Source organism: Vibrio sp. 2-1-2a, from assembly GCF_032648565.1.
Taxonomy (GTDB): domain Bacteria; phylum Pseudomonadota; class Gammaproteobacteria; order Enterobacterales; family Vibrionaceae; genus Vibrio; species Vibrio diabolicus.
Genome location: NZ_WBOH01000008.1, coordinates 1 through 115,343 on the forward strand (window position 1 = coordinate 1; position 115,343 = coordinate 115,343).

Here is a 115,343-nt window from a genome sequence, read left to right on the forward strand (position 1 = left end):
AAAAAGGCAAAATGATTGAGACGCCAATCCCATTTTATCTCTCATTTACTCCCTACGACTCCAATTTAATCCCTAACCAATCCATTAATATCTTGACTTTAGCTCTCTATTATCTTGGTTCTATACAGCTGCCGGTGTTGGTTGGAATGGTCGGCGTAGTTTATCTTTTTGCCTCGTTACTACTTAACGCTGGCTTTATGTACCATGCATGGAAGCTAAAATACGCGCCAGAGCTCAATACCGCGATGGAGACGTTTAAATTTTCTATCTATCACCTTTTTGCGTTATTCATTGCATTGCTTTCGGATCACTATATTGGCTTGTAGCCTCTCTTTAAACAGAAAACGCCGCGTGGTTCGCGGCGCTTTTGGTTTTGATAGTTTGGCTTTAATGCAAAGTTTCTAGAATTATTGAATCTCTAACAATTCAACATCAAAGATCAAAACACTTGCTGGTGGAATTGGGCCTGAGCCACTTTTGCCATAACCGAGCGTGCTTGGTACGAAAAGGCGGATTTTTTCACCTTCGACCATGTATTGTAGGCCTTCTTGCCAGCCTTTAATGACCTGGTTAAGACCAAACGAAATTGGCTCACCGCGATTAACGGAGCTATCAAACACAGTGCCATCAATCAACGTGCCGTGGTAGTGCACTTTGACTTTGCTTGTCGCGGTTGGGTGAACCTCACCTTCGCCTTTTTCAAGAACAATATATTGAAGACCACTTTCTGTTGTAATGACGCCTTCTTTCTTCGCATTCTCGAGCAAGAATGCTTGGCCTTTCGCAAAGTTTTCATCCGCTACTTTATGGTTTGTCCAAGTACGGTAAATGAAAAAGCCCGCCAGAATGAAAATAATGAGAGGAAACAAAAATTTAGACACGTAAGCTCCTTGTCTATTTAGGTTGTTTTAGCAAATAGTTAATGGTTTCTGCCATGGCTTCGACGCTGTCATGACCACCAGTAATGACTTGGTATTTTCCATTAACGATAAAGGCTGGAACGGAGTTAATTTGGCCGCGAGTCGTGATCGCTTCTGCCTTAGTGATGTACTCAAACAGCGTTTTTTGCTGTGCTTCATCTAAATGGTAAGGGCTGATAAGGTTGCGAGACTCAAAGGCTTTCTCTACGGCGATTTGACGTTCCTCAGCAGTCGCATCAGGACCCATTTGTACTGCAGCAAAAAGATCCGCCATAAATGCTTTGTCAGGTGTCGACTCTAGTTGCATGACTGCAGTGTAGAAGATGATGGCGCTTACTTGTGCACTCTCATTGAAAGTTACATGCATTTTTTCAACGCTTTGCTCAGTTAGCGATTCGATTTGAGGGACAAACTCTTCCATTGAACGGCAGTGGCCGCAAGTTAGGGCAAAAGCTTCTGTCAATGGCGCCAAATCATATTCTTGAAGAGATACAGGCAAAACTTCGTATTGTTTGCCTTGCTGAGGCTGAGTGTTGCCGCTATCGCATGCCGACAAGGCCATCATGGCGGCAATCACAGCAAAGCCTTTCGATATGGTTTTTAACATAATAATGCTCTAAGTAAGAAATTTGCGTTAGTTTATCGGTTAACGATAGTGACTAAAACCATTAAATAACAATAAAGTGAGACGATTGGTAACAGACTTTTCCTGATGTGTAGGCTGCAGGGAGGTATTTTGGCATCGCTTTTTATTTGAGAGATACTTGATATTGATTCCAGTGGCATGAACGCTGCATATACAAACCAATCGGTGGATAAAAGCGCTAAAGATTTGGCGTGTTTTGTCGACACAATGGACAAGAGTTTTTCTAAGTTGGTAGTGGTATGAAGCAGTGGTTTTTAATTGTTTGCGGCATTCTGACTGGGTGCAGTAGCCTTGATCAAGACATGGTTCCTGGCGGGAACATTTTAGATACAGCTCCTAAAACAAACACCGAGCTGAGACATCCTGAGTGGGGCTATCCGAGCGCCTCCAGTGTGGCTTCTTCACCTCGCACGTATCAGACTGAGAGGGCATCAGTAAAAAAGTCGCAAAATGTGACCTCTCTGGAAATGTTTCTGAACAGGCACAATATTCCTCATGAGACACTCAGTGGCGGTCACTTAATGATACGTTTGAAAGAGCAAGTGCATTTTCAAACTGGCTCTGCTCAGTTATCAGCGCAATCTCAAGACTGGATTCGAAACATTGGTCACTATCTAGCAGGAAGAACGGATGTGGATGTCGTGATCGATGGCCATGCCGATAGCACGGGAGCTGCCAGCTTTAATGACACGTTGTCAGAAAAGCGAGCTCGTGAAGTGGAAAAGCAACTACTGGCGACGAGTATTCCTCGTCAACGCGTGTTTTCTAGAGGTTTTGGCGAGTATGTGCCGCAGTGCAGTAATGCGACAGTCAGTGGCAAAGCTTGTAATCGACGCGTAGAGCTAACGCTGATCGTTGATGAGTAAGGCGATGGTTGGTCGATAAACTACGTCGTGTTGTTTTCACTAAGCCCTTATGTGTTTACTGGCGTTTCCGTCTGGGAATGAGCAAGAAGAGTGAACCCAAAGGCTAGGCATAGCAACGAGCAGCTAGACTGAATAGAAAAGAGGCACCTGTATGGTGCCTCTTTTACATCCGCCAATGTTCATAGGGGGAACTTAGGCAAATTCTTTTTCAACGTAAGCGACGATGTCAGATGACTCGTATAGCCACTGTGTTTCGCCATCTTTTTCGATACGTAGGCAAGGGACTTTAATTCGTCCACCACCTTGCTCTAGTTCAGTTCGATGAGTCGGGTTATTTTTTGCATCACGTAGCTCAATGTTCACTGACTGACGCTTCATTGCACGGCGGACTTTTACGCAAAAAGGGCAAGCTTCAAATTGGTAAAGTGCGTATTGCTTTGCTTTTTCATCAATACGTTGTTGTTCTTCTGCACTGCGTTTAACACCACGAGGTGAGAACACGGCGTTCAGCAATAAGATAACCTTGCCTAAAATCCAACGGATAAACTTCATAATGATCCCTTGATGTTCATTGGGTAATTGTCCTTTAAAAATGCAATAATGATGCTTGTTGCATTGAGCGTGAAGTCTATCAGTTGTTTGAAATGGATAAAACCATGTATTTTATGCGGAAAATAGGCGTTTTAACCTGCCCCAAAAACCGCTAGTCGAAGCTGGACTGGCTTCTCTACCTAGATAAAAGCTTTGCATCAGTTCGGTTCTGAATGCATCAACATCCATGCGTTTTACAACAAGCTCGTGTTGCAATGTATTCTGAGTTTGCTCGGCATGATCGTGTGCCAAGCTAAAGTCCATATTCAAATAGCCTTGAGTATAAAGCCAAAGGTGGGTTATCAAGATAAGGTCTTCTGCGGACTGGTTAGTGAACTTATCCGCGTGCTCATCACCCAAGGAGTCAGTCAGCACTTGCTGCATTTGCTGGGCAGAATGCGCATGTTGCTCATAGTTAGCGCTGGCTTCAATATGCGACTTAGTCAAAAGACCAAGCAGGTGAAGAGTAGGCGCCGTGGCGGGTTTGTTCTCACAAACTTTTGTAAACAGTTGTGACTGTTCTTTTAACCAACGTCGCTTTGCCGCTTTATGTTCTTTAACGAAGGGAATTTCTTTGAATCCCATCTCTTGACTCAGTTCATTAAGAGACGTCATGGCTTTTTAGTTCCTTCACCGTTACTTCGACGTGTTGATCGTTGATATCAACAAAAATAGAGCTGCCGGTAATCATAACAGAAAGGCTAGTGCCTCGGTCAAGGTGCTGACAAATCAAGTCGATAGCGTCGTAGTCAAAGCTTTCTACGTTGACGGGAAGCATTGAGAACTTTCCTGACATTTTATCCCACCATACCGTCGCTTTAGTGTTATAAGTGTAGACTTTCACGTGTTTTGCTAGGCGAGAGGCTTTCTTAATTCTTTCTGGTTCTGGTTCGCCAATTTCAATCCAGTGAGTAATGCTTTGATCATCGCCAACATGCCATAAATCAGGCTCTTCAATTGTAGAAAGCCCTTTCGTAAACTCTAAATTACTTTGAGCGTTTAAGCAGTAAGCTAAAACACGAGCCAGCATTCGTTGAGGTTTTTCTGAAGGGTGAAGGGCGATAGTTAGATTTTTAGAATCGTAATAGTCGTTATTCATATCGGAAATGGCGATACGAAATTTATAAATAATCGGTTTAAGAGCCATGGATTTATATCGTTTTTGTTGGCAAAAATAAGTTATAGACAAAAAAATAGCCAGCTTTAAACGCTGGCTATCGTATCAAATTCTTTAAGAATTAAAGTACTTTGATTTGCTCTGCTTGAGGGCCTTTTTGACCTTGAGAGATAACAAATTCTACTTTCTGGCCTTCAACTAGAGTACGGAAGCCGTCACCAGTGATTGCAGAGAAGTGAGCAAATACGTCAGGACCGTTTTCTTGTTGAATGAAACCGAAGCCTTTAGTTTCGTTGAACCACTTAACTGTGCCAGTAGCTGTGTTAGACATGTCTATTTCCTAAATATCTAAATAATGTAATCTTTCGCCTCAACGGCGCTTATAGCGTGGAAAAATAAATTGCTATTGCGTACCACAGGACGACGGGTTACAAGTAATCCAACGAAATGTGAAAACAAAGAACTTTCTTTCTAGCCGTGTTTGAGTCTAGGTTAATTCCACGAAGAGTCAACATATATTAGTGCTTTATGGACAAATATTTGTATTTAGTCACTATTTAACCAGCATGTTTTTGATTAAATTTCAAATAAATGACGGTGATGTGAAGTTTTTCAGCATAAAATTCAACTAAATCTATAAATTTGACTTATTTATATAATTATTGTCCAATCTGGTTCGACCATTAAGGAGGATTTATGGCAAAACCTAAAACCAGTCCTCAGCCGAATGAGTTACAACACGAGACCGATTTCGGCAGAGGTGAAATCAAGGACAATGCGTTAAAAGCGGTTGTCACCAGTCAATTGTTCAGAACACGAGTCGTAAAAGCGAAAAAAGGTAAAGGCAGCTTCAGTCGGAAAATGAAGCATAGAGGCAAAGAGCCCTATTCAAAGTTCTCCCCGATGTGGATTTTGAATAGGGCTTTTTTATTGATGCTGCTTTTTATCAACCTATTCAAATTCAATGGTTTAGTGTTAGTTAAATCACTCTTATCTCACCTTATACTGGCTAGCTTTCTTCTTAAAACTAGACGCTGAAAAGTACCAAATAAGTACTAAAACCTACTAAGTTAGATTCATATCAATAGGAGCCACTTCCTGTCCGACACCGCTCTGCTATATCTTTAGATCAGACAAAACAGCCGAGATTATGGTTTAAAAAGACTGGTGAGAAGTAGGTATGTCATCGACGAGTTATGGTACTTATGGTTACAAGTGTACAAAAGCGTGTGCTTCTTTGTTACTACTATGGCTGTCTATTTGCCCGATGACGTATGCGCACAAGTCAGAGTCTCATTCTTTAATTGTTGCTAACTCCAAAGCTTGGAAGCCATTCTCTTACCTTAGCCCAGACGGTGAACCTAAAGGTATTTTGATCGACTTCTGGAAAGCGTATGCGGCGGATAACCAAATTGATGTTCAGTTTCTGCTTCTTGATTGGGAGGCTTCTTTACAGGCCGTAAAAGAGGGGCGTGCTGACTTTCACGCGGGATTAGTTTACTCATCGGAAAGAGCCGATTACCTGGATTTTGGCGCAGTTATCATGCCCATTCAAACCAAATTATATGTCAATCAAGACGTGCTTTCGATTGATGTCAAAAGTGTTTTAGCTGGTGAAATGACGTTGCCAATTGGTGTCGTTAAAGGAAGTTACGAGTCTGAGTTTATTAAGACGAATTATCCTAATGCGCCTATCGCAGAGTACATCAATAACGACACGATGATACAGGCCGCTGTCGCTAAGAAGGTGCTGTATTTTGTCGCGGACCTTCAAGTTGCCAACTTTTATATGGCAACTATGCCGGGAGCGGGCATGTTTGTTCCTGTAATAAATTTATATAGTAAAGATCTTCGGATTGCAGCAGGGCAGCATAGTTCTGCTTCCATTTTGGATGTCTCTCGAGCGTTTGAAAAAGTTATCGATACAGATCGAGAAAGAATCCTCAATCGGTGGAGTGTGGTGAAAACGGTCTATCCTCTTTATCTCCTACCTATTGCGATTTTCGTTATGGCGGTCGCGACGCTGTATCATATCTTCGCACTCAAACGCATGGTTGCGCTGCGCACAAGACAATTGACGATTGCCAACCAGCAATTGCTGGAGATGACGTTAACGGATTCCCTAACAAAACTCTACAACCGTAGACACTTGATTGAACAATTGGCGCTCTTGAATCACTTGCAGCGAAGCTTGACGGTAATGGTATTTGATATTGATGATTTTAAATCAATTAATGACCAATACGGTCATCTTGTCGGAGATAGAGCGATAGTGGCCGTGGCTGAAACAGCAAAATCAATGACTGATGAACGTATGACATTGGCGAGAATTGGCGGAGAAGAGTTCGCACTCGTGACGGCATCGCTCTCTGAGCGAGAAGCGCGCAACTTTGCTCAAATGCTCTGCAAAGCCGTGTACGAACAACCTATTATCCTTGGTGGGCAAGCGATTCATTTGAGCATTAGCTTAGGCTGCGCATACTACCCTGAATTTACTCACATCGTGAATTTACAAGACGCTGATCAACTGATGTATCAAGGTAAGTCTGAAGGTAAAAATCGCTCGGTGTTTCAAGTCATAACAGACAGCCAGGTTCAACCTGAGCTTCGTCAAGCCCCTTAGCGTTTTTGAGTCACCAATCGCTATTTCTAAATCCTCACTTGCTATACTCAATTGAATTTAAAATTATTATACCCGTTTCGATTCAAATTCTAGGTCGTGTCGGTACAAAGGGAAGGTATGTATAAAACGTTTTGTGTTCTCGCTTGTGTACTTCTCTCTTCTTTTTCTTACGCTGAGAGCGCTTTCGATATAGTCCAAAAGTCTGATCAAGCGATGCGCGGAAAATCCAGTTATAGCGAAGCCACCATGAAAATTGTTCGCCCTGACTGGTCACGTTCAATGACCATGAAGAGTTGGACGAAAGGTACGGAATTATCTTTGGTCTTGGTGACTGCTCCGGCGAAAGATAAAGGTAGCGCCTCGTTAAAACGTCATAGAGAAATGTGGAATTGGGTGCCGAGTATCGAGCGAGTGATTAAAATTGCGCCATCCATGCTCAGTCAGTCTTGGATGGGATCAGACTTCACGAATGATGATTTAATTAACCAATCTTCTATTGTTGTCGATTATCAACATCAACTGCTTCAAAGTGAAACCTTTGATGGTGACAAAGTTTGGGTAGTTGATGCACTTGCCAAGCCTGACGCCCCAGTGGTTTGGAGCAAAGTCAGACTGTGGATCTCTCAAACGAGCTTTTTACAGCGCAAAGTCGAGTTTTACGATGAATTTGATGAACTAGTAAATGTTTTGACGACTTACGATGTGAAAACGTTGGGTGGGCGAGACGTTGCGACTCGCATGGAGATGCAACCGATAGATAAACCAGGAAATAAAACGGTTTTGATTACGCACGAAGCGCAATTTGATTTTGATATCGATGATGACTTTTTCTCCCAGCAGCAAATGAAGGCTCTGCGAGATTAGGGTGGATTTTGGTTTAGATAAGAGGTGAGAATCGGATGCTCATCAAGCTCGCATGGCGAAATCTATGGCGGCAAAAACGGCGGACATTGTTAACCGCTTCTGCGTTAGCTCTTGTTCTGTTTCTCTCCTTACTGACTCGAGCGTTCCAAGAAGGAAGTTACTCCTCAAATATTAAAAACGCTGCGAAGTTCTATACGGGATTAATTCAGCTACAACATCCCGATTTTGGGGACTCCTCTAGCATTGATGATGTCCTTCCACAAACGCCTGCGTTCATTGCATCTGCCAAAAATAATCCTGATATCGACATCGTTCTGCCGAGAATTGAGTCATTTGCGCTTGCCGCCAAAGATGAACGATCCAAAGGCGTGATGGTGCTCGGCGTTGAGCCTGACGCTGAAGATAGCTACTCCAGCATTAGTGACAAAATCGTACAAGGGCGCTTTATTGCATCTGGACAAAACTCGGTGCTTGTTGGTGAGGGCTTGGCAAACTACCTTCATTTGAACGTTGGTGATGAACTGGTGTTGTATGGTTCGGGTTATCGTGGTCAAACGGCGGCTGGAATGTATCAGGTGTCCGGTATTTTGCACTTTCCTTTGCAGCAGTTAGATTCTCAGTTGGTCTACATGCCTCTTGATACCGCACAAGCGCTGTATTCGCTTGATAACCAAGTCACCGCATGGGTCCTTAACACTCAAAGTTTACGCGTGTTGCCTGACATTGTTAAACAACTAAAGCGCCACTACGGGAATGGCGTCGCAGTAAAAAGCTGGCAGGAGCTGTCGCCAGAACTTTCTCAACAGATAGCCTTGGACAAAGCGGGTGGGATCTTTTTGATCTATATCTTGTACGGCATTGTTGGTTTTGGCCTGTTTGCCACGATTTTGATGATGACGTTAGAGCGCCAGCGTGAATTTGCGGTGATGCTCGCGACGGGTATGTTGCGCAGCAAGCTTATGGGGCTCGTCGCCATTGAATCGATGTTTATCTCCGTTATTGGTCTTGTGCTCGGTGTCTTGATCAGCGCGCCTGTGCTTGCGTATTTCTATATCAATCCGATTGAGATTACTGGCGATGCTGCACAAGTGATGCTGGAGAGTGGCTTTGAACCAATCGTACCTGTTTCGCTAGACCCTTATTTGTTAATGGATCAAATTCTTGTCGTTCTCGTTATTTTATCGTTATGTCTGATGTATCCGATGGCTAGACTTCTTCGCTTGCCCATTGCTAGTGGGCTAAAAGGAGGCGCGCATGTTGATTAAATTGGCGTGGCGTAATTTATGGCGGAACAAGCTCAGAACTTCCATTATGCTGGGAGCGATGGTGTTCGGCTTAATGGGCGTTGTTGCCATGATTGGATTCATGAACGGTTTGGTCGACAGCATGATCAAAAACGCGATTGCGTGGCAAACCAGTCATCTACAAGTGCATCAGAAATCCTACCTTAATAATCCTGACCTTAGTGACACAATAACGAATTATCAAACGATAACGGCCGCTTTGGCTGCACATCAAGATGTTAAAGCGGTATCGGCGCGATTTCTTGCTGATGGCATGATTGCTTCTGCGCGTAGTACGAGAGGCGTTCGGATCAATGGCATCAATATTGAACAAGAGCAAAGTATCACACCGCTTACAAGCCATGTGATAGACGGAGAATGGTTAAACGAAGTGGGAAGAAACCCCATTCTTGTTTCGCAAAAAACCGCAAACCGGTTGAAGCTGCGTGTTGGATCGAAAGTGGTTTTAACATTATCTGACATCAAGGGTGATGTATCTGGCGCAGCTTTTCGCGTTCGAGGTATTTTTAAAACGCCATCCACCACGTTTGATGACGGTAATGTCTACGTCCGTAAAGTCGATCTCGAAACAATCGCAGGCTTGTCGGGTGCGCATGAAATTGGCGTTTTGTTGAACTCCAACGAGACTGAACAGCTAGAAAGTGCAGAGGCATTTACGTTATCAATATTGCCACAAGCCAACCGTGAACAATTGATCGTGAGAAAATGGCAAGAAATACAGCCTTTACTCGCAACAATGATGAGCTCAATGGATATCTCTAACCAAATTATGTTGGTCGTTTTCGTACTTGCCATGACTCTCGGAATCATCAACATCATGCTGATGTCAGTTTTTGAAAGAACGAGAGAGTTTGGGGTGTTAATGGCGGTTGGCATGCAGCAGCATAAAATTCGCACACTGATTATTTTGGAAACGCTATTCCTTGGTTTGAGTGGTTGCGCGCTAGGGTTATTAGGAAGCGCAGTCATGTTGAAAATACTGAGTATTACTGGCTTATCGCTTGGCGCACTTGCTGATGGATTAGGTGCTTATGGCGTCGATACCTTGCTTTATCCAAGAGTATCGTTTTACGAGTATCAATTGATTATTGTGGCTATTTTTGTCGCGAGCTTATTTGCGGCTTTGTATCCAGCAAGGCAAATTCTCAAACATCGACCTGCGGATGCCATGGCGGAGAAAACGTAATGACGATTAAATTGGAAGGCTTATCCAAGACGTACAACCCAAAGAGTGACTTTCCGGTACATGCGGTTCAGAGCGTAGATTTGGAGATCAAGCAAGGTGAGTTTGTCGCTATTATGGGACCTTCTGGTTCAGGGAAAACGACGCTACTAAACATGTTGGGCGGGATCGATTCGCCTACATCAGGACGCGTGGAAATTGATGGATGCTTAATCTCTGATATGTCAGAAAAAGAGTTGATCGCTTATCGGCGCGATAACATTGGCTTTATCTTCCAAGATTATAGCCTGCTCCCCGTACTGACAGCTCTTGAAAACGTCGAGTTTGTTATGCAATTGCAAGGGAAAACAGAAAGGGAATGTCGTGAACGCGCCAGCGCGCTACTGCAACAGGTTGGATTATCACAGCAGATGCATAAACGTCCGAGTAAAATGTCTGGAGGCCAACAACAGAGAGTTGCGGTTGCAAGAGCATTGGCACCAAAACCAAGGTTTGTAATGGCAGATGAGCCTACCGCCAACTTAGACGCAAAAAGTACAGCCGAGCTGCTTGATATAATGGAACAACTCAGCGAAAAAGAAGGCACCACATTTATCTTTTCTACCCATGATCCTAGAGTTATTAAGCGCGCGCATAGAATCATAGTATTTGAGGACGGGCGTTTGGCACGAGATTTTGCCAACATTGATAACACCATAGAGAAGAGTCATGCGTGGTAGAGTAGAAGGCGTGAGCTTACTATCCAAGTTATTGCGGCTTATTTTTGCATTAAGTCCTGCGGTAATTTGCATTAAAACTAATGCCAGCGTACCGGGTTTGGAGCCTGAAAAAGCATGGGATATCAATGGCTATGTGAAGTACATGGCGACCTATAGTATGCCTGACGAGCAGGGTAATACCCTTGACCATCTACTCCATAACCGGATTAACGTTGAATATCGCTTTTCTCCTGAATGGCGAATAAATCTCGGTATAAGGAATAGAGCATTGTGGGGCGATGCGCTTGAGATCCCTCGATATGCGGAACTCGTGGCGCTTGATAATGGGTATTTTGATCTAAGCAAAAACTGGCGAGAAGATAATGCAATCCTCAATACCCAACTGGATCGACTCTACGTCTCTTGGAGTGACCAAGATTGGAGTGCAAGGTTAGGGCGGTTCCGGGTCAACTGGTCAATGAACACCATTTGGAACCCAAACGACATCTACAACGCCTATTCTATTTACGACTTTGATTACGAAGAGCGGGCGGGCACCGACGCTGTCATGGTGAGTAAAAAACTTGGGTTTGCCGCTGGGTTAGATCTCGTTTTCTCTCCGTCAAAGCAGTCTAAAGAAAACAGCACGTCACTACGATATTTCTCCAACGTTTCTGGTTGGGACTATCAAATCATTGCGGGTCGATCTCGGCAAGACTATGTTCTTGGAGCAGGGTTCGCGACTGATATCTATCAAGCCGGGTTTCGAGGCGAGTTAAGCTGGTTTGATCCTATTGATACAGAGCATCAAGGTCAGCCTACTGAGGATACGACAGTCGCTAGTTTGGAGTCAGACTACAGTTTTGGTGGTGTGCGTAACTGGATGGTGAGAGGTGCTTGGTTGTTTATTTCTGAACCAAAGCCAGCGAGCAGCGCATTAACTTACCTAAACCTCCCTCTCTCTGCGAAAACCTTGAGCTTCACGGAGCATACTGTTTATGCCGATGCTAGCTTCGACTTAACGGCGCTCAACCGCGTCACCTTATCGGCTAGTTACTATGATGATGGCTCTTACTTTGCTGGATTATCCAGCAGCTATTCGCTCAGTAATAATTGGCAACTGCTAACTGTAGTTCAACATTTTAACGGTACGGACGGCAGCTTATTTGGAGAAACACCTGCAACTTTGGTGTTTGCTAATATCCGGTATAGTTACTAGAGACGCCTTTCATTTAGCTGCTATCCCTAAATAATGCAATCAATCACAAATAATGCCTTGTTCTGAAGTTGTTTTTGATACAAGCATTTAACATTTTTGTAAACATCGTTATATTTAAGGCTCATCGTTGTCAGGAGTTTATGGATGAACCTTACGATATCAGGGAAGTTGCAGCTCAGTTTTGTGCTGCTAGCCGTACTTTTTATGGCATCAGCGGTATTCACGTATCGCAACGTCACCACCGTAGAGCAATACGCCTCTTCGCTACTTAAATCCGATTTACCGACCGTAGACACCAGTCGCGGTATCCAACAGTCCGTTCAAGCGTCGTTGTCTTCTATTCGAGCCTACATGTTGCTAGGTGGTAATGAAGAAGCGAGCGCACGTTTGAGTGAGGACGTGCGTAATATCATGATGTCTACTGACGAGTCGCTTCCGACTTTGCAGGCTTTGATCTCTGAACAGGATTTTCAAGCGATTCAAAGTCAGTGGGATGCGGTCAAAGTCTCTTTGAACAAGCTGATTGAGCTCAGCCACAGTGATGAGAACTTACCCGCGCACAACCTCTTTATTAACGAAGCGGCACCCATTGCAGAAGTGGCACTTGATCAGCTTCAAAGCTTAATCAATGAAGAGTCAGGAAACCCATTTGGTGGAGACAGAAAGCGTCTATTTAAAGTCTATGCCGACAGCTATACCTCGCTCGCCAATGCTCTGTCTGCTCTGCGAGATTTCCTGTTGTACGGGCAACAAGATCATCTGGACAAATACCACGACTTGATTAAGTACCACAATCAGTCCGTGGCGGAAATCGACAGTAAACTCGACAGACTGACTGATAACGACCAATCATTGTGGTCACTGTTTAAGGAAATGCAGCAACTGTACTTTCCTTTAGCAGAGCAGGTAATTGCATTGCGTCAATCGCCAGAGTGGAACGAATCAAACTTGCTGATGGCGAACGAACTGTTGCCAGCAGCAGATGCCCTAGACCAAAGCTTAGAGACGATCGTATTGGCGCAGCAAAGTCGTGCTGATCAAAGCGGACAGGGCATTAATCAGTCCATCAAGAACGTACTCACCACCATGCTGATTGCGGCAGCGTTGGTTTTGTTTGCCGCAGTAGCGATTTCAAAATACATGGGCAACACCATTGGTCGCCGAGTGAAAAACTTATCGGAGCGAGCAAAGACGATCGCTTCAGGGGACGTTTCTCAGCCTTCGCTCACTGTTGTTGGGAAAGATGAATTGGCAGACCTTACCGATTCGATTAACCGCATGAACCAATCGTTAGCGAGCATCGTGGCCGGGGTGAGTGAGAAAGCGCATCAAGTGGATACCAGTATGGGAGCTTTGTTGGAATCGGCGCAAGTCACCTCATCGAATGTGGAACAGCAACAGACCAGCATTGTTGAAATGGGAAGCCAATTGGATGAAATAGCTTTGGCCGCGCGTAACACCCTAGATCAAGCCAATCAATCGGTGCAGAAGCTTTCTGATTCAAAAGGCGAGATTGAACAAGGTCGTGATGCTTTAGAGCAAAACAAAGTCACCATGGAAAGCTTGCATGGCAGCATTGAAACCGCGAGTACGCAAGTGACACAGCTAAGCAAAGAGAGCGAAGCCATTGGTCGAGTGACGGAAGTAATTGAAGGTTTGGCAGAACAAACTAACTTATTGGCATTGAATGCCGCGATAGAAGCGGCGCGTGCGGGCGACCAAGGACGAGGCTTTGCGGTTGTGGCGGACGAAGTACGTATGTTAGCGACTCGCACTACTCAATCGACGACAGAAATCAACGGCATCATTAATGCGATTCAACGCTCTACCAATTCGGTGGTTGAGGAAATTGAACACAGTCAATCACTTGCGGAGCAGGGCGCTGAGCATATTGAAAAAGCGGTAACTCGTTTGCTTGTTACTACTGAGCAAATAGGTTCCTTGAATGAGCAAATGGCAGAACTTGCGGCAGCGGCAGAGCAGCAATCTCATGCGACCAATTCGATCACTGGATTAATGTCCGATATTACTCAATCAGTGGATGAGGTTTCGAATAACAGCCAACGTGCATCAGAGACATCATTGCAAGTAAAAGAGCAAGTTACCGAGCTGAATCAACAGATGGCAACTTTCAAAACGGCGTAGATAAGGTTTACATTTGTTCATCGACTTTTGAACGTTAACCAAATAGTAAAAAAGCCCCAATCCTTTTTACACAAAAAGGGTTGGGGCTTTTTGTTGGATGATACGCCGATATTCGTCTACTTGCTCATTGGATTTGGCTATTTAAATCATAGCTAAAACCAAATTTTCTTCACCGAGCCGGAGTCGTAATATGACTCCATCGGCAGCAAATACTGCAAAAGAATTTTTAAACTTTATACCAATCCCGGTAAGAGAATCGTTCGTTACTACGATTGGTATCATCCTTCTAGGAGCAAGATTATGAACAAACAAGTAAGCCTAATTGGTCTAGACAGCGAACAATCAGCACAACTAGCTCAACAGCTAAATCAACTGTTAGCGCATTACCAAGTGTTGTACATGAACTCTCGCGGTTACCACTGGAACATTAAAGGTGCGCAATTCTTCGAACTGCACGTAAAATTTGAAGAGATCTACACGGATCTACAAACAAAAATCGATGAGCTTGCAGAGCGTATTCTAACTTTGGGTCATACGCCAGCGCACGCATTCAGCCACTACTTGGAAGCAAGTGAAATTAAAGAACATCAAAACGCGACTTCTGGTAAGGAGTGTGTACAAGGTCTGGTTCAAGGCTTTAGCGTTCTACTTCTAAAACAGCGTGAGATTCTACAAAACGCGGGTGAAGCAGGCGACGAAGGTACCGCAGCATTGATGGGTGACTACATCCGTGAGCAAGAAAAATTAATGTGGATGCTTAACGCTTACCTACAAGGCTAAGCGACGCATCACCCAAGCACTCACTTGGGGGCGCATAAATAAATCGGGAATAAGTCAAAGGAGCACGCGAGTGCTCCTTTTGTTTATGAAAGTACCTAGTTAGTAGCGAATGTGCTTAAAAGACTGAAAATGTTCGAGTAAATCGGTCAGTTCTGTTACAGCAAGAGAGGCGGAGTCGTGGAATTGTGCAGTCGTATTGTGGTGAACAAGGCAGGATGGCATTTGGGCGTTGTATGCGGCTTGTAGGTCATAAAGGAAATCGCCCACATAAAGCACTTCATCTGGCATTAATCGCCACTCTTTAGCTAGGACTTGGAGTGATAAAGGATCAGGTTTTGCTGGGTAGCATTCACGAGTGAGGACATGTTCAACATCAATTTGGTTATGTTCCAACTTACGCTGCGTAGCGATCAAACAGTTGCGCGTTACTATCGCGGTTTTAACTTTATGCTGATGTAAGTATGCCAAAAGCTCGTGGCAACCCAGCATCGGAGATGACTGCTCTGCATCAGAAATTTCATGATCAAAGATGACATTATGGGCATGCTCTCTCTGATGTGGATGGTCAAGCTTATCAACAAAATCCAATAAATCTTCGTTTTGTGGACAGCCTAGTTGCTGACGAAGATCTTTAAAGTTCATATCGGAGCTGACGAGTGTATTGTCTAAGTCGAAAATAACGGCTTTGACTCTTTCAAGTTTTAATGGAAAAGGAACCATGATGACCTCGTACGACTTAAACCAAGCTATCTTTCTAAAAACAAAAGGTTACTGTTAATTTTAGATTCAAACGTTTTCCTTGTACGAAAATAAATCACTGATACGTCACAAATTAAATAGTCTCAATGATGTTGGAGTTTGATTACTTCTCTTCAAGACGGAAAATTTTGCCTGTATCTGTTGAAAAATAGACATAGCCATCCGGACTGATGGTGATATCCCTGACTCGTTCGCCGAGGTCTTCCATCAATCGCGCTGATTCTTTTAGTTTGCCATTTTGAATGGATACCACGTTAATGTGAGTTAGTTTTAGTGCTCCCGCTAAAACTTTTCCATTTAACTCAGAGTATTTATCGCCACGATATACCACCATATTGCTTGGCGCGATAGACGGAATATAAACCAACTTTGGGTCTTCCATATTCGGTAAGCTTTTCGCTTCTCCAACGTCTAACGGTCCCCAATACTCTTTACCCTGAGAGACTTTTGCCCAGCCGTAGTTTGCACCTTTCCTAATCAGGTTGATTTCATCACCACCACGAGGGCCATGTTCAATCGACCAAAGCTGTTTTGTTGCTTTGTCGTAAAACATGCCTTGTGGGTTACGGTGCCCGTAACTCCATATTTCAGGGCGAGCCTCAGAAGTCTTGAATGGATTATCTTGTGGTACCGAGCCATCAAGGTTGAGACGAAGAATAGTGCCTGCATGGGTTTGAGTGTCTTGCCCATTATCACGTTCGCCACGGTCCCCAATTGAGAAGTAAACCTTGTCATCGACAAACGCAATACGGCTGCCGTAATGACGACTGGTGTCCGTGATGGCGTCGGCGACAAAGACGTCTTTCCAACCCACAAGTTGATTGTTTTTCAATTGTGCGGTCGCTAAGGCTACAGTATTTCCTTTATCGGTACGTTTGCTGTAAGTAAAGAAAAGTTGTGGATTTTGTGGAGCGGTATTCGGCACTAGAGCTACACCTAATAAACCAGCTTGCCCTCTGGTGTTCACATTCGGCACTTTGAAGAGGGTTTGTTGTTTTCCCGAAGCAATATTGAGTAATGAAACGGTGCCGTTTTTTTCATTCACGATCATTTGTTGCTTATCGAGAAATTCAATTCCCCATGGGATTTGAAACCCATTGGCAACCTCATTGGCACGATATTCCGCAGCATCAATAGAAAAAGCTAGGCAAGCGAGTAGGGTCGCAGTGATCGTTCTCATGGTTCCTTCCAATATGAATCCAAGATACTTAAAAACTAACACTAAAAGAGGACGTTTGGCAGGGTATGCGAACATAAAAAATCCCCAATACGAGATCGGGGATTGAATTAAGACTAGAGAATTGTTTACTTAGCGAGCCTACATCGCTTCTTCGAAGATCTTAGAGATCTCTTCGTGCGTTGCTTGTTTCGGGTTAGTGAAACCACAAGCGTCTTTTAGCGCGTTGTCCGCTAGGGTTGGGATGTCTTCTAGCTTCGCACCAAGTTCTTTAATGCCTGATGGGATGCCGACATCTTTAGCGAGCTCAACGATAGCATCAATGGCCGCCGCAGCACCTTGCTCTGCTGACATACCTTCAACATCAACACCCATTGCTTTAGCAACATCACGTAAACGCTCTGGACATACTTGCGCATTGTAACGTTGTACGTGAGGTAGAAGAATTGCGTTACATACACCGTGTGGCAGGTCGTAGAAGCCGCCTAGTTGGTGCGCCATTGCGTGAACGTAACCAAGAGATGCGTTGTTGAATGCCATACCTGCCATGAACTGTGCGTATGCCATTTGCTCGCGAGCTTCAAGGTTTTCACCGTTTTTCACTGCTGTGCGAAGGTGAGCTTGAATCAGTTCAATTGCTTTGATTGCTACCGCGTCAGTGATTGGTGTCGCAGCGATAGATACGTAAGCTTCGATTGCGTGTGTTAGCGCATCCATACCTGTTGCGGCAGTAAGAGACGCAGGTTTAGCAAGCATCAACTCGGGATCATTCACTGACATCAATGGTGTTGTGTGTTTGTCCACAATCGCCATCTTAATGTGGCGCTCTTCATCTGTGATGATGCAGAAACGCGTCATTTCAGAAGCAGTACCAGCCGTTGTGTTGATTGATACGAGAGGCAGCATTGGTTTTGCGGATTGGTCAACGCCTTCGTAATCGCCGATCTTGCCGCCGTTTGACGCTACTAAAGCGATACCTTTTGCACAATCGTGCGGTGAGCCGCCTCCGAGTGAGATAACGAAGTCACATTCGTTTTCTTTTAATAAAGCTAAGCCATCATTAACGTTGGTGATAGTAGGGTTTGGTTGAGTGCCATCGTACACAACGGTTGCTACGTCGCGTTCAGTGAGAAGGTCTTGAACTTGTTTGACTACACCGATTTGGTTAAGGATCTTATCCGTAACGATCAAACCTTTTTTAAAGCCTTGAGATTGGATGCTGTCTGCTGCGTCTTTTAAACAACCAGCGCCCATTAGGTTTACCGTAGGGATAAAAAATGCACTTGTCATATTGGATAGCTCCGTCGTTATTTTTAATAATCTTTCTTAATTTGCCATTTACTGTCGCACACTCGTTTCCAGATTGAAGTTGATCTGAAGCAAGTTTACCTATTTAGGGGTATTTGCAAGAGAAAAACTGTGACAGTGATCTTGTTGCACAGCGTATAGGTGCAACACAGATATAAAGTAGAACAAATATGAAACCAGTGACGCAATCGATTGGCAAAAATTGATATCTAATACGGATATATCTCTAAATTAGACTAAAGTATAAAAAATCCCCATTAATAACTTAACTATCAATGGGGATGGGAGGTAGGTTTATAAGTTATCTATCAATAATTAGGCAATATCAATCAGCTTTGATACTAACTTTTCGATACCTGATGCCGCTTGAGAGATATTCTCTGCCAACATATAAGCTGGGGTTGATAGAACGAGGTGTGTTTCATCAAAAACGATATCTTCGACAGAGCAAGTGATGTGCTCACCGCCCATTTGATTAAATGCTATCGAGATCGCTTCATCGTTGCCTACGGTGCCTTTCACGCCTTGATCATAAATCATCGGAATAATGACAGGTGAAATACACAGATAACCTGCTGGCTTTTTCGCATGAGCGAATGCGCGACATGCTTGAGCTACGTGTGTATTAATCGAGCACTCAGCCCCTGATACTGCGAAGTCAGTGAGATTTTTAGCGGCACCAAAACCGCCAGGTAAGAGTAGGGCATCAAACTCATCTGGATTCAATCTTGCAACATCATCAATATTGCCACGTGCAAGGCGTGCAGATTCCACCAACACATTTCGTGTTTCGTCCATCTCTTCGCCAGTTAGATGATTAATCACGTGTAATTGATCGATGTTAGGAGCAAAGCAATGCCATGATGCACCCTCTTTTTCAATGGCATGGAGTGCTAATACGGCTTCATGTAGTTCTGTGCCATCGTAAACACCTGAACCACTGAAGATAACTGCGACTTTTTTCATTTGAGAATTCCTTTAGTCTGAGGTTTCCGTTTGTTGCTCTGTTTCTTTTAGATGTTGAGTGCTCGAATCAGTTTCGGCGATTTCGCTATCGTCGTCTTCTTCATCATAGTAGCGCACAACAAAAGGTGTAAGCATAACACTCGAGGGCAGAAAATGTTTCATATCGACTCCAACTGCGTAATGGAGTGATTTTTATACTGATTTTTATAAAACAGTACGTTGAACCTGATCATTTTTGAGTTAAGCTGATGTTTCCTTTGGCATTCGTGAGTGGTAGGTCACATGAAATCAGTGCAATTTCGTTTCACACTTTATGGTTGTATTGCGATCCTCTCTTGGAGTTGCTTACTTGGCATTGCCAGGTTGGTAACCGAGAGCCTAGGTCCCGTGGGCGGGGCAGCCATGTTGTACTCTCTCAGTTCTATTTTCCTTCTTATCGTAGTTGGCATTCCGAAGTTATCGTACTTTTCTCCAAAATATCTCGTGCTTGGGGGTGCGATGTTCGTTTGTTATGAAATATTTCTCGCTTTATCTCTGGGATATTCCAACTCGCGTGCGCAGGCTATTGAGGTGTCGATTGTCAATTACCTTTGGCCAGCACTCACCGTTTTGTTTGCGGTTTTAGGCAGTAACAAAAAAACAAACTGGCTGCTTTATCCAGCGGTTGCGCTGGCGTTTATCGGAGTCGCGTGGACGGTGAGTGGTGAAAATGGCTTATCCGTTACTCAGATTATGTCCAATGTCAGTAGTAACCCTTTGGTTTACTTTATGGCTTTAGCAGGAGCAGTTATATGGGCTTTTTATTGTAATTTAACCCAGAGGCAGCAATCCAAACATAACGCGATTACGTTGTTTTTCATTGCTACTGCTGTTTCGTTATGGGTGAAATATGCGTTTGCTGATGAGCCAGAGATGACTTTTTCATGGGAAGCAATGGGCTACCTTTTTGCTTCTGCGGCGTTGATGGCTGGTGGTTATGGTTTGTGGAACATCGCGATTGTTGGCGGAAACATGGTCTTTCTTGCGACACTTTCTTACTTTACGCCCATTTTCTCTGCGCTATTTTCTTCCATTATTCTTGGTGTGACGTTGAGCCCGAGCTTTTGGCAGGGGGTTGTGATGGTTACGGTGGGCTCTTTGCTTTGCTGGGTAGTCACCAAGGAGAAGCGTGAAGCAGCAGGTTAAACCAAAATTATCTGGTTTTATCTTTGCGCTGTATGCTCAAATGACAGAAAGAAAAAAGCTCCCGACCGAGGGAGCTTTTTTCTTTCGTGTTCTAACAGTTTGCGACGTTTAAATGGAGTTGCAGTTTGAATCTGTGCTTCGACAGACGTTTCGTTAACTGAGTACGAGTTTGTTCCAACTTATCTAATGCGATGGTGTCGTCATCGACGTGCAAATCGATGTTAATACGAAGCTCTTGGCCCACTTTAGTGATACCCGCTAACTTTAGCTGGTGGTCAGATGTTTTTTCTATCTCTAGTACATCATTGCCAACGACCTGACATAGCTCTTTGCTTGGTGTCATCATTAGTAGCTCACGTAGTGCACCAACCAACATATCAAAAGGAACTTTCAGAAAGTAGAAGCCCATTAGCACCATCATCATAGGATCGGCATAAACCGCATATTCAGCGAATGGCGTTAGTGATACAGCCCAAGCTGCAACAAATCCTACCGTCACTGCCACACTTAATAGCGTATCCATCTGCCACTGTTTTTTCTCTGCTTCAATCAAGCCTGATGAGAAGCGACGGCTGCGTTTAGCCATAAACCACCAAGCGTAACCACAACCGATGACGTTTACGATGCCGAATAGAGTCGCAATAGAAGCATCGACTTCACGGCCTCCGGACATCAATGCTGAAATTGCAGAGTAAAGAGAAAAGCTTACAACCACTAAAATAACAGCCGCTTTTATCGCAATAACGATTGGCTCTAAGACCGCTTTTCCAAATGGGAATACAGATTTTGAGGGCTTGTTAATATAGTAGGAAGCGGCCAGTGACAATAAAGTTAACAGTAAGCTGACCAAAGAGTAAACACCGTCAAAAACGATGACAATTGATCCTACAAGCAAGCCAAGTACCATACCACCAGCAGCGAACCCAGATGCTAAAAGGGCTGAAATGGTTAGAATACGGTTTTCGTTTTTGCTTGTCCTGTCACACATAAAAGATGCCTTTAAATTTTAATACCTTACTATTCTTCTCGCATAAGGTAATTTAGGCAACCACTAAGTGAGCAGGTTCTAATCTAAAAAGTTGCGTTTTTGTTTATGTTCTTATAAAACAATAACTTGCCGCATGATCTTGGTGCCAATAAAATTGGCGCTCACTGATAAAATGTTTAGAAGTCAAATAAATACTCGCTCAATTTATCCGCTAACCATGTCATTGCTGGGTGCTCAGTTTGACCGTTAGGTGAAAACATACAGTAGTCTTCTTGTGTCAATCCGTATGTATGCTTGATAACGGCGAGCTTTTGCTGGCGAAGGTAATGGCGGATTAATGGTTCTGGCAGTACACCCCAAGCGTCTTCTTCTAAGATGGTGTTGAGCATGTAGTCAAAACTCGAAAAGCCAATGTATCGAGTCGAGAAAGGCTGCAGTTCAGGGTTGTCTTTCTCATTTAGGTACACCATCAACGCTTGCATCTGGCTGCGCAGATCTTCGTCTGAGACTCGGCGCATCTTACTTAGGCGATGTTCTGCACTGCATACTGACATCATACGTATCTTGCCTAGCGGGTTATACACGATACGAGGATCGTCGACGCGCTCATAATCAACACCAAAGGCAAAATCCACTTGGTGGGTACTGACTAAGTTGGCTAAGTCGCCACTGGATGCCAAGATTAAGTTGAAGGTTGTGGAAGGGAAGCGGTTATTCAGTGTATGAGAAAGCTCCTGCCAGAGATCATCAGGCAAGGAGTCGTCACGTGCAACCCAAACTTCCGCGTTAAAACCTTCCGAGATTTGAGCACAGGTTTTTCTTATCCGCTGTGCGATGATAAGTAGGTGTTCGCAATCTTTGTAAATGGCTTTCCCAGCTTCAGAGAGAGTGAGCTGGTTGCCAGTTCGGGTAAACAACTCAACGTTGAGATCTTTCTCTAAAGCCTTAATCGACATACTGAGTTTGGTGCGATTACAATCGAGTTGCCTTGCTGCTTCAGAAACAGAACCACACTCAGCGATGGTGCAGAAGGCTTCTACTTGAGTTAAGTTCATGATTTGACACAACCAATAAATGAATTCAAATAATTTGGGTATTATGCAGATGTGCTCCCAAAGCCGTGAAAGATTATCGAAAAAAACGCGAATCCGCCAGATAAGTCTATGGTCTTTTAACGGTTTTGCGGTAATCTATGTGGGTTACAAAAAGTGAACATGGAGGCCACGATGGCACAAGATTGGGACGGCTTAGCAAAAAACTGGGAATCAAATCCAGCAACAGAGCAATTTGCGCAGTCGGTGTTTGAGCAGTTACAACAGCTAACTCAGCTTGATGGCATTAAAGTACTAGATTTTGGATGCGGAACAGGGCAGTTAAGTCAACGATTGTCACCGATGGTTAAAGACATCGTAGCATTAGACGCATCGGAAGCCATGATTGAAGAACTCGATAAAAAAGAGCTTGCCAATGTAGAACCTGTCGTAGATGCATTGTCTCGCGGCTTGGTCGCTCAGCATCCAGCGTTTCGTGGACAGTTTGACCTAGTAGTTGCATCGTCAGTTTTAGCGTTTGTGGAAGACTTAGACGCGTCATTAAAAATCTCGCATTCTTTACTTAACCACGGCGGTTACTTTGTTCATTTTGATTGGATTGCAGAATCTGAACAAGACGGTTTTACCCTTGCGAAGTCTAAACGTGCTTTGAAAGATGCAGGTTTTACTGAAGTGGAATCACAACACGTTTTTGACATTACATCTGACGGTAAAACGATGTCGGTATTAATGGGGCTTGGTCGCCGTTAAGACTGAATAAAGAACACCACATGATAAAAGCGAGCTACCTAGCTCGCTTTTTTCTTATCGGTTGAGGGTATGTACCCAAGTTAATCTCACTTGTTCTTCAACCTGTCGCTGCGTGTGTAAGCAAAGTGGTTCCCTAACAATCAAGTGTTCTGAGGTTATTTTTGGGCGACTATCCTGCGTATCTCCTCCAATACTTCAGGGTTGGCTATTGCGCCTAAATTTTCTACGCTCCGATTGTTAACGACTTGCTTAACGGCTAACTCAACCAATTTTCCCGAACGGGTTTTAGGTATATCGCTTATTGCGTAAATTGCACTAGGTACATGTCTTGGAGAACATGCAGATTTTAGTTGTGCTTTGATAGAGGCGATCATCTCGTCGTTGAGCTCTATCCCTTTCATTAATTGGACAAATAGCCATATTTGTTCGTTGCGATCGACTTCTTTTCCTACTGCGATGGAATCTAGAATACCGTCTATACTGTTCACTTGCTGATAGATTTCGGCCGTGCCGATTCTTACGCCACCGGGATTCAACGTGGTATCACTTCGACCATAAAACACGTATCCACCAACGCTGGTTTGTTCAACATCGTCGCCGTGGTGCCAAATATTGTCGAACTTATCCCAATAAGCACGATGGTATCTTTCCCCGGTGTCGTTCCAAAAGCCAGCGGGGAAGTTGGGCAATGAATTGGCACAAACCAACTCACCGCGCTCTCCAATTACGCTATTACCTTGTGGGTTAAAGACTCTGACATCGACCCCTAACCCTGCGGATTGGCACTCTCCTCGATAAACGGGAGAAATAGGGTTGCCTAACACAAAGCAGCCACAAATGTCTGTCCCGCCTGAGATTGATGCGAGGTGTACATCTTCTTTAATGTGCTGATAGACATAATCAAACTGCTCTGGATACAGAACCGAGCCCGTTGAACAAATGGTTTTCAGACTTGGAAATGCATCACTTTTCGGCGGAGAAAAAGAAACTTTTTCCAATGCCTCTAGGTATTTCGCCGAAGTTCCAAACAGCGTCACTTCGGCTTGTTCAGCGAGGTCCCAAAGCACGTTATGAGCGGGATAAACAGGGCTACCATCAAAAATTACTAAACATGCGCCGCTCGCGAGTGAAGAAACGTGCCAGTTCCACATCATCCAACCGCAGGTCGTGTAATAAAACACTCTGTCGTTAGGTTGGATGTCGCAATGCAGTTGGTGCTCTTTCAAATGGTTAAGCACTGTTCCGCCGACGGAATGAACGATGCATTTCGGTTTGCCTGTCGTGCCTGAAGAATAGAGCACAAATAGCGGATCGTTAAAATTAACACGAGTAAAAGTCAGCGCTTCGGGTGTGTATTGATTCAGGACGTTTTGCCAATCTTGAGTGCAGACGTCGCATTCAAAAATGTGTGGTTTCAGGTAGCTAATTTGGCAAACCTGTTTAAGACCATCAAGATGATCCGCAATATGCTGGTTTTTCTCAGACATATCGAAAGTTTTGCCATTGAATGTATAGCCATCACAAGTAAACAGGATTTTAGGTTTCACTTGACCAAAGCGCTCCAAAACGCTTTCAACGCCAAAATCAGGTGAGGTAGAAGTCCAGGTTGCCCCTAAACTGGTGGTTGCTAACATGGCTATCACCGTTTGAGGTAAGTGAGGCAAATAGCCAGCGACGACATCACCTTGCTTGATTCCACATTCTTTCAACCATTGCTGGACACTCGAAACTTCTTCACACAATTGTTTCCATGTGTAGGTTTGCTTTTCTTCACGTTCATTTTCAAACCAAATCGCGAGATCATCGGGTTGGTGACACGCGTAGGTTAGCAAGTTTTCTGCGTAGTTAATTTGTGCGTTAGGGAACCATTTGATGTCCCTATTTTCGACGGGTTGCTGCCAGCGACTTTCTGCTTGCTCCTTTACGGTCTCTCCTTGAGTACCAATGACGTCGCAGAATAACCAGACTTCTTGCCAAAATTTTTCCACATGATCGAGCGACCATTGATGCAGATCGGCGAAGTTTCCAATGGTATTTCCTTGTCGATTAATGTGTTCAATAAACTGTGTGATGTTGGCTTCTTCGATACGACTTTCGCTCGGTTGCCATACTTTGCTGCTCTCGCGCATAGGTCCCTCTATAACAAAGTGGTAACAGATTTTAGTTTGAGAGGAATACACGATAAAGTCAAACAAGCTAGATATTATATCGTGTCATAAAAATCATGCAGTTACGGTGCGTTGTAAACAATATGTTACATCGAATCGATACTGAGAAAATCGTGTAGGGATTGGAAGCTCTCAAGACTGAAGATAGGCTTAATGTAAAGGATTTGTTAATGGAGATGTGCCATGACTCAGTATCGTTCTAAACCCGTAAACCAGGAAGGCAGGGTTGAATGGAGCCGTGAAGAAGACGCCATTTGGCGAGATTTGGTAACACGACAAATGGGTGTGATCCAAAACAGAGCTTGTGAGGCTTATTTACACGGTTTAACGCTGCTTGATTTACCTCAAGACCGCGTTCCTCAATTGCCAGAAATTAATCGTGTCCTGATGGAGACAACAGGTTGGCAAGTGGAGCCCGTTCCTGCGCTTATTGACTTCGACCGTTTTTTTAATCTGCTCGGTAATAAGCGCTTTCCCGTCGCCACATTCTTGCGTACCAGAGAAGAGTTTGATTACTTGCAAGAGCCGGATTTCTTCCACGAAATATTTGGTCATTGCGCGATGTTAACCAACCCAGATTTTGCTGCATTTACCGAGCATTATGGTCAACTAGGGCAAGCCGCTACACCAAAACAAAGAGCCTATCTCGCTCGTCTTTACTGGTTTACCGTAGAGTTTGGCTTGGTGAAAGAAGGGGACAAAACCAAAATTTACGGTGGTGGTATTCTTTCATCTCCTGGCGAAACCCTCTACGCATTAGAGAGTGATGTAGCAATTCGCGACCCATTTGAATTACAAACTGTGCTGAGAACGCCTTATCGTATCGACATCATGCAACCGAAGTACTACGTGATTGATGACTTTTCTCAGCTCTTTAAAATCAGTCAGTTAAATTTATTGAAACAAGCCGATCTAGCGATTGAAGCTGGACTGCTTCCTCCACTTTTTGAACCAAAGGAACCTGCTCATGTTGAATGAACAAAAATGCGAAGCTTGTAGTATCGATGCCATTGCACTAAGCAAAGAAGAACAACAATCTCTGCTGCTGCAATTGTCTGATTGGCAGATCATTGAAAGAGAAGACATACCTCAACTAGAAAAGGTGTATAAATTTAAGAACTTCAAACAAGCATGGGCTTTCAGTAACAAAATCGCGGAACTGGCAGAAGATGAGTTCCACCATCCTTCTATTTTGTTGGAGTGGGGTAAGGTCACCGTAACGTGGTGGAGTCACTCGATCAAAGGTCTGCATAAAAACGATTTTATCTGCGCATCAAAGTGTGACGCACTAGCATCGGCAGAGTAGGACATTACATCACACAAAAAACGCCCGGCTTTATGCCGGGCGTTGTGTTTCTAAATGACTTTTACATTGCTTTATAGGTTAATTCGGAAGACGGATGTCGTGCCAGATACCTCATTGCCAACAGCGATAAAATGACTACCATTACGGGTAAAGTAATTGATGGATTCTGGGCCTAAATCGCCTGCTTTTGGATTGTATGTGTCGTTGGTGCATTCTCCATCTTCCACTTGTGTACACACTGGCTGATTGTAATCACGACGGTTTACGTAATGTAGGAACTGCACTTGTTTCGGATCGGTAATGTCATAAATCATAATACCGCCTTGGCGCTCTAAGCCGATGAACACGTAATGGCGACCGTTAATTTGTGCTACTTCAATCGCCTCTGGCTCAATGCCTTTATCATCACTTCGGTCATCGCCACTGTCATTGTTGTCGTTGGTGCTGTTGAAGTGCTTGCCTTCATTCAGCAGCGCGATAGTCGCGAAATCGTCACCACTATCGAAGACCAACTTGCCGTTTTCATCCCAAATCGAGAATGAACGCGTGCCAAATGCTTGAACATTACCTTGTGCAGAAAGCGTTTTTTCCGGCTTAATCACTTTTAAACGCGCGAGTTGTTTGTTGTCTTTTAGTGCTTCTGCCAGTGGGTGCTCCGCTGCTACTTTCAGCTTCTTACCGCGCACTTCATCAACATGGCTTAGACAGGTCCCTTGCTCAGATGTGTATTCATCTGTACCAAGGAAATCGTCCTCATCCCACATAAAGCCTGCTTTATCGCACAGTTCTTGAGTGGTTTTGAATCCGTACTCACGCCCGTCGCCTTCATTTGCGGATACGATGTAAGTTGTCCCATCCACTGAGTAGCTGTCGATGGTGTCAGGCATAAATAAGCCAACCAGTTGTGGGTAGCTTTTCAAGTTTCCAATAATTTTGTCTTTGTTAGATGCATCGAGTTTAGCGTCCGACCAAGACTTCTCACCTAAGCCAACAATTTTTTCTACCGATTTGCTCACTGGATTGACGATTGCTATGGCGTTATTTTCTTGTAGCGCGACATAGATTTTACCGTTATCTGCAAAAGTGAGGTATTCAGGCTCTAGATCTTGAGCGATAGTGGCGTTTGGCCCCGAAATACGCACATTCATTGGGAGCTCTGCTTTTCGTGAACCATCAAACTCATTAAAGCCAATTTGTGTCACTTCTGCTTGAGTAACGCCAAGGTTCAGATCGATCAAAGTGACGCTACCTTCAGGATCGACGCTGTAATCGCTGTTTGGTTCGCCCTCATTAGCGGTTGCGATGTATCGGCCATCTTTCGAGAAGCCCACCATGTCTGGCAATGCGCCTGTTGGGAACGTCGTGACTAATGACAAATCGTCAGAGCGGTACAAACCAACAATACCATTCGCTTGTTTATTACTGTTTTCAATCGCAACCGCGACCAAACCATTGAATACGGCGACACTGTTTGCTGCGCCAATTTCAATGCCCGCTGCTTCGCCAGCGCTGTTGAGATCAATGAATGCGGTTTGCGTTGGTACGCCGTTGTCATCCATAGAAAGTACATCGACACGTTTTGCTTCAGCATTGACTACATAGAGCTTATCCGTACAAGCGTCATAACTGACGATTTCAGCTGCCGATGTGTCGAATGGGGCATCAGCAACGGATGTCCCGATGAACGTTAACCCTTGAATTGAAGTTTCCCCAGCAACGGGCGCAGTGGTAGGTTTGCATTGTGTAGCGAATGAAGCCACGGTATCTTCGGGTTGTGATGAACACGCGATGGCAAGTGATGACAATGCGAGTGCACCGATTGCCTTTAAAGGGGTGATCATGATATCTCCTTATCAATCCGATACGTTGTCAATCAGCATGGGGTTTATGCTTCTGTCCATTTCCGCAATTGGAATGATGGAACGCTGAATGACGTGTGATTTGGTAAGTCTCTGAATATATGTATGATTGATGACTCTTATATTGGCTTTTTATGAAACTAATGTGTCATCAAAATGATGAAGTAGGGATAGAGGAATAATGGAATTAAAATCGTTTTTAGATTTGTTGGCAGCTTCACCAGAGCAGGTCGAATTTGAAGCAACGATGGCGGTGATCGAAGAAAACTATACGTTTGAGCCAACCGCTTTTGTTAATGGTGAGACGCAAAACAACGCGGGTGAGAACAACGGTTCGTGTAAGATCTTCGCTTTCGGCTTGCTAAATAACCTAGACAAAGAAGCGACGCTAGCCTGCTTTGGCCGTTTTTATCGTGAAGATGTATTGCAGCATCCAGAGAATAGCGATCACCAGAATATTCGTAATTTTATGGTAACAGGGTGGGATGGTATTAAGTTTGAAGCACCCGCTTTAACTGCTAAATAAACACCAGTCAGAAAACGCAGAACAGTAAGCCAGTCGTATTATGCGACTGGCTTTTTTTCTAGACATTTTCGGCACAAACACAACTGGTTGGCGCTTGGCTTGGGTAAATCACGGGTTTCAATAGTAAAGCACCAACAGGTTTCTTTGCCTGCGGCGATATCACAATGGGCTTGAGTCCCGCACTCAGGACAATTGTGCGTTGAATCTTTCCCTGCGATTTGTTCGATAATCGTATCTCGTTGGAGATCGGTTTTGTCTTTCCATTGGATGATTTCATCCATCGTTCGGTGACAACCAGAGCATATTCCGGCGTTATTTTTACATGCAGCTCGACAAGGTGACTTCATTGCTTTCTCGTTCTCATTTTTTATGCCGCGTACTCTAGCACAAAGCGAGTCAAAGCCGCCAAAATAAACGTGAGTGCGATTTACTGGTGAGGAGGGGGCGGCAGTGATATTCTTGGACGAGTTACCTCAAATCTTTGTCACATATGTTAGAAAAAGAAAACCTCATTAAACTCGCTAGAATGCAAATGCCATTTGGGAAATACGCAGGGCGAGTGTTAATCGACCTACCTGAAGAATACTTACTGTGGTTCGATAAAAAGGGCTGGCCAAGCGGCGAACTAGGGGATTTGCTCAAGCTGTGTTTAGCGCTCAAAATTGAAGGCTTAGATAATGTCGTGAAGCCTTTGAAGCGTATGTAACTAGCCACAGAAACTCCCACTTTTAATGAAAAGACTTATTATGAATTTTGATATCGATGCACTGAAACACCACCAATTGGTCGAAGATGGTAAATTAGAGGGATGTTACATTCATCAGCCAGCTCAAGGTAGCCAGCAAGATGACAAAGCTGTTTTGGCAGAGCGCCAAGCGTTGGAAAAGTTGGGATATAAGGTAATACAGGTTAAAGCTAAAGGCGGGACAACAACGTTTGCCGAGGCGATGCAAAAGCTTGCGAAGGAAACTGGTCACATGCCTAAGGAGTAAGTGAGTGTAACCTGCCACAGCTTCCCTAGTTATTCCACGATACCATGTATTTTCATTCAAAAGAGCCAGACTGTTAGGCTGACTCTTTTTTGCTCCAAACCCGTTGAGAGCTTAAACGTTGATCGTATTAATAAAGTCCGTCAGTAGAGAAACCAGTTAGTTGCATAAATAACGAGAAGGACTAGAAGACCTAGAAGGAATGGGAAGGTTAGCATCATTGCGAACTTTTTCTTGAAGTTTGGTTTATCGAATACCACGCCTTCGGCTTCCCTTACTCTTCGCTCTTCATCAAAATGCCATTTAATAGCTAAGTAAGCTCCAATACCTAATACAATAAGCTTAAAAGCTCCAGCAAAGTACGGAAAGAAGTTAGCCCAACTGTCGTTCATTATCCATCTCTCTCAAATTAAATATGGGCTTTACGGTAGCAGAATCCAAGGTTTATGTTTAGTGCTCTCCCAATGTCAGGCGCCCTGGCTAGCACAAGCCTACAGCTCTCTTTGCAATATCCTTGGTTATTAATGATTTAATAGAAAAGGACTAGAACATTTATATCCAGAGGCGTGTCTGTATGGTTTGTAACGTCTTTGCCCCATTCCAATTTAGCTCGTTTGAGCGTCTCTTTGCCTAATAGTTCCCATTTATAATGATCTTGCGTGGTTCAAGGCCCATTTCATCCAATGTTACCGTTGCCAGCCCATCAACATGTGCAGTATAGGGTCTGAGTTTTGAGTGGATACAATCTTCTCGGATTAGCCACTATATCGTTCACGATTATCAACAGCCAAGGTCAGGTCATGCGTTTGTCTCACAGCCTAAAATTGCAATTGAGAACCGCGGTCACAGTAAAGAATTTGTTTTGTATCATCTTGGGTTTGCCATCATGCCAAGATTTATGATGGAGAAAGAGTTAGCTCGAGGAGATTAAGTTCGCATCCTATTTGATGTACACGACTTGGAGAACCTGACTTATGCGGTGTACTAATAGAAAGCTTCGATGCTGCTTCGAGTTGAGTTCTTGAAGAAAAAGGCCGGTGCGTTTGAATAGCATCGAACGCCACCTATTAAACTCAGTATTCCCGAAAGCAAAGCCCACCGAAAAGCGGGCTTTGTTCTCTTTTAGTAACGAGAATAATAACTAGTAGTTAGCTTGAATGCTGACACCGTTATAGTTTGAATAACCTTGAATCATGACGTGGTAGCGTCCACTTTGTGTCGCGCTGACCGTACATGTTTCATTGTTACCATATTTGAAAGGTCGGCAGTCCCATGCATTCAGTGCCGGTTTTGCACCAAAACGGAGATACAAGTCAGCATCGCCAGTACCGCCATACATTTGTACTGTTAAGCGCTGCCCAGCTTCTACATCAACATAGTAATACGCTACTTGACCGCTTGAGCCACTTAAACCGCTCACTGGCACGCCCGAGGTTAACTTGCCTTCTGGGTCCGGTGTTGGATCTGGGCCACCACAGTCTTGGCCACAATCAGCATCCGTTAAGCTATAAAGTAGCTTGTTCACGCTGCCTCTTGTGTCCGTCACCTTTCCGGTACTTGCGCGGCTCACGATCAAGGCCTCTACTTGGCTTGGAGACAGTGAACTGTTTTCTTGAAGATACAATGCTGCTACACCCGCCACATGTGGCGTCGCCATCGAAGTACCACTAATGGTTTTGTAACCACCGTCATACCACGCAGATTTGATTTGTGAGCCTGGTGCAAACACATCCACACAACTGCCCCAGTTTGAAAAACTCGAACGTGCATCCGTGCTGGTGGTCGAGCCGACAGTCACTCCTGTAGCAACGCGTGCTGGAGAGTAGTTACATGCATCGGCGTTGGAGTTACCTGCTGCTAGCATAAAGCTGACACCTGACTGAACCGCACTTTGCACCGCGCTATCGAGAGCGACAGATTGACCGCCACCTAAACTCATATTGGCAACTGAAGGTCCGGAAGCATTCGCAGTCACCCAATCCACACCGGCGATAACACCAGATGTAGAACCCGAACCGCTACAGCTCAATACTCTCACACCGACAAGGTTGACGTTTTTTGCAACACCATACAAGCTGCCGCCAATGGTGCCCGCAACGTGTGTACCGTGTCCATTACAGTCACTTGCATCTGCATCATTATCGACAAAGTCATACCCAGAAACCGAGCGCCCACCAAACTCAACGTGTGCATTGTTCACACCAGTATCGATAACATAAGCCGTTACACCAGTTCCATCAAAGTTGGCACTGTAGTTGTTATCGAGTGGCAAGTTACGTTGGTCGATTCGATCTAGTCCCCAAATGGCATTGGTCTGATTTGCGTCTGCCGAGACTATTGGGTCAAGCGATAGGATTCTGTCTTGCTCAATGTAGTCCACACGAGGATCAGAACGCAGATCTTTCAGTTGCTCAGGACTCAAGTTAGCGACAAATCCACTTATCGAGTGGTCAAAAACCGACTCCACTTGTATCGAATACAAACCAGACATGCGGTCTACAGACTGTTGCGTGAATTGCTCGAATTCTGTTGAGTTGCTCGCCATCATTTGCGGTTGTTGAAATACCACTATGTAGCGATCTGCAATGGCGATGTCGTCCGGTGCAAGCATCAAAGTGGCAGGCAATGTGTCGGGAGCTTGTTGTAACTCTGCACTGTCCGCAATCTCATTGGGTTGCGAAAAAGCGAGAGAAGAATGAAAACAGAGCGCGGAGGTGATACAACAACTTAGTAGTTTCTTTAACATAAAATGTTCCTTGAAATCATAGTCTTGTTGATTTTACCTAGTACCAAACTGTCAACACGAAAACACAGACAATCAGCGTAGTACGCTCAATACGTGCTGCAGTGACGTTACACAAATCAAACTAGACAATGAGTAACCATATGCATAATTGATAATAATTCGCATACTCAGAAACATGATCAATAACTAAGCTTTATTGAAATTGAAATGCAAAGATTCATTTAGATTTAGAGCAAAATCCCTAAAATAGAATAATTCTACACACCTGGCTTATTGCCTGTTATATGCACTATTCTTACCGATAATTTACGCAATAAAAACCTAACTATCCTTTCATTGGTCATGACTCAAATCGGTTGATAGATGTTAATATAGCCACCTGATTTCTGATGTTTTTTAACTCATGGTTACTATCCAAGTTCAATGTCGTTTCTGTAATAAAACAGAGCCCGTCCGTGAACATGGAAAAGGGCATTCTGGCTTTACTCGTTTCAGGTGTATCGAGTGTCGAAAGGGCTTTCAACTCGATTAAGTTTACGAAGCCCGCAAGCCAGATGTAAAAGAAAAAATTGTCGATATGTCAATGAATAGCTCTGGAGTTAGGGAAACAGCACAAGTGTTGAATGTCGCATACAACACGGTATTGAGCACTTTAAAAAAATCTCGCCAAGGTAAGTAACCTCAATCCCTTTAGATAGAGCAAATATAAGACTAATTTGTAAACTTGAAAGGCTAGCTGCATTGGTTAAGGAATATGAGGAAAAACACTTCCCCATTTAAGAACTGCAACACACCTTTGCCCCAAAATCATTTAGAGCTAATGCTCATGACACTTTCAGAAAACTTTGCATACCCCAAATTTCTATAATGAGCCAGAAATTGAAGACCATTGAATGTTGAAAGGTCGCTCGCTAGACACACATAGCCATCACGCTATCGAGTCGCGTCTGCATCGACCTGGTGTTAAGCCAAATCTTTTCTTGAAAATCTTGCATAGATAGCTGATATCCCGAACACCCACTTCATCTGCAAGTTGGGCAAGGTCATGACTAGAATGTTTCAATCGCCAGTACACATGTTGTAAACGTAATTCTTGCCAATAATGACTCGCTGAAATGCTGAGCTTTTGCTGAAATAAGCGGTCTAACTGTCGTCGACTAATCCCGATGAGCGTAGCAACCTGTTCTACGGTCATTGTCTGTTCCAAGTTTTCTTGCATCAAAGAAATCGCTCTATCCATATGACGATTCCTGTGTACTCCTTGCTCTGACGACTTTAGACGGTGTTGCATGCTACGATTTTCATCAACCAGCATATCCGCTAACCCTTTTTCTGCCTTTGTTTGACCGACATGCTTTTGCAAAATTGCCACCGCAAGGTCGATAGTGGCACTTCCGCCAGTGCAACTGATTAGCTCCTTATCAAAGTGATAAAGCTGCTCATCTCTTACAATTACTTTAGGGTAGGTTGCTTTGAACTCGCTATGGTGCCGCCAATGAACCACAATTTGATGACGGTTAAGTAGCCCTAACTCAGCTAGAGTAAAGCAAGCGTTATCAATGCTGACAATTGGTATTCCATTGGCGACAATATTTCGAACAAAAGAGCGATAATAAGCGGCTTGCTGCTGAGATTCAGTTGCAGTGCGGCTACCAAAGAAAACCACATAGTCAAAATTCGCAGGCTTAACGTCACTAAAATCGAGGTCAACTCTGATAGGGATTCCGCTACTAGAAATGATTAACCCTTTGCTGTGAGACACAACTTTCCATGAGCAATATCGTTGTTGACTGTGATCCGCTTCATCTGCGGAGAATCGGAGTTTATCTAAGAAGCCACCAAACGGAAGCATGTTAAAGTTATTTAGAGGTATCAATAAAAATCGGACACCATTATTTTCATTCATTTGTATTGAACCTTAAGTCTAAATATTCATGTTTTACGTCCAGAATATACCATAGATAAATTGAGAACTGAGAGATACTAATCTCCCTTAAGTTCTCAATTTGCTGGTTGGTTATGACGTTTGAAATTTGGTGTGTCTTTGCTTTGTCTGCGCTGGGTCTTGCTTGTGTCCCAGGTCCTAACTCGCTTTTAGCACTCAGCCACGGTGCACGATATGGCTATAAGAAGACAATTTGGACAATATGTGGTGGCGTGAGTGGCTTTCTCATCTTGATTACGGTAGCTATGCTAGGTTTAGGTACATTACTAGAAGCAAAACCTGAATTGATGATTGGTCTTCAATGGCTGGGAGCTTTATATCTTGCATGGTTAGGTTTCAAATTGTTTTTCGCATCTTCAATCAGCATTGAGCAAACAACAACTGTAGTGTCTGTTCTGCCGAAAGAGCTATTTAAACAAGGTTATTTCGCTGCTTTGTCTAACCCGAAAGTCTTACTATTTTTCACTGCTTTTTTAGCTCAGTTTATCAACCCCGACGAGGCGTTCATCCCCCAATTTTTGGTGATAACATTCAGCTTTCTTTGTATTGAATTCGCCGTAGAGTATATCGTGGCCAGATTGGCTGATAAGGTTAAAACAGTGCTTTTAGCCAATGGGCGAGTTTTCAATCAATGTTGTGGTACAGTTTTTTTGCTGTTAGCAGCAGTAGCTGTTGTAAAAAGCCTAGCTTAACTGAATAGCTAAGCTGAACTCTGGGGCATTAATATTGGAGTATTGCGCTTACTTTAATCGCAACACCTTTGCCCCATTTTCTGTTAGAGTAATTGCTCCTCATTACCTTCTGCTGCCTAAATTAGACTTAGCGAAATTAATCTCAAGCACAACTGGTTTAAAGCATGAAAGTAAGAAAACTAATTGCTTGTAACTGATTGATATTTTGATGTATATATCATTTTCATATACGTTCTATTTTATATACAATTGGGCGAACAAAAACAATATGGTTAGGTAGTAGGAATGTCTCTCAGTTACTCTGTTCGCATTGAATTTGACAAAGAATCTCAAGCTCCAGAGCGAGTGTTTGAAGCAATGGCTCTCTATGTGAAAGGCTTCAACGAAGTTCAAGAAGCTTTTATCGAAGGTTTTGGTTCAGAGGTTGAGTTTAGCTCTTCGCTTGCAGCGACTCGTGAAGGTTCATGTATTGCTGATATCTGCCACAAAATCGTTGATAAAGTCCGAAACGTTAGCTTTACAAACATATTTGATGGCATTTATCTGGGCGTTCAGAGTGAGATTGCTAAAGATAATAACATCGCTAATCTTCGGGGCGCAGAAGACTTTGCCAGTAAAGTGATGGAACACGTCGTTGCAAATGAAGACAACTATGTTCAATTTACAAGCCACCCATCCGTCAACCTAGAAAAGCTAGTCAACGGGCTTAACAAAATCGACCGAGCGAAAGGGCACCTTTCGTCTAATGATTACGCTGAATTTGGTCGCGATAAAGAGTTTACAGCCATCAACAAAGAGTTTTCTTGTCCTAGCACTTACGACTCTCTGATCTTGTCAGAAGAGCGGGTTCGAGAGTTCCATTCAACCGAAATATTAATTGTTCGTCGACCTTCATACGTGAATGGTTTGCAATGGGATTGCGAAAAACCAGATGGTCAAAAAGTGAGTGCAAAACTGACTCATGAAGAATGGTTCCATCAATGGGTCAATCGAGAGAAAGAGGTATGGCCTGGTGATGCCCTTGAAGCCAGAGTACTGAGACGACGAGTTGAAAAGAAAAAAAAGGCCAGTATAGAAACGTCAATTTATGAAGTGATCCGCGTCATTCCTCAGAGGGAAGTGAAGCAATTAACAATGGAATTGGACAATGGACAAGATTAGCTATGATGTGGCGAAAAAAGAGGCTGTTTTCATTGTTTTGCCTCTTCTAGTGCTATTGATCATCAAAGTATTGAGCAATGACTTCATATCATTTCTGAATCTATCTGATTTTTCACTTGCGACTTCGATCATGTATGGACAGTTGTTGGCCAAAAGTCTCGACGTAACAGATAAGATGAAAAAGCAAGGGCGATTCAGTACTTATCAGGTCTATATATTCGCTGTTGCAATTCTGTCCATAGCTATGTATATCGGATTTCAGACGATTTCTAATGTGCACTTTTATTTATATATTTTTCAGATCGTGTTCTTTATCGCGGCGTTAATTTTTTACATACCGATGTCTACGCTAATGACGAATTTAATTAACGGTATCTATAAAAACGGCCCCTAATGGGGCTTATTTAATAAAGAGTTTTAGAAATTGTGAGTTGTCTATGCTAAAGAAAATTAAACTAGAAAATTTCAAATCGTTCGGAGAGCCTCAAGAGATTGAATTAGCGCCATTGACTTTACTTTATGGCCCTAACTCGTCGGGTAAAAGTTCAATTATCCAATCACTTCTTCTTATAAAACAGTCTATGGAGAGTCGAAATCAACACGCGGCTCCGACATTTTCGGGTAATTTAGTAGATCTCGGTTCTTTTAAGACAGTTGTGCATAAGCATGATGCTGAAAAAGACATTTCCTTTGAAATTGAATATATGAGCTCGTTAGATATCGAAGAACACCGAGCTAAAACCTCTAATAACCCTGTATTTGGTAAACAAGACTTGAGAACGTTGAGGCTCCAGTACTCTAGCTATGAAGTCGGTTTGGAGAGTGTTAACTATCTGAAAGATATGTATTTCTCATGCTATCAAAACAACAGTATGAATAAGCTTGTTGAATTTGATATTAAAAATCTCAAGGGTAGAAAGTTTGGAGTGGATCGTGAATCAGCGTTTCATGTTGGTAATTATGGACAAGAAAGTCTTCGAAAATTTATCTTTAATAGAGTCAAGAAAACAAATAGTAAAGTAAACGAAAATCAGCTAATTAAAGCGTTGGAGGAAGAGTTAAACTTATCTGTCGATCTAAATCTTCCTGTTTACTCAATGTTTGCAGATGGCGGTGAACACATTAACTCTATCTTTAGTCAGATCTTTTCAGAAGTGAAGTTCAAATTTGAAGAGTTAAAGTATCTTGGTCCATTGCGAAGTGCGCCAAAGAGATTCTATAGCAACGTTAATGATGGTAGTGATAACATTGCACTGAAGCTAAGTGAAGAGCAAGACCAAGTTGTAGAAAAAATCAACTATTGGTTTGGTAAGTTCGAAATTCCATACAAACTGAGTGTGGAAGATGTTGGTAACTTAGTAACAGGTAAGATTTTATCAATTCAACTTAAAGATACTCGAACAGACACAGTGGTAACACCTGCTGATGTAGGCTTCGGTATCGGTCAAGTACTCCCAATCATCATTGAATCTTTGGTAAACAGAAATACAACCATTTGTGTTGAGCAGCCAGAGATTCATTTACACCCAAGGCTTCAAGCTCACCTTGCTGATTTGTTTATCGAATCGATTAAGAACAATAACCAGTGGGTTATTGAAACCCATAGTGAAGCTCTGTTACTTCGTCTTCAGCGAAGAATTAGAAACAAGAGCAGCGATATTTCGCATAAGCAAGTTAAAGTCTCATACGTAGATTGCTCTGAGTTGGGAGCTCAAGTTACTGATTTACCTTTGGATGATGAAGGCGACTTCCTTAAACATTGGCCTGATGGCTTCTTTGAGGAGCGTTTAACTGAGCAATTTGGAGACTAATAATGATCAACGATTTTCACTTTAGTCATGAGTTCTTAGGTTGCGATTCGCTCAAAGTTTCAGTTGTTAACGATGCGATTCTTGATGCTTGGCTGAACTATGGCTGTTTGATAGCTCCAAAATCTAAATTAGCTGACTATAGAGAATGGCTCGGCCTACAAGATGCAAAAAATCGTAAAAAGTGGAGCAATGCTCTTGCACACTATTTGATGACTGATATGACGGGCGACTACAAGTCTGTTTCGGAATTCACTCAGTTAAATGAGTGCTTTGACTACATTGACACTCATTGCGTCCCGACATTGTTGATTAATCAAGATGAGATGGCACATCTTAATCTTCCTAATGGTAGGCATGTTAGAAATACGGTTGAGATAGTTAACGTAAACAACTTTAGTGATTCACATTGTTTTCAAAAGTCAAAGAACTTAGAAAATCACAGTATACTTGCGGGTGAAAACATTAACGATGTTTGGAAAAAGCGATTTGCTAGTATTGCTAGCAAAACTAAGACGATCACGATCATTGACAGGTATTTTTCAAAAAACTTTGAAGAAGATATGAATGCGAGAGTAACGTCTATCGAAAGGTTTATCGACTTTTTAAGCCAAACTGGTAGAAAATATTCGGTTACTATCTTTTCGGATGGAGATGAGAAACACAGTGATAGACATAATGCTATAGCTAATTATGTTGACAGGACACTCTCCAATAAACCTAACTTCAGAGCGGCCATATCTTATTTTGAAGTAAGTTCTTGTGATGATTCGTTGTTTCAAAAAGAAGCGCATGATCGCTTTATTCAGTTCGATAGTTTTACGGTTCTACTTGGAACCGGTACGGCAATATTCAGGTCTTTCCCATTGAATGCGTGTAAATTTTCGTTTTATAGATCTGCTAAAGACCCCATGTTTTCCGTAGCACTTTCGACTATGGGAAAACGTAGAAAGTGGAAGCATACAGTGTGTTCTCAAATTCGATGAGATACTTTAATCCTTTGAGCTTGTACTTGGGTTTTGACATACTTTCCCTAATCCTAGGCGGACGAGTTAGAGTTTTGTAACTAACTCGTTTTTGTCCAAAAGCTTGCTGGCGTAGTTCAAAGCAGACACTTGCTTTGGGTTACTCGACTCCAAGTAACTTTATTGCTATGTTTCGCAAAATATATGGAGAATCTCCTGCGCGTTATTTTTCCAGATGCCGTGCAGAGTAATGTATTGATCGGCTGGGGTAAAAATGAAAACCAAAATAATAATGTCGTTTCTACTCGCTTCATTGTGTGTCAGTGTCAGCGCCAGTACGAATGAGCCGAAATACCATTCTGCGCTAACAGTCAAAACGGTATTCAGTGAAGACAGAGACAAGCCTGTAGAAGTCTACTACTGGTATCCCACAACGAACGGAAAAACCAACTTCACGTTTGGTAGGGGTAACATTTTTAAATCAGTCGAAACGCAGTTAGATGCCCCTTTAGCAAGTGGAAAATTTCCCGTTGTGCTTTTGTCGCAGGGCGGAACACGGTCAGCATTTTCTCATAGTGGTTGGATAGCTTCAGGCCTAGCGAAACAAGGTTATATCGTTGTTGTACCAAAGCCTCCTGCACCGAACGAAATCAATGCAGAAATGGCTGTTGATGAAATCACTTTCAGGACTAGTGATTTGGTGCTTGGGCTGAACGAATTAAGTTCGGTCGGGATACTGTCCGGAGGTGTAGATACTGATGAAGTGCAGGGTGTTGGCTTTTTTCTGGGTGGCACATCTATGCTGATGCTCTCCGGAGCGCAAATAAGCCCGGAAAAATATCGAACATCGTGTCACAACGTCACCAATGTAGACTGTCATTGGTTACGTGAAAATAACGTTGATATTACCAACATCCCGGATCAAAAATTCCCCCGATTTCAGTCTGAAAGCAAACTGAAATCGGTCGTCGTTATCAACCCTGAGCTAACGAAAACTTTTGTCCCTGAAACTCTGGCCTTGATGAACAATGCTATCACCGTGGTGACGCTTTCTGATCGGCTACATCCCGCACTGACACCAGCCGAATCACTTGTTGCTCTTCCCAATGTGACATTTCAAGAGATCCCCAGTGCGAGTCAGTTTAGTGCGTTCGCAGAATGTACTGAGCGTGGCATTAAAATTCTCGCATCAGAAGGGGAGGAAGCACTTTGCCAGGAGCGTGACGAGGTTTCCAGAAAGGACAATCATCAGCAAATTTTGGATGTAATTCTGGCTAGGTTAACAAAGTCATAAGAGTGCAACAATGAGGAGCTTTCTTACACATTGTGTGCTTGGACCAACAAAGCGAGAAGTAAGTTTTTGCTGGCTTATCCCTCCACCATACTGCAAGATTTACTAGTGACCGTATTATTTGCCTTAATTAAGTACTTGTCCCAGCATTTTAAAACTTAGAAGAACACACAAAATACCAACGATTTTCTTAAGAACTTTATTTGGGAAATACTCTGCGCAACGCACGCCAAGGCTAGTAGTTAAGTAGCTGCTAATGGAGAAGCTGATCATTGCAGGAAGGTATATGTATCCTAATACTAAGTTGTTCCAATCTGTGTTTCCCCATCCGTTTAACATGTAACCGAGGCTTCCTGATAGCGCTATAGGGAAACCTATCGCAGCAGAGGTGCCAATAGCTCGTTTTACCTCAAAATTTTGCTGGACGAGATAGGGGATGATCAAGCCCGCACCGCTTATAGAGACAAGTGCTGATACAGAGCCAATCACCGAGCCTACAGTTATATTACCGATAGCCCCATGTGGGTTCGGGTTGTACTCATTCTCAGTGTTGCGAAACATCTTATAAGCTACATACAGCATGAATACGCTGAAAAAACCTGCCAGATAGACCCCCTGTAAATACGATGCTACGAATGTGGCGCAAAATGTTCCGACTAGAACTCCGCTCAACATTTTTACTACCATTGTCGAGTCTACATTCTCTTTTTTGTAGTGAGCGCGCATGCTGCCCAATGTTGTAATAATCATTGAAGCCATTGATGTCCCTAACGCAAGATGGACCACTTCTGTATCAGCTATTCCCTGTAGTGAAAACAGAAACGCAAAAATAGGGACGGCCATTCCACCACCACCCACACCAACGAGTCCAGCGAGAAAGCCAATGCCCAAGCCTGCTGTAATGTAATAGATAATAAAGATAGGTTCGTTCATGATGGTTCTGCCTTCGATAAAATGGTCGTTGCTAAAATGTTACTCGAACGCTAACTTGCTATGGTAACGTTAAGAGGACAGAAAATAATGAATAATGGCCAAAATGGAATTGAGTAAATAAAGTGACAAACTCTGACTACAGCGAATGGAAAAATGGCGCCGCACTGATCGCTAAGGAGTGGCAGCATGAAAGGAGCGACTTCAACCATTTGGATCAACGGCCACATAATTGGCACAGCCATCATCGAGGCCAGTTACTGTGTATAGATGAAGGGCTAATACAGGTAAAAACCGATGAAGGAGCGTGGATACTACCACCTCACCGAGCTGGTTGGATCCCCCCGGGTGCGATGCACAGTGTTTATTTTTGTGGTTCTCTGAAAGGTCGTTCATTACTGTTTACTCCAGAGAGTTGTGAGCGGTTTCCAATGAGACCTTGTGTGATCCAAATGAGCGATGTCTTGAAAGCCCTATCGGTTAGGGCATCGATATGGAGCAAAACAGACGAGCTATCCATACAGTCTTTACGTATTCTTGCCGTAATATCCGATGAAATCGTCAATAGCCCTCATGAGTCACTCCATATCCCCCTGCCCAGAGATCCGAGACTGCAAAAAGTTACTCAAGCAATTTTAATAGACCCAAACAGCAAACATTCTGTGGAGCATTGGGCAAAGATCGGGGCAGTCTCATCTCGGACATTAAGACGATTGATTCGAAGTGAGTTAAACATGAGTTTTAGTGAATGGCGGCAACAAGCACTGCTAATACATTCGTTAGAAATGATGGCTCGCGGAGAATCTGTAGGAGCGGTTGCACATGCTTTGGGTTATTCGACACCCAGTAACTTTATCGCGATGTTTCGTCGGGTCTATGGCGATTCACCCACGCGTTACTTTTCGAGTCGTGGCATATAGTTGCCAAGAGCTTACCTAAATTAGGTTCGTTTTTATGTACTGAGGTTTTACATTCATTTACTCACCCAACATAAGCAAGTGCTTCTAGCTTCTTTCTGCCCAAATGAGCTGAAATCAATTTCGAAGTGGATAATTGGTTCGTCTCGAACGCTACCATCTTGAGTCGTAGAGCCTTGGTTATAGAAACCATTAACTCAGTTAGTGAAAGGAGATTCCTGCTCCCTACAGTGCTTCTCTCACCAGTCTTCTGTTTGGCTCATTATCGCTAACATCCAGACGCGAAATAGCATAAGATACACGGCCTTTACTAGCACTGAGCCACTCATCGTAATGACAGATAAAACACAGCAAGCGACATTTGCCGATCTTGGCCTGATTCCAACCTTAGTCGAGCGACTAGAAGCGTTAGAATACAGCCAACCGACGCCCATTCAATCTCATACCATTCCTTATATCCTTGAAGGGAAAGACATTGTTGGCGGTGCCAATACGGGCTCTGGTAAAACCGCTGCTTTTTCGCTGCCAATTCTGCAAAAAATTGTTCAGCAAAACGAAACAAATCATCGCCGTGGTAACTTCGTTTCTCACCTGATTTTAGTTCCAACTCGTGAGCTGGCATCACAGGTGGCATACAACGTCAAATCTTGCTCATACCATCTTAGAGATAAGATCAAAACGGTTGCCGTATTTGGTGGTGTATCGGTGAACTCACAAATGCTGGCGCTTCGTGGTGGCTGTGACATTATCGTAGCTACGCCGGGTCGATTACTTGATCTGGTATCCAGTAACGCGATTAAGTTGGACCAAGTAAAAACGCTCGTGCTCGATGAAGCTGACCGTATGTTGAGCCTCGGATTTACCGAAGAACTTAATAAGATTCTTGCGTTACTGCCAGAGAAGAAACAGACGCTGTTATTTTCTGCTACTTTCCCTGATAAAGTCACGACGCTGGCTCAGCAATTGCTCCGCGACCCTGTTGAAGTTCAGTTGCAGAGCGCAGAAGCCAGCACTTTGGTGCAACGCGTGTTTAGTGTAAATAAAGGTGAGAAAACGGCGGTACTCGCGCACTTAATCAAACAGCATCAGTGGCGACAGACTTTGATTTTCGTGAATGCTAAGAATGCCTGTAACCATTTAGCTCAAAAGCTGTCAAAACGCGGTATTACTGCTGAAGTTTTCCATGGTGATAAAGGGCAGGGCGCTCGTACTCGTGTCCTTGACGGTTTTAAGTCTGGCGAGATTCAAGTTCTTATTGCCACCGATATCGCAGCACGTGGCCTTGATATTGAAAAGCTGCCAGTGGTGATTAACTTCGATCTCCCGCGTAGTCCTGCTGACTATATGCATCGAATAGGGCGTAGTGGTCGTGCTGGTGAAGTGGGTCTAGGATTATCTCTTATCGATTACGATGACTATCACCATTTCAAAGTGATAGAAAAGAAAAATAAGTTCCAACTTGAACGTGAGCAGGTAGAGGGCTTTGAAGTGGAAGACGACCAAAGTGAAGCCTACTTTTTACCGATGAAGCCGCGTGCAAAGCCAGCAGGTACGGGTAAAAAGAAGAAAAAGCGTAATCAATAGAAAACGTAAACTACATGTGAGTTTACTTATGGGAGGCGCTGGAGAAGGGGGCGCACTAGCTTGAGTATTCTCTTCTAGCCATTTCTTTAAAGAACAATAGAGCCTTGCTGGAGCTACCAGTAGGGCTCTATTGCTTTTCAAGGTTATGTACTATCGACGCGTCGGACGTCCACGAGGTGAGCGTTTTTTAAATGCGGATGCAGCTTTAGCTTGTGACTTGAGGATAGAGTCAACGGTTAGCGGCATTGGCTCTTTAGGTTCAAGACCATGAGGGAACGTACGAGCTCTCGGTGGTAAATCATATTCTTCTTCACTTGCGCGTGGCATGCGCTTAAAGCGATAAAGGTAAAAATTTTCTAATTTTTCTCTCGCCCATTCGGTCTTCTTTAAATACTTCACACTACTTGCAATCGAAGGCTTAGTGTTAAAGCAATTAAAGCGCATTGCTGTATCTAGAATGTCCCAGCCATAAAAATCCACCAACTCTTGCAACATAGTTTCTAGCTTTAACCCGTACAGTGGGTTGTTTCGTTGCAGTTCGATTCTTTCTTCGTCAGTCATCATTTTAGGGGCCTTACTCATCAAAGGGTGGAGTTTAGCAAACTATACATTACAGAGATATCTATAGTTAGGCAGCGATGGTTTGGGTTGCAACTCGATTTGATGTTGTTAGTGCGTACTTGCATGAGCAAAATTAACCAATTACCTGTGTGAATTCAGACACGTTTTTCTACCTTGAAAAGCACAGGTGGAGTTACGACTGTTCCTCTTCTTGAATTGCTGTTCAAAAACTCTCACTAAAGATCAGCGTACTCTAATGTAATGTTAAATCTTTGTGTAATAAGTGAGATTTTTGTTGCTCTTTTACTAATGTCTAATATTCCTACCGATAGAAACACATGCTTAATAGGGTCAAATCAAAAATTAGCCATACCACTTTCTTGGTGTGGCCTCGATGTTTGATGTGGGTGTTGTCTCGTATTGGTCTGTATACCAAGCGAAACTCTAGTTGGCATAGTTCAACGTTGAAATATAACAAAGGATAGCTCAATGTCTGACTCAAGTAAGACCTTTTACAGGGATGTGCGCAAAAAACCGCATGAATTTGAAAGTCGTGAAGACTTTCTAAACCATGATTTAACTATCATGAGCTTTCGTCGCTGGGGTATTCATTTGCCATCACGTGATTACAGTATTGAAATCGAAGACTGGGTGCCTGCATTAGCCGCAACCATTGGTAAAGTGGTGATGGTCACCGCTATGGTTGCTGCCTTTGCTGCTCAGTTCGGTTTATCTCCGGAGTTCGTTGCAGAAAACGTGCGTTACGAATTGCTTATCGCGGGTGCTCTGTTCGTTATTTTGTTTTCTGCCATCCTAAACCCGAATGCAAACCTAGCCGGTACCCACGGCCCAATGATACCGCTGATTCCCATGATTGCTGCTGCAGGAGGGCATCCTCTGGCGCTTGGCTTGATGGTATGTGCTTTTGGCTTAATTCTCGCTTTGACTAAAGGCGGTTCTAAACTCATGACCTTGACTGGCATTGGGGTTCGAGGAGGGTTATTGATCTACCTAGGCGCTGTTGGGTTGCTCGGACAAATTAATAAGACTGAGGCGTGGGCTGCAAGTACAGACCAAGGTTACATTTCGTTTGTGGTCATTGGTCTAACGGTTATGGTTTATGCCTACCTAGCTAAGATCAACAAGCGTTGGTTGGCAATCCCACTGTGCTCTGCACTCGCGGGTATTGTTGCTTATTTGATGGGCGCTGAGTTTGCTTTTACCACAGAACCGGGCTTGCCTAATTTCAGTCCATTCTACTGGTGGGGTGAAGATACAGGCTGGCAACTAGGTTGGCCAACCTTAGAGCACTTTATTGCCGTGACTCCATTTGCGCTACTGGCAGTCGCTATGTGGTCCCCTGATTATCTCGGCCATCGTGTGTTCCAAGAACTTAACTACCCAAAAGAAGCGAAAGGCGTACTCATGGATGTCGACGACACGATGGTCGGAGCGTCTGTTCGTCAGGGGGTTGGCTCACTCTTAGGGGGCGGTAACTTAGCTTCTTCTTGGGGGACGTACATGATTCCAGCCGCAATTGCTAAACGTCCTATTCCAGGTGGCGCACTGTTAACGGGTTTCATGTGTATTGCCGCGGCGGTAATTGGTTACCCTATGGATCTAGCGATGTGGGAGCCTGTTCTGCGTGTTGCTTTGATTGTCGGTGTATTCTTACCACTTTTAGAAGCGGGTATGCAGATGATCCACAAGCATAAAGATTCACTCAGTGCAGGTATCTGTATTTTTGCCTGTGCATTCGTTAATCCAGTCTTTGGTTGGGCAATCACGATGCTACTGGATAACCTTGGACTTATCGGCGACCATGAGCGTGCCAACGAACTCTCGCGAAAAGATAAATACCTGATTCCTGGCACTGCATTTATCGTTTGTGCAGGTTCGCTTGCTGTCGTTGGTCAGCTTCCGGGTATTCCTGCTCTGATCGGTTAATCGAATTATGTTCTAAAGGACTAGTTGGAGTGGTAAGTAAGATGGCTTTCTCAAGCTATGCCTATTTCTCAAAAGTAAAAGGTTTGGACTGTGCAGTTAAGCCTTCAAAGCGCATGTAGGGAAAGTAAGGCTCAAACAAAAAGCTACCTAGTAATAGGTAGCTTTTTGTATAGACATTTAGCCTACGAAGTCGTGACTAAATAATTGATTCAATACCATATTTTTCGCCGTAGTGTTCAACGACAAAATCAATGTCTTTGTCACCGCGACCGGATAAGTTGATCAGAATTGAGCCAGTTTCTCCTTGCTTCGCGAGTTTAATCGCGTAAGCGACAGCGTGTGCGGATTCAATCGCTGGAATAATCCCCTCTTCGCGAGACAGTTCAAAGAATGCATCAATCGCTTCGTCATCGGTGATTGAGCCGTAATTGACACGGCCAATGTCTTTTAAGTAACTATGCTGAGGCCCAACCGAAGGGTAATCCAAGCCACTTGCTACAGAGTACACTTCTTGAGATTCGCCTTGCTCATCTTTGAGCATGTAAGACTTAAATCCGTGCATAATACCTGGCTCACCAAGTGTGAGTGTTGCAGCATGCTCGCCAACCTTTTGCAAAGAGCGGCCCGCGGGCTCGACGCCGTGAATAGCGACTTGTTCATCGTCTAAGAAAGCAGTAAATAGCCCCATCGCGTTAGAACCACCTCCAACGCATGCGACGAGATTATTGGGTAACTTGCCTGTCATTTCTTTGAATTGAACTCGTGCTTCGTTACCGATAATTGATTGGAAATCTCGTACCATTTTAGGGAATGGGTGAGGGCCAACGACAGAGCCTATCGCATAAAGTTGTGTGTCAGGATCTTTTAAGTAGGCTTCGAAGGCAGAATCAACCGCTTCTTTGAGAGTCTTGCGCCCGTGAGTGGCAGGGATGACATTGGCACCAAGGATTCTCATACGGACGACATTCGGGTGCTCTTTGGCAATATCAACTTCACCCATGTAAATATCGCACTTTAAGCCGACCAGTGCGGCGGCTGTCGCAAGCGCGACCCCATGTTGCCCTGCGCCAGTTTCAGCAATCAGTTTCTTCTTACCCATCTTTTTAGCGAGAATGGCTTCTCCTAAGCAGTGGTTAATTTTATGTGCGCCTGTATGGTTTAAGTCCTCGCGCTTTAGGTAGATGTCTGCTCCGTATTTCTTAGACAAGTTTTCCGCATGGAAGATTGGGCTAGGTCGTCCAACAAAGTGCTTATACAGGCGAGCAAGCTCCGCTTTAAATTCAGGATCTTTGCTGCATTCCTCATAAGCTGCGTTGATGTCACGCATGATTTGTTCAAGCTCCGGCGGCACGAAGCTACCACCGTATTCACCAAAGTATCCTTCTTCATTGGGCATGGTGAGATCAAACGAGTTTTTCATTATTTACATCCTAGTTAACGAAAGTATTGATACTTTTATACCCAAAATTTGGAAGAGGTTGTGTGATCAGTTGCTTAAATCAGAATTCGCGATCTAGTGAACTAGTTAAAAAGTACAATTTGTGTAGTTGTTAACGGGTTGGATACAACATAAGGTGGGGTTTAAGAGGCGCAAAAAAGCCCCGAGAGATCCTAGGCTGTCATAAGAACCTCTCGAGGCAAACAGAGTGCTGGAAATACACTCTGCGATGGTGTCTGGAAACAAAAGTTAGATTCGTTTCCTTTGCCAGATATTAGGGTTTTAGAATGAGCTGATGTCAGCGAAATGTCACAAGTTAATCGCGGTATCTAAAGCTTATTTTTTATTTTTGAACAATGGGTTAGAAAATAGACTACAACAGACTAACCTACCGTGTGTTCTGCATCTTTTAAATTGAACATGATCTTTCTTTGTTTCGAATCGACGTCTTTAACCAACACGTGCACTTTAGTCCCGAAAGTAAACGTGGTGCTCTGGCTGGAAATTTTTTGTTTGACTGCATCAAATTCGAACTCACCATTTTGGAAACTTGATAAAGGAATGAGACCTTCGATTCGGTTTTCCTCTAACTCAACAAATACCCCGAAGTGTGTGACTCCAGACACCGTCCCCATGAAGTGTTGCCCGATAAATGGCTTCATGTAATGACATTTCAGTGCTGACTCAACCTCTCGACTCACTTCATCTGCCTGACGAGATTGATGCGAACAGTGCACGCTCAGTTGCTCGATTACTTTTGTATCGTAAGGGTAGTTGTTCGCAGCACCTGTCAATTGACGAATAGGTTTTAGTTTCATGAGCAGACTGCGTAGCTTGCCTGTTTTTTGCTCTCGAAGTTTAGCGCGAATGGCGCGGTGAACGAGTAAGTCTGGGTAACGACGAATTGGCGAAGTAAAGTGTGCGTATGCGTCATAGGCTAAACCGAAGTGACCCATATTCTTCGGTGAATACTCGGCTTGACTCTGAGAACGTAGCAGTAGGGTACGAATCACATCACACTCATCTAAATCTTGTACTTGTTCCAGTAATGCGTTGTAGTCATGAGAAGTTGGTTTATCACCACCCGCAAGCGTTAGCCCTTTGTCTGCAAGCATCATTCTTAATGAAGACAGTTTTTTCATCTGAGGACCGGAGTGCACACGGTATAAGCTCGGTATTTTTTGTTGCTGCAAAAATTGAGCGGTGGCAACGTTGGCACACAGCATGAATTCTTCGATCATTCGGTGGGCATCATTTCGAACTACAGGAACGATGGACGCGATTTTCTTTTTATTGTTTAACGTGAATGAAAGCTCTTGCGTGTCAAAATCAATGGCACCACGGACTTGACGTTGACCAGATAGGTTCAAATACAAGCGATGGAGATTCACCAGATGCTGTTTGATGTTTTGTTTTGGGTTCTTACCTTGGTATTTTTTTGCTTCCGTTGATTGGGAAACAATGCGGTAAGCTTCGTTATAAGTTAAACGAGCATGCGAGTGAATGATCCCTTCAGAAAACTCTGAATCTAGCATGTTACCTTCGTCGTCAAAGGTCATCTCACATACCATAACCAATCGGTCTTCATTCGGGTTAAGCGAGCACAAACCGTTAGATAATGTTTCTGGTAGCATTGGTACAACGTATCCGGGAAAGTAAACAGACGTTGCACGAGATTGCGCCTCAAGATCTAAATGGTCGTTTGGCTGAACGTAGTGAGATACGTCTGCAATCGCAACGAATAACTTCCAATGCCCATTGTCCATTTGGTATGCGTAAACGGCATCATCAAAGTCTTTCGCGTCGTCCCCGTCGATAGTGACGAACGGTAAATCTCGATAATCCACTCGTGACGTTTTGTCTTTTTCTTCTACGTGATTGCCAAATGCGGAAGCAGCGTGAAGAACTTCATCATCCCAATGGTCATTGATGTCATGTCGACGTAACGCCAATTTAACTTCAATCCCTGCTTCTCCCGGACGCCCTAATACTTCTGCCACTTCAACTGTTGTTGATTGTCTGTGATCTGGATAGGCCGTGACTTTACAATGAACGAGTTTACCGGCATTTTTGGCGATAAGATCATTTGGTGTGACATGAATGGTTGGAGTCAGTTTCGCGCTTTCTGGCACTAGATAGAAGTTCGAACCTTTTCTCTTTAACAAGCCCACGATGTGGGTTGTTTTTCGTTCCACTATTTTGATGAAACGATGATTTGAGCGTCCTTGATGCTGAGCATTGCCTTTCAGAACCAGTACGATATCGCCATCAAACACATGAGTAAGTTGGTGTTTAGGTAAGAAAAGGTCTTTTTCATTACTGTCGTAAGTGACAAAACCAAAGCCGTCTGCGTGAATGCTGACCTTTCCAGAAACCAAAGCGGTTTGATCGACTTTTTTATAACCACGGCGATGCGTGAAAATCAACTGGCCATCGCGCTCCATAGCGCGTAAACGTTTTTTTAAAGCGTCTTTTTGTGGTTTCTCATCTAAGCCAGTAGAGCGAGAAATTTGCTCGTGACTTAAGTGATTTTTGACTTTATCGAATAGGCTAAGGATAACGTCTCGGCTAGGGATAATGTGCTCGTAATTATTAGAATTTATTGATTGTGCGGATATATTTAATTTCATTTTTTTCTCTTATATTCGCCAATCGCTTTTATTTTATAAACTTTATTTATATGAGCAAAGCATGAGGCGAAGTGATTCAGATATGAATCAGATTAATTTAACTCCAAACTGGAATTGCAAGGTAGGTAGTGTGATTACCTAAAGATGTATACCAAAGTGACTTTATTGAAAGTGATTAATGACGGCGTGGGAGAGGTAAGTGATTTGGGTATATAAACTTAGATAGAGAATAGTAAGGGCGGTAATAAGTGGAAGGGGATGGTGGCACCAACAACATTGATGCCACACAAAGAATTACAGTGCAGTTACTTCAGCAGCTTGTAAACCTTTGTTACCTTGTTCAACAACGAACGATACTTTTTGGCCTTCAGTAAGAGTTTTGAAGCCTTCAGAAACAATAGAACGGAAGTGAACGAATACGTCATCACCGCCATTGTCTTGAGAAATAAAACCAAAACCTTTAGTTTCGTTGAACCATTTTACTGAACCAGTTAATTTATTAGACATAGATACCTCTATATTTGATTGTTTTAAATATTGAATTTTTAGCTAATATCAAGTGCTACTATATGATTTTAGAGATAACTATTTTGTCGCAGGAACGTAAACGAGGAATTCGATGTGGAACTGAGAGAAACTTTGATCTTTAATTACATTAATAGCTCTTTCCGTAAGAGCTGATGTGCAGTATACCGACAAAATTAATAAAGGCTAGCCTTTTCTTTTTTTATTTTTTAAGTACACCAAGCGCATTGCTTTCAAAGCATACGCTTGGTGTATAAGACGGCATGGTGTTATAGATGGTGCTGAGCGCTTAGTGTGTTCTGGTTGAGCCGTTACGAACGATGTCTTTACCATTGTCATATACGTGCTGCGAAACCCAGCGGCCAAGTAGCAATTGGTGCTTTTCTCCTAATACGGCAACAAATGGACGGCCATCGGTATTAGAGGTGGCTAGCGCAACGCCAGTGACACCTTCAAGACCCAGAGCGCCGCTTTCTACTAAATGCAGAAATGCCTCTAACTCTTCAATCGTTTCGATTACATGGTTATCAATATTCATTGTATTCAATCTCTTCGAATTGCATTGCGGTCGCGTACTCTACCTAAGTTAAGCGTGGAAACCAAGTTTCTGCGTGAGTCATGTAATGAGAGAGCCTCGTCCTGCCACTAATCATCGATAGTTAGTCTCGATAGTCCGGAACTTGTCTAGATTCAATAAAGGTGAAAACCCTCGCTGGTTAGACATGAGTCACATAATGTTGTCTGGTTTATGTCAACAATACTTTTGCTATTGGATGGGGTGAAGGGGAGTGCAATAATTTGTGAAACTCTCTTTTCCTAAAGGCTGTTATGAAGAAAGTCCTGATTACCGGTTTTGAACCTTTTGGTGGTGACACCATTAACCCCGCCTTAGAAGCGGTGAAGCGATTAGAGGCTGCGGCAATAGAAGATGCCATGATCGTTACTTGCCCAGTTCCTGTGATTCGGCATGAATCAGTGAATACCGTTATTGATGCAATAGAAGCACACCAGCCAGATTGTGTGATTACCGTTGGGCAAGCGGCCGGACGCGGCGCGATCACCCCAGAGCGTGTCGCAATTAATGTGGATGATTTTCGTATTCCAGATAACGCTGGTCATCAGCCGATTGATGATCCCGTAGTGGCTGACGGCCCAGATGCTTACTTCTCGACGCTGCCGATAAAGCGTATTGTTCAAACGCTGCAAAAGCAGGGGATACCTAGCCAGATTTCCAACAGTGCCGGAACATTTGTATGTAACCACCTTTTTTATGGCATCCAACATTATCTAAAAGACAAACCTATTCGTCATGGGTTTGTTCATATCCCATTATTGCCAGAACAAGCAGCAGATGGCAGTCAGCCTTCTATGTCTCTGGAGATGATAGTCGAAGGGCTAAGGCTGGTGGCTCAAGTTTGTATTGCCAATGAAAACGACATATTGGTCAGCGGCGGGTCGATTTGCTAGTAAGTGTTTTACAGTCCACTAAGTGTCTGAAAGCTAGTAATAAGTTCATCGTTTGATGTTGTAATAAATGTTAGCTTTGTCAAATTTCACAAGTAGCGAAAGGAGTAGCATTGAATAGTCAGGTTGGATGTTGTTCAAACTGGCACTCCCCTAATACAGGAGGTGTTAGGGGCTACCCTTACGAAAGGCGAGTTATCATGAAAAGCAACAAAAGTAAGTCTATCGCACTTATCTCTGTCGTTGTTTTCGCATTGGCTATCGCTGCGCTTAAATTCGAAAACACACTCGGAGTTCTTCCCATCGTAGTCGCTATTATCGCGTTTTTTACCTGCGTCATTTACACCAGTATGTATCTTTCTGATATGAAGCGTTCAGAGTTGATAAGTCACTCTGATCATTCTCAAAAAATGTGTACCCACGCATCACGCAATGAGCTTGATGAGCGCGATAAAAAGCGTTGAAGCGAGTCACATTCTCCGTATACTTTGCGGGAGCATTAATGCACTAACGTGTCGGAGATAAGCATGTCAAATCGAGTACCAACCAACATACTGACCGGATTTTTGGGTGTCGGTAAAACGACCACGATTTTAAATCTACTGAAGAACAAACCGGAAAACGAAAGCTGGGCGGTTTTGGTCAATGAATTTGGTGAGATTGGCATCGACGGTGCATTGATGACCGACCAAGGTGCGCTGATTAAAGAAGTGCCGGGTGGCTGTATGTGTTGTACGGCGGGCGTGCCAATGTCGGTCGGTATTACCGCGTTACTGCGCCAAAAACCGGACCGTTTATTGATTGAGCCGACAGGCCTTGGTCATCCAAAACAGGTTATCGCGACGCTTACCTCAGAACAGTATGAACCTTACGTTGATCTAAAAGCGACGATCGCTCTGGTTGATCCGCGTAACTTAAGTGATGAAAAGTACCTTTCTAACCAAAATTTCGTGGACCAGTTAGACAGTGCAGATGTGGTTATAGGCAGTAAGGTTGACCTTTGTACCAGTCACGACATTGATGTGTTTAATGACTGGGTGACGGACCAATCTCCCTCAAAAGTATTCAGTAAGCTTATTCATGATGGTGAGTTACCGATAGAAGTCTTGGATATCGAACGGGTTTACGGCAGCGCTTCTTCCCATATCGAGTCACATCATCATGACCATGCTCACCAAGAGCCTCAATTCCAGTTGCCGCCAGGTGAAGCCTTTGTGCGTAAAGAGAACAAAGGGCAAGGGTATTTTAGTTGCGGGTGGTTGTTTGGGGCAGAGTACACGTTTGATTTTGATAAACTCTTCTCAATGCTTTCGGACTTAACGGCGGAACGTGTTAAAGCGGTGGTCAACACGGATCAGGGGTGTTACGCGTTTAATGTTGCCAACCGAGTCGTGTCGGTGAATGAAATCAGCTTAGAAGGGTTTGAATCACGATTAGAAGTGATAGATTCTCAGCTGTTGCCATGGGATGAACTTGAGCAAATTCTCCTTCAGTTGTCTGGCATCAAGCGTTAAATCGAACAAATGTTAAACGGAAACGGTGAGCCAGCAATCTGTCTGCGTTCGCCGTTTTTGCTTTTGTAGCGTTTCAATGAGAAAAGTGAGATAAATCACTCAAATTCGGGTATAGTGCACGGCTAAATTTTTAAAGCTATTTTTAGTGGTTTGTTTAAGGAATACGCTCAATGTCATTTTCATCTCAAGGTTTTGCGCCAGAAGTGGTTAAAGCACTGGCAGAATGCGGTTATGAAAAGTTAACGCCAATTCAACAGAAGGCGATTCCAATGGCTCGCAAAGGCCATGATATTTTCGCTACAGCACAAACAGGTACTGGTAAAACGGCTGCGTTTTCTCTGCCTATGATTCAGCAGTTGTTAGACAGTAACCGTAGCGCTTCTCGTAAGACTGCTCGTGCACTTATCTTGGCTCCAACTCGCGAGCTTGCTGAACAAATTGCTGACAACATCAAAGCTTACACGAAGTACACCAATCTGTCGGTGGCGGCGATTTTCGGTGGCCGTAAAATGTCTTCTCAGGTTGCGGCACTGGAAAATGGTGTTGATATCCTTGTGGCTACACCTGGTCGATTGGAAGAGCACATCGAACAAGGCAATGTCTCGGTGGCGCACTTAGAGTTTTTGGTGTTTGATGAAGCAGACCGTATCTTGGATATGGGTTTTATTCATGCAGTTCGTAAGATCATGCTGGATGTAGATACAGACCCACAAATCATGATGTTTTCGGCAACGACTTCAAGCCAGCTAAATCTGTTAGCGAAAGACATTCTGCGTAAACCAAAACGTATCGAAGTAGAGCGTGCAAATACTACGGCACAAACAGTTGCTCACGTGCTATATCCAGTTGATCAAGAGCGAAAAACAGAACTGCTTTCAGAGCTAATTGGTCGCAAAAACTGGAAACAAGTGTTGGTATTTGTGAACTACAAAGAGACCGCAAACGAAGTGGTAAAAGAGCTGAAACTTGATGGTATCAAAGCGGTGGTTTGTCATGGTGACCGTGCTCAAAGTGCTCGTCGTCGTGCGCTAGAAGAGTTCAAGTCCGGTAAAGCACGTGTCATGGTGGCTACCGATGTCGCTGCTCGAGGTCTAGATATTGAAGACTTACCTCACGTTGTGAACTATGACATGCCTTTCCTAGCGGAAGATTACGTTCACCGAATTGGTCGTACGGGCCGTGCAGGTAAACAAGGTCATGCTGTTTCATTTGTAAACCGAGATGAAGAGCTCACGGTGGTTCAGGTTGAAAATCTAATCCAGCAACGCATTCGCCGTATTGAGCTTGCAGGCTATGAACCAAAACAGCGTGAATCTTACATTGAAAAGCTGCACTCAAAACCAGCATTCAAGAATCGTCAAGGTCGTCGTAATAATCCGAACCAGTCAGCAACAGACCAAGGGTCGGCAGAGCGTCGTCTTGCTATGGTGAAGCGCCTGAAAGCGCGTCGTGGCGCAAAGTAAATTACATCAGTTTGTGATGAAAAGAGCCCCTCAATTGAGGGGCTCTTTTTGTTTGCCGTTTCGTGTTAATTTAGGCCAAGCATATTGGGTTCACCACGATAAATAATGCGATCGTTTCCTCGGTGAATACCAAACGTAACAATGACGGGTGGGTTTTCCTCTTCACTTGTAGAGCTATCCCAGTCGTATTTCAGCCAAGGGATGCGATTGCCTGAGCTGTCTAAATCTAGGTGGAATTGTATTTGCTCGCGCGCTGAGTCAATTTGGCTTGCAACGATATCGGTCATTCTGCCAATACTCATCGTTCCAACGCCAGAAAGCAGGGCGTTGTTTGCTGGCGCATGCGACCAAATTGGCGTGCTGAAGTAATATTCACCATTCGCCGTTGTTGAGCTGTCATCGAAGTTAGTCGTAAATCGACCGTTTTGCCAAATTTCCACATCAAGTGGCACTTTGATCACCATGCCTTGGTTGCCACCTACATCTTGAAAGTTCAAACGACCGAATCGAATGTCCGGTTGTTGAGTGAGCATTTCGCTGTTATCAAAGAAATTTACCTCATCAACGGCTTTAGTCGTGACTATACCTATTTTGCTGCTGTCACTGTTAGTCCCTTTATTAAATGGGCCATCAGGATATTGTTTATCGGTCGTGTTCTTTTTCCAACATGGGCTATTGTTACAAGTCGCATTGGTCGAGGGCTTCTCGATCACAAACGTTCCAATACTCGCGTTACCCAGTAGTTTCCAGTCTACCTTCTTAGGCTTAGGCGGCAAAAACCGATCGGAGTATGAGCTTAGCTCGCCTAAGTCGAAATGTTGTTGAAGGTTAGATGAAAAGTGGACGTAGTTCTTCACGTTTTCCTTATTCGCATTGAGTGCGACAACATCGTAAGTGACTTTCTCAAAAGGTTGATTCATGTAAGCAAAAGTTTGGCCATGTGGGTAGTGCCATTCTTGGTCTTGCACTTGAAAATATTTTGGGTAAAAACGACCGATGTAACGATAGCCTTCGTTAACAGTCATATCTAGATATTTACTTTCTAGGTTTGCTTTTACTCTCAAGCTCCCGACTTCTTCCCAATATAATCCATTAAAGACGAATTGATCATTCTTGGCTGAATTATGCGCTTGAGCCAGTGAGTAACTACTTTTTAGCAATTTCGAGGTTTGGTTCGCTGTCTCTGATGGCGTATGTTGCTCACTCGACAAGACAACGGATGTTGCTGGAGCGTCATCAAGCATAAAATTACGGGTGATAGAGGCATCACAATAACGTGCTGATTCAACAGAACCACTTACAGAGCCGTCAGTTTGCCAAATGATCGGCTTCACTGTTAGAGAGAAAAGTTCTCCGGCGGCAATAAAACCATCTCCTTGTTCAGAGGTGCCAGAAGGCAAAGCACGTTGGTTGTCACAAATAGCGAGTGTCCATGGTCGCGAGTACACATTAAATGTCCCTTTCACTTCCACTTTGCCTTCTTCTGGGCACTCTTCAAATCCCTCACATTCAAAATGATCGGATAATGTCACTTCAAATATGCCGGACTCGTTCGTGATAAGACCATGCTCAGACAAGCCGTCTTTAAATTCCGCTGAATAGCTAAAGTTTCCTTCACTTCCTCCTAATGGTTGAACCAATGGATGAAAAATCTTAGGAGTACCATTGTAGTTGCTTGCGACTACAGGTTCGCCGGTGGAAGCACAAGCAAGCAATCGCGTATGCACGTTTTCTGGTTTACCTGCAATAACGCGTATTTCATTTAAAGCTGCGCTTTTCGTCTTTGAGTAGGCCTCAAACATATATGGCGTAAACATAAAGCTAACCGTTTGATGCTTGCTGGTGTCTTCTGCCATAGTGAAAGTCAGCGTGTAGTTCGTATCTAACGCGATGGTATCAATATCGTTCGGGACCACTCGAACAACGAGCTTACCATTGTCGTCAGACATAAATTGGTTTGCTTTTAATGTCTGCTGACCTTTGACCACCTCTAAAGTGAACAAGTCAGGGTGTGATAGGGCAGCACTGACTTCTGCGCTTACAACTTCTCCATTATTGGTTGTTGTTGCTATAAATTGCGGAAGATTGTCGCCGCACATCAGTGCCATATCGTCCGATGGTGTGACGCTTAGGTCGAAGTCGTTCTCTGATGGAGGTTGCATGCTGCAATTCGGAACATCTTGAGGGGTGATCGGACAGAGCTGAGAAGAGTAGTGACAATCAGTGTCGCCCAATCCACAGTATTGCGTGTATTTGTTGTCTTGTACTTTCGTTTGTGCACTTCCTGGCGTTTGTTGGATTTCACCACAAACTTGACTTGGCTGATTTGGAGCGTTGTTGAAGTTCAATGTTTGGAAGTATTTAATTGCTGTAGTAGAGCCATAGAACGAACCGTTCAATGCGGCAGATGCTCCTTTAGTCTCAGTAGTGCCGTAAACCGCCATGTCATCAATAAGCAGAGAACTGTGCGCCACAATGTCACCGACGACGAAATGTCGTTGGAAAGGGTTCTTCGTCTTGAGATGCAATTGATGGCCTTTTGATTCAATGGTGCCACAAACGTTAGCGTTGAATATATCGGTCGTACTGTGAGTCAAAATGTCACCAATAATGGTGTTGTACTCACCATCAATATGAAGGGCCTCACCTGTTAGCTATATATCCCCATCGATGAGAACGTTATTCAGCTTTGTTGGGTAAGCCGATAGAAGATCACCATAGATAACAGTGTGCTTGTTTTGGTAATCGTCAATGCTTGAAGCTTTCTCATTGTTAACCGTTAATCCGGTAGCGAGTGCGTGTAGAGAGATACGCTTATTGGGGTCACCAATCGTATTGTTCCCCTCTAACACAATGCCATAATCTGCTTTTAACGTTATCTCTTTTTCCGGTAATGAGGAGATAATTTTGTCACCTGCGGGTAGGACTATTTCCCCTGTACAGCGATAAGTCGTGCCATCGCTTTCGATACTAAAACTCTTGTGTGAGCAAAGTTTACCTAACTCAGATAGATCTTTGACGTCATAAGTGGTGGCGTGTGAGGCTAGCGGTAAAACAAGAACCGCAGCGAAAATACTGCAAAGACGCATCATCAAATGTCCTAAAAAAGTGGAACAAGATGGCATCAAGCGAGCGTGAGCAAATGCTCACAGAAGTTGAAATGTCGGCGGTGTTTTGGGTTTTTAATCCGCTTACTTATTGAACTTTGGCTATTTTTATTTCGTATGTCATACCAAAGCTTAGTGGCGTTATTAGAACGTAAGTATGAGATTAGTTCAATAGCTAAGTGTGACATGAGTCGCTTTATTCATGTAACTATTTGTTGATAAAAGATAATAATTAACCATGTTGATTCAGAACCAGTAGCTTGAGCGTCCTGATTCTGAACCGAACTTAATCCTAGGCTGCGTGAACAATGAGTGGGGCCATTTGATATAACTCTTCTAGTATGGCTTTCGTTTGTCTCGAATAGACCAGACGATCGCGATCGCCAACGAGTTGAATGGCTCTGACTTTACCTGCAACCAGGCATTGCCTAATGGTGCGTAGAACCATTTGGATATCAATTTCTGAGGTACCATCAAGGCTGTTTTTGGTTTTTAGGGAGCCAAGGTCGATACTGAGGATTATTTGGTCGCAATGGTCGAGGTAATTGCCGATCAACTGCTTTACATTATTGCGATGACGAAAAGAAAACTCTTTATCGGTTACCCAGTCACAACCTTGATCCTCCGCGTATTCCCACGTTTCTTGCTTTGTATCTTGTTCGCTAACACCAGCAAAAAATAATCGCACGTTTTGATAGCGAGAAAGAGCAAAATGGAATGCGGAGCCTAAACGTGGTTCAAGTGTTGGCTTCAAGTTCATGTCATGTCCAATATTTACCACACCCACTTCGTCTCGATAGGACACGACCACAGGCAACATGGACAAGATTGCCTCGGTACAGTTGGTCACTAAAACGGGAATAGAATGACGAGAAAGCGAAAGACTTAACGCTTCCTGAAACTCGCCATTTTCCAGCTTGTCGTGGTTGAAGTGACCAAAGTTTTCAGCGGTTTCATGATCATGCTGTTGGTATAGCCAATCGCTAGCATTTTCCAAACTTTGATCAGCTAATTCAAACGCGCCTTTAGACATGGGTGGCAAATACTCACACACTGTCATAAAAGAAAAAGGGTAATGCTGCGGCTGTTTCACGGTGTGGTGGAGTTTATAGCGTTTGAAAAAGCTTAACATGATGAATTACCTTTCTGGTGGTAGTGCCCTTGCCGCTTGCAACACATGCAAAATAATGCGCTGCTTATCCTTTTCGACTCGGTGGGCCGGAGCCATCACCGAGACCGCGCCGATCAGTTTGCTTCCTTTCATCACTGGTGCACTGATGCCAGAAACACCCGGGTCAATTTCAGAAGTACTGACGGCATATCCGTGTTTACGGATGGTTGTGAGCTCTTGTTCCCATTCGTCTCGTCGGTGATCTTGATTAAAGTATCTCAAGATTTTCTCGCATCGACTTTGAGGCATAAAAGCGAGCATCACTTTAGATGAGGCACCACGTAGCAGAGGTTGACTTTGACCCTGGACGAAGCTGCAACGTAGCGCCTGCATACTTTCTTTTTGTCTGACACAAAGCGCGCGATACCCTGCAGGTACCATATAAGCGGCCATTTCCCCTGTTTGTTGTACCAACCGAGCCAGTATGGTTTCGACCATATCTAACCCATGCTGTGCGGTCTCATAGCTATGCATGAGCAGCAATGCTGCCGGGCCAACGACAAATGTCTTGTCGTGTACGCTTTCTTCAATCAAGTTCCACTCTTTGAGCAGCTTCAAGTGTCGGTAGAGACTGCTCAAAGGAACGTTCAATTGCTCGCTTAGCGTTTTCGCAGAGACTGGGAATGGACTAACTGCAACTTGCATTAACAACTGCAGTGCTTTTTCGTTTACCTGGTTCGCATTAGCTTTGTTTGTCGTCATGAGAGTGTTGTAACGTGTTATATGAATTACGACAAATATAATTCTTAATCACTGAGAAAAGAAAAATAATTTTAATGGGTAATTCTCGTAGAGTGAGAATTTGACGACTGAGGGCTTACCTCGGTACCGATAGGCTCAAAAATGATGTCGTATTGACGTCTCAGGTTTGAGTCGTTTGATGCTAAATTGGAACAAGAGGGATTAAGGCATTGTTTAGTTTGCGGTATTACTAAGTGTTTCGCATACTGAGTGAATCTAAATAATATTATAAACGAGAGTTGCTAGTGGGTATCAGAATCCAGATACCATCTCAGTAAATCGGTTTTATAAAAGGTTACTTTTATATGCTGAATAAGGCGCTTTTTAAAAAAGCCATCATTTTTGTGTTGCCCATTCCTTTGATTGTTGGCGAAGTCTTGTATTTAGCTCGTGAAAGCGTGCAAAACAACCTCAACCATCTATTAGAAAAAAATGTTCAAATCGCAGACGAAATTTTATTCCAAATAGAGACCGAAAACCGCACGGCTTTGTTGCATCCTAGACGATGTGAAGAGCTTCAGCAAAACTTGATGTTTGAACGAGATATCGAAGAAATGCTGATTGTAAAAGATGGGATCATTACGTGTTCTTCTAAACTGGGCGTAATTTCTAAGCCGTTAGCCGAGCACATTACATTTCCTGAGGGACAAGCGTTAGCACTGGGAAACGTGGATAGTGTATATGACCAATTTTTGCTCGTCGTGACCGAAGGAGAGCACGGTTATCAAGCGGTGACGATTATTGATCATGACTACTTTAATGCGAAGATAGGATTTAATAACGATTTACGCTTAAAACGCTCTGCCTTATTTATCCATGACCAAGTTGCACCTGAAGAAGCGTTGAGAACGGGAAGTAATCCTATTGGCATCAAATCGTCGCAAATGTTTGAATATGAAGCTTTGAGTGAAGCCAGCGACCTTTTCGTCAAACAAAGAACACTTTCCTATTTTTTGTATTCAATTCCAATCATTTTTGTTATCTATCTTTGCTTATATGCGTTAAATAAATTTATCGATCCTCATCGAAGCTTGGTCCTGGATTTAAAGAAAGCCATAAAGAAAGGCGAGTTGACTCTGTATTACCAGCCCCAGATTAACGTCGATACTGGTCAACTATTTGGTTTTGAAGCCCTAGTGCGATGGGAACATCAGAATAAAGGGTTCATTTCTCCTGATGAGTTTGTGCCAGCGGCGGAGCAAAGTGGATTGGTCTTTTTGCTCACGGATTACGTTCTCGATAAAGCGGCAGAAGACTTTAGTAAATTAGACTTTAATCAGTCTGTTCACCTTGGTATTAATGTGCCGCCCGGTTACTTAGTTGGGCCAAACGCGATTAGAAAGATTCAACTCATTGACAGGAAGTTAAGTCGAAATAACGTCTCATTAGGCATAGAGATAACAGAACGTCAACTCATTGATGCTGAAGCCAGAAAGTGTATCGCAGCGCTGCGAGTACATGGCATTGATGTGTTAATCGACGACTTTGGTACCGGTCAAACCTCGCTGGCGTTTCTGCAGCACATGCGCATTGATTACCTAAAAATCGATAAATGTTTTGTCGAAACTATTGGTATACCTAGCCTTAGTGCTTCTGTTTTAAAAGCTATTGTTCACTTTGCGGAAGAGCTGAAAGTACAACTCATCGCTGAAGGTGTAGAAACAACGGCGCAAGCCGACCATTTGAAAAAGATGGGAGTGCGATATCATCAAGGATATTTTTACTCCAAGCCTTTACCTTATGATCAACTTGCTCAGCGAAGTCATTATGATTGGTAAACGTTAGCCCGATAACATTGGTTATTGTCATCAAAAATAAACTCTAACTCATTCTTGATGCTATCCAAGCGGTCTTCTTGGTAATGAGATACATACAATAGCTGGCTTAAATTCTCTCGGGCGATGAGCTCAAGTGTATTCTTAACTAAACGCCTGCCAAGAAAATCCAACCCTTGATATGGCTCGTCCAAAATCAGTAATGTTGGTTGTTTAACGATGGCTCTTGCAATCAACAACAGGCGCTGCTGACCGTACTCTAATTGCTTGAATGAGGTTTTTCGGTATTGGCTCATATGTAGGATGTCGAGCCATTCGTTTGCGATGTCCACTTCTTTACGAGTGGGTTGGTTATACAACCCTATGGAGTCGTAAAAACCGGACAAAATCACGTCTAGCGCACTGCAGTTAACGCGGTATTGAAGGTGTAACGCTGAAGATACCATGCCTATGTGCTGCTTAATTTCCCAGATTGTCTCGCCAGACCCTCGCTTTTTACCAAAGATATCAATGTCATTGCTGTAGCACTGAGGATGATCACCAAAGATTAACCCAAGCAAGGTGCTCTTCCCACAGCCATTTGGGCCTTTGACCTGCCAATGCTGACCTTTGTCTATTCGCCAGTTTAAGTCAGTAAAGATCTTCTTATCAGTGTATTCAACAGACCCATTTGTTAGTTCAAATATTGGGTTGTCGAAGTGTGTCGAGTGCTGATGCTGACGTATCAAGTTCATCATTTCTTCACTCTGTTGCTCGGACTGAGATTTAAGCTGTCCAATGATTGGATGACTATCCCAACTGGATTTATCCATTGTACTGTCCAGCTTTCCTGCACTGAAAAGCGCAACGCGATCAATCCACTCAGGCATATCAGACTCGCGAGAGAAGGTGACCAGTAGCTGTACGGTTTGAGAAAGCGAGTGTAAATAGTGAGCGAGAGCTGCTCGATGGGCAATATCTAAACCAGTAAATGGGTTATCTAGCAGTAACAAATCAGGCTGTGTTGCTAAAGCGCGAGCTAACATCACTCGTCTTGTTTCCCCTGTAGAGAGAACACGAAAGCCACTGTGTTTAAGGTGAGTTAGGTCGAGGTCGGTAATCAGTTGATCTATTAAATTAGCGCCTTGGCTGCGCTCCTGAATGAGTGAGTAAACGGTACTGCCTTGATCGATACGATCAAGAAAGTCTGTATCGTCCTTTTCTAATTCTCTTTCCAGTAATCGCTGTTGCTCTGATAACGACACTTGAGCAACGGACAGCCCATCAAGCTCAAGTTTCCCGCTTATTGGTGAAAGTTCACCACAAATAAGGTCTCCAAGTAGAGAACCAATATCCCCATCCGCGCTGAATATTCCCCAAGAGTGCTGAGTGTCTATTTTCCAATCGTCAATAAATAGGTGAGCCGTGTTTCCTTGAGCGGCAAGCTGACTAAAACGAATAGTCATATGTTTGTCTTCCTTGTTTTCGTTGTAATCGTTTATTTATAACAATTTACGAACTCAGTAAGGAAGCGCTTTTGTGTATTAATTTTAATCAATGCAGCATCTTGTGAGCACTCAAGGGTAGTGCTATTTGAGAGTGAAACCGCCACTATGTTTGCAGGTAATAAATTGACCTATCAGTAATTTCATTGAATTTTACAATGAGCTTATCATTATGCGCATAAATGTTATGCTGCTACACTCATACTTGCCGTTTATTTAATTAATCAATGTAAGGACACATGTTTATGAGTGAAACGGAATATGATTACCCTTCGAGTTACAGCCTAGTTTCTATCACCGATACGTCCAGCTATATCAAATATGCCAGTGAAAACTTTAATGAAGTCGCGGGGTTTGATGATGGTGAACTTATCGGTAAGCCTCACAATGTTGTACGCCACCCAGACATGCCGAAACAGGCTTTTAAAGATTTATGGACGCACCTAAAAGCCGGAAAACACTGGATGGGAATGGTGAAAAACCGACGTAAAAACGGAGGGTATTATTGGGTTGATGCGTTTGCTTCTCCTATCAAATCCAATGGTGAAGTTGTTGAATACCAATCGGTTCGATTTAAACCTGAGCGTATACACGTTCAACGAGCGGAAAAAGCGTATTCAAAGCTTCGGAATAACGGTAAACCATTGCAAATGTATCTTCCTCGTACGCGTTTGTGGATGAGATCAGCCTTCTTTCTTTTCATTTCAAACCTTCTTGGCTTGCTAACTCTACAAATGAACCAATCACCAGCGGTGGCCTTTGGCATTGCTGCATTACTTTCCGTTTTCTCAATTTATGTATTAACAAGGCCAGTTGAGAAGCTTGCTAGACAGGCTAGGCAAGACTTCAACAATCCGCTAATGGAGTATATTTATTGCGGAAAAATTAACGATCTGGCTGAAATTGAGCTGGGTATGAAGATGCGTAAGCAATTTGCAGATGCGCTATTAGGGCGAGTCGGGGTGTCTGTAAAAGACTCTTGCGAAGAAACGCGTGCAAGTGCCAACAGTGCTGCGACTAATAGCCAGCAAGTGACGGAAAACTTGAGTGCACAGAAAGTAGAGATCGACTCGGTCGCTACAGCGGTCAACGAGATGCAAGCCTCATCATCTGAGATATCAAATAATGCTCAAGCGACTGCTGATGCTACGCTAGAAGCGCAGAACACGATGACAGATAGCCGTAGCGTTATCGATAATGTTAACCACTCGGTACTAGAGCTGGTGGATGAGCTCGGCGAAATCTCTAAAGTGGTCATGCGTTTGAACCAACAAACCGAGCAAATAGGAACCGTTGTTGAAGTGATCAATGATATTGCTGAACAAACCAACTTATTAGCGTTGAATGCAGCAATTGAAGCGGCGAGGGCAGGCGAACAAGGGAGAGGGTTTGCAGTCGTTGCGGATGAAGTGAGAACCCTTGCTAAAAGAACACAGGAATCGACAACAGAAATTAAAGCGGCCATTGAAGGGATTCAAAAGGGCAGTAAATCAGCGGTTTCTGCGCTAGAGAAAGGCAATGAAATGTCGACCGGAACGGTAACATTATTAGGCACGGCTTTAGAGAGCATCCAACAGCTGCAATCTCTCGTTCAGGATGTAGTCGAGCGAAATCAACAAATTGCGGTAGCGATAGAAGAACAGGTTTACGTAACGGATGAGATTAACGAAAACATCCAGTCGCTTAACTTAAAGTACAGTGAATCGTATGAACTGATGACTGAAACGAATCATATGAACACCACAGTGCAAAATTGCACCAATGACCTGTCTGAAATGATTAAAAAGTTTGCTTAAACACTAGAAAATAGAAATAAAGAGCCCGCTGATTTTTAGCGGGCTCTTTATTGGAATGTGGTGAAGTTCTGGGGCAGTATACGACTAGGGGTTCGAACCTCCGTCATTTTACAAGCACTAAAACGACGAATGCTCGCAATAAATGCGAGCTTTCTAAATAAGTGGCGGAGAGATAGGGATTTGAACCCTAGATACGCTATTAACGTATGCCGGTTTTCAAGACCGGTGCTTTCAACCACTCAGCCATCTCTCCGTTGCGGAACGTATAATAGGGAGCATAGTCCGACTTGTAAAGTGCTGAATTATAATAGAAGTACTGTTTGCTCGTTTTATAGTCGCTGATGTGATGTTAAACAGTTTGAAAATGGGGTAAAAAAGAGACAAATAGTAGCAATTTATAGAGTTTTTACTTTATCTTGGCGCAAATCAATAAAATGGTGTTTTATTGTTATCTTCATGATATTTAAGAAATAACTTGCTTTTAGGGTACATGTGTTCGCCCGAAAGTATTTGCAAGACTTTGTGAACTAATTCAAAATTAACTGGTATAGCCAGTTGTGCTTAAATTTTTTAAGGGTGTTTATGAAGGTCACAAATCTATTTAAAGACAAAGTTGATGCGATTTCTGCTCATCAATCCGAGTTTATGAATTGGATGTCTCCAGCGTTACGCGATTATTGGAGTGACTTTTTGGGAAAAGCTCAGAATAGCTTTCTTTTCTCAAAAGTTCGTGATCACCAACAGCCAGCTGTTAACGAAGAGGTTGCGCCTCAACCTACACCAATCGTAATGGCACCTGAGGCTCAAAAGCTGTATGACGAGTTAAGTGAAAAAATTGGTGAAGTGATTCACATTGGTGACTGGGTGCATGTATCTCAAGAACGTATCAATCAATTTGGTGCGGTAACGGAAGACATGCAGTGGATTCACACAGATCCAGAACGTGCGTCAGTTGAATCTCCATTTAAGACAACCATCGCTCATGGCTTTTTAACATTAGCATTGTTGCCTAAATTGACTGACTCAGTGGACCCTGATAAGCCAATGTTCCCAACAGCCAAAATGGTCGTTAACTTAGGCTTAAACCAAGTTCGTTTCCCTTACCCTGTTAAAGCAGGAAACAACGTTCGTGCTGTCAGCACGTTGACAAAAGTAACGCCGATCAAAAAAGGTTTGGAGATCGAGCGTGAAATTAAAGTGGAAATCGAAGGTATTCGTCGACCTGGTGCTGTTGTCGTTTCTGTTATTCAACTGCATTTCTAATTCCAGAGCCAGATAGAAAACATATAAAAAGAGAGCATTAATATGCTCTCTTTTTGGTTTTATTGATTAAAGCTTTTTACTGGAGTGTAACCGTAATCAGCAATCGCTTTTTGTCCTTGTTCTGAACGAAGGAAGGTGACGAATCCTTTACCTGGTTCGCTAATCTTATTGACTTTGTAGAGTACTAGGAATGGCCGCGCCAATTTATACTTGTGATTGCTAATGTTTGCCGAAGTTGGGTCAATACCATCTAATTGAATCGCTTTTATTGAGCGATCTACTGATCCCACAGAAATAAACCCAATTGCACGAGTATTATGGTTCACGATGGTTTTTACCATGCTGTTGCTATTTACAACCAAGTTGTTCGGGCTGATATCTGAGACGAGGCGATCATTTACGATTTTGGTTAGTCCTAGCAGGCTTTCAAAACTGTAGCGTGAGCCTGAAGACGCCTCTCTAGTGACAACAGCGATAGGTTGATCTGCACCACCAACCTCTTTCCAATTCTTGATTTTACCTTTGTAGATATCAAACAGTTGTTGTTGGGAAAGGTTTTTTACAGAGTTTGTACGGTTTACAACAACAGCTAGGCCATCATAAGCGATAGGATATACGTTGAGATCTTCACCTTTTTCGCTCTCTGTCAGATAGCGAGAGCTCATCCCAATCTCGGCTACACCTTTATTAACCATTGTAATACCCGCACTAGAACCAATACCTTGAACTGCAATGTAATCGTCCGGGTGTGTTTTGTTGTATTCCTCTGCAAGTACATCCATTACGCGAGCAACCGAGGTTGACCCAGAGATATTAATTTCTTTTGCAATGGCGGGGAGGGAGACTGCTATGGCCAATAACGTCGCCACAGTAAAACGTAACATATTAAACTCCATATACGGTATAAAGCAGCGTTTATGATATTGCGTTCAGGTTACACTTTTGTGAACTGTCAGGTTTAAACAAGGGAATTCTTTCTAACCAAGAGGTGATGTAGGTAGCGTTTCCAAGCAAAGTGAGATGATAATCTGAGTAAATGAGAATATAGCCACCCTTTGTTTGAGGTAGGCAGATAATCACCATCGATGGTGGTGTAAAGGTTATATACTAGGATCGACAGCTCTAACTATCATCCATCGGGAGAACGTTGATGTCAGTGTCCCAAATGGCGACAAGTCGTTTATACAAATCAGTTCAATCGCTCTGCTCTGCGCGTAATGCTAACCTTCCTGTCGAGCAGGGTAAGTGCCTATATGAGCCAGTGGAGAATGGCGTCGAGCTTCATAGGGCGCATTTTCTTCTTGATTCACAGCACAGCGAATATACCTCTCCCGTCGCGAAGATTGTGTTTGATGAGGGCAATCAGCTTTGGTATTTCTACGTCCCAACGTACCGCAACGAATTATTAAGGTGGGTACCTTATAAGCCACTTCCATACAGTCAAACGCTTGAAAACCTACTCACCGAATTGGAAAGCGATCCTCAAGCGTGTTTTTGGGGATAGGGAACGCTCCAACTCTAACAGCTGCCAATGTCACCATGATTTATGCTTTGGATTTAACGACTTGGTTTCTAAAGTCTTTCGGTGTCATGTTGTAAACGGATTTAAATGCTGTACTGAAATGCGCAGCACTCTTAAATCCGGATTCAAACGCTATTTCTGTTATAGATTTTTCTGACATGCGCAGCTGGGTAGCGGCGAAGTTGATCCGCTTCACTTTTAATATCTGTGAAAATGAAAGCTCCTCTGCGGCGAGGCGGCGTTTTAACGTCGCGATAGACATGCTCATATGAGCCGCTAAGCCTTCCAGAGTGATATCTTTCTCGATATTGTTCTCAATATACTTGATGGCCTTTTGAGAGTCGCTTAGGCTGCTTGCATCATCTATGATTGATAGGATGTTTGGCTCTACCTCCACCATTAACGACAGCAGTGCCATTGCGATATGACCTTGTGTGTAGTCTGGAGCATTGCGACTCGCTAAGTTGACCAATGTGTCTTTTAGTTGTGCTACTTCGCTGCTGGCTTGCGCTGAAAAAGGATAGAAGCGCCTTTCTTCCGTCTTGGAGCGTAGCATTGGGTGCGCTTTTTTAAAGTCACAGAATAGATTTGGGTTGAAGACTAGAGCCAGTGCTTTAAAGCCTTTTTCACTAGGGATGGCTTCTGCGCTGCTCAAATCAGCGGAGTTGTAGAGAGTAAAATCTCCTGCTTTAAGTTCAAACTGTTCACCATTTGGTTGATGAACTAATAGGGTACCTTCTTCAACAACATATAAGCCATTATGTGTTGCGGTGTAACGCTCACTTTTGCGCGCAGTGAAGTGATTAAAGCGAATGATCTCAATGTTCGGCATATTCGTTCTTATCATTTTTACATAACAAATAAAAAAGGCGCTCAATAGAGCGCCTTTTAACTTCATTCGGTATTATTCACTTACAGTCTGTTCTGCTTGTGCTGCTGGTTGTTCAGCAAATACCTGGGTTGGCTTTGCAACTAAACTGCGGTTCTCTTGGTTTACGTCCGCAAGGACAATTTCCAATGTATCACCAAGTTTGTATACGACCTCTTTATCGATAGAGATGGTACCGTTGTCGCCATTGCACTCAATTCTTTCTTTATTATCAAGAATTAGTGCACCAGGAATAAAGGCTGCTGCGCCATTTTCGAGAAGTCGGACACGTGCACCAGCACGATTAATATCGAAAATCTCACCTGTGAAACAAGTTTTCTTGTTCGGCTCATCAGCAAGCGTACGTGCATATAACCAATCTGAGACATTTCGCTCAGCAATTTTATGATGTTTACGGTGCAGAGCTAGTTCTTCACCGACTTGATCATCAGGTTTTTGCACTGGCTCTTTGCCTAGGATGACGGCCTTCAACATGCGGTGGTTGATCATATCGCCGTACTTACGAATTGGTGATGTCCAAGTCGCATAGATATCCAGCCCCATAGCGTAATGAGGAAGAGGCTGATTACCTACTTCACTGTAGGCTTGGAACTTACGAATACGATTATCAAGGTAAGAGGTTTCTTGCGCAGCCAACCAGCGACGCAATGCAGCAAAGCCTTCTAGTGTGGTAATTGACTCCGCTGTGAATTCCAGTTCACCTTCTGGGTTGACAAGTTGAACCACTTCTTCAATCTTCTCAGTCTTAATGCCAGCGTGAGTATTGAAAACACCTGTTTCAAATTTATCGCGCAGTGTACGACCAGCACAGATGTTTGCGGTAATCATTGACTCTTCAACCAAGCGATTTGCACTGCGGCGCATATCTGCATGGATAGCAACCACATCGTTGTCTTCACTCAACTCAAAACGGTAGTCAGGACGGTCTGGGAAGACCACTGCGTTTTTCTCACGCCATTCTGCGCGAGCAAGGGAGAAGTCGTAAAGGTCACGAACGATCGTCGCGATCTCTTCAGATGGTTGCCATGCTTCTGAGCTGCCGTTTTCTAGCCAATCAGACACGTGATCGTATGCTAAGCGTGCGTGTGATTTGATGTTTGCTGCAAAGAACTTGATATCGTCGCCAATTACGCCGTCTTTATTTACGGTTACGGTACAGCAAATAGCAGGGCGGATTTCGCCTTCAATCAGAGAGCATAGGTTGTCTGCTAGATCGCGAGGCAGCATTGGAATATTGCGGCCCGGAAGATAAATAGTATAGCCACGTTCACGTGCTACTTTATCCATTTCATCTTCTGGTGTGATGTAGGCGGTTGGATCTGCGATAGCGATAGTCAGTTCGAAATCGCCAGATTCGGTTTTCTTCGCGTACAGCGCATCGTCCATATCTTTGGTTGATTCACCATCGATAGTCACGAAAGGAACGTGTGTCATGTCTACGCGTTCTAGATCGGCGTCGTCTTTTAGTTCCCAGTTCTCGATGCCTGCTGGCTCAGAGTTTGGTAGATCGTTTTGAGCAAGCGTTACCCACCAAGGTGCAATTTTGTCGTTCGCGTCTGTGATTTTTTCAGAAATTTCCACGAAGAAAGAGTTATCGCCTTTTAGAGGGTGGCGAATAAGATGTGCGACAACCCAATCTCCTTCTGCGAACTCGTCAGGTTTGAGACCTTTCTTTAGTTTCGCTTTAAGAGAAAGCTTTTTAAGCTGTGGGTGATCAGGTGCTACGTTTAGCTTGCCTTTGAACATTTTGACTCGACCAATAAAGCGAGTCACGGCTTGTTCTAACAGCTCTTGTGGCTCTGCAACTTCGCGTTCATTTTCTGTGCGGATAATGGCGACGACTTTGTCACCGTGCATGCACTTTTTCATGTACGCAGGTGGGATGAAGAAGCTAGTCTTGCTGTCCACTTCCAAAAAGCCAAAGCCTTTATCTGTGGCTTTTATTGAGCCTTCTTTTTTCGGCAGGTTTTCTTGGATTTGCTGCTTAAGCTGAGCGAGTAGTGGGTTATCTTGAAACATCTTTTCTTAAATTACCTATGGAGTTGGGCACACTATAATCATTGCGAGCTATTATTACTACCTGTGGAGCGCAATTTCGCCGTGAATTTTGCTGATCGAATTGCAGGAAATCGGCTTAAATATTGATGAAAAACTCATCTGCGAGCTGCGCAAATCTACGGGGAATGGTGGGGCTGGTGGAAAAATATGCTAAAAATGCCATTATTGAGAATAAATTGTGATGTAATTCAATTTTTTCTGGCTTTTTTTATGCTTTTAAGGAATAATCCGCCTCCCTTAGTCGTCCCTAATGGCTTATCGCGGTTGTGTACTGTGCTGTGTTCCTGTCTGAATGGAATCAGTAACTGGATGAATCAGTATCGAATTGGAAGAGCATATGGGACTGTTTTTTTGTTTAATTAAGTAGGATCCCAATGCAAGATTCTGTTATTCAATTCAGCGATTTATCTCTGAATGATTCTATCCTTTCTGCTCTAGACGGAATGGGTTTCGTGTCACCAACTCCAATTCAGGCTGCGGCAATCCCACACCTGTTGGAAGGTGCTGACGCGCTGGGTAAAGCTCAAACAGGTACAGGTAAAACGGCAGCGTTCTCTCTGCCTCTTCTAAATAAGATTGATCTCAACCAACGTAAACCACAAGCTATCGTTCTTGCGCCAACGCGTGAGTTAGCGATTCAGGTTGCGGCTGAAATGAAAAACCTTGGTAAGAACATCAAGGGTCTTAAAGTTTTAGAAATTTACGGTGGTGCTTCTATCGTAGATCAGATGCGTGCTCTTAAGAGTGGTGCACAAGTTATTGTTGGTACTCCAGGTCGTGTACAAGACCTTATCAACCGTGAACGTCTACACCTAGATGAAGTAAACACGTTTGTACTAGACGAAGCTGACGAAATGCTAAACATGGGTTTCGTTGATGACGTTACTGCGATCATGGAACACGCACCAGAGTCTGCTCAACGCGTTCTATTCTCTGCAACGATGCCTCCGATGCTTAAGAAAATCGTTGAGCGTTTCCTACGTGAACCTGTAATGGTTGACGTTGCTGGTAAGAACCACACTGTAGACAAAGTTCAACAGCAGTTCTGGGTAGTGAAGGGTGTAGAGAAAGATGAAGCGATGTCTCGTCTTCTTGAAACGGAAGAAACTGATGCGTCAATCGTCTTCGTACGTACTCGTCAAGACACTGAGCGTCTAGCTGATTGGTTATCTGCACGTGGCTTTAAAGCGGCCGCTCTGCACGGCGACATTCCTCAGTCTCTACGTGAGCGTACTGTTGATCACATCAAACAAGGTGTTATCGACATCCTAGTTGCAACTGATGTTGTTGCACGTGGTCTTGACGTTCCACGTATTACGCACGTATTCAACTACGACATCCCATTCGATGTTGAGTCTTACATCCACCGTATCGGTCGTACTGGCCGTGCTGGACGTAAAGGTAAAGCGATCCTTCTAGTTCGCACTAACCAAATTCGTATGCTTCGCACTATCGAGCGTGTAACTAAGTCATCTATGGAAGAGATTCAACTTCCTCTACGTGACCAAGTTGCTGAAGCTCGTCTAGCTAAGCTAGGCGCTGAACTTGAAGCAGAGAAAGAGCACAAAGCTCTAGACAAATTTGCTGAGCTAGTAGAGAAACTACAAACTTCTCTAGAAATCGACCCAGCAACGCTTGCTGCTATGCTTCTTAAGCGCCAGCAAGGTAAACGTCCTCTGTTCTACATTGGCGAAGATCCAATGGTTGAAGCGATTGAGCGTGATAAACAACGCCGCAAAGAGCGCCGTGACGGCGGTCGTAACTTCAACAACCAAGATTGGGATACTTACCAGCTTCAAGTTGGTCGCGAGCAAGGTGTTCAAGTTAAAGACATCGTTGGTGCTCTAGCGAACGAACTAGGTCTAGGTAAAGGCTCTATCGGTGCGATCAAGCTAGCACAAGGCCACACATTCGTTCAGCTACCAAAAGCAATGACTTCTGAAGCTGCGGGCAAGCTAAGCAAACTACGCATCCGTCAACAAGATGTTGGTGCTGTAGTATGTGATTTCGATGACTTCCGAGAGTCTCGTGGTGGTCGCCGTGACGGTGGTCGTCGCGATGGCGGTCGTCGTGATGGCGGCGGTTACCGTGGCAACCGCGAAGGCGGCAACCGTGGTGGTGATCGTCGTGAAGGCGGTCGTCGCGAAGGTGGCTTCCGTGGTAACCGTGACGGCAACCGCGATGGTAACCGTGAAGGTGGCGAACGTCGCTTCGATCGTAACCGTGGTGGTGATCACCGTGGTAACCACCGTGGTGAGCGTGGTCACGGCCGTGGTCGTCGCACTCAAGAAGCATAATCACGAATCAGTGATTAGAGCAATTGATTAAATTGCCGTAAGAATTGAAAGCCGAGCGAAATGCTCGGCTTTTTTATGCGCGTCGAATACGGCTTTGTTTTTCATCGTGCTCATTTACCCAGGTTATTACTTCGTTTAAGGGTAGGGCTGGGCAGAACAAGTAGCCCTGAATGATGTCGCAGCCACGACTGCGTAAAAAATGCAGTGTATCCATGTCTTGAACGCCTTCTGCGACGACTGAATACCCTAGGCCATGCGCTAACGCTATTGTGTTCTCAACGATAGAGCGAGTGCCCTCTGTCCGGCTTGCGGTACAAAGAAATGATCGGTCGATTTTAATTTGATCAACTGGGAGATCTCTCAAAAGCGATAGAGATGAATACCCGGTGCCAAAGTCGTCCAAGCTGATCTTAATACCCAATCCTTTGATTTGGTGAATGAGAGGGTTGAGCTCAACAACTCTATCAATCGCCATCGTTTCAGTAATCTCTAAGCTTATAAGGTCAGCAAATTGAGGGTTTACTTTGAGCAGTGTTTCCAAGCGGTTGAACAATAAATTAGACGAGAAATCTTTTGCAGATAAGTTAACGTGGACAGGAAGCTTGATGTCTTTTTCTATAAAGGTCTGGAGGTCTTTTTCAACTTGGTTGAGGACCCACATGGTGATGTTGTGCACTTGATTACTTCGCTCCGCGATGGGGATGAAGTCGTTAGGCGAAATCGTTTTACCATTTTCGTCATGCCAACGGATCACGGCTTCAAAGCCGACAGCTAAGTTAGTATGTGCGTCAATCAACGGTTGGTAGTACAGCTGGAACTCCTCTTTTTCCAGCGCACATTGAATACGAGAAGAGATTTCGAGCTGGTACTTGGCCCCGACGTTCATGTCCTCATTATAAAATGCAAAGAGGTTGCCATTTCGTTTGGCGTGATACATGGCAATGTCCGCGTGCTTTATCAATAGATCATTGGACAGAGCGTCATAAGGGTAGGTACTGACACCGAAAACAACGCGGGAAGAGACTTGAAACTCATCTAAATGGAAGCGATTAGACAGTGCCGAATCTAACTCTTCGATGAGACTTTTGCCTGTTTCCTCGCATGCTGACGAGGTGAGGATGACAAACTCATCGCCACCAACGCGGAAAATCTTGTCACTGCCTTTAAGTTTCTCTTGGAGACGTTGCCCAATTTGAATCAGCAGTTGGTCTCCACAAAAGTGTCCCATAGCATCGTTGACTTGTTTAAAGTTAACGACATCGAAAAGGATCACTGAGAAAGGGTCTCCAGACTGTATTCTATCTTCGATTAACTCAAAGCAGTATTTACGGTTAGGGAGTCCAGTAAGTGCGTCGTGAACGGCATTACGCTTCTCTTTTTCAGCAACGGTATGAAGTTCTAGTATGGAGTCGTTGCTCCATTTGATAACCAGCACCACAAAAATGCTGCCACCGAATAGAATGAGAGAAACTCCGGTTTCCAAGAGGGAAGCGATAGGTTTTTGCATTATAGCGTGTAAAAAAGCGGCATACGCAAAAATGAAACAGCTGATTAACAACAATAGGAAAGTCCACCCGGGTACATCAGTTCTCGAGCAGATGTTTTTTGTCATCTGCCATCCCCAGCAGAGCAAAATCAAACCTAAGATCACTAATAGAAATGCAATAGTGGGCACATTATTACCCCGATTTATTGATTGGTTTATTATTTTTGTTCACCCAATAAACAACGTAGCTCATATCTCTGAATTTGTACAAATTGACCTATTCATAAATTATGTTTAACAAGTCATATTTTTTAGTCTTCAAATAAAATCAAAACTTGCTACAGATCAACAAAATTTGTTCAATCAAATCGCTTTTACTAAAAGATTGTTGAAAGATTAAAAAATTATTGAATAATAGAGGGGCAAACAAGAAGTACGCAGCGCACAAGCGCTATTACAACCTCTGCTCTACAACAGGATAACTATTTCATGTCTAATTCGTTTGTACTGGTGATCAACTCTGGTAGCTCTTCATTAAAATTTGCTGTTATTGATTCTGAAACCGGTGAAGCTTTGGTATCAGGTATTGGTGAGTGTTTTGGCCTACCTGAAGCTGAAATCAGTTGGAAATATCAGGGAGAAAAAACCGTTGAAGCAATTCCTGCTGGCGGTAACCATCATCAGTACGCTGTTGAGCGAGTGGTAAAACTACTCGAGACTTTGGGTTTGAGCTCAAAATTTGTAGCTGTAGGCCACCGCATTGTTGCTGGTGGCGAAACCTTTAAAGGCACAGTAAAAGTCGATGAAAAAGTTATTCAAGAAGTTGAGCGTCTTGCTGAGCTAGCGCCACTTCATAACAAAGCGAATGCAGAAGGCATGCGAGCAGCAATGGCAGCATTCCCTTCACTGCCTCAATTCGCTGTGTTTGATACTGCTTTCCACCAAACAATGCCTGCAAAAGCGTTTATGTACGCGCTTCCTTACGAGCTTTACGAAGAGCATAAAGTGCGTCGTTACGGTGCTCACGGCACAAGCCACTACTACGTAAGCCGTGAAGCAGCGAAAATGCTAGATAAACCGGTTGAAGAAAGCAGCTTTATCACCGTGCACTTAGGTAACGGTGCATCAGTGAGTGCGGTTAAAAATGGCGAATGTGTTGATACAAGTATGGGTTTGACGCCGCTAGCTGGCCTAATGATGGGCACTCGTTGTGGTGACCTCGACCCAAGTGTTATCGAGTTCCTTTTCCGTAAAGGTTGGGAAAAAGACGAAGTGTTCGAGATGATGAACAAGAAGTCAGGCTTCTTAGGCGTATCCGGTGTAACAAGTGACGCACGTGGTGTACTAGAAGCCATGGAAGCGGGTAACTCACGTGCGAAGTTGGCATTTGAAATCTTCACTTACCGTGTTGCGAAATACATTACTTCTTACCTAGCTGCTCTGGATTCATTAGACGGCATCATCTTCACTGGTGGTATTGGTGAAAACTCACTACCAATTCGTCGTGAAATCTTGAAAAACCTAAAACTGCTAGGTTTTGTTGAAGATGAGAAAGGCAACGAAGATGCAAGATTTGGCAACGCAGGTGTTATTGCAACATCTGAGTTGCTCGGTGCGAAAGCACTAGTTATTCCTACCAATGAAGAGTGGGTAATCGCTCAACAGTCGGTGGAACTGCTGTAAAACGGCAAAAATTTTGGGAACTAAGTCAAAGCCCTTTCCTTTATGGAAAGGGCTTTTTTTGATCCAAATACATTCTTTCTCCATACAACTATTCGCATTAATACGGATCTCTAATAGCTGCCAATTGCCTTAATATTGATAAATATATAAACAACTTGGGCGGTGAAGAAATTTCAGTATACTGCGCTTAAGTCATACCAAAGAAAAATAGCCTTATGTCATGTAGGTGTCTCAGCTCGGAGACAGGAATTGCGTTTGAAGAACGATCAAACGAAATCGTATCTTTGCAGGCTATTGGGCATATAAATAATAAACCGTTGACTAGTTCGAAGATTAGTCAAATGAGAGAAAGTTATGTTTTTTAATAAGTCGCTTCAGCAAGAAAACCAACGATTAAAGCAGGATCTGCAACGCTTGCAGCAAATCCAACACAGTTTAGATGAAGAAATGCTTCGCTTAACGCTGGATAAGAAAGGCTGCATTACCTCTGCAAATACAAAACTTCAGCAACAACTCTTTTTCACTGATGCGGATATTTTAGCGAAACCGATTACCGAGTTGGTTCCATCAAATTCGCGTAATACAGAGCACTTTCATCGAATGAAGAGAGCCGTTCAAGACAAAGTATTTTGGAATGGCGCGATGCAAGTACTTAAAGGCAACGGCGAAGAAGCGTGGTTACGAACGGTTATCCAGCCTGTTTTGAACGAACATCAAGAAGTTGAAAGCTTTTTTGTGTTTGCTTCTGAGCTTACGCGAACGATCAAAACATCGCGTGAGCAAGAGGACATGCTGAATGCGTTGAGCCGTTCTATGGCGGTTATTGAGTTCACGTTAGATGGTAATGTATTAAAAGCCAATGATAATTTCCTTAGTACGATGGGTTATACACTGGATCAAATTAAAGGAAAGCATCATCGTATGTTCTGCGATCAGGAAGAGGCTGGTTCTGAAGCTTATCGCGAGTTCTGGCAACGTTTGGCAAAAGGACAGTTTGCTTCAGACCGATTTAAGCGAGTTAACCGTTACGGTGAAGAGGTATGGTTAGAAGCCTCCTATAACCCTATCCGTAACGATAGAGGAGAGCTCTACAAGGTAGTCAAGTTCGCGACCGACATCACCCAGCAGGTGATGCAAGAGCAGCAAATGGCTCAGGCTGCGCAATTGGCTAATGAAGTTTCTCAAGAGACCGGAACACAAACACTGCAAGGTCAGCAAGTGATAGGTTCGACGCTAGAAAAGGTGCAAACACTGTCTGACCAGATGCAGCAAGCGAATACGGCCATTGACGAGCTCAAAGCGCACTCATCACGCATTAGTGAACTGGTTAATAGCATCAGTGGTATTGCAGACCAAACTAACTTACTAGCGTTAAATGCGGCGATAGAAGCAGCTCGCGCGGGTGAGCATGGTAGAGGCTTTGCCGTGGTGGCTGACGAGGTGAGACAGCTTGCCACAAGAACCAATGCGACCACTGATGAAATTGTCACAATGGTAACTGAAAACTTAGAGCGAACCGATAATGCTGTCCAACTGATCGCCAAATGTCAAAAAGAAGCACTAGATACGCTAGAACTTTCAGAAAAAGCGGGGAATGTGATGAACGAAATACAAGATGGCGCTAGCCGTGTCGTAGAGGCTGTGGAGCAATTTAACCGCTCATTGTAGTTGGTTCTTCATGCTATCAATGGCTTTTTTCAGTTCCGATATAATCAACTTGTTTACTACTGCTGCTCATCGCCAATAAAGCGCTTTTTTTGGTGATGAGAAAGCCAATTATTTCCCTCCTTAATATTTCGTATTTCTATCTTAACGTGTCGCTATTTTACAATACTGTTAATAAAAAGTAGCGTAATTTAATCTCCTGTTAACTTGGTTGCGAATCACAGTTGGGGGAGACCTACTTGGACTTACTAAATTTCACCATAGATAACTTAGCGCTGCTAGGTACGCTTACCATGGAGCACATCTCTTTGGTCGCTCTGGCTGTTGGGCTTGCCATCCTAACTGGCGTACCTATCGGCATTCTTATCACACAAAATGAGCGCGTTGCGAAAGTGGTGCTTTACGTAGCGTCCATCATTATCACCATTCCTTCAATCGCACTGTTTGGTTTGATGATTCCTCTCTTATCGACCATTGGTCATGGGATTGGCTACGTGCCCGCCGTGATTACCGTACTGCTTTATTCTCAGCTGCCCATTATTCGCAACACTTATACCGCCATTCACAACGTAGAACCGTCACTCCGAGAGGCAGCTCGCGGCATCGGGATGACGCCTTTTCAGCGTTTGAAAATGGTGGAAATTCCGTTGGCGATTCCGGTGATTATGGCGGGAGTGAGAACGGCAGTAGTAATGAATATTGGCGTTATGGCGATCGCCGCGTATATCGGAGCAGGAGGGCTAGGCGTGTTTATCAGTCGTGGCATATCGCAAAGTGATCCTCGACAACTGATCGTTGGTGCCATCGCCGTCAGCCTTCTGGCTATCATCGCGGATTACGGATTGATTCGACTACAAAAAAGATTAACGCCACCGGGCCTGACCGCTGCTCGATAAAGGATAAATAATAGGGACATTCAAATGATCAAAATTGACAAGCTAACCAAAATTTTTGAAACGCCTAATGGCCCGGTGACTGCCGCAGATCACATTGAGATGGAAGTTCCCAGTGATGAAATATGTGTGTTACTTGGCCCGTCCGGTTGTGGCAAAACCACCACGCTGAAAATGGTCAACCGAATTATTCCCGCGACATCGGGCAAGATCTATCTTGGTGGTGAAGATACTTCTGGGATGGATACGGTCACTCTGCGCCGCAACATTGGCTATGTTATTCAGCAAATTGGCTTATTTCCCAACATGACGATCGGCGAAAACATCGCGGTGGTTCCCAAGTTATTAGGGTGGGATAAGGCAAGGTACATGACGCGTGCAAAAGAGCTATTGGAGATGGTGGCTCTTGATCCTAGTGTCTTCCTTAATCGTTATCCAAATGAGTTGTCTGGCGGACAGCAGCAACGAATTGGAGTTGCTCGAGCTCTAGCTGCGGATCCTCCCGTCATGCTGATGGATGAACCTTTTGGTGCGATTGACCCGATCAATCGTGAAGTAATTCAGGATGAGTTCCTTAAAATGCAGCAAGAGCTCAACAAGACCATCATGTTTGTCAGTCATGACATTGATGAAGCGGTCAAAATGGCCGATAGAATTGCGATTTTCCGTGATGGTCACCTGGTTCAGTACGATACGCCTGACGATTTGCTCGCACACCCGAAAGATGATTTCGTGAAAAACTTTGTCGGAGATGATCGCGCACTTAAACGTCTACGCTTAGTTACAGCTGAATCCGTCATGCAGACCACCTTTGCGTACGTAAAACCTAACGATACGCTTGCCGACGCTCTAACTAAAATTGACGCGTATGGGTATCGCGACGCCGTGATATTAGTGAATGACCAACACCAACCTATCGGTTATGTGCCAAAAGCTACCGCAATCAATATGAAGGGGTACTGCGGTGAACATTATGTCGGCCTGAAAACAATCGCCCGAACCACGGATGATCTGCGTAAAGTCGCATCGAAGATGTTCACGCACGACATTGTTTGGATGCCGTGTGTTGACGAGAATGGCCGCTTAGTGGGCGAAGTCACACAGCGCGGCATTACCCATTATCTCGGTGCAACTTATCAGCGCGATACCTCTCCTAGTCAGCCGCAGCAATTGCATCAGGCTAAGGAGGCATCGTGACCAATCAGCTTAAACAAACCTACTATTTCGTTTTATTGGCGTGTGTCTTTGCGTTGGGTATTTATTTACAAGGCGCGGGTACGATCGATGATTTTCTTTACTACCAAGAAGACATTGTTTATTTGACGGTTCAGCATATTGAACTGGTGCTGCTGTCTGGTGGATTGGCGATCCTAATCGCGATTCCCGTCGGCGTATTGCTCAGCCGTCCTCGTTTTCAGAAAGTCGCAGAATCGGCGATGCAGGTTTTGAATGTGGGGACCACGATTCCTACTTTAGCCATTCTCGCGCTAGCAATGAGCTTTCTTGGCATTGGCACCGTGCCTGCGGTATTTGGGCTGACGATTGCCTCGTTGTTGCCGATTGTCAGAAACACCTACATTGGACTGAAAGAAGTGCCCGCTCATTTAAAAGAAGCGGCGTCAGGCATTGGTATGACCGAGTTACAAATGTTGTTTCAGGTTGAAATTCCTAATGCGCTGTTCGTCATTTTTGCCGGTATCCGCACGGCGTTAGCTGTCAACGTGGGCACCGTTCCACTGGCCTTCTTAATTGGTGGCGGTGGGTTAGGGGAGCTCATTTTTACCGGTATTGATCTGGATGAACCCATCATGATGCTGGCAGGCGCTATTCCTACAGCGATGTTGGCTATCGCTATCGACAGTGTGGTAGGAGCCGTTTCTTATGTCACTGTACCTAAAGGCTGTAACCCTATTAGAGCTAGACAATAACAATCCTAAAAATTGAACACAGACAGGAGTCAAACATGTTGAAGCAAATTACTCGCCGCTTGCTGGCCGTTGGTGTACTGCTTTCAAGTTTTCACGCATCTGCGGAAATCGTCGTAGGTGGTAAAAACTTTACAGAACAACAGCTTTTAACGGAAATCACGTCTCAATATTTAACCAAAAAAGGCTACGACGTTGATAAACGTTCGGGCATGGGCAGTGCGGTTTTGCGTAAAGCGCAAGAAAACGGCCAGATTGATCTTTATTGGGAATACACGGGCACATCACTGATCATTTACAACAAAGTCAAAGACAAGCTCCCAGCAGAGCAAGTGTATCAACGCGTTAAGGAACTGGATGCCAAGAAAGGCCTAGTTTGGCTTAACCCTTCAAAAGCGAACAACACCTACGCGCTCGCTATGCGCAGTGACGATGCGAAACAACGTGGCATTTCAACCTTATCCGACTTCGCCGAGCAAATGCGCCAAGACCCGCCAATGACCATTGCTTTGAATGCGGAATTCTATGCACGAAAAGATGGCTTCCGACCTTTACAGAAAACCTACAAATTCAAAGCGTCACGTGACCAAGTGAAACGCATGGATACTGGGTTAACTTATGATGCGCTAAAAGGGAAAGAAGTCGATGCTGCGCTTGTATTTGCAACAGATGGTCGTATCAAAGCATTCGGTTTTACCGTTTTAACGGATGACAAACAGTTCTTCCCTGATTACGCGATCACACCTGTGGTTCGCCAAGAAACGCTAGATGCGAACCCAGAGCTTGCCGAGCAAATGAACGCGCTTTCTGCGGCGATCGATGGCGATACGATGTCGACATTGAATCAACAAGTTGATGTGGAGCGACGTTCGATCTCAGAAGTCGCAAGCCAGTTCCTATCGGAGCATAACTTGGGGTAATACCATGACTATCCTGCAAGTCAGTGTGGCCCAAATCAACGCCCAGTTAGGCGATGTGAATGCCAATCTGAATACTCATCAGGATTACATAAAGCAAGCTGCGGCTATAGGGTCGCAGCTATTGCTGTTTCCTGAACTCTCCTTGACCGGATACCAGCTCCAATCCTCTGTGCGTGAAGTCGCCATGAAGCGTGATGATGCTCGGCTTAAAGAGCTTGCGCAACTTGCGCCGCAGATGTCCGTGATTGTCGGCTTTGTGGAACAGGCCGCTCCGGGAGAGTACTACAACGCGATGGCTTGGTTGCTCGGTGGTACGGTGGTCGCTGTGCATCGCAAAATCAATTTACCAACCTATGGCGGGCTTGAAGAGGGCAAGTGGTTTCATTCGGGAGAGGCTACCACCAGCGTTTCTCTTGATGAAAACTGGCGAGGCTCGGTTTTAATTTGTGCCGATTTATGGAATCCACCTTTGGTTCATTGCGCGCTACTCGATAAGCCTGAAATCTTGCTCGCGCCGATCAACTCGGCCAGCAGTATTGTCAGTAAAGACTTTTCCAATGAAGACAATTGGTTAGTTAACGTTAAATTTTATGCGGTGCTTTACGGAACTCCAGTTTTGATGGCCAATCGTTATGGGCCGGAGGGCGAAGCGTGGTTTTGGGGAGGAAGCTGTATTTTGTCTGCAACGGGTGAGCTATTGGCGCAGGCAGAAGACGGTGAAACCTTGATAACTGCGACCTTGTCATTGGACGATATTGATAAAGCCAGATTCGAGCTGCCTACCATGCGAGACAGCAATACACCATTGATCACAACACTATTGTCGAAGGCAAAACGCTAAAACTGGAGCAGTAGACGATGCAATCTATTCATCGATTTATTCACGAATTAACCTTTGAACAGCTTCCCGCTGACGTTATTGAACAAGCGAAATATTGCGTCTTGGATCTGTTAGGTGTCGCCGCAGCTGGTAAAGCGACGCAGCTGCAAAACATGGTAGCCAAACTCGCGCTGAAGCAGTTTGCCGGTGATACGCCGATGCTGTTTTCTGATCACACGGCCAGTGGTTGTGGGGCAACTCTATATGGCGGCATGTTGATTGACAGTATGGACGCGCACGACGGCCAAGTCCTGACGAAAGGCCATGTTGGCGTCGCTGTTTTGCCGGGGCTGCTCGCCAGTATGTATGAGTCAGCAGTTACGGGAGAAGAGTTATTAACGTCCCTCGTCATTGGCTATGAAATAGCAACTCGCGCCGGAATCGCGCTGCATCAAACCGCTTGTGATTATCATACTTCTGGTGCTTGGAATGCGTTGGGCGTCGCTGCGGTGTCTGCAAGAAGAAAAGGCTTAACGGATGCACAAACAGAGCATGCGCTCGGCATTGCCGAGTTCTATGGCCCGCGCAGCCAAATGATGCGTTGTATTGAACATCCAACCATGCTCAAAGACGGCTCTGGCTGGGGAGCGATGGCGGGCTTTGCCAGTGCAGAGCTGGCAGAGGAGGGCTTTACTGGCGCGCCAGCCGTGACTCTGCTGAACCAACAAACTCACGCTTTGTGGGCAGATTTAGGGCAGCGCTGGTATATCTTGGAGCAATACTTTAAACCGTATCCGGTTTGTCGTTGGGCTCAACCCGCGGTTGAAGCGGTGAGAGCGCTGCAACAAGAAAATAAACTAGAACATGATGAGATTGAACTTATCGAAGTTCATAGCTTTCATCAGGCGGTGTGCCTGCATACCAAGCGCCCTGAGACAACCGAGCAGGCTCAGTACAGTTTGCCATTTTCAGTCGCGAGTGCGGTTATTGATAATACGGTCACGGTAGAAGCCGTCACCAAAGGACTGAAAGATCCTGCTCGCTTGGCACTTACGGAGCGGATGAGGTTAATTGAAGAGCCCGTTTACAATGATAAGTTTCCAGCCCAACGCTGGGCGCATGTCGTGGTGACGTTGAAAAATGGCGACAAACTGACTTCGCCTCCCTGTATTGCGCGAGGTAATCCTGAAAATCCGCTTAGTCGAGACGAGATGCGAGGTAAGTTTCGTACTTTGGCAGAGAAAGAACTACCCGCTTCGCGCGTGTCAGCGATAGAAGAGGGCTGTTTGCAACTTGATAAAGCCAGTAAAGAGCGGGTACTTGCTTGGCTATCATTGCTTTACCAAGGCACGTTGTCCGATAAGCCGTCTGACACGTCGCCTGTCACATCACGATGAGATCGAAGAGATCGAACTTCTTTTCTCTTACTCAATCTTAAGCTAAACGTCGCTCTTCACGCGGCGTTTTTTCATAGCGTTTTTTGTAGCAGCGCGCAAAATACGATGTAGAACTGAACCCACAAGCGGTGCTGATTTGGGTGATGGACAGCATGGTTTGCAACAACAAATGTTGAGCGCGTTCTAAGCGCAATTGAAGGTAGTAATTGCCTGGTTTGTCTTGTAAGTATTGCAAAAATAACCTTTCCATCTGCCTGACCGATAACCCTACTTGTTCGCCAATTTCATAGCACTTTAGCGGCTCTTCCATGTTGGCTTCCATGATCTCTACAGCGTCGAGCAGGCGCGGGTGGCGGATGTTGTGCTTACGGATTAACGACATCCGCTGTTTATCATGCGCTGGTCGAATCGCAGGGTGAATGCATTGCTCTGCCACTTGATTCGCCAAGTCACTCCCATGTTGGTTTGTAATTAAATGAAGCATCATATCCAAACCGGCTAGGCCGCCCGAACAAGTTGGTGTGCGTGGGTCGAATTCGTACAACTCACTGGTCACGTTAATGTTTGGAAACTCCTCTGCCAGGCTGTTGGCGGACTCCCAATGCACGGTACACGTTTTGTTTTTTAACAGGCCCGCTTTTGCTAACAACACGCTGCCTGTCGAAGTCGAGCCCACGGCGATGCCTTGACGAAGCGCTTGCTTTAACCACTGGTTCACCGAGCCACTCGCAGCAGCAACATGGGCGCCAATACCTGCTACAACCAGCAGCAAGTCTAAATGAGCAATGTTGTTGACTGACTGTGTTGGCGAGAATGAAACGCCATTACTGGCCGATACTTCTTTATCTTCGAATCCATAAATATCCCACTGATACAAATCGCAACCAGCGAGGCGGTTAGCCATTCGAAGAGGTTCGATAACCGCCGAAAAAGAGAGCATCGAAAAATCAGGAATAAGGAAAAAACCAATGCGATACGTGTGTGTCGTTTTCATTCTCTGTGGTCACCAAGTGGGCAGTTCATCTATGTCGTATTTCTGGATAAGAATGTCGCAATTGTTAAATTATTGCTATCAAAATTCGAACATGATGTGACTTAAGACAAGGAGTTCTTTGTCGAGCATACACATTCATTTGGACGAGATAATTATGATTGAACAAAAAGCCCCAGTAATTAGTGATGGTCTACGCCTTGATGGCGCTTTCTTTACTGACGAGAACGTTAACAACCCAGATTTACCGATCGTTATTGTCTGCTCAGGCTTTACTGGGCAAAAAAATATTCACCCAGAGCGTTACGCGAGAGCCTTAACTGCGAAGGGCTTTACGGTATTCGGATTTGACTACCGTGGCTTTGGCGAATCTGAGGGTATTCGTGAGCGAGTTATCCTGGATGAACAAGTACGTGACATCGCCAATGCGGTTGCGGTTGTGAAACAGCGCGCTGACGAGGAAGGGCGCAAAGTCGTACTGGCTGGCTGGGGCATGGCGGGGGGATTAATTCTTGATGCTTACCGCGTTTGCCAAGATGCGATTGATGGCCTTATCTCCATGAACGGCTTTTATGATGCGGTACGTGTTCAGGTTGCTCAACGTGGCGAGCACGGTTGGAAAGCGTTCCGTCAATTTATGTTAGAAGAGCGTACACGCCTTGCTCTTGGTGGAGAAAAGCAGGGGATTGATCCATTTGAAATCTACCCGCTTGATCCAGTAAGCCGCGAATATGTATTCACTGAACTGGTCAAAGCGCCGGGCTACGGCGTGACATCTGATCTGGATTTTGCGGATTCTCTCATCAATTTCAAACCGGAAGCTCTACTGGACGAGCGATTTGCAGACGCGCCAATCTTAATTGCGCACGGTGCCGAAAACGACCTTCACCCAGTGACCGAAGCAAAGTCGCTGTACGCGAAATACCCTGGGCCGAAATCTCTATTCTTACTGCCTGAAGGTGGTCACACCGAGTGGATGTTGGACGACGATCCTAAGTTTATTCAGTTCTCTGGCGTGATCGCAAACTGGTTGAGTGAGAACTTCAGTTAAGTCTTCAAGAGGTGCTTTCGTTGATGGCACCTCTACCTTTCTGACAGGATGATTTTTGATGAGCATAATCCCATTTTGTGAAGCGGCGGACCCATTTGTACATAAACCAACAATTGCGATTCCTGCAGGCGCGGTTGATTGTCACGCCCACGTTTTTTCTTCACGTTATCCGTACTGTGAAACGCGAACCTACACACCACCTGATGCCAGCGTCGGCGCGTACCTGCATTTGCACCAGCAATTAGGCATCCGTCATGGCGTGCTGGTTCAGCCGAGTGTGTATGGCAATGACAACCAGTTGCATCTTGATACATTACGGTATTTACGCCAGCAAGGTTACGACTACAAAGGCGTCGCGGTCGTGGATGCGGATGTGTCCGAGCAAACGCTGGATGAGCTACAAGAAGCGGGATTTTGTGGGGTGCGGATGAACCTACTGTTTAAAGGTGGTATTGAGTGGCGTGATGTTGAACGTTTAGCGGCTCGCCTTGCAGAGCGACACTGGCACCTTCAATGCTTAATTGATGTTTCGCAGTTTGATGACTTATATCAGCGATTAAAGGCTTTACCCGTGCCCGTAGTGATTGATCATCTTGGACATATGCCAACAAACAAGCTTATTTCTCATCCTGGTTTTCAAACCTTATTGAAGCTTAAGGCCGAAGGGAAAGTGTGGACAAAATTGTCGGCACCGTATCGTTTGTCGCCTCAATCACCGCCTTATGATGACGTTTCTTCGTTTGCTCAAGCTTTGTTAGAAGCGAATGAAGAGCAATGCGTCTGGGGCTCGGATTGGCCTCATCCATGTTTTGCTGCTGAGATGCCAAATGATGGCCAGCTATTAGATACCTTGTGGCACTGGACGCAAGATACGACACTGTTTGGCAAGATTCTGGTCGATAACCCCAAGCGCCTCTACCGCTTTTAACTCCACATTCATGTTATGAACCTATACCCAAGTGACCTCAAGATACAGAATTCAGAGCTATCATCCGAGTTCTTAGACAAGGAAGATTTATGCGGAATGTAAACACCTTTTAATTAAATCTGACGTAGACTAAGGGCTTGGATGAAGCTCCCGAAGGGCAAGTTAAAACAAGCTTTATGCAGCGTTAAATTGAACAGAGATAGAATCACTATGATCATCTTCAATTTGCCTTGCCTAAAACTTGTTTTATTCTTGCTGAAACTCGCATCTTGAGGTTACTTGGGTATAAAAAGACAACCGTAAGGCACTGATTCAAATTATGCTTCCTGCACTTCCGTTACAGGTTTCCTCTGATCCTGTGGTTATCAAGTTCTTTAACACCCTTAAACAACTTGGTTTCAAGGGGGATACTGATGCTCGTTATACCACTCGATTGAGCATGGCGACTGACAACAGCGTCTACCAGCAACTTCCTTTGTCGGTCGTCTTTCCTGCCAACCATCATGATGTGGTAATACTTGGCAAGGTCAGTGCACATGATGAATTTAAGCACCTGACCTTTTCGCCCAGAGGAGGCGGAACGGGCACCAACGGACAATCATTGAACTCGGGGATTGTGGTTGACCTGTCTCGCTACATGAATCGAGTGTTAGAGATTAACGAGCAGGAAGGTTGGGTGAGAGTGGAAACTGGGATAGTCAAAGATCAACTCAACGACATCGTTCGCCCTTATGGTTATTTCTTCTCGCCAGATCTGTCGACCAGCAACCGCGCAACATTAGGTGGGATGATTAATACCGATGCATCAGGCCAAGGCTCTTTGCAATATGGTAAAACCTCGGATCATGTGTTGGCGCTCAAAGCCGTATTGGCGGATGGTTCGGTGCTCGATACCGAAGCAATTCAACAAAACAAATGGTTAAACAGTGATGTAGTATCGCGAGCGTTAAAAATTACGGAGGAAGTTTGTCGAGACAAGCGTCAACAGATTCTGGATAAGTTTCCTCCTCTGAATCGATTTCTTACTGGTTATGACCTAAAAAATGCCATAAACGACAAGAGTGAAGAGTTTGACGTCACGAGAATATTATGTGGCTCTGAAGGTACGTTAGCTTTTATCACTGAAGCCAAGCTTAATCTTACGCGAATACCTACCACGCGACGGTTAGTGAACGTTAAATACGATAGTTTTGATTCTGCATTGCGAAATGCTCCCTTGATGGTCGAAGCAGAGGCGCTATCGGTAGAGACGGTTGATGCAAAGGTGCTCAATCTTGCAAGAGAAGACATTGTCTGGCACTCGGTAAAACACGCGATCTCAGATGTGCGGGGCAAAGAGATGCAAGGGATTAACTTTGTCGAGTTCGCAGGCAGTCACGACGATGATATTGAGGATAAAGTTGAACGTTTACTTTCAATTCTCGATAAAGAAATCGTTCATCGACGCAGTGGTATCATCGGTTATCAAGTCTGTCGCGAACCCCAAGACATCCAGGCTATTTATGGCATGCGCAAGAAAGCGGTTGGGCTGCTTGGCGCGACCAAAGGTCAGGCAAAGCCGATTGCATTCGCGGAAGATACTTGTGTGCCGCCTGAAAATTTGGCGGACTTTATCGCGGAATTTCGTACGTTGCTAGACCGCAATAACCTGCATTATGGCATGTTTGGTCATGTGGATGCTGGCGTCCTTCACGTGCGTCCGGCGCTCGATATGTGTGACCTTGGGCAAGAAGCGTTGATGCATCAACTATCCGATGATGTGGTCGCGCTGGTGGCAAAATACAATGGCTTAATGTGGGGAGAGCACGGTAAAGGATATCGCTCAGAATATGGACCTGCCTTCTTTGGTGATGAGCTCTTTACTGAATTAAGGCGCATTAAAGCGGCGTTTGACCCCGACAATAAAATGAACCCGGGCAAGATTTGCACACCACTGAATAGCGACGCTGACATGGTAAAAGTCACAGCGACCAAGCGTGGCTACTATGATCGTCAGATCCCCGTAGCAGTCCGAGAGTCGCTTAAGCCCGTGCTGTCTTGCAATGGCAATGGGCTGTGTTTTAATTACGATGCTGATAGCCCAATGTGTCCATCATTTAAAGTAACAGCCGATCGTCGCCACTCTCCGAAAGGGAGGGCTGGGATAATGCGTGAATGGCTGCGTCGCCTTAATGACAGTGGCTTCGATTTGCTCGCTAACGAACAGCAGCTCCTCAATCAAACGTTATCGGTTAAGCTTTTGGCTCAGAAGCTGAGTCAACTGATATCTCGCCCCGCATCTGATGACCTATCGCATGAAGTTTATGAGGTGGTGAATGGCTGTCTAGCGTGTAAAGCGTGTGCGAGTCAGTGTCCTGTTAAAGTTGATGTGCCTGATTTTAGAGCACGTTTTTTACACGTCTATCACTCGCGTTATCGCAGACCTCTGCGCGACTATCTGGTGTCGAATATTGAGCAACTGCTGCCGATTATGGCAAAAGCCCCCAAGCTGGTTAATCGAATTGCATCTACTCGGCCTGCTACGCAAGTATTAGAGACATCCATCGGTTTTGTTGATTCGCCAGTGCTATCGATCCCTACGTTGCAAAGTCGATGTCAGGCACTTGGCGTGAGCCCGTTCGACTTTGCGTATCTAGAATCGCTTTCCCCAGAAGTGAAGCAAAATTACGTCTTGATTGTTCAAGATCCATTTACCAGCTTTTATGAAGCCGAGTTGGTTGCGGGCTTTATTCAGTTATTGCAGCGGTTAGGGAAGCACCCTGTTGTTCTGCCTTTCAAACCCAATGGGAAAGCTCAACATGTAAAAGGTTTCCTTAAGGCATTCGCCAGAAATGCACAAAACACCTCGGATTTTCTCAACCAAGTTGCTGAGCTTGAAATTCCTATGATCGGTATCGATGCAGCCTTAGTGCTTTGTTATCGTGATGAATACCATCAGGTTCTAAAAGAAAAGCGGGGCGAATTTACAGTTTATACGGCTCATGAATGGCTGGTGGATACACTCAACGAATGGCCAGCTGTACGCGCACCAGATGAAGAGCCTTGGTATTTGATGGCGCATTGCACAGAAAAGACCAAAATACCGGAGACTGAGAAATCTTGGCAGTCTATTTTTCATCACTTTGGCTTAAAGCTGCAAGTGATACCTACGGGATGTTGCGGTATGGCAGGGACATTCGGCCATGAAGTGGATAAGAAAAGTACGTCTGAAGCTATTTATCAGCTGAGTTGGAAACCGAATATAAAGAACCTGCCCACTGAGCGCGTGTTAGCAACGGGGTATTCCTGTCGCAGTCAGGTTAAGCGTTTTGAAGGGGAGGTCGTTCGACATCCGGTCCAAGTTTTAGCCAGTTTGTTTAATGCATAAGATGCTTAGGCAATTTAGTATACGAAAACGCTTGCCTTAAGACTTTGCCTGCCTTTAATGTATCCGACCGCAGAACTTCAATCTGCTTAACAACAACACAGGAGAGAATCGGGCTTTCACTTCCGCTCGACAGAAACTCCTTTCAAATTGATACAACAGCGCAGCAAACTTCCCTTGCTGCGATACTGTGTTCCATATTTTGTGAGTACTTATGTTTAACTCAGAACGCAAAGCGACGGTTATTCTGGTTGCGACAACGATGATCGCGGCACTTGGTTGGATCTTTTCTAAGGAAACAATACAGGGTTTACCACCTTTCGGCTTTATCGGGGCGCGATTTACTATTGCATCGCTCTGTCTGCTGCCGTTGTGCTATCGACCTTTGCTCAAAGCGAATTTGAAAGATGTGCTTTCTGCTGGTGGTGTCGGGCTCCTGTTAGGCAGTGCCGTTATGACATGGATTTACGCCATCTCCATCAGCGACACGCTCGGGGAAGGCGCATTTATCATGAGTCTCTCTATGCTATTTGTGCCTATTGTTGCGTGGGTTATGTTTCGTCAACGACCACAACGAATTTTCTGGCTTTCTTTGCCTATCGCGGTATTAGGGCTCGCCTGTCTCTCTTTAGTTGGTGGCTGGAAACAATCGGCCAGTCAATTTTGGTTTCTTGGTGCAGCACTGGTTTTGGCGCTTCATTTTAATGTGAACAGCAAATACTCTCAAAAACTACCTGTGTTGCTGCTTACTTGCGTGCAGCTTTTTTCTGCTGGTTGTTTAGGTTTGTTGGTTTCTTTCTTTATGGAGTCTTTTCCGGCAGAGGTTGACTCCTCCATTTGGTGGTGGTTCGCGTTGAGCACCTTGCTAGCGACGAGCTTGCGTTACGTAATGCAAACCATGGGGCAAAAATTTGTTCAGGCAGGTAATGCTGCCTTGATCATGATATTAGAGCCAGTTTGGACCGTCATTCTAAGCGTGCTGTGGTATGGCGAAGTGCTAACGGCAAATAAGCTAGTAGGCTGTGTGCTTATCTTATTTTCTCTTATTATTTACCGTACTGGCGGGCGATTTCGTTTGTCTATCCCTAGGTAGCTTCAAGAAATGTGGGTAGGGAACAATTTAGGAGTGAAGCATGGCCAATACTGAGCATAAGGAATCACTAGACTTTTTAGATATTTTAAGTGTCTGTTTATACCGTTTAGGAATTAGCGTATTTGCCTTTGGACTTATCGCGATGACGATATCGGGTTTGCACCTTATTGAAGGTTCGGCATTTTATGATCGAAATGTGTTGCTGCTCATCGCCATTGCAGGTGTATTAACTGCAGCAAATATCCATGTCTACAGTAAAACTGTGCGTACTGTCATCAGCTGGTCAACTTGGGTGGGACTGCTCTTCATGGTGAGCGATCCAGACTTATCCCGCGTGTGGCTTTCTCTTGGTTTTATCTTTGTCACTTTTTCCGGTGTGGCGCTGAAAGAGTCCTTTTGTTTTAAAGTTCCAGGCTTGAAAGCGGTGCCAGTGCTACTTGCCATCGCAACCTTTGCGTTTTGTTTCGAAATACTGACGGTAGCGAATATTGCGACAGGGTTGTCTGGCTTAATTATGGGCTTCCTGTCTATATCAAAGTGGCGGATGCCACTTCATTTTGATATTGGTATCAAAGCAAACTACGAGGTTTAATAAACGTCTTACGTTAGAGGTGCCATACGGTTACGCAAAGCTAGCGATACTTTTGACGTGGGTTCTCGATTAAGCTCTTCGCTGATCATCCAGCCAGCTTTTGCTAACAGCTCCAAGTCGATCCCCGTTTCGATCCCTAATCCTTGGCATAAATACAGTACATCCTCCGTCGCGACATTCCCCGAGGCACCATGAGCGTATGGGCATCCACCCAGCCCAGCTACACTGCTGTCGATGGTATTGATGCCCATACTCAATGCTTGATGAATATTGGCGAGCGCTTGTCCCCATGTATCGTGGAAATGGACAGCAAGCTGGGGGAGAGGTGTAACCAACATGACGGCCTCCAGCATGGCTGCAATTCGATTTGGCGTGCCTGTGCCGATGGTATCGCCTAGGGATACTTCATAGCACCCTAAATCGATGAGCGATTTGGTCACGCTCGCCACCTGTTTAGGGGCTGTTGGACCGTCGTAAGGGCAATCTGCAACGCAGGATAGATAACCTCGAACAGGGATGCCGTGTTTGGTGGCTAATCGCATTACAGGCTCGAAGCGAGTTAAACTTTCTGCAATCGAGCAATTGATATTGTGTTGGCAGAATCCTTCTGATGATGAGGTGAAAATTGCGACCTGATTGGCACCAGCCTCCAAGGCTTGTTCGAAGCCTTTTAGGTTTGGTGTCAGGGCAGAATAAGTAACATGATTTCGCCTTGTTATTGCTTTCATGACCTCTGTTGAGTCCGCCATTTGTGGCACCCATTTGGGCGAAACAAAAGAGCCCGCCTCAATATGCGTTAGCCCAGTATCAGAGAGTAAGTTGATCAACCGGATTTTAGTCTGGGTCGCAACAGGAGACTCATTTTGCAACCCATCTCGTGGACCTACTTCGACAATATTTACTTTGGAAGGCAGCATTACTTGTCCTGTGATTTGGTTACCCAACTTGGGCTTCGTTTTTCAAGAAACGCTTGCAAGCCATCTTGGCCTTGTGGCGATACCCTAATGTCCGCAATGAGCTTGCTAGTATAGTGAATCAGTTGTTGATCGATGGGGTTTTGATGACATTGGTGACAGAGCGTTTTCGCTTTGCGCATCGCATCTGGGCTATTAAGTAGTAACGTCTTGATCACGCTATCGACCGCACTTTCAAGTTGTTTGGCTTCTTTCACTTCATGCACAATACCAAACCGTTCGGCATCCTCGGCTGAAATGACTTCACCACTTAAGATATAGCGTCTAGCTTGTCGATTCCCCATCGCGCGCATGACGTAAGGCGCAATGGTTGCCGGAACTAAACCAAGCTTAACTTCACTTAAGCAAAAGTTAGCACATTGGCTCGCGATGGCGATATCACTGCAACAAATCAATCCCAGCGCGCCGCCGTAAGCGGAGCCTTGTACAACCGCGATGGTGGGTTGAGGGAACGAATCTAGTGTTTCCATGAGTCTTGCCAAGTTTTGGGCATCAACGAAATTATCTTGCCTCGTGCTGTCGGCCATCGACTGCATCCAATTCAGGTCGGCCCCGGATGAAAAGTGCTTGCCGTTACTTCTTAATACCAAGCACCGCACATCCGTTCGCAAAGCGAGATAATCTAGACGATGGATCAGCAAGTCGATCGTACAGGCATCAAAAGCATTGTGCTTGGCTGTTCTGTTTAGAGTGATGGTCGCTACGCCATTGTCATCGACATGCCAAAGAACATCATCTTGTCTTTGGGCGTTGGGAATAATGCTTGGTTGCATTTCCTGCATACTTACTTCCTTAATTTATCTCTGGATATTTACATTCTGAAGACGCCAAACTCGCTATCAGGAATGGGAGCATTTAATGCTGCCGTTAGCGCATGACTCAACACCTGACGCGTTTGTTTGGGGTCAATAATTCCATCATCCCATAGCCGAGCGCTCGCAAAATAGGGATGTCCTTGTGCTTCATACAAGTCTATGATTGATTCTCTAAAAATATGTTCTTCTTGCTCTGACCACGCTTCCCCCTGGCGTTCCTTCGCGTCTTTTCGAACTTGTGTTAAGACGCCTGCCGCTTGTTCTCCGCCCATCACAGAAATACGCGCGTTCGGCCACATCCACATCATGGTTGGATCATAAGCTCGGCCGCACATGCCATAATTGCCAGCGCCGTACGACCCACCGATGATCACGGTAAACTTCGGTACGTCAGCACAAGCGACGGCCATCACCAGCTTGGCGCCATGTTTTGCGATGCCTTCTTCTTCCACCTTTTTCCCGACCATAAATCCGGTAATGTTTTGGAGAAAGAGAAGCGGTGTTTTCCGTTTGGCGCAAAGTTCAATAAAGTGCGCGCCTTTTTGTGCCGACTCAGAAAACAAGATGCCGTTGTTTGCCACAATGCCGATCAAGTGTCCGTGAACGCGAGCAAAGCCACATACTAACGTTCTGCCGTACAAGGCTTTGAATTCGTCAAAATCAGAATCATCGACGATGCGGGCAATAATTTCTCTAACGTCGAATGATAGTCGTAAGTTGGCATTCACGATTCCGTAGATTTCTTTTGCATCGTAGCGGGGAGGTAGCACGGTGTTTTCCGGCTTAATCGGTTTTGCTCTATTGGCATTGGCAATGGCTTCTCGGGCAAGCATTAGGGCATGCTCATCATTTTCAGCGTAATAATCAGCAACACCAGATTTACGACAATGCACGTCTGCACCGCCGAGCTCTTCACCCGTCACGACTTCGCCAGTGGCCGCTTTAACTAGAGGCGGTCCCGCCAAAAATATGGTGCCTTGCTCTTTGACCATAATGGACACATCCGCCATGGCAGGAACATACGCGCCCCCAGCAGTGCAAAGCCCCATCACAACAGCAACCTGAGGGATGCCTTTTGCTGACATCCTCGCTTGGTTAAAGAAAATGCGACCAAAGTGTTCTTTGTCGGGGAAGACGTCGGACTGATGAGGGAGATTTGCGCCACCGGAGTCCACCAAGTACACGCAGGGGAGTTGGCAACGTTGGGCTATCTCTTGCGCTCTAAGGTGTTTTTTTACCGTGAGTGGATAGTAGGTTCCGCCTTTTACCGAAGCATCGTTGGCGATGACCATACATTGAATCCCCGCTATGAAACCAATGCCGGCGATAACGCCAGCGCAGGGGATGGATTCGTCATACACTTGCCAGGCGGCAAACTGGCTGATTTCAAGAAAGTCAGTGTTGTCATCAAGCAAGCGCGCGATGCGTTCTCGGGCGGGGAGTTTTCCTTTTTGCCTCTGGTGCTGAATGGCTTTTTCACCGCCTCCCTGTTTGATGGTCTCGATGTGTTGATTCAGTTGAGTGACCAACGTTTCCATCGCAACTTTATTGGAAAGAAATAACTCGTCAGTTGGCTTAGTTTTACTTTTGATAATGGCCATAATGACTTCCTTGTCGTATGTTCCCTTAGCGAGATTCTTCGAACAGTTCTCGGCCTATTAACATGCGGCGAATCTCTGAGGTACCCGCGCCGATTTCATAAAGCTTTGCATCACGTAGCAAACGACCAGCAGGGTATTCATTGATGTAGCCATTCCCACCGAGCAACTGTATTGCATCAAGTGCCATTTGTGTGGCGAGTTCTGCACTGTACAGAATCGCTCCTGCGGCATCTTTACGCGTTGCGTTACCTCGATCACAAGCCGCTGCGACGGTATATACATACGCTTTTGCTGCACTCATTCGAGAGTACATATCGGCGATCTTGCCCTGAACTAACTGAAACTCGCCAATGGATTTTCCAAACTGCTCTCGTTCATGTACGTACGGGACCACAATGTCCATGCAAGCTTGCATTATCCCGAGTGGTCCGGCAGCGAGGACGACGCGCTCGTAATCTAGTCCACTCATTAACACCTCGACGCCTTGATTAAGCTCGCCAAGAATATTCTCTTTCGGCACTACGCAATTGTTAAACACAAGTTCGCAAGTGTTCGAGCCCCTCATGCCTAGTTTGTCCAGCTTTTGAGCATGGCTGAAACCTTCGACGTTGCGTTCAACAATGAATGCGGTAATACCTCGTGAACCTGCATTGACATCCGTTTTAGCGTAAAGCACCACTATGTCAGCGTCGGGACCGTTGGTGATCCACATTTTGTTGCCATTCAGTACAAAATGGTCACCCTTGTTCTCCGCTTTCAGTTGCATGCTTATCACGTCTGAACCGGCATTGGGCTCACTCATAGCTAGGGCGCCAACGTGCGTACCATCAATGAGTTTGGGAAGGTATTTCTTGCGTTGAGAAGGCGTGCCATTACGAAAGATCTGATTGACGCACAGGTTAGAATGAGCGCCGTAGCTTAAAGCGACAGACGCAGAGGCACGGCTGATTTCTTCCATTGCAACAACGTGAGCGAGGTATCCCATGCCTGCACCACCAAATTCTTCATCGACGGTGACACCGAGCAACCCCATATCTCCAAACAAAGGCCACAAATGCTTCGGAAACTGGTTATCGCGGTCTATATCTGCGGCGATGGGAGCAATATGTTCCGTAGCAAAGGCATTAACGTGGTCTCGGAGCATATCGATGGTATCACCAAGTCCGAAATTGAGTGGGGCGTAGGTGCTTTTCATAACGTCTCCCGATATCAGAGGTAAGGTGGAAAAGCCGATTGCAGTGTCGCTATTTGAGTATAGCGGTTATGTCTCTTTGCTTTTGAGTGTTTGAATACAGCGTTCTTTAGCGGCATCCAACTCTGCCATTACGACGCTGATGTCATTGAGTTGCTGTTGTAGGACGGCTTGTTTCTCTTCAATGATATTGAGCATTTTCAATAACTGTCCTTCGGTTTGTTGCATGTCATAGAGCTCGAAAAGTTCACGAATTTCTGCCAGTGAAAAACCGAGCCGTTTCCCTCTTAAAATCAGTTTGAGACGAATTTTATCTCTGCGTTGATAAACGCGCATGTTGCCTTTTCGCTCTGGTTCAATCAGACCTACATCCTCATAAAACCGGATACTGCGAGTGGTAATATCAAACTCCTTGGCGAGGTCACTGATCTTGTATTTTTCCATAACATACTTGCCTCGAATAAAAATCCAGTTTCTGAAATCGAACCTTCAACGGAAAGGCCGAACGCAAATTTTGAAAGATAAACGCCTACTCGGTGTGTTTTTTCATCTCATTGTAAAGGCTAGTGCTATGCTTACGTAAACGTCAAGAAATCGCAGTATGAAAGTTTGTCAGTGAGAAAGGGCGATAAAGACTGGCGTAGCACTTGGTAAGCAATGTCATGCAAGGGCGTTATCAGTCAGTCTAGTGTTCACATATACCCCAAGGGAATGCGAATCATGGAAAAAGACATCTGGATTGTCAGCGCGAAAAGAACGCCGATCGGGCGCTTTCAAGGAAAGTTGCAAACTTACTCCGCTCCCCAATTAGGCGCACTGGCGATCAAGGCGGCAATGCACGAAGTGAATGTGACATCTGTAGATGAAGTCTTCATGGGATGTGTGCTCCCTGCGGGTTGTGGGCAAGCCCCGGCGAGACAAGCGGCAATTGGTGCGGATTTACCCATGAGTGTAGGGTGCACGACTATCAATAAAGTGTGTGGTTCCGGCATGAAGAGCGTCATGTTGGCGCACGATCTTATCAAAGCTGGAACGATTCGAACGGCCATTGCTGGTGGTATGGAGAGTATGACCAATGCGCCGTATTTATTGAAAGAGGCGAGAAAGGGAATGCGCATGGGCCACCAGTCGACGTATGACCACATGTTTCTCGATGGATTGCAAGATGCGTACGAAGGGCACTTAATGGGTGTTTATGCTCAGCACGTCGCAGACAGGCTTAAGTTCACCAGAGAGCACATGGACGAATGGGCAGTGATGTCGGCAAAACGCGCGTTGGAAGCTCAAGAGCGAGGCTTATTTGCCGACGAGCTGTCACCGATTGAATTCAACACCAAGTCTGAACAAGGAACGCTGGATTACGATGAGCACCCGCGCTCGGTTGATCTGGATAAAATCCCTCAACTCAAACCTGCATTCGATAAAAAAGGCACGGTGACCGCTGCTAATTCGAGTGCGATTTCCGATGGCGCTGCAGCGCTTGTTCTAATGGATGAAGAGACTGCGATCCACCAAGGTCTTGAGCCACTCGCCGTTATCAAGTCTCACGCCACACACGCCAGAAAACCTGCTGAATATACTTTGGCTCCCGTTTATGCGATTGAACAGTTGTTGTCCCAATTGGATTGGTCAATTGACGAAGTGGATCTGTGGGAAATCAATGAAGCCTTTGCTGTCGTGACACAAATCGCGGTAGCAGAACTTGGGCTTGATATACGCAAAGTCAATATTAAAGGCGGAGCGTGTGCACTCGGGCATCCGATAGGCGCAAGTGGCGCACGAATTCTGGTGACATTGATTCATAGTTTGCGTCAGCTACAAGCTTTAGGTACCGACGGTGATCTAGACGCCAAAAAAGTGATGCGAGGCGTTGCGTCACTTTGTATCGGTGGTGGAGAGGCAACGGCGATAGGCATTGAAATACCGCTTTAATTGAAATCAGAAAGGAGTAAATGATGACTCGTTTAGTTCCCTTGTTTATTGGTGGAGAGTTTCGTGAATCTCAAACTTCGGATTGGATCGAGGTGACCAATCCTGCCACTAATGATGTCATTGCGTACGTTCCCTGCTCAACGGACCACGAGATGGAAGCCGCCATTGATAATGCGAAAGAGACATTCCAATCCTGGAAGGAAGTGGCAGTATCCGAGCGTGCCAGAGTCATGCTTCGTTATCAGCACCTTCTCAAAGAACATCATGCTGAGCTTGCCACACTGCTTTCTCATGAAACGGGTAAGATTTTAGTGGATGCTAAAGGCGATGTGTGGCGAGGCATAGAGGTGGTTGAGCAGGCTGCAAACATTGCCAGCAATATGATGGGCGAAACCGTCGAAAACGTTGCCACGGATATTGATAGTTACTCAATGATTCAGCCCCTAGGTGTGTGTTGCGGTATTACGCCGTTTAACTTCCCTGCCATGATTCCGTTGTGGATGTTCCCAATCGCTATCGCGGCGGGTAATACGTTTGTGCTCAAACCTTCCGAACAAGTGCCGTTGACCTCTATTCGTTTAGCCGAACTATTTGAGCAAGCTGGCGCACCGAAAGGAGTGTTGCAAATTGTTCATGGTCGCAAAGACCAAGTCGACTTTCTGCTGGCTCATCCTGACATTCGAGCGGTGTCATTTGTTGGCTCGGTTCCTGTTGCCCGTTATATCTACACCACGGGTACGAAACACTTTAAACGCGTTCAAGCTTTTGCTGGTGCTAAAAATCACATGGTGATCATGCCTGATGCGAATAAAGAACAAGTGGTGAATAACCTAGTGGGGTCCTCCGTTGGGGCGGCGGGGCAACGCTGTATGGCGATTTCTGTTGCGGTATTTGTCGGCGATTCAAAACAATGGATTACAGACCTCAAACAGGCAATGGCGAAAGTACACCCAGGGCCTTGGGACGATGAGCAAGCTGCTTATGGCCCACTCATCAGTGAACAAGCTAAACAACGCGTATTGGACCTAATTGAAGATGGCAAACAACAAGGCGCAGTGTGTGAACTGGATGGCAGTCAGTGTGAAGTGGAAGGCTTTCCCGATGGAAACTGGATTGGCCCAACCTTGTTTAGCGGTGTAACAGCGAATATGTCGATTTACACCCAAGAGATATTTGGCCCCGTTTTGGTTTGCATGGAAGTGGATACGTTACAAGAAGCCATTGAGTTAGTGAATCGCAACCCATACGGGAACGGCACTTCCATTTTTACGGCTAATGGCGCTGCTGCAAGAAAATATCAGCATGACATTCAAGTTGGTCAGGTCGGGATCAATGTGCCAATTCCAGTCCCTTTACCATTTTTCTCCTTTACTGGTTGGAGAGGCAGTTTCTATGGTGATTTACATGCGTATGGTAAACAAGCGGTACGTTTTTATACCGAGACTAAAACGGTGACGGCACGTTGGTTTGATGACGATATTCCAACGGGGCCTAATTTGACCATCCAACTGCGCTGAGTGAATAGAAGGAGCTTTTATGGACTTTGAACTTAATGAAGATCAACGTGCATTTGCCGATACCGCTCAGCAATTTGCCGATGAGTGTTTAGCGCCGATGGCGGCGGAGTGGGATGAAAAACAGATCTTCCCCAAAGATGTATTGAGAGAGGCGGGAGAACTGGGGTTTCTCAGTCTCTACACTCCAGAAGCGCAAGGTGGCCTAGGGCTGAGTCGCTTAGATGCTTCAATTATCTTTGAACAACTGGCCATGGGATGTACGTCCACTACGGCGTTTATGACGATTCACAACATGGTCAGTTGGATGATAGCCAGTTTTGCTACCGATGAAGCCAAAACGCAGTTCTGTCCGAAATTAGTTACGGGGGAGTGGTTAGGCTCCTATTGCTTAACTGAGCCCAACGCAGGATCAGACGCCGCTGCACTGACCACTTCCGCTACAAAAAAGGGAGATAAGTATGTCCTCAACGGTGGCAAAACCTTTATCTCTGGCGCAGGAGAGACAGATGTTTTGGTCGTGATGGCGAGAACCGGAGAAGCGGGGGCCAAAGGCGTGTCTGCATTTGTTGTTCCTGCTCAAACAGATGGTATCAGCTATGGGCGCAAAGAACCCAAAATGGGTTGGAACAGCCAACCAACACGAGCGGTTACTTTTGAAAATGTCGTTATTCCAGCTAGCCATTTACTGGGCGAAGAAGGGCAAGGTTTTGTCTTTGCGATGAAAGGGCTTGATGGAGGGCGTATAAATATTGCGACCTGCTCCGTCGGTACGGCGCAACAGGCCCTTAATCAGGCGGCACGGTATATTCAAGAACGTAAGCAGTTCGGCAAGCCGCTTGCGCAGTTTCAAGCCTTACAATTCAAATTGGCAGACATGGCGACAGAGCTAGTGGCTGCGCGGCAGTTGGTGCGCTATGCCGCCAGTAAGCTCGACCGAAATGACCCAGATGCCACGGCTTATTGCGCGATGGCAAAACGGTTCGCAACCGATGTAGGCTTTCAGGTTTGCGACCAAGCGCTGCAGCTTTATGGCGGCTATGGTTACATCAAAGAGTATCCAATGGAGCGTCATTTCAGAGATGTGCGTGTGCATCAAATTCTGGAGGGAACGAACGAAATTATGCGCTTGATCATCGCGCGCCGTTTGCTCTCTGAGGAATCGGCCTTGCTGTAGCGAAGTATTGGATTTGCTCATTGAGAAAGGATTCAGATATGCCATTAACCCAAGAAGCCATTCAACATACGATCACTAATCACGTTGCGGTGGTGACAATGAACAACCCGCCAGCCAATACGTGGACAGCAGAGAGCCTCAAGGTACTGAAGTCGCTGATACTCACACTTAACAATGATAAGCAGGTCTACGCACTGGTTTTAACCGGCAGTGGAGAAAAGTTTTTCTCTGCTGGTGCTGATCTCAAGCTATTTTCTGATGGTGACAAAGCGGTTGCGTTAGACATGGCGCGATGCTTTGGTGAAGCTTTTGAAACGCTCTCGGAATTCCGTGGTGTTTCCATTGCCGCGATTAATGGTTACGCCATGGGCGGAGGTTTAGAAGTGGCATTAGCTTGTGATATTCGAGTAGTTGAAGAGCAAGCGGTACTTGCTTTACCTGAAGCCAAAGTCGGACTTTTGCCCTGCGCTGGCGGTACCCAAAACCTCACAGCGTTAGTAGGAGAAGGCTGGGCAAAGCGCATCATTTTATGTGGAGAACAAGTTAGCGCTGACAAAGCAAAAGAACTAGGCTTGGCTGAGGAGTTGGTTCCCAAAGGCGAAGCGTTAAGTAAAGCGTTGGAGCTTGCTGAATCTGTTGCGAACCAGTCACCATCTTCTGTCGCCGCATGTAAGGCGCTCATTCAAAATATGCGCTCTGCGCCACTTAAGCACGGCTTAATGAAAGAGCGAGAGTTGTTTCTGAATCTTTTTGATACGGAAGATCAAGTTGAGGGTGTTCGCGCCTTTTTAGAAAAACGCCCACCGCAATGGAAAAACCGATAGGAGGCCACATGGCAGGGATGGTAACCATTAGTGAAATAGAGTGCTTAGATGGCGTGCACCGCATTGGTATCGCAACGTTAGACAACACCGCATCATTGAATGCATTGACGTATGACATGTTGGTCCAACTCAACGATCAGCTTATCAAGTGGCAAGATGATCCGCATGTGACTTGTGTGGTACTAACCGGCGCTGGAGAAAAAGCATTCTGCGCTGGTGGCGATGTTCGAGCTATGTATCACGTCATGCATAACGAGAGTAAAGAAAAAATCGTAGAGTTCTGTACGGACTATTTCTCGTTGGAGTATGAGTGTGACTATCTCATCCACACTTACAACAAACCTATTATCGGCTGGGGAGAAGGTATTGTCATGGGTGGTGGGATGGGGCTTTTTATGGGAACCAGCCACAAAGTTGTGACAACAACATCACGCCTTGCTATGCCAGAAATCAATATCGGACTGTATCCTGATGTGGGAGGTACGTGGTTTTTAAGCCAGATAGATCCGCAAGTGGGTTTATTCCTCGGATTGACAGGTTCAATGGTGAATTCAAGTGACGCTGTCACCATTGGTTTGGCCGATTGGTTACTGTTGGAAGAGCAGTATCCCACCTTACTGGATGAGCTAAAGCGGCTCCAGTGGGGCAAAGAAGATGCGAAAGAGTTGGTAACTGCGCTACTACAATTAATGGAAGAACAGGTTATTGATAGCAAACCAACCACGCAAATTTGTCCATACTTAGATCAGATAGAGGAAGCGTGCAAAGGCTTTGATCTTAATGCAATAGCACAGCGAATCATGGCTATCGAAGGGAACAGTCAGTGGATAGAAAACGCGAAACAAACGTTCGCCGCGGGCAGTCCAATCACCGCGCATATTTGCTTCAGACAAGTGAAAGAATACCACAGCTTACCGCTTGCAGATTGCTTCCGCTTGGAGCTGAGTTTATCGGTTCGCAGCGCCTTATTAGGTGAGTTTAAAGAGGGCGTCCGTTCTCGGCTTATTGACCGGGATGGCGAACCTAACTGGATGTTTAACAGTGTCAGTGAAGTCGATGAAGATGTCATCGATACCTTGTTTACCTCACTTTGGGCGGATGACGAACATCCGCTTGCTGATTTGGGTGAACAAACACTAGGTCAATAAGGAGAATGATCATGAGTACCATCGCATTTATCGGTTTAGGAAGAATGGGGCATCCGATGGCGCAAAACTTATTAGCGTCTGGATTTAATGTGCAAGTATTCGATGTCGATAGCGAAGCGGCAAAGCAACTTGCACCTTTTGGTGCGGTGGTGGCGAGCTCTATCGAGGAAGTCGTGGATGGCGCAAGCACAGTCATCACGATGCTACCAGCAGGTTCTCACGTTCGTTCCGTGTATCTTGGCGACTTACACGGCGGTGTAGGTGTCCTCAATCTTGTCTCGCCAAGTACCTTGATGATTGATTGTTCAACCATTGATCCGGACTCTGCGCGATTAGTCGCCAATGAAGCGGCAAATAAACGCGTGCTGTTTGTCGACGCGCCCGTTTCGGGTGGTGTTGCCGGCGCTAAAGCGGCGACATTAACCTTTATTGTTGGTGGCTCGGATGAAGCGTTTTCTAAAGCCAATGCCATTTTGCAGTACATGGGCAAAAATGTTTTCCATGCCGGTAAAGCGGGCGATGGTCAAATGGCAAAAATTTGTAATAACCTTATGCTCGGCATTTTAATGTCTGGTACGTGCGAGGCGCTAAATCTAGGTATCGATCATGGGCTCGATCCCAAAGTGTTATCAAACATCATGCTGCAAAGCTCTGGCCGAAATTGGGCATTGGAGCTTTACAACCCTTGCCCAGGCGTGATGGACAGTGCACCAGCCAGCAACGATTACCAACCGGGCTTTATGAGCAAACTCATGTTGAAAGATCTCGGTTTGGGGTTAGATGCGGCGTTACAAACACACTCTTCGGTTCCGATGGGCTCACTGGCGCGTAATCTATATTCTTTCCACAACGCGAGCGGCCACGGCGAGCTCGACTTCTCAAGCTTGTTTGAGTTTTACAAGAGTAAGAAAGGCTAGACTGAGTTTTGCTACAAAGCCGTCTGAAATGGTGAAGTAAAACTCATCATTTCGGACCACCTAAACAGGTTTGAAATAGGGAACATTATTAGCGATGGAGTGCAGTAACTATGGATATTAAAAATAGTGTCATTGCCATTACAGGTGCAGGGCAAGGACTTGGGCAAATGATGGCAATTACGCTTGCTCAAGCCGGTGCAGATTTAGCGTTATTAGATGTAAACGCTAGCGGTTTAATGGAAACACAAGAGCAGTGCCGGATGCTGAGTGCGAAAGCTTTGACTTATCAAGTGGATGTAACGAGCGAAATCGACGTTGAAACCACGTTTGACGCGGTTATCCAAGATTTTGGCCAACTCAATGGGCTAGTCAATAACGCTGGCGTGCTAAGAGATGGGTTACTTGTAAAATCAAAAGACGGCGTGATCAGTAAGATGTCTTTGGATCAATTCAACTTGGTCATGAACGTTAACGTGACAGGAACATTTTTGTGTGGGCGTGAAGCTGCCGTCAAGATGATTGAGAGCGGTTCACAAGGCGTTATCATCAATATTTCTAGTGTCGCGAGAGCAGGGAATATCGGTCAAACCAATTATTCTGCATCTAAAGCGGCGGTCGCAACCATGGCGACAACGTGGGCCCGTGAGTTAGCAAGATACGGTATCCGCGCGGCGGCGATTGCACCAGGTGTGGTACATACCGCGATGGCAGAGCAAATGAAACCAGAAGCCATAGAACGGCTAGAAAAGATGATCCCAATTGGAAGGATGGGTGAAACAAGTGAAATCGCACATGCAGTAAAATACATTCTTGAGAGTGATTACTTTACTGGCAGAGTTTTAGAAGTGGATGGAGGCATTCGTATGTAAAGCCCTAGGGTTAGGCCCCACAGACCGGAATGACAAGCTTCTTTTCCTTTCAACATTTCCTATTTTTTCCGAGAGCCAGTTCTGGGCAACGTAAGTGTGTTTATTACTCATGTTTGGATTCGCCCTGCGAATGGTTTGCCAAAAGTAAATAATGAGAAGTAAATACCACTCAAATACTAAGTGAAATCATTAGTTTGACATTGATCACAATTTTCCACTTTTAATTTCCCCTTCGTAATCAAGCTATCTATGTAAATGCAGTTGATAGTCAGTCTCATCAAAATGAATTTGCAACTGTCTGTTTCAAAAGACATTAACTGTGAAGCACGTGAAATTCGTGTTGAGGTTAATCTCCTATTTTAAGTGTGTGGGTTTCATTAATGGAAGGTTAGTTTCCAGTTGTGGCTAATGAGCTTTAACTTTTTACTCCTCATAATGCGCCAAATGTAACATCGTGTTTCAAAGTGTAACAATAAACTTACACTAATAGTGTGGTTTTGATCTCCACTCAATTCCGTTTTGTTTCGCTCTGATCCCGACGTTACTCATGCTCAACACATAAACATTCTAATGACTATAACAACTGGTTCTTAGCTTGATACCAATCGTAGCAAGTAATTGTTCATTCTAGCTGGTTAAGATGCTTGATAACGGCGCTGAAAAATTTGTAAGTAGAATAACTACTTATCAAAATTTTTGCCTTTTTATCAAACATTTCCCCTGCGCTGTTTCTGAGCTCTTATTTACTGTGATTGGCATTTGTTTTGAAACCAGACAACCATCGAGAAAGTTAATGGAAGCCTCAAGATATAAACGCATCTTGTCGAGGGGAAGTTTGGCGTCCGTCATACTTATGCTCTCAGGATGTAATTCAGCTTTACTTGACCCCAAAGGTGCCATTGGTGTGCAGGAAAAAGAGCTAATTATTACTGCTCTTTTGCTGATGTTGATCGTTGTAATCCCTGTGATTTTAATGACGATTTACTTCGCTTACCGATACCGCGCCTCTAACACTGAAGAAGAGTACGCTCCCGAGTGGTCACACTCGACCAAAATCGAAGTGGTGGTATGGACAATTCCAATCATCATCATTGCGATTCTTGCGACGATCACATGGCGTTCGACTCATGAACTAGAGCCCTCCAAACCATTGGAAAGTGATGTTAAACCAATGACCATCGAAGTGGTGTCACTCGATTGGAAATGGTTGTTCATCTATCCAGAAGAAAACATTGCGACGGTGAACTATGTGGCGTTCCCGAAAGACGTGCCAGTACAGTTCAAACTGACTTCGGACAACATCATGAACGCGTTTTTCATCCCTCGCTTAGGTACACAGATCTACGCGATGCCAGGCATGGTTACCAAGCTCAACCTGATAGCGAACCACGAAGGTGACTACAAGGGGTTTGCATCGAACTACAGCGGCGAAGGCTTTTCGCAAATGAAGTTCACAGCTTCAGCAATGTCTGATCGTGCTGCGTTCCTAAATTGGGTGCAGAAAGTGAAGGCGAGCCCTGATCGTATTGAAGATTGGGAGCAATACAGCTCACTGGCAGCGCCAAGTATCGCAGAGCCAGTCACTTTGTTCTCTAGCGTTCCTCCGTTCTTGTTCACCGACGTTGTGACTCAGCATCCTGGTTCAATGAACTGTTTGCCTGAAAACCAAGGATAATCGTAATGTTTGGAAGATTAACTCTTGATTCAGTTCCATTCCACGAACCTATTATCGTCATCACCTTAGCGGTTGTGGCGCTGGTTGGTTTAGCCGTAGTTTACGCGGTAACTAAAGCCGGAAAGTGGCAATATTTGTGGAATGAATGGTTTACTTCAGTAGACCATAAAAAACTTGGCTTCATGTACATCGCAGTAGCGATGGTGATGCTTGTTCGTGGTTTTGCTGACGCAGTCATGATGCGTAGTCAGCAACTCCTTTCTTCTGCGGGTGAAGCAGGTTACTTACCACCGCATCACTACGATCAAATTTTTACTGCCCATGGCGTGATCATGATCTTCTTCGTAGCGATGCCATTGGTTATTGGTCTGATGAACATCATCGTGCCATTACAGATTGGTGCGCGTGACGTAGCTTTCCCGTATCTGAATAACTTGAGCTTCTGGCTGTTTGTTGTTGGTGTCATTCTAACAAACATGTCTCTCGGCTTAGGTGAATTTGGTCGCACCGGCTGGCTAGCGTATCCGCCGCTTTCAGGTATTGAGGCCAGCCCAGGAGTCGGGGTCGACTATTGGATTTGGGCGCTGCAGATATCAGGTGTCGGTACGACGTTAACAGGCGTGAACTTCTTCGCGACCATTTTGCGTATGCGTACACCGTCTATGCCAATGATGAAGATGCCAGTTTTCACTTGGGCGTCTCTGTGTGCAAACATTTTGATCATCATTTCATTCCCAATCCTAACGGTGACTATCGCTCTGCTAACGCTGGATAGATACCTAGGCATGCACTTCTTTACCAATGATCTTGGCGGCAACGTAATGATGTACGTCAACCTGATTTGGGCTTGGGGCCATCCAGAAGTGTACATTTTGATCTTGCCAATTTTTGGTGTGTTCTCAGAGGTCACCGCAACCTTCTCACGTAAAAAGTTGTTCGGTTACACATCGCTAGTTTGGGCTACCGTAGTTATCACGATTCTTGCGTTTGTCGTTTGGCTACACCACTTCTTTACGATGGGATCTGGCGCGAACGTAAATGCCTTCTTCGGTATTGCCACGATGATTATTTCTATCCCAACAGGGGTGAAGATCTTCAACTGGCTATTCACCATGTACAAAGGCCGCATCCGCTTTACGACGCCAATGATGTGGACAGTGGGCTTCCTGATCACCTTTACTGTTGGTGGTATGACGGGCGTACTAATGGCTGTTCCGGGCGCAGATTTCGTTCTGCATAACTCAGTATTCCTTATCGCTCACTTCCACAACGTTATCATCGGTGGTGTGGTGTTTGGATGTTTCGCTGCGATCACTTACTGGTTCCCGAAAGCGACAGGTTTCACAATGAATGAAACTTGGGGCAAACGCGCGTTCTATCTTTGGATTATTGGTTTCTTAATGGCGTTCCTACCGCTTTACGCGCTGGGCTTTATGGGGATGACTCGTCGTTTAAGCCAAGACATCAACCCTGAATACTTCCCACTGTTATCGATTGCCGCAGCAGGTACGGTTGTGATCGCGCTGGGCGTATTGTCTCAGTTCATCCAAATTTACGTGAGTATCCGTGACCGCGAGCAAAACCGTGACCTAACTGGTGATCCGTGGGGTGGTCGTACTCTTGAGTGGGCAACATCGTCTCCACCGCCGTTCTACAACTTTGCACACCTACCAAAAGGTGATGTGCTGGATGCCTTCTGGTACCAGAAACAAAGTGGCGAGTTCGATCCAACTAAAGAAGTGGAATACGAACGTATTCATATGCCAAAAAACACGGCAACAGGCATCTACGTGTCGGCTTGGTCGCTCCTATTTGGCTTCGGCATGATTTGGTACATCTGGTGGCTAGCGGCAGCAAGTTTGGTCGGTATTATCGTGACGTGTATTCAGCACAGCTACAACGATGACGTGGATTACTACGTGGAAGTTGAAGAGATCAAAGCAATTGAGGCCGAGCGTCGAGCTCAGCTTGAAGAAGCGAAGAAAAACTCAGTGAAAGACAGCGAAAGTAAAGATGATCTGGAGGTGACGTATGCAAACTAATCTCGCAGCACATCACGACCATGATCACCACCATGACACGAATGGCAACAAGCTATTTGGCTTTTGGGTTTACCTGATGAGCGACTGTGTATTGTTTGCGACCTTGTTCGCGACATACGCTGTGCTGTCGAGCAATTCAATTGCGGGCCCAACAGGTAAAGACATTTTCGAACTCCCATTCGTGTTTGTCGAAACCATGCTGCTGCTGTTTAGCAGTATCACATTTGGTTTTGGCATTATCGCGATGAAGCGCAACAACGTTGCTGGTCTCAAACGTTGGATGTTAGTAACGTTCGCACTTGGTCTTGGTTTTATCTGTATGGAGGTCTATGAGTTCCATCACCTTATTGAAGAAGGCTATGGCCCACAAACAAGTGCATTCCTATCGGCATTCTTTACGTTGGTTGGTACGCACGGCCTGCACGTAACCTTTGGTCTGATTTGGTTAGCGGTAGCGTACCATCAACTGTCGACGAAAGGTCTGAACGACAATATGGCAATGCGCTTTAACTGCTTAAGCCTATTCTGGCACTTTCTAGATATCGTTTGGATTTGTGTCTTTACCATCGTTTACTTACTGGGGGTAATGTAATGGATCAACATGCAGAAACCAGTGCGTCAGATTACGTGAAAGGCTTCATTGCCTCACTGATTCTGACGGTAATTCCGTTCTACTTTGTTTGGACGAAATCATTACCAGATACAACAACCTATGCGATTCTATTTGGATGTGCATTAGCGCAGATATTTGTTCACTTCAAATACTTCTTGCACATGGAAACAAAAACATCCGACGGACGTTGGAACCTTGTATCACTGATGTTTACCGCCATTGTTGTACTTATCCTTATCGCAGGCTCGGTATGGATCATCTACAACATGAACGTCAACATGAAGTTGTAGGCCAAGGTATGCTGAAAAGTTATTTGTCTATCACCAAACCGGGCATTATTTTCGGCAACCTGATTTCTGTTGCGGCGGGGTTCTTCCTCGCCGCAAAAACAGAACCAGCCAGTCTAATGTTGTTCGTTACAACGTTAGTTGGTGTGGGGTTAGTCATCGCTTCAGGTTGTGTGGTGAATAATATTTTCGATCGTGATATCGACCAAAAGATGGCACGTACACGAAATCGTGAAACAGTGAAAGGCAACATCAATATCGATATTGCGTTTGTTTATGCACTTGCTTTATTGCTGGTAGGAACCGCACTGTTATTTATCCGAGTGAACCCACTATCCGCTGTCGTCGTTTTGCTTGGCTACGTGTATTACGTGTTCTTTTACACGATGTGGTACAAACGTAACTCGGTGTATGGAACCTTAGTGGGAAGTATTTCAGGTGCAGTCCCGCCATTAGTGGGTTATTTAGCGGTAACAAACTTTATTAGCTTGGAAGCGATTTTACTCTTTACCATGTTCTGTCTCTGGCAAATGCCGCACTCGTACGCGATTGCCATGTTCCGCATGCAAGACTACCGAGAAGCCGGGATTCCCGTATTACCAGTTAAAGAGGGCATTCATAAAGCGCATCGACACATGAAAGCGTATGTCGTGGCGTTTGGGGCCGTATCGTTGGGGTTATTTTTACTTGGTGAAGCTGGGTATGAATACTTAGCGGTTGCGGCGGTCGTTTGCTTTATGTGGACGAAAGTGACTTTTCGCAGCATTGATGACAGCAACTACATCGCTTGGTCAAAGTCGGTGTTTAAAGTCTCACTGCTAGTGGTGATGGGGATCAGTGGTGTACTAGGATTAGAGCTTATTCCGTTGCCATTTATTTATTGAGTTTGAAATTCTTTAATATCACTTCCATGTAGCTCCCATTCTGAGAGCTACATGCTTTGCTAGACTCGAATTCATGCCTAAAAGAGATAATATGATTATCCCTTTTTACTATGGTCGTGGTTCATGTTTCGTCGTTTTACTCTTCTTTCAATTGTTGCAATGTCTTCATGCGTATTAGCCCAAGTTCCGTCCTCGGTTAGCTCCGTGGAAACTTATCGTATTGGAGGTACTCTTGTTAGGCTTATTATCCACAACATGGAGATTAATCCAGTGATTGAAGTCGATACAATTAATCGTTCAGATTATGAAATAAATGATGTATTTCGAGTTTCCTCCATTTCTCTAGATAATGAAAAACTGGATTTCAACCAGAGTGCTGGCGTGTTTGTAGAAGAGTATGGAGAGCGTGATAATAAAGTATTTTTCGTGCTTGATTACTTTTATCTACATGGGGGAGGAAGCGTTCTTGTGGATTGTGAAGTCTCATTCGAAAAAGAGAAGATCTTACCCCCAGAATGTAGAGTGAAGGTAAACTGAGAAATCGGCCGAGTTGCTTTGCTTACAAGCTTATCTCACTAAACCTTAATCCAGATTAAAGTTTTGCCACCCACGAGGCATTAAGGTGCGCCTGTAGTTTGCAGGTCTCACGGATTCAGAGAAGGAACAGCCATACGTTGTGTATCGCTGTTCCTTTTTTGTTCTTGGTTACTTGGGAAAAGATAGAACCATAAAGACAACATTAAGAGGACTGGTTTTGAGCATTTTGTTTTCCGAAGCCCGCATTGGCAACATGACCCTAAAGAACCGTTTTGTGCGCAGCGCAACGTGGGAGAACATGGCGACTGAAGATGGCCACATGACGGATAAGCTTTACGATATTTACGAAGAGTTGGCGAAAGGTGAAGTGGGTTTAATTGTTACTGGTTATGCCAATATCGTGGAAGAAGAGAAACCCAACGCTGGGATGATGGGGATCTACAACGACTCTTTTATTGAAGAATACAAAAAGCTAACAGAGCTAGTACACCAACACGATTCTAAAATCGTAATGCAAATTGCTTACGGTGGAACCAAAACCACCTACAACGTCGGTGAGCGTGTCATCTTCGCTCCGAGTGACGTGCCTGAGCGTGGCACGAATACGCAAGGCAAAGCGATGACAAAAGACGAAATCGACTACATCGTAAAGGCATTCGCATTGGCGAGTAAACGTGCTCAAGACGCTGGTTTTGACGGCGTAGAGATTCATGCGGCGCACACTTATTTAATTAACCAGTTTTTAAGCCCGTACTATAATCGTCGCGAAGACGAATACGGTGGTAGCTTAGAAAATCGCATGCGTTTCCTTTTAGAAATTTTTTCTAAAACCAGAAAGCTGGTTGGGAATACTTTCCCAATCCTTGTGAAGCTTACCGCGACAGAATTCTTTGACGGCGGTTTAACGTTCGATGAAACTCGCGTCGTTTGTAAGAAACTCGAAGAAGTGGGCGTTGATGCGATCATCGTGTCTGGCAATATCCACGGCAAAGCAAACGAGCTTGTTGGTGAAACGTTCGATGGTTACACACTACAAGAAGAAGGCTATTTTCACGAATATGGACATGTGATCAGTCAAGATGTGAGCGTCCCGGTGATTACTGTCGGCGGATTGAGTGACATTGATGCGATTGAGAAAATTGCAGAAAACACAGATATCCAATTTTTCGCTGTGTCACGTCCTTTATTGGCTGAGCCTCAGTTAATAAAGCGCTGGAAAGAGGGTAATCGAGCGCCTGTGGATTGCGAGCGTTGCTCAAAATGCCGAACCAAACGTGGTAACTTTTGCGTGGTGTATAAGAACCGAAATCGTCGTAAATAACCCATCTTAAGTGGCGGTATGTCACTGATAAATAGCGCAATAGTCTTCTAAGACACTAAGAAGGCTATTCAATTTAATTCAATATCACTGCCTCTAACGGCTATTCACTATTCGCAGTCCGAAATATTTTTATAATCCTATTTAATTGATAAATAAAGGTAATATAATTAATTATTAAAAATATTAATTATAAGACAAAGTTTCATATCTGAAACTAAATTGCATTCTAAACTTACAATGAACTTATTAATAATTAGGTGCGAGTGTCACACAGGGTAAAGAATACAGAATGTGTTTTGAGGTGCGATAACTATCTGATTTTTATAACTGTGTTTCAGCTTTATCGAACCCAAGAGAGTAAGGGAATTTGTGACCCTACGGTATCGTTACTGTGGGGCCTTGTTTATTTTCTGAAAATAGCTACTCAAACGTCACGTTTAATTGTGAGGGACTTGTATTAGCTTGTCGTTGCATTGTGCTTTGCAAGCCTCATGTAAAACGTGAGAGGCAACTAATATGAATAGTCTAGAAAATGCAACCATTGAACACTTCAAAAATCAATTTCAGGGTGATGTTGTTTTGCCCGGAGATCCTACGTACGACGAAGTTCGTCAAATCTGGAATGGCATGATAGATCGCAGTCCCGGTGTTATCGCTCGCTGCAAGTCTGCCGATGATGTCGTGATGGCGGTTAACTTTGCTCGGGATAACAATCAGCTACTTTCGGTCCGAGGTGGCGGGCATAATATTGCGGGCAATGCGGTTTGCGATCATGGTGTGATGATCGACTTGTCGCTTTTGAATCATGTTCAAGTGGATGAAAGCGAAAGAAGGGCTTTCGTTGAACCTGGCTGTACGTTGGCTGATGTCGATGAGGCCACACAAAAATATGGATTAGCAACGCCTGTCGGCATTAATTCAACCACGGGAATTGCGGGGTTAACGCTTGGTGGTGGTTTTGGTTGGTTGAGCCGAAAATATGGTATGACGATAGACAACTTGGTCTCTGCAAATGTCGTAACTGCAGATGGTCGTCAACTGCTCGCGAATGAGACAGAAAATGCCGATTTGTTCTGGGCGTTACGTGGGGGCGGCGGTAACTTTGGTATCGTTACGCGTTTTGAATTCCAGCTACATCCTGTCGGTCCAGAGGTGTTAAGTGGTCTCATTGTCTTTCCATTTGAGCGAGCGAAATCCATTATCACCCAGTTTGCGAAATTCACTGAGTCGGCCCCTGATGATCTAAGTGTCTGGATGGTGAGTCGGAAAGCGCCGCCACTCCCATTCTTACCTGAAAGCGTTCACGGAAAAGAAGTGGTTGTACTCGCGATATGTTATGCGGGTGACCCGGCTGAAGGTGAGAAGTTAATTGCACCGTTGAGAGAGTTTGGTGATGCACATGGTGAGCATGTTGGTGTACAGCCATTTGCGGCGTGGCAGCAAGCGTTTGATCCATTGCTTACTCCGGGCGCACGTAACTATTGGAAATCGCACAATTTTAACTCGCTAAGCGAAGGTGTGATTGATGCAGCGATAGAATACGCAGGTAAGTTACCATCGCCTCAGTGTGAGATTTTTATCGCCTCTCTTGGCTGCGCTGCCTCTAGACCTGAGCCCGAGTCTATGGCTTATTCTAGCCGTGATGCAAACTATGTATTAAATGTACATGGAAGATGGGATTTAGCAGAAGATGATGAAGCTTGCATCAGCTGGGCAAGGGAATTTTTTGCCAAGACTAAGCCCTATGCAAGTGGCGGAGCGTATATCAATTTCCTTACACAAGACGAAGCTGAACGTACAGAGTCTGCCTACGGTCCAACCTTTGCGCGTTTACAAGCAGTGAAGAAGAAGTTTGATCCAAATAACTTGTTCAGAATGAATCAGAATATCAAGCCAGAATAAGTGCAATAAGAGCGTCGTCATTTCATATGACCGGATCTGTCACTTAATATCAAATAACAGTGGCTCTAAAATCTAATGGAGCCACTGTTAGCTAAAACCTTCGAACTACGTCTCTTCATCTTGATAGTTTAGATAACGTACACACAAATCATGAAACGCTTTTGCTTGAGGCGAGATCGTGCGGTCGGTCAACGTAAAGATACCAATTTGCCTTTCAAGCGGTGGATCGATAAGTGGGATCCAAACCAAGCGTGTTTCATTGGTTGGGAAAGCAAGCTTCGGTAGGGTCGTGACACCAATCCCAAGTTCTAAGACAGAAAACAGCGAAGTGATATTCTCGACCGAATAGAGCGCTTGCTCACTCAGTGCTCTGGCTGGGGTTGGATCGAGAAGCGTACAGGTGCCGTTACGAATAAAAGGTTGTTCGAGCAAAGTTTGCCACTCGATTCCCTCTGTTTTATTGGCAATCAGGTTATCTTTTAAACACACCACGCCAATGGGGTCGGACAACAGCGGTGTAAAGTCAATGCCGCCCTCATCAAGGTGAGAGGGGTTACCGAGCGCCAAGTCGACTTCACCAGAGAGTAAGCGAGCCTCGACACCTGCCGCGTTATCGTCGATCAAGCTTACTTCTACAT

101 protein-coding genes, 1 tRNA gene and 3 pseudogenes (1 of these 105 running past the window's edge) are annotated in these 115,343 nt (G+C 44.7%); 64 read left to right on the forward strand and 41 right to left on the reverse strand.

Annotated elements, in window-relative coordinates:
• Nucleotides 1-326, forward strand: a pseudogene (locus F7Y48_RS18895) (hypothetical protein); the annotation flags it as partial.
• Nucleotides 327-407: 81 nt separating this feature from the next.
• Here the strand turns inward: F7Y48_RS18895 and F7Y48_RS18900 are convergent.
• Nucleotides 408-881 carry an FKBP-type peptidyl-prolyl cis-trans isomerase gene (locus F7Y48_RS18900; protein WP_005391162.1) on the reverse strand — a complete coding sequence of 158 codons (474 nt, stop codon included), beginning with the start codon at nt 879-881 and terminating at the stop codon, nt 408-410.
• A gap of 13 nt (nt 882-894) precedes the next feature.
• Entirely contained in the window at nt 895-1,527 is a 633-nt protein-coding gene (locus F7Y48_RS18905) for a thiol:disulfide interchange protein DsbA/DsbL (RefSeq protein WP_139060015.1), read from the reverse strand.
• A gap of 278 nt (nt 1,528-1,805) precedes the next feature.
• Here F7Y48_RS18905 and F7Y48_RS18910 point away from each other — a divergent pair, with 278 nt between their 5' ends.
• The gene (locus F7Y48_RS18910) at nt 1,806-2,432 is read left to right on the forward strand and encodes an OmpA family protein (RefSeq protein ID WP_139060016.1); all 627 of its coding nucleotides are present in this window, start codon (nt 1,806-1,808) and stop codon (nt 2,430-2,432) included.
• A 192-nt stretch (nt 2,433-2,624) separates the two neighbouring features.
• Here F7Y48_RS18910 and F7Y48_RS18915 read toward each other — a convergent pair whose 3' ends face one another.
• From F7Y48_RS18915 to F7Y48_RS18930, 4 genes are all read right to left on the reverse strand, one after another.
• Nucleotides 2,625-2,984 carry a glutaredoxin family protein gene (locus F7Y48_RS18915; RefSeq protein ID WP_046873702.1) on the reverse strand — a complete coding sequence of 120 codons (360 nt, stop codon included), beginning with the start codon at nt 2,982-2,984 and terminating at the stop codon, nt 2,625-2,627.
• A gap of 111 nt (nt 2,985-3,095) precedes the next feature.
• Nucleotides 3,096-3,638, reverse strand: coding sequence for a hypothetical protein (locus F7Y48_RS18920; protein WP_104972781.1), 543 nt, complete (start codon nt 3,636-3,638; stop codon nt 3,096-3,098).
• Nucleotides 3,625-4,170 (reverse strand): YaeQ family protein, encoded by a 546-nt coding sequence (locus tag F7Y48_RS18925; protein ID WP_258505014.1) that lies wholly within the window; start codon nt 4,168-4,170, stop codon nt 3,625-3,627. Before F7Y48_RS18925 ends, F7Y48_RS18920 begins: the two co-directional genes overlap by 14 nt.
• Nucleotides 4,171-4,261: 91 nt before the next feature.
• Nucleotides 4,262-4,471 (reverse strand): cold-shock protein, encoded by a 210-nt coding sequence (locus F7Y48_RS18930; protein ID WP_005375625.1) that lies wholly within the window; start codon nt 4,469-4,471, stop codon nt 4,262-4,264.
• 365 nt (nt 4,472-4,836) lie between these two features.
• Between F7Y48_RS18930 and F7Y48_RS18935 the strand changes: the two genes are divergently transcribed.
• The 9 genes from F7Y48_RS18935 (at nt 4,837) to F7Y48_RS18975 (ending at nt 14,956) form a co-directional block, all read left to right on the forward strand.
• Nucleotides 4,837-5,178, forward strand: a complete 342-nt coding sequence (locus F7Y48_RS18935; RefSeq protein ID WP_006742054.1) for an alternative ribosome-rescue factor A — start codon at nt 4,837-4,839, stop codon at nt 5,176-5,178.
• A 142-nt stretch (nt 5,179-5,320) separates the two neighbouring features.
• On the forward strand, nt 5,321-6,763 hold the full coding sequence (locus F7Y48_RS18940; protein ID WP_316685258.1) for a sensor domain-containing diguanylate cyclase: 1,443 nt from the start codon (nt 5,321-5,323) through the stop codon (nt 6,761-6,763).
• Nucleotides 6,764-6,880: 117 nt separating this feature from the next.
• The gene (locus tag F7Y48_RS18945; RefSeq protein WP_006742052.1) at nt 6,881-7,627 is read left to right on the forward strand and encodes an outer membrane lipoprotein-sorting protein; all 747 of its coding nucleotides are present in this window, start codon (nt 6,881-6,883) and stop codon (nt 7,625-7,627) included.
• Between the two features lie 35 nt (nt 7,628-7,662).
• Complete coding sequence (locus F7Y48_RS18950) at nt 7,663-8,892, forward strand: ABC transporter permease (protein WP_316685259.1); 1,230 nt, start codon at nt 7,663-7,665, stop codon at nt 8,890-8,892.
• A complete protein-coding gene (locus F7Y48_RS18955) occupies nt 8,882-10,117 on the forward strand; it encodes an ABC transporter permease (protein ID WP_150917920.1) in 1,236 nt (411 codons plus the stop codon). The genes F7Y48_RS18950 and F7Y48_RS18955 overlap by 11 nt, the downstream gene beginning before the upstream one ends.
• Nucleotides 10,117-10,833, forward strand: a complete 717-nt coding sequence (locus tag F7Y48_RS18960) for an ABC transporter ATP-binding protein (RefSeq protein ID WP_005391145.1) — start codon at nt 10,117-10,119, stop codon at nt 10,831-10,833. Before F7Y48_RS18955 ends, F7Y48_RS18960 begins: the two co-directional genes overlap by 1 nt.
• Nucleotides 10,823-12,031, forward strand: a complete 1,209-nt coding sequence (locus F7Y48_RS18965; protein WP_258505025.1) for a hypothetical protein — start codon at nt 10,823-10,825, stop codon at nt 12,029-12,031. The genes F7Y48_RS18960 and F7Y48_RS18965 overlap by 11 nt, the downstream gene beginning before the upstream one ends.
• A 144-nt stretch (nt 12,032-12,175) precedes the next feature.
• A complete protein-coding gene (locus tag F7Y48_RS18970; RefSeq protein ID WP_316685260.1) occupies nt 12,176-14,176 on the forward strand; it encodes a methyl-accepting chemotaxis protein in 2,001 nt (666 codons plus the stop codon).
• Between the two features lie 300 nt (nt 14,177-14,476).
• A complete protein-coding gene (locus F7Y48_RS18975; RefSeq protein ID WP_258661311.1) occupies nt 14,477-14,956 on the forward strand; it encodes a Dps family protein in 480 nt (159 codons plus the stop codon).
• 99 nt (nt 14,957-15,055) lie between these two features.
• Here the strand turns inward: F7Y48_RS18975 and F7Y48_RS18980 are convergent, their stop codons facing one another.
• The 5 genes from F7Y48_RS18980 to F7Y48_RS19000 all read right to left on the reverse strand — a co-directional run bounded on the left by F7Y48_RS18980 (nt 15,056) and on the right by F7Y48_RS19000 (nt 19,328).
• Entirely contained in the window at nt 15,056-15,676 is a 621-nt protein-coding gene (locus F7Y48_RS18980; protein WP_104970149.1) for an HAD family hydrolase, read from the reverse strand.
• Between the two features lie 142 nt (nt 15,677-15,818).
• Nucleotides 15,819-16,895 carry a PQQ-dependent sugar dehydrogenase gene (locus tag F7Y48_RS18985; protein WP_316685261.1) on the reverse strand — a complete coding sequence of 359 codons (1,077 nt, stop codon included), beginning with the start codon at nt 16,893-16,895 and terminating at the stop codon, nt 15,819-15,821.
• Nucleotides 16,896-17,033: 138 nt separating this feature from the next.
• A complete protein-coding gene (gene yiaY / locus F7Y48_RS18990) occupies nt 17,034-18,182 on the reverse strand; it encodes an L-threonine dehydrogenase (protein WP_005391135.1) in 1,149 nt (382 codons plus the stop codon).
• 333 nt (nt 18,183-18,515) lie between these two features.
• Nucleotides 18,516-19,166 carry an isoprenoid biosynthesis glyoxalase ElbB gene (elbB, locus tag F7Y48_RS18995; RefSeq protein ID WP_046873691.1) on the reverse strand — a complete coding sequence of 217 codons (651 nt, stop codon included), beginning with the start codon at nt 19,164-19,166 and terminating at the stop codon, nt 18,516-18,518.
• Between the two features lie 12 nt (nt 19,167-19,178).
• Complete coding sequence (locus F7Y48_RS19000; protein WP_006742043.1) at nt 19,179-19,328, reverse strand: hypothetical protein; 150 nt, start codon at nt 19,326-19,328, stop codon at nt 19,179-19,181.
• A 120-nt stretch (nt 19,329-19,448) separates the two neighbouring features.
• On the opposite strand from F7Y48_RS19000, the gene yddG reads away from it, so the two are divergent.
• Nucleotides 19,449-20,351: an aromatic amino acid DMT transporter YddG gene (gene yddG, locus F7Y48_RS19005; protein ID WP_257887409.1), complete on the forward strand. Its 903-nt coding sequence runs from the start codon at nt 19,449-19,451 to the stop codon at nt 20,349-20,351.
• Nucleotides 20,352-20,442: 91 nt separating this feature from the next.
• Here the strand turns inward: yddG and F7Y48_RS19010 are convergent, their stop codons facing one another.
• Together F7Y48_RS19010 and F7Y48_RS19015 are read right to left on the reverse strand one after the other, a co-directional pair.
• Nucleotides 20,443-21,339 carry a cation diffusion facilitator family transporter gene (locus F7Y48_RS19010; RefSeq protein WP_046873689.1) on the reverse strand — a complete coding sequence of 299 codons (897 nt, stop codon included), beginning with the start codon at nt 21,337-21,339 and terminating at the stop codon, nt 20,443-20,445.
• Nucleotides 21,340-21,515: 176 nt separating this feature from the next.
• On the reverse strand, nt 21,516-22,394 hold the full coding sequence (locus tag F7Y48_RS19015; protein ID WP_006742040.1) for a LysR family transcriptional regulator: 879 nt from the start codon (nt 22,392-22,394) through the stop codon (nt 21,516-21,518).
• A gap of 171 nt (nt 22,395-22,565) precedes the next feature.
• Between F7Y48_RS19015 and F7Y48_RS19020 the strand changes: the two genes are divergently transcribed.
• Nucleotides 22,566-23,141, forward strand: a complete 576-nt coding sequence (locus F7Y48_RS19020) for a class I SAM-dependent DNA methyltransferase (protein WP_006742039.1) — start codon at nt 22,566-22,568, stop codon at nt 23,139-23,141.
• Between the two features lie 155 nt (nt 23,142-23,296).
• Here the strand turns inward: F7Y48_RS19020 and F7Y48_RS19025 are convergent, their stop codons facing one another.
• Entirely contained in the window at nt 23,297-25,270 is a 1,974-nt protein-coding gene (locus F7Y48_RS19025; protein WP_316685263.1) for an acetoacetate--CoA ligase, read from the reverse strand.
• 222 nt (nt 25,271-25,492) lie between these two features.
• On the opposite strand from F7Y48_RS19025, the gene phhA reads away from it, so the two are divergent.
• Entirely contained in the window at nt 25,493-26,287 is a 795-nt protein-coding gene (gene phhA / locus F7Y48_RS19030; RefSeq protein WP_203347321.1) for a phenylalanine 4-monooxygenase, read from the forward strand.
• Nucleotides 26,277-26,615: a 4a-hydroxytetrahydrobiopterin dehydratase gene (locus F7Y48_RS19035; protein ID WP_005375563.1), complete on the forward strand. Its 339-nt coding sequence runs from the start codon at nt 26,277-26,279 to the stop codon at nt 26,613-26,615. The genes phhA and F7Y48_RS19035 overlap by 11 nt, the downstream gene beginning before the upstream one ends.
• 71 nt (nt 26,616-26,686) lie before the next feature.
• Here the strand turns inward: F7Y48_RS19035 and F7Y48_RS19040 are convergent, their stop codons facing one another.
• Nucleotides 26,687-28,456 (reverse strand): choice-of-anchor I family protein, encoded by a 1,770-nt coding sequence (locus F7Y48_RS19040; protein WP_316685264.1) that lies wholly within the window; start codon nt 28,454-28,456, stop codon nt 26,687-26,689.
• A gap of 199 nt (nt 28,457-28,655) precedes the next feature.
• Here F7Y48_RS19040 and F7Y48_RS19045 point away from each other — a divergent pair, with 199 nt between their 5' ends.
• A complete protein-coding gene (locus tag F7Y48_RS19045; RefSeq protein WP_046873686.1) occupies nt 28,656-29,000 on the forward strand; it encodes a HopJ type III effector protein in 345 nt (114 codons plus the stop codon).
• Between the two features lie 38 nt (nt 29,001-29,038).
• On the opposite strand, the gene F7Y48_RS19050 is transcribed toward F7Y48_RS19045, so the two are convergent.
• Entirely contained in the window at nt 29,039-29,347 is a 309-nt protein-coding gene (locus tag F7Y48_RS19050; RefSeq protein ID WP_080955956.1) for a cysteine-rich CWC family protein, read from the reverse strand.
• A gap of 143 nt (nt 29,348-29,490) precedes the next feature.
• On the opposite strand from F7Y48_RS19050, the gene F7Y48_RS19055 reads away from it, so the two are divergent.
• Together F7Y48_RS19055 and F7Y48_RS19060 are read left to right on the forward strand one after the other, a co-directional pair.
• The gene (locus tag F7Y48_RS19055) at nt 29,491-29,706 is read left to right on the forward strand and encodes a DUF3820 family protein (RefSeq protein WP_182031658.1); all 216 of its coding nucleotides are present in this window, start codon (nt 29,491-29,493) and stop codon (nt 29,704-29,706) included.
• Between the two features lie 40 nt (nt 29,707-29,746).
• Nucleotides 29,747-29,992 (forward strand): hypothetical protein, encoded by a 246-nt coding sequence (locus tag F7Y48_RS19060; protein WP_104970140.1) that lies wholly within the window; start codon nt 29,747-29,749, stop codon nt 29,990-29,992.
• 140 nt (nt 29,993-30,132) lie between these two features.
• Here F7Y48_RS19060 and F7Y48_RS19065 read toward each other — a convergent pair whose 3' ends face one another.
• Together F7Y48_RS19065 and F7Y48_RS19070 are read right to left on the reverse strand one after the other, a co-directional pair.
• Nucleotides 30,133-30,381, reverse strand: a complete 249-nt coding sequence (locus F7Y48_RS19065) for a hypothetical protein (protein ID WP_316685265.1) — start codon at nt 30,379-30,381, stop codon at nt 30,133-30,135.
• A 749-nt stretch (nt 30,382-31,130) separates the two neighbouring features.
• Nucleotides 31,131-32,735 (reverse strand): S8 family peptidase, encoded by a 1,605-nt coding sequence (locus tag F7Y48_RS19070; protein ID WP_316685266.1) that lies wholly within the window; start codon nt 32,733-32,735, stop codon nt 31,131-31,133.
• A 403-nt stretch (nt 32,736-33,138) separates the two neighbouring features.
• Here F7Y48_RS19070 and F7Y48_RS19075 point away from each other — a divergent pair.
• Nucleotides 33,139-33,506: pseudogene (locus tag F7Y48_RS19075) on the forward strand (IS1-like element transposase); the annotation flags it as partial.
• A 157-nt stretch (nt 33,507-33,663) separates the two neighbouring features.
• Here the strand turns inward: F7Y48_RS19075 and F7Y48_RS19080 are convergent.
• Entirely contained in the window at nt 33,664-34,641 is a 978-nt protein-coding gene (locus F7Y48_RS19080; protein ID WP_047009893.1) for a GlxA family transcriptional regulator, read from the reverse strand.
• A gap of 113 nt (nt 34,642-34,754) precedes the next feature.
• Here F7Y48_RS19080 and F7Y48_RS19085 point away from each other — a divergent pair, with 113 nt between their 5' ends.
• The 5 genes from F7Y48_RS19085 (at nt 34,755) to F7Y48_RS19105 (ending at nt 40,600) form a co-directional block, all read left to right on the forward strand.
• The gene (locus F7Y48_RS19085) at nt 34,755-35,372 is read left to right on the forward strand and encodes a LysE family translocator (RefSeq protein WP_047009892.1); all 618 of its coding nucleotides are present in this window, start codon (nt 34,755-34,757) and stop codon (nt 35,370-35,372) included.
• A 285-nt stretch (nt 35,373-35,657) separates the two neighbouring features.
• On the forward strand, nt 35,658-36,533 hold the full coding sequence (locus F7Y48_RS19090; RefSeq protein ID WP_047009891.1) for a hypothetical protein: 876 nt from the start codon (nt 35,658-35,660) through the stop codon (nt 36,531-36,533).
• 437 nt (nt 36,534-36,970) lie between these two features.
• On the forward strand, nt 36,971-38,344 hold the full coding sequence (locus F7Y48_RS19095) for an AAA family ATPase (protein ID WP_047009889.1): 1,374 nt from the start codon (nt 36,971-36,973) through the stop codon (nt 38,342-38,344).
• A 2-nt stretch (nt 38,345-38,346) separates the two neighbouring features.
• Nucleotides 38,347-39,327, forward strand: coding sequence for a hypothetical protein (locus F7Y48_RS19100; protein ID WP_047009888.1), 981 nt, complete (start codon nt 38,347-38,349; stop codon nt 39,325-39,327).
• Between the two features lie 271 nt (nt 39,328-39,598).
• Entirely contained in the window at nt 39,599-40,600 is a 1,002-nt protein-coding gene (locus tag F7Y48_RS19105) for an alpha/beta hydrolase family protein (protein WP_233059812.1), read from the forward strand.
• A gap of 123 nt (nt 40,601-40,723) precedes the next feature.
• Here the strand turns inward: F7Y48_RS19105 and F7Y48_RS19110 are convergent, their stop codons facing one another.
• Nucleotides 40,724-41,530 (reverse strand): sulfite exporter TauE/SafE family protein, encoded by an 807-nt coding sequence (locus F7Y48_RS19110; RefSeq protein WP_316685267.1) that lies wholly within the window; start codon nt 41,528-41,530, stop codon nt 40,724-40,726.
• 122 nt (nt 41,531-41,652) lie between these two features.
• Here F7Y48_RS19110 and F7Y48_RS19115 point away from each other — a divergent pair, with 122 nt between their 5' ends.
• Both F7Y48_RS19115 and F7Y48_RS19120 read left to right on the forward strand, forming a co-directional pair.
• On the forward strand, nt 41,653-42,447 hold the full coding sequence (locus F7Y48_RS19115) for an AraC family transcriptional regulator (protein ID WP_203347327.1): 795 nt from the start codon (nt 41,653-41,655) through the stop codon (nt 42,445-42,447).
• A gap of 330 nt (nt 42,448-42,777) precedes the next feature.
• Complete coding sequence (locus F7Y48_RS19120) at nt 42,778-44,028, forward strand: DEAD/DEAH box helicase (protein WP_316685268.1); 1,251 nt, start codon at nt 42,778-42,780, stop codon at nt 44,026-44,028.
• 150 nt (nt 44,029-44,178) lie between these two features.
• Here the strand turns inward: F7Y48_RS19120 and F7Y48_RS19125 are convergent, their stop codons facing one another.
• A complete protein-coding gene (locus F7Y48_RS19125; protein ID WP_316685269.1) occupies nt 44,179-44,592 on the reverse strand; it encodes a VF530 family DNA-binding protein in 414 nt (137 codons plus the stop codon).
• Nucleotides 44,593-45,078: 486 nt separating this feature from the next.
• Between F7Y48_RS19125 and F7Y48_RS19130 the strand changes: the two genes are divergently transcribed.
• The gene (locus F7Y48_RS19130) at nt 45,079-46,536 is read left to right on the forward strand and encodes a DUF3360 domain-containing protein (RefSeq protein WP_005391067.1); all 1,458 of its coding nucleotides are present in this window, start codon (nt 45,079-45,081) and stop codon (nt 46,534-46,536) included.
• Nucleotides 46,537-46,732: 196 nt separating this feature from the next.
• Here F7Y48_RS19130 and trpB read toward each other — a convergent pair whose 3' ends face one another.
• The 4 genes from trpB to F7Y48_RS19150 all read right to left on the reverse strand — a co-directional run bounded on the left by trpB (nt 46,733) and on the right by F7Y48_RS19150 (nt 51,667).
• Entirely contained in the window at nt 46,733-47,956 is a 1,224-nt protein-coding gene (gene trpB / locus F7Y48_RS19135; RefSeq protein WP_316685270.1) for a tryptophan synthase subunit beta, read from the reverse strand.
• Nucleotides 47,957-48,357: 401 nt separating this feature from the next.
• Nucleotides 48,358-50,604 carry a ribonuclease R gene (rnr, locus tag F7Y48_RS19140; RefSeq protein ID WP_316685271.1) on the reverse strand — a complete coding sequence of 749 codons (2,247 nt, stop codon included), beginning with the start codon at nt 50,602-50,604 and terminating at the stop codon, nt 48,358-48,360.
• Nucleotides 50,605-50,898: 294 nt separating this feature from the next.
• Nucleotides 50,899-51,111: a cold-shock protein gene (locus F7Y48_RS19145; RefSeq protein ID WP_005375644.1), complete on the reverse strand. Its 213-nt coding sequence runs from the start codon at nt 51,109-51,111 to the stop codon at nt 50,899-50,901.
• A gap of 307 nt (nt 51,112-51,418) precedes the next feature.
• On the reverse strand, nt 51,419-51,667 hold the full coding sequence (locus F7Y48_RS19150) for a hypothetical protein (protein WP_104972743.1): 249 nt from the start codon (nt 51,665-51,667) through the stop codon (nt 51,419-51,421).
• Between the two features lie 290 nt (nt 51,668-51,957).
• Here F7Y48_RS19150 and pcp point away from each other — a divergent pair, with 290 nt between their 5' ends.
• From pcp to F7Y48_RS19170, 4 genes are all read left to right on the forward strand, one after another.
• A complete protein-coding gene (gene pcp / locus F7Y48_RS19155) occupies nt 51,958-52,596 on the forward strand; it encodes a pyroglutamyl-peptidase I (protein ID WP_104972742.1) in 639 nt (212 codons plus the stop codon).
• Nucleotides 52,597-52,793: 197 nt separating this feature from the next.
• Entirely contained in the window at nt 52,794-53,057 is a 264-nt protein-coding gene (locus F7Y48_RS19160) for a hypothetical protein (RefSeq protein WP_005391057.1), read from the forward strand.
• Between the two features lie 63 nt (nt 53,058-53,120).
• Entirely contained in the window at nt 53,121-54,107 is a 987-nt protein-coding gene (locus F7Y48_RS19165; RefSeq protein ID WP_046873670.1) for a CobW family GTP-binding protein, read from the forward strand.
• A 170-nt stretch (nt 54,108-54,277) separates the two neighbouring features.
• On the forward strand, nt 54,278-55,570 hold the full coding sequence (locus F7Y48_RS19170) for a DEAD/DEAH box helicase (RefSeq protein ID WP_005386186.1): 1,293 nt from the start codon (nt 54,278-54,280) through the stop codon (nt 55,568-55,570).
• 65 nt (nt 55,571-55,635) lie between these two features.
• On the opposite strand, the pseudogene F7Y48_RS19175 reads toward F7Y48_RS19170, so the two are convergent.
• From F7Y48_RS19175 to F7Y48_RS19185, 3 genes and pseudogenes are all read right to left on the reverse strand, one after another.
• Nucleotides 55,636-58,662: pseudogene (locus tag F7Y48_RS19175) on the reverse strand (DUF6701 domain-containing protein).
• Between the two features lie 307 nt (nt 58,663-58,969).
• Complete coding sequence (locus F7Y48_RS19180; protein ID WP_005391051.1) at nt 58,970-59,809, reverse strand: arginase family protein; 840 nt, start codon at nt 59,807-59,809, stop codon at nt 58,970-58,972.
• A gap of 6 nt (nt 59,810-59,815) precedes the next feature.
• A complete protein-coding gene (locus F7Y48_RS19185) occupies nt 59,816-60,550 on the reverse strand; it encodes an IclR family transcriptional regulator (protein ID WP_005391048.1) in 735 nt (244 codons plus the stop codon).
• A 344-nt stretch (nt 60,551-60,894) separates the two neighbouring features.
• Between F7Y48_RS19185 and F7Y48_RS19190 the strand changes: the two genes are divergently transcribed.
• Nucleotides 60,895-62,367 (forward strand): EAL domain-containing protein, encoded by a 1,473-nt coding sequence (locus tag F7Y48_RS19190; RefSeq protein ID WP_316685272.1) that lies wholly within the window; start codon nt 60,895-60,897, stop codon nt 62,365-62,367.
• Here the strand turns inward: F7Y48_RS19190 and modF are convergent.
• A complete protein-coding gene (gene modF, locus F7Y48_RS19195) occupies nt 62,355-63,809 on the reverse strand; it encodes a molybdate ABC transporter ATP-binding protein ModF (RefSeq protein WP_316685273.1) in 1,455 nt (484 codons plus the stop codon). The genes F7Y48_RS19190 and modF overlap by 13 nt on opposite strands.
• 284 nt (nt 63,810-64,093) lie before the next feature.
• On the opposite strand from modF, the gene F7Y48_RS19200 reads away from it, so the two are divergent.
• Nucleotides 64,094-65,644 (forward strand): PAS domain-containing methyl-accepting chemotaxis protein, encoded by a 1,551-nt coding sequence (locus F7Y48_RS19200; protein ID WP_316685274.1) that lies wholly within the window; start codon nt 64,094-64,096, stop codon nt 65,642-65,644.
• Nucleotides 65,645-65,806: 162 nt separating this feature from the next.
• Here the strand turns inward: F7Y48_RS19200 and F7Y48_RS19205 are convergent.
• Nucleotides 65,807-65,897, reverse strand: a tRNA-Ser gene (locus tag F7Y48_RS19205).
• A gap of 329 nt (nt 65,898-66,226) precedes the next feature.
• Here F7Y48_RS19205 and F7Y48_RS19210 point away from each other — a divergent pair.
• Nucleotides 66,227-66,907: a MaoC family dehydratase gene (locus F7Y48_RS19210; RefSeq protein WP_316685275.1), complete on the forward strand. Its 681-nt coding sequence runs from the start codon at nt 66,227-66,229 to the stop codon at nt 66,905-66,907.
• Nucleotides 66,908-66,966: 59 nt separating this feature from the next.
• Here the strand turns inward: F7Y48_RS19210 and F7Y48_RS19215 are convergent, their stop codons facing one another.
• Nucleotides 66,967-67,791 (reverse strand): phosphate ABC transporter substrate-binding protein, encoded by an 825-nt coding sequence (locus F7Y48_RS19215; protein ID WP_005391035.1) that lies wholly within the window; start codon nt 67,789-67,791, stop codon nt 66,967-66,969.
• A 266-nt stretch (nt 67,792-68,057) separates the two neighbouring features.
• Here F7Y48_RS19215 and F7Y48_RS19220 point away from each other — a divergent pair, with 266 nt between their 5' ends.
• Nucleotides 68,058-68,411: a DUF3024 domain-containing protein gene (locus F7Y48_RS19220; RefSeq protein ID WP_256894114.1), complete on the forward strand. Its 354-nt coding sequence runs from the start codon at nt 68,058-68,060 to the stop codon at nt 68,409-68,411.
• Nucleotides 68,412-68,451: 40 nt separating this feature from the next.
• Here the strand turns inward: F7Y48_RS19220 and F7Y48_RS19225 are convergent, their stop codons facing one another.
• Together F7Y48_RS19225 and rnb are read right to left on the reverse strand one after the other, a co-directional pair.
• Nucleotides 68,452-69,261, reverse strand: coding sequence for an AraC family transcriptional regulator (locus tag F7Y48_RS19225; RefSeq protein ID WP_301612371.1), 810 nt, complete (start codon nt 69,259-69,261; stop codon nt 68,452-68,454).
• A gap of 72 nt (nt 69,262-69,333) precedes the next feature.
• Entirely contained in the window at nt 69,334-71,337 is a 2,004-nt protein-coding gene (gene rnb / locus F7Y48_RS19230; protein WP_046873665.1) for an exoribonuclease II, read from the reverse strand.
• 413 nt (nt 71,338-71,750) lie between these two features.
• Here rnb and F7Y48_RS19235 point away from each other — a divergent pair, with 413 nt between their 5' ends.
• Complete coding sequence (locus tag F7Y48_RS19235) at nt 71,751-73,673, forward strand: DEAD/DEAH box helicase (protein ID WP_316685276.1); 1,923 nt, start codon at nt 71,751-71,753, stop codon at nt 73,671-73,673.
• Between the two features lie 73 nt (nt 73,674-73,746).
• Here the strand turns inward: F7Y48_RS19235 and F7Y48_RS19240 are convergent, their stop codons facing one another.
• Nucleotides 73,747-75,285 carry a putative bifunctional diguanylate cyclase/phosphodiesterase gene (locus F7Y48_RS19240; protein ID WP_316685277.1) on the reverse strand — a complete coding sequence of 513 codons (1,539 nt, stop codon included), beginning with the start codon at nt 75,283-75,285 and terminating at the stop codon, nt 73,747-73,749.
• A gap of 363 nt (nt 75,286-75,648) precedes the next feature.
• On the opposite strand from F7Y48_RS19240, the gene F7Y48_RS19245 reads away from it, so the two are divergent.
• From F7Y48_RS19245 to F7Y48_RS19280, 8 genes are all read left to right on the forward strand, one after another.
• Nucleotides 75,649-76,842 (forward strand): acetate/propionate family kinase, encoded by a 1,194-nt coding sequence (locus F7Y48_RS19245; protein WP_006742422.1) that lies wholly within the window; start codon nt 75,649-75,651, stop codon nt 76,840-76,842.
• A gap of 354 nt (nt 76,843-77,196) precedes the next feature.
• Entirely contained in the window at nt 77,197-78,510 is a 1,314-nt protein-coding gene (locus F7Y48_RS19250; protein WP_046873662.1) for a methyl-accepting chemotaxis protein, read from the forward strand.
• Nucleotides 78,511-78,800: 290 nt separating this feature from the next.
• Nucleotides 78,801-79,403, forward strand: coding sequence for an ABC transporter permease (locus F7Y48_RS19255; RefSeq protein WP_005391019.1), 603 nt, complete (start codon nt 78,801-78,803; stop codon nt 79,401-79,403).
• Between the two features lie 24 nt (nt 79,404-79,427).
• On the forward strand, nt 79,428-80,597 hold the full coding sequence (locus tag F7Y48_RS19260) for an ABC transporter ATP-binding protein (protein ID WP_316685278.1): 1,170 nt from the start codon (nt 79,428-79,430) through the stop codon (nt 80,595-80,597).
• A complete protein-coding gene (locus tag F7Y48_RS19265; RefSeq protein ID WP_006742426.1) occupies nt 80,594-81,328 on the forward strand; it encodes an ABC transporter permease in 735 nt (244 codons plus the stop codon). The genes F7Y48_RS19260 and F7Y48_RS19265 overlap by 4 nt, the downstream gene beginning before the upstream one ends.
• Before the next feature lie 35 nt (nt 81,329-81,363).
• On the forward strand, nt 81,364-82,245 hold the full coding sequence (locus tag F7Y48_RS19270) for a glycine betaine ABC transporter substrate-binding protein (RefSeq protein ID WP_046873659.1): 882 nt from the start codon (nt 81,364-81,366) through the stop codon (nt 82,243-82,245).
• A gap of 4 nt (nt 82,246-82,249) precedes the next feature.
• Complete coding sequence (locus F7Y48_RS19275) at nt 82,250-83,086, forward strand: nitrilase-related carbon-nitrogen hydrolase (RefSeq protein WP_256894119.1); 837 nt, start codon at nt 82,250-82,252, stop codon at nt 83,084-83,086.
• A gap of 17 nt (nt 83,087-83,103) precedes the next feature.
• The gene (locus tag F7Y48_RS19280; RefSeq protein WP_316685279.1) at nt 83,104-84,462 is read left to right on the forward strand and encodes an MmgE/PrpD family protein; all 1,359 of its coding nucleotides are present in this window, start codon (nt 83,104-83,106) and stop codon (nt 84,460-84,462) included.
• 37 nt (nt 84,463-84,499) lie between these two features.
• On the opposite strand, the gene F7Y48_RS19285 is transcribed toward F7Y48_RS19280, so the two are convergent.
• Nucleotides 84,500-85,456, reverse strand: coding sequence for a GlxA family transcriptional regulator (locus F7Y48_RS19285; RefSeq protein ID WP_005375751.1), 957 nt, complete (start codon nt 85,454-85,456; stop codon nt 84,500-84,502).
• A 154-nt stretch (nt 85,457-85,610) separates the two neighbouring features.
• Here F7Y48_RS19285 and F7Y48_RS19290 point away from each other — a divergent pair, with 154 nt between their 5' ends.
• The 5 genes from F7Y48_RS19290 (at nt 85,611) to F7Y48_RS19310 (ending at nt 92,481) form a co-directional block, all read left to right on the forward strand.
• Nucleotides 85,611-86,504, forward strand: a complete 894-nt coding sequence (locus F7Y48_RS19290) for an alpha/beta hydrolase (protein WP_005375755.1) — start codon at nt 85,611-85,613, stop codon at nt 86,502-86,504.
• Nucleotides 86,505-86,562: 58 nt separating this feature from the next.
• On the forward strand, nt 86,563-87,432 hold the full coding sequence (locus F7Y48_RS19295; protein WP_316685280.1) for an amidohydrolase family protein: 870 nt from the start codon (nt 86,563-86,565) through the stop codon (nt 87,430-87,432).
• Between the two features lie 319 nt (nt 87,433-87,751).
• Nucleotides 87,752-90,799: an FAD-binding and (Fe-S)-binding domain-containing protein gene (locus F7Y48_RS19300; RefSeq protein ID WP_316685281.1), complete on the forward strand. Its 3,048-nt coding sequence runs from the start codon at nt 87,752-87,754 to the stop codon at nt 90,797-90,799.
• A gap of 211 nt (nt 90,800-91,010) precedes the next feature.
• On the forward strand, nt 91,011-91,889 hold the full coding sequence (locus F7Y48_RS19305) for a DMT family transporter (RefSeq protein WP_046873653.1): 879 nt from the start codon (nt 91,011-91,013) through the stop codon (nt 91,887-91,889).
• Nucleotides 91,890-91,929: 40 nt separating this feature from the next.
• Nucleotides 91,930-92,481 carry a DUF2301 domain-containing membrane protein gene (locus F7Y48_RS19310; RefSeq protein WP_316685282.1) on the forward strand — a complete coding sequence of 184 codons (552 nt, stop codon included), beginning with the start codon at nt 91,930-91,932 and terminating at the stop codon, nt 92,479-92,481.
• A gap of 8 nt (nt 92,482-92,489) precedes the next feature.
• Here F7Y48_RS19310 and F7Y48_RS19315 read toward each other — a convergent pair whose 3' ends face one another.
• From F7Y48_RS19315 to F7Y48_RS19335, 5 genes are all read right to left on the reverse strand, one after another.
• The gene (locus tag F7Y48_RS19315) at nt 92,490-93,398 is read right to left on the reverse strand and encodes a hydroxymethylglutaryl-CoA lyase (protein ID WP_316685302.1); all 909 of its coding nucleotides are present in this window, start codon (nt 93,396-93,398) and stop codon (nt 92,490-92,492) included.
• Nucleotides 93,398-94,237: an enoyl-CoA hydratase-related protein gene (locus F7Y48_RS19320; protein ID WP_145535327.1), complete on the reverse strand. Its 840-nt coding sequence runs from the start codon at nt 94,235-94,237 to the stop codon at nt 93,398-93,400. Before F7Y48_RS19320 ends, F7Y48_RS19315 begins: the two co-directional genes overlap by 1 nt.
• 29 nt (nt 94,238-94,266) lie before the next feature.
• Nucleotides 94,267-95,871, reverse strand: coding sequence for a carboxyl transferase domain-containing protein (locus F7Y48_RS19325; RefSeq protein WP_316685284.1), 1,605 nt, complete (start codon nt 95,869-95,871; stop codon nt 94,267-94,269).
• A gap of 25 nt (nt 95,872-95,896) precedes the next feature.
• The gene (locus tag F7Y48_RS19330; RefSeq protein ID WP_243327744.1) at nt 95,897-97,066 is read right to left on the reverse strand and encodes an isovaleryl-CoA dehydrogenase; all 1,170 of its coding nucleotides are present in this window, start codon (nt 97,064-97,066) and stop codon (nt 95,897-95,899) included.
• Between the two features lie 66 nt (nt 97,067-97,132).
• Complete coding sequence (locus F7Y48_RS19335) at nt 97,133-97,507, reverse strand: MerR family DNA-binding transcriptional regulator (protein ID WP_316685285.1); 375 nt, start codon at nt 97,505-97,507, stop codon at nt 97,133-97,135.
• Between the two features lie 276 nt (nt 97,508-97,783).
• On the opposite strand from F7Y48_RS19335, the gene F7Y48_RS19340 reads away from it, so the two are divergent.
• From F7Y48_RS19340 to F7Y48_RS19410, 15 genes are all read left to right on the forward strand, one after another.
• On the forward strand, nt 97,784-98,995 hold the full coding sequence (locus tag F7Y48_RS19340; RefSeq protein ID WP_316685286.1) for a thiolase family protein: 1,212 nt from the start codon (nt 97,784-97,786) through the stop codon (nt 98,993-98,995).
• Between the two features lie 23 nt (nt 98,996-99,018).
• On the forward strand, nt 99,019-100,512 hold the full coding sequence (locus F7Y48_RS19345; RefSeq protein ID WP_316685287.1) for a CoA-acylating methylmalonate-semialdehyde dehydrogenase: 1,494 nt from the start codon (nt 99,019-99,021) through the stop codon (nt 100,510-100,512).
• A 19-nt stretch (nt 100,513-100,531) separates the two neighbouring features.
• Entirely contained in the window at nt 100,532-101,686 is a 1,155-nt protein-coding gene (locus F7Y48_RS19350) for an acyl-CoA dehydrogenase family protein (protein ID WP_253645048.1), read from the forward strand.
• 38 nt (nt 101,687-101,724) lie between these two features.
• A complete protein-coding gene (locus F7Y48_RS19355) occupies nt 101,725-102,510 on the forward strand; it encodes an enoyl-CoA hydratase (protein WP_005390981.1) in 786 nt (261 codons plus the stop codon).
• An 8-nt stretch (nt 102,511-102,518) separates the two neighbouring features.
• Entirely contained in the window at nt 102,519-103,658 is a 1,140-nt protein-coding gene (locus F7Y48_RS19360; protein ID WP_085343638.1) for an enoyl-CoA hydratase/isomerase family protein, read from the forward strand.
• A gap of 11 nt (nt 103,659-103,669) precedes the next feature.
• The gene (gene mmsB, locus F7Y48_RS19365; RefSeq protein ID WP_005390978.1) at nt 103,670-104,575 is read left to right on the forward strand and encodes a 3-hydroxyisobutyrate dehydrogenase; all 906 of its coding nucleotides are present in this window, start codon (nt 103,670-103,672) and stop codon (nt 104,573-104,575) included.
• Between the two features lie 110 nt (nt 104,576-104,685).
• Complete coding sequence (locus tag F7Y48_RS19370; RefSeq protein ID WP_065646176.1) at nt 104,686-105,444, forward strand: SDR family oxidoreductase; 759 nt, start codon at nt 104,686-104,688, stop codon at nt 105,442-105,444.
• 793 nt (nt 105,445-106,237) lie between these two features.
• A complete protein-coding gene (cyoA, locus tag F7Y48_RS19375; RefSeq protein ID WP_005388604.1) occupies nt 106,238-107,119 on the forward strand; it encodes a ubiquinol oxidase subunit II in 882 nt (293 codons plus the stop codon).
• 5 nt (nt 107,120-107,124) lie between these two features.
• Nucleotides 107,125-109,161: a cytochrome o ubiquinol oxidase subunit I gene (cyoB, locus tag F7Y48_RS19380; RefSeq protein ID WP_005375781.1), complete on the forward strand. Its 2,037-nt coding sequence runs from the start codon at nt 107,125-107,127 to the stop codon at nt 109,159-109,161.
• Nucleotides 109,151-109,753 (forward strand): cytochrome o ubiquinol oxidase subunit III, encoded by a 603-nt coding sequence (cyoC, locus tag F7Y48_RS19385; RefSeq protein WP_164665711.1) that lies wholly within the window; start codon nt 109,151-109,153, stop codon nt 109,751-109,753. Before cyoB ends, cyoC begins: the two co-directional genes overlap by 11 nt.
• On the forward strand, nt 109,753-110,064 hold the full coding sequence (gene cyoD / locus F7Y48_RS19390; protein ID WP_316685288.1) for a cytochrome o ubiquinol oxidase subunit IV: 312 nt from the start codon (nt 109,753-109,755) through the stop codon (nt 110,062-110,064). The genes cyoC and cyoD overlap by 1 nt, the downstream gene beginning before the upstream one ends.
• Nucleotides 110,025-110,945, forward strand: a complete 921-nt coding sequence (gene cyoE, locus F7Y48_RS19395) for a heme o synthase (protein WP_031780178.1) — start codon at nt 110,025-110,027, stop codon at nt 110,943-110,945. Before cyoD ends, cyoE begins: the two co-directional genes overlap by 40 nt.
• A 123-nt stretch (nt 110,946-111,068) precedes the next feature.
• The gene (locus tag F7Y48_RS19400; protein ID WP_258640527.1) at nt 111,069-111,482 is read left to right on the forward strand and encodes a hypothetical protein; all 414 of its coding nucleotides are present in this window, start codon (nt 111,069-111,071) and stop codon (nt 111,480-111,482) included.
• Between the two features lie 217 nt (nt 111,483-111,699).
• Complete coding sequence (locus F7Y48_RS19405) at nt 111,700-112,803, forward strand: NADH:flavin oxidoreductase (RefSeq protein ID WP_316685290.1); 1,104 nt, start codon at nt 111,700-111,702, stop codon at nt 112,801-112,803.
• Nucleotides 112,804-113,319: 516 nt separating this feature from the next.
• On the forward strand, nt 113,320-114,705 hold the full coding sequence (locus tag F7Y48_RS19410; protein ID WP_316685291.1) for an FAD-binding oxidoreductase: 1,386 nt from the start codon (nt 113,320-113,322) through the stop codon (nt 114,703-114,705).
• Nucleotides 114,706-114,810: 105 nt separating this feature from the next.
• Here the strand turns inward: F7Y48_RS19410 and F7Y48_RS19415 are convergent, their stop codons facing one another.
• On the reverse strand, nt 114,811-115,343 hold the 3' portion of the coding sequence (locus F7Y48_RS19415) for a LysR family transcriptional regulator (RefSeq protein WP_085343643.1). Its footprint extends 358 nt past the window's final position; only the last 533 of its 891 coding nucleotides appear in the window; its start codon lies off the right edge, out of view; it ends in the stop codon at nt 114,811-114,813.

What these genes read in the sequence shown, in the direction of transcription:
- F7Y48_RS19400 (WP_258640527.1), top strand. Translation starts at nt 111,069, where the DNA reads ATGTTTCGTCGTTTTACTCTTCTTTCAATTGTTGCAATGTCTTCATGC.
- F7Y48_RS19090 (WP_047009891.1), top strand. Translation starts at nt 35,658, where the DNA reads ATGTCTCTCAGTTACTCTGTTCGCATTGAATTTGACAAAGAATCTCAA.
- F7Y48_RS19410 (WP_316685291.1), top strand. Translation starts at nt 113,320, where the DNA reads ATGAATAGTCTAGAAAATGCAACCATTGAACACTTCAAAAATCAATTT.
- F7Y48_RS19050 (WP_080955956.1), bottom strand. Translation starts at nt 29,347, where the DNA reads ATGAAGTCACCTTGTCGAGCTGCATGTAAAAATAACGCCGGAATATGC.
- F7Y48_RS19350 (WP_253645048.1), top strand. Translation starts at nt 100,532, where the DNA reads ATGGACTTTGAACTTAATGAAGATCAACGTGCATTTGCCGATACCGCT.
- F7Y48_RS19225 (WP_301612371.1), bottom strand. Translation starts at nt 69,261, where the DNA reads ATGCCGAACATTGAGATCATTCGCTTTAATCACTTCACTGCGCGCAAA.
- F7Y48_RS19280 (WP_316685279.1), top strand. Translation starts at nt 83,104, where the DNA reads ATGCAATCTATTCATCGATTTATTCACGAATTAACCTTTGAACAGCTT.
- F7Y48_RS19000 (WP_006742043.1), bottom strand. Translation starts at nt 19,328, where the DNA reads ATGAAACATTTTCTGCCCTCGAGTGTTATGCTTACACCTTTTGTTGTG.
- cyoD (WP_316685288.1), top strand. Translation starts at nt 109,753, where the DNA reads ATGGATCAACATGCAGAAACCAGTGCGTCAGATTACGTGAAAGGCTTC.
- phhA (WP_203347321.1), top strand. Translation starts at nt 25,493, where the DNA reads ATGACTCAGTATCGTTCTAAACCCGTAAACCAGGAAGGCAGGGTTGAA.
- F7Y48_RS19160 (WP_005391057.1), top strand. Translation starts at nt 52,794, where the DNA reads ATGAAAAGCAACAAAAGTAAGTCTATCGCACTTATCTCTGTCGTTGTT.
- F7Y48_RS18925 (WP_258505014.1), bottom strand. Translation starts at nt 4,170, where the DNA reads ATGGCTCTTAAACCGATTATTTATAAATTTCGTATCGCCATTTCCGAT.
- F7Y48_RS19275 (WP_256894119.1), top strand. Translation starts at nt 82,250, where the DNA reads ATGACTATCCTGCAAGTCAGTGTGGCCCAAATCAACGCCCAGTTAGGC.
- F7Y48_RS19295 (WP_316685280.1), top strand. Translation starts at nt 86,563, where the DNA reads ATGAGCATAATCCCATTTTGTGAAGCGGCGGACCCATTTGTACATAAA.
- F7Y48_RS18930 (WP_005375625.1), bottom strand. Translation starts at nt 4,471, where the DNA reads ATGTCTAACACAGCTACTGGCACAGTTAAGTGGTTCAACGAAACTAAA.
- F7Y48_RS18920 (WP_104972781.1), bottom strand. Translation starts at nt 3,638, where the DNA reads ATGACGTCTCTTAATGAACTGAGTCAAGAGATGGGATTCAAAGAAATT.
- F7Y48_RS19285 (WP_005375751.1), bottom strand. Translation starts at nt 85,456, where the DNA reads ATGAAAACGACACACACGTATCGCATTGGTTTTTTCCTTATTCCTGAT.
- F7Y48_RS19070 (WP_316685266.1), bottom strand. Translation starts at nt 32,735, where the DNA reads ATGTTAAAGAAACTACTAAGTTGTTGTATCACCTCCGCGCTCTGTTTT.
- F7Y48_RS19260 (WP_316685278.1), top strand. Translation starts at nt 79,428, where the DNA reads ATGATCAAAATTGACAAGCTAACCAAAATTTTTGAAACGCCTAATGGC.
- F7Y48_RS19290 (WP_005375755.1), top strand. Translation starts at nt 85,611, where the DNA reads ATGATTGAACAAAAAGCCCCAGTAATTAGTGATGGTCTACGCCTTGAT.
- trpB (WP_316685270.1), bottom strand. Translation starts at nt 47,956, where the DNA reads ATGAAAAACTCGTTTGATCTCACCATGCCCAATGAAGAAGGATACTTT.
- F7Y48_RS19360 (WP_085343638.1), top strand. Translation starts at nt 102,519, where the DNA reads ATGGCAGGGATGGTAACCATTAGTGAAATAGAGTGCTTAGATGGCGTG.
- F7Y48_RS19215 (WP_005391035.1), bottom strand. Translation starts at nt 67,791, where the DNA reads ATGTTACGTTTTACTGTGGCGACGTTATTGGCCATAGCAGTCTCCCTC.
- F7Y48_RS19300 (WP_316685281.1), top strand. Translation starts at nt 87,752, where the DNA reads ATGCTTCCTGCACTTCCGTTACAGGTTTCCTCTGATCCTGTGGTTATC.
- F7Y48_RS19340 (WP_316685286.1), top strand. Translation starts at nt 97,784, where the DNA reads ATGGAAAAAGACATCTGGATTGTCAGCGCGAAAAGAACGCCGATCGGG.
- F7Y48_RS19325 (WP_316685284.1), bottom strand. Translation starts at nt 95,871, where the DNA reads ATGGCCATTATCAAAAGTAAAACTAAGCCAACTGACGAGTTATTTCTT.
- F7Y48_RS19245 (WP_006742422.1), top strand. Translation starts at nt 75,649, where the DNA reads ATGTCTAATTCGTTTGTACTGGTGATCAACTCTGGTAGCTCTTCATTA.
- F7Y48_RS19100 (WP_047009888.1), top strand. Translation starts at nt 38,347, where the DNA reads ATGATCAACGATTTTCACTTTAGTCATGAGTTCTTAGGTTGCGATTCG.
- F7Y48_RS19355 (WP_005390981.1), top strand. Translation starts at nt 101,725, where the DNA reads ATGCCATTAACCCAAGAAGCCATTCAACATACGATCACTAATCACGTT.
- F7Y48_RS19190 (WP_316685272.1), top strand. Translation starts at nt 60,895, where the DNA reads ATGCTGAATAAGGCGCTTTTTAAAAAAGCCATCATTTTTGTGTTGCCC.
- F7Y48_RS18910 (WP_139060016.1), top strand. Translation starts at nt 1,806, where the DNA reads ATGAAGCAGTGGTTTTTAATTGTTTGCGGCATTCTGACTGGGTGCAGT.
- F7Y48_RS19035 (WP_005375563.1), top strand. Translation starts at nt 26,277, where the DNA reads ATGTTGAATGAACAAAAATGCGAAGCTTGTAGTATCGATGCCATTGCA.
- F7Y48_RS19310 (WP_316685282.1), top strand. Translation starts at nt 91,930, where the DNA reads ATGGCCAATACTGAGCATAAGGAATCACTAGACTTTTTAGATATTTTA.
- F7Y48_RS19010 (WP_046873689.1), bottom strand. Translation starts at nt 21,339, where the DNA reads ATGTGTGACAGGACAAGCAAAAACGAAAACCGTATTCTAACCATTTCA.
- cyoC (WP_164665711.1), top strand. Translation starts at nt 109,151, where the DNA reads ATGCAAACTAATCTCGCAGCACATCACGACCATGATCACCACCATGAC.
- F7Y48_RS18970 (WP_316685260.1), top strand. Translation starts at nt 12,176, where the DNA reads ATGAACCTTACGATATCAGGGAAGTTGCAGCTCAGTTTTGTGCTGCTA.
- F7Y48_RS19060 (WP_104970140.1), top strand. Translation starts at nt 29,747, where the DNA reads ATGAATTTTGATATCGATGCACTGAAACACCACCAATTGGTCGAAGAT.
- F7Y48_RS19095 (WP_047009889.1), top strand. Translation starts at nt 36,971, where the DNA reads ATGCTAAAGAAAATTAAACTAGAAAATTTCAAATCGTTCGGAGAGCCT.
- rnb (WP_046873665.1), bottom strand. Translation starts at nt 71,337, where the DNA reads ATGTTTCAAGATAACCCACTACTCGCTCAGCTTAAGCAGCAAATCCAA.
- F7Y48_RS19180 (WP_005391051.1), bottom strand. Translation starts at nt 59,809, where the DNA reads ATGTTAAGCTTTTTCAAACGCTATAAACTCCACCACACCGTGAAACAG.
- F7Y48_RS19200 (WP_316685274.1), top strand. Translation starts at nt 64,094, where the DNA reads ATGAGTGAAACGGAATATGATTACCCTTCGAGTTACAGCCTAGTTTCT.
- F7Y48_RS19150 (WP_104972743.1), bottom strand. Translation starts at nt 51,667, where the DNA reads ATGAATATTGATAACCATGTAATCGAAACGATTGAAGAGTTAGAGGCA.
- F7Y48_RS19235 (WP_316685276.1), top strand. Translation starts at nt 71,751, where the DNA reads ATGCAAGATTCTGTTATTCAATTCAGCGATTTATCTCTGAATGATTCT.
- F7Y48_RS19110 (WP_316685267.1), bottom strand. Translation starts at nt 41,530, where the DNA reads ATGAACGAACCTATCTTTATTATCTATTACATTACAGCAGGCTTGGGC.
- mmsB (WP_005390978.1), top strand. Translation starts at nt 103,670, where the DNA reads ATGAGTACCATCGCATTTATCGGTTTAGGAAGAATGGGGCATCCGATG.
- F7Y48_RS19145 (WP_005375644.1), bottom strand. Translation starts at nt 51,111, where the DNA reads ATGTCTAATAAATTAACTGGTTCAGTAAAATGGTTCAACGAAACTAAA.
- F7Y48_RS18915 (WP_046873702.1), bottom strand. Translation starts at nt 2,984, where the DNA reads ATGAAGTTTATCCGTTGGATTTTAGGCAAGGTTATCTTATTGCTGAAC.
- yiaY (WP_005391135.1), bottom strand. Translation starts at nt 18,182, where the DNA reads ATGACAAGTGCATTTTTTATCCCTACGGTAAACCTAATGGGCGCTGGT.
- F7Y48_RS19370 (WP_065646176.1), top strand. Translation starts at nt 104,686, where the DNA reads ATGGATATTAAAAATAGTGTCATTGCCATTACAGGTGCAGGGCAAGGA.
- F7Y48_RS19220 (WP_256894114.1), top strand. Translation starts at nt 68,058, where the DNA reads ATGTCAGTGTCCCAAATGGCGACAAGTCGTTTATACAAATCAGTTCAA.
- F7Y48_RS19125 (WP_316685269.1), bottom strand. Translation starts at nt 44,592, where the DNA reads ATGATGACTGACGAAGAAAGAATCGAACTGCAACGAAACAACCCACTG.
- F7Y48_RS18955 (WP_150917920.1), top strand. Translation starts at nt 8,882, where the DNA reads ATGTTGATTAAATTGGCGTGGCGTAATTTATGGCGGAACAAGCTCAGA.
- F7Y48_RS19105 (WP_233059812.1), top strand. Translation starts at nt 39,599, where the DNA reads ATGTCGTTTCTACTCGCTTCATTGTGTGTCAGTGTCAGCGCCAGTACG.
- F7Y48_RS18975 (WP_258661311.1), top strand. Translation starts at nt 14,477, where the DNA reads ATGAACAAACAAGTAAGCCTAATTGGTCTAGACAGCGAACAATCAGCA.
- F7Y48_RS19120 (WP_316685268.1), top strand. Translation starts at nt 42,778, where the DNA reads ATGACAGATAAAACACAGCAAGCGACATTTGCCGATCTTGGCCTGATT.
- F7Y48_RS19320 (WP_145535327.1), bottom strand. Translation starts at nt 94,237, where the DNA reads ATGCAGGAAATGCAACCAAGCATTATTCCCAACGCCCAAAGACAAGAT.
- F7Y48_RS19020 (WP_006742039.1), top strand. Translation starts at nt 22,566, where the DNA reads ATGGCACAAGATTGGGACGGCTTAGCAAAAAACTGGGAATCAAATCCA.
- F7Y48_RS19240 (WP_316685277.1), bottom strand. Translation starts at nt 75,285, where the DNA reads ATGACAAAAAACATCTGCTCGAGAACTGATGTACCCGGGTGGACTTTC.
- F7Y48_RS19080 (WP_047009893.1), bottom strand. Translation starts at nt 34,641, where the DNA reads ATGAATGAAAATAATGGTGTCCGATTTTTATTGATACCTCTAAATAAC.
- F7Y48_RS19255 (WP_005391019.1), top strand. Translation starts at nt 78,801, where the DNA reads ATGGAGCACATCTCTTTGGTCGCTCTGGCTGTTGGGCTTGCCATCCTA.
- F7Y48_RS19025 (WP_316685263.1), bottom strand. Translation starts at nt 25,270, where the DNA reads ATGCGCGAGAGCAGCAAAGTATGGCAACCGAGCGAAAGTCGTATCGAA.
- F7Y48_RS19250 (WP_046873662.1), top strand. Translation starts at nt 77,197, where the DNA reads ATGTTTTTTAATAAGTCGCTTCAGCAAGAAAACCAACGATTAAAGCAG.
- F7Y48_RS19305 (WP_046873653.1), top strand. Translation starts at nt 91,011, where the DNA reads ATGTTTAACTCAGAACGCAAAGCGACGGTTATTCTGGTTGCGACAACG.
- cyoB (WP_005375781.1), top strand. Translation starts at nt 107,125, where the DNA reads ATGTTTGGAAGATTAACTCTTGATTCAGTTCCATTCCACGAACCTATT.
- F7Y48_RS19210 (WP_316685275.1), top strand. Translation starts at nt 66,227, where the DNA reads ATGAAGGTCACAAATCTATTTAAAGACAAAGTTGATGCGATTTCTGCT.
- F7Y48_RS18960 (WP_005391145.1), top strand. Translation starts at nt 10,117, where the DNA reads ATGACGATTAAATTGGAAGGCTTATCCAAGACGTACAACCCAAAGAGT.
- F7Y48_RS19170 (WP_005386186.1), top strand. Translation starts at nt 54,278, where the DNA reads ATGTCATTTTCATCTCAAGGTTTTGCGCCAGAAGTGGTTAAAGCACTG.
- F7Y48_RS19065 (WP_316685265.1), bottom strand. Translation starts at nt 30,381, where the DNA reads ATGAACGACAGTTGGGCTAACTTCTTTCCGTACTTTGCTGGAGCTTTT.
- rnr (WP_316685271.1), bottom strand. Translation starts at nt 50,604, where the DNA reads ATGAAATTAAATATATCCGCACAATCAATAAATTCTAATAATTACGAG.
- F7Y48_RS19185 (WP_005391048.1), bottom strand. Translation starts at nt 60,550, where the DNA reads ATGACGACAAACAAAGCTAATGCGAACCAGGTAAACGAAAAAGCACTG.
- F7Y48_RS19330 (WP_243327744.1), bottom strand. Translation starts at nt 97,066, where the DNA reads ATGAAAAGCACCTACGCCCCACTCAATTTCGGACTTGGTGATACCATC.
- F7Y48_RS19270 (WP_046873659.1), top strand. Translation starts at nt 81,364, where the DNA reads ATGTTGAAGCAAATTACTCGCCGCTTGCTGGCCGTTGGTGTACTGCTT.
- F7Y48_RS18945 (WP_006742052.1), top strand. Translation starts at nt 6,881, where the DNA reads ATGTATAAAACGTTTTGTGTTCTCGCTTGTGTACTTCTCTCTTCTTTT.
- cyoE (WP_031780178.1), top strand. Translation starts at nt 110,025, where the DNA reads ATGGATCATCTACAACATGAACGTCAACATGAAGTTGTAGGCCAAGGT.
- F7Y48_RS18905 (WP_139060015.1), bottom strand. Translation starts at nt 1,527, where the DNA reads ATGTTAAAAACCATATCGAAAGGCTTTGCTGTGATTGCCGCCATGATG.
- F7Y48_RS18980 (WP_104970149.1), bottom strand. Translation starts at nt 15,676, where the DNA reads ATGGTTCCTTTTCCATTAAAACTTGAAAGAGTCAAAGCCGTTATTTTC.
- elbB (WP_046873691.1), bottom strand. Translation starts at nt 19,166, where the DNA reads ATGAAAAAAGTCGCAGTTATCTTCAGTGGTTCAGGTGTTTACGATGGC.
- F7Y48_RS19315 (WP_316685302.1), bottom strand. Translation starts at nt 93,398, where the DNA reads ATGCTGCCTTCCAAAGTAAATATTGTCGAAGTAGGTCCACGAGATGGG.
- F7Y48_RS18940 (WP_316685258.1), top strand. Translation starts at nt 5,321, where the DNA reads ATGTCATCGACGAGTTATGGTACTTATGGTTACAAGTGTACAAAAGCG.
- F7Y48_RS19130 (WP_005391067.1), top strand. Translation starts at nt 45,079, where the DNA reads ATGTCTGACTCAAGTAAGACCTTTTACAGGGATGTGCGCAAAAAACCG.
- F7Y48_RS19015 (WP_006742040.1), bottom strand. Translation starts at nt 22,394, where the DNA reads ATGAACTTAACTCAAGTAGAAGCCTTCTGCACCATCGCTGAGTGTGGT.
- modF (WP_316685273.1), bottom strand. Translation starts at nt 63,809, where the DNA reads ATGACTATTCGTTTTAGTCAGCTTGCCGCTCAAGGAAACACGGCTCAC.
- F7Y48_RS19055 (WP_182031658.1), top strand. Translation starts at nt 29,491, where the DNA reads ATGTTAGAAAAAGAAAACCTCATTAAACTCGCTAGAATGCAAATGCCA.
- yddG (WP_257887409.1), top strand. Translation starts at nt 19,449, where the DNA reads ATGAAATCAGTGCAATTTCGTTTCACACTTTATGGTTGTATTGCGATC.
- F7Y48_RS18965 (WP_258505025.1), top strand. Translation starts at nt 10,823, where the DNA reads ATGCGTGGTAGAGTAGAAGGCGTGAGCTTACTATCCAAGTTATTGCGG.
- F7Y48_RS18950 (WP_316685259.1), top strand. Translation starts at nt 7,663, where the DNA reads ATGCTCATCAAGCTCGCATGGCGAAATCTATGGCGGCAAAAACGGCGG.
- F7Y48_RS19345 (WP_316685287.1), top strand. Translation starts at nt 99,019, where the DNA reads ATGACTCGTTTAGTTCCCTTGTTTATTGGTGGAGAGTTTCGTGAATCT.
- cyoA (WP_005388604.1), top strand. Translation starts at nt 106,238, where the DNA reads ATGGAAGCCTCAAGATATAAACGCATCTTGTCGAGGGGAAGTTTGGCG.
- F7Y48_RS18985 (WP_316685261.1), bottom strand. Translation starts at nt 16,895, where the DNA reads ATGAGAACGATCACTGCGACCCTACTCGCTTGCCTAGCTTTTTCTATT.
- F7Y48_RS19085 (WP_047009892.1), top strand. Translation starts at nt 34,755, where the DNA reads ATGACGTTTGAAATTTGGTGTGTCTTTGCTTTGTCTGCGCTGGGTCTT.
- pcp (WP_104972742.1), top strand. Translation starts at nt 51,958, where the DNA reads ATGAAGAAAGTCCTGATTACCGGTTTTGAACCTTTTGGTGGTGACACC.
- F7Y48_RS19040 (WP_316685264.1), bottom strand. Translation starts at nt 28,456, where the DNA reads ATGATCACCCCTTTAAAGGCAATCGGTGCACTCGCATTGTCATCACTT.
- F7Y48_RS19045 (WP_046873686.1), top strand. Translation starts at nt 28,656, where the DNA reads ATGGAATTAAAATCGTTTTTAGATTTGTTGGCAGCTTCACCAGAGCAG.
- F7Y48_RS19165 (WP_046873670.1), top strand. Translation starts at nt 53,121, where the DNA reads ATGTCAAATCGAGTACCAACCAACATACTGACCGGATTTTTGGGTGTC.
- F7Y48_RS18935 (WP_006742054.1), top strand. Translation starts at nt 4,837, where the DNA reads ATGGCAAAACCTAAAACCAGTCCTCAGCCGAATGAGTTACAACACGAG.
- F7Y48_RS19335 (WP_316685285.1), bottom strand. Translation starts at nt 97,507, where the DNA reads ATGGAAAAATACAAGATCAGTGACCTCGCCAAGGAGTTTGATATTACC.